89 protein-coding genes are annotated in these 89,483 nt (G+C 68.0%); 43 read left to right on the top strand and 46 right to left on the bottom strand.

Going from position 1 to position 89,483, the window contains the following annotated elements; genetic code table 11:
- From ACWELJ_RS05135 to ACWELJ_RS05175, 9 genes are all read left to right on the top strand, one after another.
- The coding region (locus tag ACWELJ_RS05135) for a molybdopterin dinucleotide binding domain-containing protein (protein ID WP_452364899.1) at positions 1–911 on the top strand (911 nt) is incomplete at its 5' end.
- 7 nt (positions 912–918) lie between these two features.
- Entirely contained in the window at positions 919–2,682 is a 1,764-nt protein-coding gene (gene nuoH / locus ACWELJ_RS05140; RefSeq protein WP_452364981.1) for an NADH-quinone oxidoreductase subunit NuoH, read from the top strand.
- Entirely contained in the window at positions 2,679–3,509 is an 831-nt protein-coding gene (locus ACWELJ_RS05145) for an NADH-quinone oxidoreductase subunit J (RefSeq protein WP_452364900.1), read from the top strand. The genes nuoH and ACWELJ_RS05145 overlap by 4 nt, the downstream gene beginning before the upstream one ends.
- Complete coding sequence (nuoK, locus tag ACWELJ_RS05150; RefSeq protein WP_040808323.1) at positions 3,506–3,805, top strand: NADH-quinone oxidoreductase subunit NuoK; 300 nt, start codon at positions 3,506–3,508, stop codon at positions 3,803–3,805. The genes ACWELJ_RS05145 and nuoK overlap by 4 nt, the downstream gene beginning before the upstream one ends.
- 1 nt (position 3,806) lies before the next feature.
- Positions 3,807–5,696 carry an NADH-quinone oxidoreductase subunit L gene (gene nuoL, locus ACWELJ_RS05155; protein WP_452364901.1) on the top strand — a complete coding sequence of 630 codons (1,890 nt, stop codon included), beginning with the start codon at positions 3,807–3,809 and terminating at the stop codon, positions 5,694–5,696.
- A gap of 20 nt (positions 5,697–5,716) precedes the next feature.
- Complete coding sequence (locus ACWELJ_RS05160; RefSeq protein ID WP_452364902.1) at positions 5,717–7,342, top strand: NADH-quinone oxidoreductase subunit M; 1,626 nt, start codon at positions 5,717–5,719, stop codon at positions 7,340–7,342.
- Complete coding sequence (gene nuoN / locus ACWELJ_RS05165; RefSeq protein WP_452364903.1) at positions 7,339–8,955, top strand: NADH-quinone oxidoreductase subunit NuoN; 1,617 nt, start codon at positions 7,339–7,341, stop codon at positions 8,953–8,955. The genes ACWELJ_RS05160 and nuoN overlap by 4 nt, the downstream gene beginning before the upstream one ends.
- Positions 8,956–9,634: 679 nt before the next feature.
- Positions 9,635–10,369 carry a sterol desaturase family protein gene (locus tag ACWELJ_RS05170; RefSeq protein WP_452364904.1) on the top strand — a complete coding sequence of 245 codons (735 nt, stop codon included), beginning with the start codon at positions 9,635–9,637 and terminating at the stop codon, positions 10,367–10,369.
- Between the two features lie 33 nt (positions 10,370–10,402).
- Positions 10,403–11,113: an SDR family NAD(P)-dependent oxidoreductase gene (locus ACWELJ_RS05175; RefSeq protein ID WP_452364905.1), complete on the top strand. Its 711-nt coding sequence runs from the start codon at positions 10,403–10,405 to the stop codon at positions 11,111–11,113.
- Between the two features lie 10 nt (positions 11,114–11,123).
- Here ACWELJ_RS05175 and ACWELJ_RS05180 read toward each other — a convergent pair whose 3' ends face one another.
- Positions 11,124–11,840 (bottom strand): VIT1/CCC1 transporter family protein, encoded by a 717-nt coding sequence (locus ACWELJ_RS05180; RefSeq protein ID WP_452364982.1) that lies wholly within the window; start codon positions 11,838–11,840, stop codon positions 11,124–11,126.
- Positions 11,841–12,089: 249 nt separating this feature from the next.
- On the opposite strand from ACWELJ_RS05180, the gene ACWELJ_RS05185 reads away from it, so the two are divergent.
- Entirely contained in the window at positions 12,090–12,413 is a 324-nt protein-coding gene (locus tag ACWELJ_RS05185) for a hypothetical protein (protein WP_379099451.1), read from the top strand.
- 10 nt (positions 12,414–12,423) lie between these two features.
- Here the strand turns inward: ACWELJ_RS05185 and ACWELJ_RS05190 are convergent, their stop codons facing one another.
- The 4 genes from ACWELJ_RS05190 to ACWELJ_RS05205 form a co-directional block, all read right to left on the bottom strand.
- Positions 12,424–12,693: a hypothetical protein gene (locus tag ACWELJ_RS05190; RefSeq protein WP_452364906.1), complete on the bottom strand. Its 270-nt coding sequence runs from the start codon at positions 12,691–12,693 to the stop codon at positions 12,424–12,426.
- 137 nt (positions 12,694–12,830) lie between these two features.
- A complete protein-coding gene (locus ACWELJ_RS05195; protein ID WP_452364907.1) occupies positions 12,831–13,676 on the bottom strand; it encodes an SDR family NAD(P)-dependent oxidoreductase in 846 nt (281 codons plus the stop codon).
- 162 nt (positions 13,677–13,838) lie between these two features.
- Positions 13,839–14,666, bottom strand: a complete 828-nt coding sequence (locus ACWELJ_RS05200) for an alpha/beta fold hydrolase (protein ID WP_452364908.1) — start codon at positions 14,664–14,666, stop codon at positions 13,839–13,841.
- 85 nt (positions 14,667–14,751) lie between these two features.
- The gene (locus ACWELJ_RS05205) at positions 14,752–15,306 is read right to left on the bottom strand and encodes a carboxymuconolactone decarboxylase family protein (protein ID WP_452364909.1); all 555 of its coding nucleotides are present in this window, start codon (positions 15,304–15,306) and stop codon (positions 14,752–14,754) included.
- Between the two features lie 433 nt (positions 15,307–15,739).
- On the opposite strand from ACWELJ_RS05205, the gene ACWELJ_RS05210 reads away from it, so the two are divergent.
- Entirely contained in the window at positions 15,740–16,774 is a 1,035-nt protein-coding gene (locus ACWELJ_RS05210; protein WP_452364910.1) for a fused (3R)-hydroxyacyl-ACP dehydratase subunits HadA/HadB, read from the top strand.
- Positions 16,775–16,893: 119 nt separating this feature from the next.
- On the opposite strand, the gene ACWELJ_RS05215 is transcribed toward ACWELJ_RS05210, so the two are convergent.
- The 4 genes from ACWELJ_RS05215 to ACWELJ_RS05230 are packed head-to-tail and all read right to left on the bottom strand — an operon-like array spanning position 16,894 to position 20,838.
- Positions 16,894–17,856 carry an ABC transporter substrate-binding protein gene (locus tag ACWELJ_RS05215; protein ID WP_452364911.1) on the bottom strand — a complete coding sequence of 321 codons (963 nt, stop codon included), beginning with the start codon at positions 17,854–17,856 and terminating at the stop codon, positions 16,894–16,896.
- A 19-nt stretch (positions 17,857–17,875) separates the two neighbouring features.
- Complete coding sequence (locus ACWELJ_RS05220) at positions 17,876–18,631, bottom strand: ABC transporter ATP-binding protein (protein WP_452364912.1); 756 nt, start codon at positions 18,629–18,631, stop codon at positions 17,876–17,878.
- 2 nt (positions 18,632–18,633) lie between these two features.
- Entirely contained in the window at positions 18,634–19,488 is an 855-nt protein-coding gene (locus tag ACWELJ_RS05225) for an ABC transporter permease (protein ID WP_452364913.1), read from the bottom strand.
- Positions 19,489–19,512: 24 nt separating this feature from the next.
- Complete coding sequence (locus ACWELJ_RS05230; RefSeq protein ID WP_452364914.1) at positions 19,513–20,838, bottom strand: aryl-sulfate sulfotransferase; 1,326 nt, start codon at positions 20,836–20,838, stop codon at positions 19,513–19,515.
- A gap of 155 nt (positions 20,839–20,993) precedes the next feature.
- Between ACWELJ_RS05230 and ACWELJ_RS05235 the strand changes: the two genes are divergently transcribed.
- Positions 20,994–22,052 (top strand): LacI family DNA-binding transcriptional regulator, encoded by a 1,059-nt coding sequence (locus tag ACWELJ_RS05235; RefSeq protein ID WP_452364915.1) that lies wholly within the window; start codon positions 20,994–20,996, stop codon positions 22,050–22,052.
- A gap of 120 nt (positions 22,053–22,172) precedes the next feature.
- Here the strand turns inward: ACWELJ_RS05235 and ACWELJ_RS05240 are convergent, their stop codons facing one another.
- Both ACWELJ_RS05240 and ACWELJ_RS05245 read right to left on the bottom strand, forming a co-directional pair.
- Positions 22,173–23,375, bottom strand: a complete 1,203-nt coding sequence (locus ACWELJ_RS05240; RefSeq protein ID WP_452364916.1) for a PrsW family intramembrane metalloprotease — start codon at positions 23,373–23,375, stop codon at positions 22,173–22,175.
- Positions 23,372–24,037, bottom strand: a complete 666-nt coding sequence (locus tag ACWELJ_RS05245) for a hypothetical protein (protein WP_452364917.1) — start codon at positions 24,035–24,037, stop codon at positions 23,372–23,374. Before ACWELJ_RS05245 ends, ACWELJ_RS05240 begins: the two co-directional genes overlap by 4 nt.
- 156 nt (positions 24,038–24,193) lie before the next feature.
- On the opposite strand from ACWELJ_RS05245, the gene ACWELJ_RS05250 reads away from it, so the two are divergent.
- The 3 genes from ACWELJ_RS05250 to ACWELJ_RS05260 are packed head-to-tail and all read left to right on the top strand — an operon-like array spanning position 24,194 to position 25,998.
- Complete coding sequence (locus ACWELJ_RS05250) at positions 24,194–24,784, top strand: TetR/AcrR family transcriptional regulator (protein ID WP_452364918.1); 591 nt, start codon at positions 24,194–24,196, stop codon at positions 24,782–24,784.
- Positions 24,781–25,629: an alpha/beta fold hydrolase gene (locus tag ACWELJ_RS05255; RefSeq protein ID WP_452364919.1), complete on the top strand. Its 849-nt coding sequence runs from the start codon at positions 24,781–24,783 to the stop codon at positions 25,627–25,629. The genes ACWELJ_RS05250 and ACWELJ_RS05255 overlap by 4 nt, the downstream gene beginning before the upstream one ends.
- A 9-nt stretch (positions 25,630–25,638) precedes the next feature.
- Positions 25,639–25,998 carry a VOC family protein gene (locus ACWELJ_RS05260; protein WP_452364920.1) on the top strand — a complete coding sequence of 120 codons (360 nt, stop codon included), beginning with the start codon at positions 25,639–25,641 and terminating at the stop codon, positions 25,996–25,998.
- A gap of 10 nt (positions 25,999–26,008) precedes the next feature.
- On the opposite strand, the gene ACWELJ_RS05265 is transcribed toward ACWELJ_RS05260, so the two are convergent.
- The 9 genes from ACWELJ_RS05265 to ACWELJ_RS05305 form a co-directional block, all read right to left on the bottom strand.
- On the bottom strand, positions 26,009–27,205 hold the full coding sequence (locus ACWELJ_RS05265; protein ID WP_452364921.1) for a DUF418 domain-containing protein: 1,197 nt from the start codon (positions 27,203–27,205) through the stop codon (positions 26,009–26,011).
- Between the two features lie 90 nt (positions 27,206–27,295).
- Positions 27,296–28,180, bottom strand: a complete 885-nt coding sequence (locus ACWELJ_RS05270) for an NAD(P)-dependent oxidoreductase (RefSeq protein WP_452364922.1) — start codon at positions 28,178–28,180, stop codon at positions 27,296–27,298.
- A 45-nt stretch (positions 28,181–28,225) separates the two neighbouring features.
- Entirely contained in the window at positions 28,226–28,966 is a 741-nt protein-coding gene (gene narI / locus ACWELJ_RS05275; protein WP_452364923.1) for a respiratory nitrate reductase subunit gamma, read from the bottom strand.
- Positions 28,963–29,622, bottom strand: a complete 660-nt coding sequence (gene narJ / locus ACWELJ_RS05280) for a nitrate reductase molybdenum cofactor assembly chaperone (protein ID WP_452364924.1) — start codon at positions 29,620–29,622, stop codon at positions 28,963–28,965. Before narJ ends, narI begins: the two co-directional genes overlap by 4 nt.
- Entirely contained in the window at positions 29,619–31,274 is a 1,656-nt protein-coding gene (gene narH / locus ACWELJ_RS05285; protein WP_452364925.1) for a nitrate reductase subunit beta, read from the bottom strand. Before narH ends, narJ begins: the two co-directional genes overlap by 4 nt.
- Positions 31,271–34,963: a nitrate reductase subunit alpha gene (locus tag ACWELJ_RS05290; protein ID WP_452364926.1), complete on the bottom strand. Its 3,693-nt coding sequence runs from the start codon at positions 34,961–34,963 to the stop codon at positions 31,271–31,273. The genes narH and ACWELJ_RS05290 overlap by 4 nt, the downstream gene beginning before the upstream one ends.
- 157 nt (positions 34,964–35,120) lie before the next feature.
- Positions 35,121–35,687, bottom strand: a complete 567-nt coding sequence (locus ACWELJ_RS05295) for an HdeD family acid-resistance protein (protein ID WP_452364927.1) — start codon at positions 35,685–35,687, stop codon at positions 35,121–35,123.
- A gap of 77 nt (positions 35,688–35,764) precedes the next feature.
- Positions 35,765–36,418 (bottom strand): maltokinase N-terminal cap-like domain-containing protein, encoded by a 654-nt coding sequence (locus tag ACWELJ_RS05300; RefSeq protein ID WP_452364928.1) that lies wholly within the window; start codon positions 36,416–36,418, stop codon positions 35,765–35,767.
- Between the two features lie 69 nt (positions 36,419–36,487).
- On the bottom strand, positions 36,488–37,624 hold the full coding sequence (locus ACWELJ_RS05305; RefSeq protein WP_452364929.1) for an epoxide hydrolase family protein: 1,137 nt from the start codon (positions 37,622–37,624) through the stop codon (positions 36,488–36,490).
- A 137-nt stretch (positions 37,625–37,761) separates the two neighbouring features.
- Between ACWELJ_RS05305 and ACWELJ_RS05310 the strand changes: the two genes are divergently transcribed.
- On the top strand, positions 37,762–39,078 hold the full coding sequence (locus tag ACWELJ_RS05310; protein ID WP_452364930.1) for a cytochrome P450: 1,317 nt from the start codon (positions 37,762–37,764) through the stop codon (positions 39,076–39,078).
- Here ACWELJ_RS05310 and ACWELJ_RS05315 read toward each other — a convergent pair.
- Positions 39,075–39,497, bottom strand: a complete 423-nt coding sequence (locus ACWELJ_RS05315; protein WP_452364931.1) for a MerR family transcriptional regulator — start codon at positions 39,495–39,497, stop codon at positions 39,075–39,077. The genes ACWELJ_RS05310 and ACWELJ_RS05315 overlap by 4 nt on opposite strands.
- A gap of 47 nt (positions 39,498–39,544) precedes the next feature.
- On the opposite strand from ACWELJ_RS05315, the gene ACWELJ_RS05320 reads away from it, so the two are divergent.
- Positions 39,545–40,501 carry an MBL fold metallo-hydrolase gene (locus ACWELJ_RS05320; RefSeq protein ID WP_452364932.1) on the top strand — a complete coding sequence of 319 codons (957 nt, stop codon included), beginning with the start codon at positions 39,545–39,547 and terminating at the stop codon, positions 40,499–40,501.
- Between the two features lie 12 nt (positions 40,502–40,513).
- Here ACWELJ_RS05320 and ACWELJ_RS05325 read toward each other — a convergent pair whose 3' ends face one another.
- A complete protein-coding gene (locus tag ACWELJ_RS05325) occupies positions 40,514–41,572 on the bottom strand; it encodes an oxygenase MpaB family protein (RefSeq protein ID WP_452364933.1) in 1,059 nt (352 codons plus the stop codon).
- Positions 41,573–41,704: 132 nt separating this feature from the next.
- On the opposite strand from ACWELJ_RS05325, the gene ACWELJ_RS05330 reads away from it, so the two are divergent.
- Positions 41,705–42,313 (top strand): GNAT family N-acetyltransferase, encoded by a 609-nt coding sequence (locus tag ACWELJ_RS05330; RefSeq protein ID WP_452364934.1) that lies wholly within the window; start codon positions 41,705–41,707, stop codon positions 42,311–42,313.
- Positions 42,314–42,328: 15 nt separating this feature from the next.
- On the opposite strand, the gene ACWELJ_RS05335 is transcribed toward ACWELJ_RS05330, so the two are convergent.
- Entirely contained in the window at positions 42,329–42,973 is a 645-nt protein-coding gene (locus ACWELJ_RS05335; RefSeq protein ID WP_452364935.1) for a TetR/AcrR family transcriptional regulator, read from the bottom strand.
- 134 nt (positions 42,974–43,107) lie between these two features.
- Between ACWELJ_RS05335 and ACWELJ_RS05340 the strand changes: the two genes are divergently transcribed.
- Entirely contained in the window at positions 43,108–45,123 is a 2,016-nt protein-coding gene (locus ACWELJ_RS05340; protein ID WP_452364936.1) for a linalool dehydratase/isomerase domain-containing protein, read from the top strand.
- On the top strand, positions 45,098–46,009 hold the full coding sequence (locus ACWELJ_RS05345) for an oxygenase MpaB family protein (RefSeq protein ID WP_452364937.1): 912 nt from the start codon (positions 45,098–45,100) through the stop codon (positions 46,007–46,009). Before ACWELJ_RS05340 ends, ACWELJ_RS05345 begins: the two co-directional genes overlap by 26 nt.
- Positions 46,010–46,082: 73 nt before the next feature.
- Here the strand turns inward: ACWELJ_RS05345 and ACWELJ_RS05350 are convergent, their stop codons facing one another.
- The 3 genes from ACWELJ_RS05350 to ACWELJ_RS05360 all read right to left on the bottom strand — a co-directional run bounded on the left by ACWELJ_RS05350 (position 46,083) and on the right by ACWELJ_RS05360 (position 48,743).
- On the bottom strand, positions 46,083–46,868 hold the full coding sequence (locus ACWELJ_RS05350) for an SAM-dependent methyltransferase (protein ID WP_452364938.1): 786 nt from the start codon (positions 46,866–46,868) through the stop codon (positions 46,083–46,085).
- A 116-nt stretch (positions 46,869–46,984) separates the two neighbouring features.
- A complete protein-coding gene (locus ACWELJ_RS05355) occupies positions 46,985–47,569 on the bottom strand; it encodes a hypothetical protein (protein ID WP_452364939.1) in 585 nt (194 codons plus the stop codon).
- 241 nt (positions 47,570–47,810) lie between these two features.
- Positions 47,811–48,743: a hypothetical protein gene (locus tag ACWELJ_RS05360; RefSeq protein WP_452364940.1), complete on the bottom strand. Its 933-nt coding sequence runs from the start codon at positions 48,741–48,743 to the stop codon at positions 47,811–47,813.
- 927 nt (positions 48,744–49,670) lie between these two features.
- Between ACWELJ_RS05360 and ACWELJ_RS05365 the strand changes: the two genes are divergently transcribed.
- Both ACWELJ_RS05365 and ACWELJ_RS05370 read left to right on the top strand, forming a co-directional pair.
- Entirely contained in the window at positions 49,671–51,311 is a 1,641-nt protein-coding gene (locus ACWELJ_RS05365; RefSeq protein WP_452364941.1) for a pyridoxal-dependent decarboxylase, read from the top strand.
- Complete coding sequence (locus tag ACWELJ_RS05370; RefSeq protein ID WP_452364942.1) at positions 51,298–52,956, top strand: methyltransferase domain-containing protein; 1,659 nt, start codon at positions 51,298–51,300, stop codon at positions 52,954–52,956. Before ACWELJ_RS05365 ends, ACWELJ_RS05370 begins: the two co-directional genes overlap by 14 nt.
- Before the next feature lie 458 nt (positions 52,957–53,414).
- Here ACWELJ_RS05370 and ACWELJ_RS05375 read toward each other — a convergent pair whose 3' ends face one another.
- The gene (locus ACWELJ_RS05375; protein ID WP_452364943.1) at positions 53,415–54,038 is read right to left on the bottom strand and encodes a TetR/AcrR family transcriptional regulator; all 624 of its coding nucleotides are present in this window, start codon (positions 54,036–54,038) and stop codon (positions 53,415–53,417) included.
- 156 nt (positions 54,039–54,194) lie between these two features.
- Here ACWELJ_RS05375 and ACWELJ_RS05380 point away from each other — a divergent pair, with 156 nt between their 5' ends.
- Together ACWELJ_RS05380 and ACWELJ_RS05385 are read left to right on the top strand one after the other, a co-directional pair.
- Entirely contained in the window at positions 54,195–54,695 is a 501-nt protein-coding gene (locus tag ACWELJ_RS05380) for a DUF2871 domain-containing protein (protein ID WP_452364983.1), read from the top strand.
- Positions 54,696–54,746: 51 nt separating this feature from the next.
- On the top strand, positions 54,747–55,115 hold the full coding sequence (locus ACWELJ_RS05385) for an antibiotic biosynthesis monooxygenase family protein (protein ID WP_452364944.1): 369 nt from the start codon (positions 54,747–54,749) through the stop codon (positions 55,113–55,115).
- 169 nt (positions 55,116–55,284) lie between these two features.
- Here the strand turns inward: ACWELJ_RS05385 and ACWELJ_RS05390 are convergent, their stop codons facing one another.
- The gene (locus ACWELJ_RS05390) at positions 55,285–56,307 is read right to left on the bottom strand and encodes a hypothetical protein (protein WP_452364945.1); all 1,023 of its coding nucleotides are present in this window, start codon (positions 56,305–56,307) and stop codon (positions 55,285–55,287) included.
- Positions 56,308–56,416: 109 nt separating this feature from the next.
- On the opposite strand from ACWELJ_RS05390, the gene ACWELJ_RS05395 reads away from it, so the two are divergent.
- Entirely contained in the window at positions 56,417–57,100 is a 684-nt protein-coding gene (locus ACWELJ_RS05395; RefSeq protein ID WP_452364946.1) for a TetR/AcrR family transcriptional regulator, read from the top strand.
- Between the two features lie 371 nt (positions 57,101–57,471).
- Here ACWELJ_RS05395 and ACWELJ_RS05400 read toward each other — a convergent pair whose 3' ends face one another.
- Positions 57,472–57,918 carry a DUF6194 family protein gene (locus ACWELJ_RS05400; protein WP_452364947.1) on the bottom strand — a complete coding sequence of 149 codons (447 nt, stop codon included), beginning with the start codon at positions 57,916–57,918 and terminating at the stop codon, positions 57,472–57,474.
- Positions 57,919–57,977: 59 nt separating this feature from the next.
- Here ACWELJ_RS05400 and ACWELJ_RS05405 point away from each other — a divergent pair, with 59 nt between their 5' ends.
- Complete coding sequence (locus ACWELJ_RS05405; RefSeq protein WP_452364948.1) at positions 57,978–58,694, top strand: MerR family transcriptional regulator; 717 nt, start codon at positions 57,978–57,980, stop codon at positions 58,692–58,694.
- A 16-nt stretch (positions 58,695–58,710) separates the two neighbouring features.
- Here the strand turns inward: ACWELJ_RS05405 and ACWELJ_RS05410 are convergent, their stop codons facing one another.
- Entirely contained in the window at positions 58,711–59,040 is a 330-nt protein-coding gene (locus ACWELJ_RS05410; protein ID WP_452364949.1) for a thioredoxin family protein, read from the bottom strand.
- A 2-nt stretch (positions 59,041–59,042) separates the two neighbouring features.
- The gene (locus ACWELJ_RS05415) at positions 59,043–59,981 is read right to left on the bottom strand and encodes a MerR family transcriptional regulator (RefSeq protein ID WP_452364950.1); all 939 of its coding nucleotides are present in this window, start codon (positions 59,979–59,981) and stop codon (positions 59,043–59,045) included.
- Positions 59,982–60,103: 122 nt separating this feature from the next.
- Between ACWELJ_RS05415 and ACWELJ_RS05420 the strand changes: the two genes are divergently transcribed.
- Both ACWELJ_RS05420 and ACWELJ_RS05425 read left to right on the top strand, forming a co-directional pair.
- Entirely contained in the window at positions 60,104–60,454 is a 351-nt protein-coding gene (locus ACWELJ_RS05420) for a hypothetical protein (RefSeq protein ID WP_452364951.1), read from the top strand.
- Between the two features lie 356 nt (positions 60,455–60,810).
- A complete protein-coding gene (locus ACWELJ_RS05425) occupies positions 60,811–61,455 on the top strand; it encodes a DUF5602 domain-containing protein (RefSeq protein ID WP_452364952.1) in 645 nt (214 codons plus the stop codon).
- Between the two features lies 1 nt (position 61,456).
- On the opposite strand, the gene ACWELJ_RS05430 is transcribed toward ACWELJ_RS05425, so the two are convergent.
- Positions 61,457–62,686, bottom strand: coding sequence for a serine hydrolase domain-containing protein (locus ACWELJ_RS05430; RefSeq protein WP_452364953.1), 1,230 nt, complete (start codon positions 62,684–62,686; stop codon positions 61,457–61,459).
- A 93-nt stretch (positions 62,687–62,779) separates the two neighbouring features.
- Here ACWELJ_RS05430 and ACWELJ_RS05435 point away from each other — a divergent pair, with 93 nt between their 5' ends.
- From ACWELJ_RS05435 to ACWELJ_RS05465, 7 genes are all read left to right on the top strand, one after another.
- Positions 62,780–64,786: an ArnT family glycosyltransferase gene (locus ACWELJ_RS05435; RefSeq protein ID WP_452364984.1), complete on the top strand. Its 2,007-nt coding sequence runs from the start codon at positions 62,780–62,782 to the stop codon at positions 64,784–64,786.
- 43 nt (positions 64,787–64,829) lie between these two features.
- The gene (dinB, locus tag ACWELJ_RS05440; RefSeq protein WP_452364954.1) at positions 64,830–66,059 is read left to right on the top strand and encodes a DNA polymerase IV; all 1,230 of its coding nucleotides are present in this window, start codon (positions 64,830–64,832) and stop codon (positions 66,057–66,059) included.
- 36 nt (positions 66,060–66,095) lie between these two features.
- Complete coding sequence (locus ACWELJ_RS05445) at positions 66,096–66,896, top strand: HugZ family pyridoxamine 5'-phosphate oxidase (RefSeq protein WP_452364955.1); 801 nt, start codon at positions 66,096–66,098, stop codon at positions 66,894–66,896.
- 162 nt (positions 66,897–67,058) lie between these two features.
- Positions 67,059–67,271, top strand: a complete 213-nt coding sequence (locus ACWELJ_RS05450) for a hypothetical protein (protein WP_452364956.1) — start codon at positions 67,059–67,061, stop codon at positions 67,269–67,271.
- Positions 67,272–67,339: 68 nt separating this feature from the next.
- Positions 67,340–68,569: a site-specific integrase gene (locus ACWELJ_RS05455; protein WP_452364957.1), complete on the top strand. Its 1,230-nt coding sequence runs from the start codon at positions 67,340–67,342 to the stop codon at positions 68,567–68,569.
- Between the two features lie 307 nt (positions 68,570–68,876).
- Positions 68,877–69,827 carry a hypothetical protein gene (locus ACWELJ_RS05460; protein ID WP_452364958.1) on the top strand — a complete coding sequence of 317 codons (951 nt, stop codon included), beginning with the start codon at positions 68,877–68,879 and terminating at the stop codon, positions 69,825–69,827.
- Between the two features lie 190 nt (positions 69,828–70,017).
- Positions 70,018–70,149, top strand: a complete 132-nt coding sequence (locus ACWELJ_RS05465; protein WP_452364959.1) for a hypothetical protein — start codon at positions 70,018–70,020, stop codon at positions 70,147–70,149.
- Between the two features lie 57 nt (positions 70,150–70,206).
- Here ACWELJ_RS05465 and ACWELJ_RS05470 read toward each other — a convergent pair whose 3' ends face one another.
- On the bottom strand, positions 70,207–70,578 hold the full coding sequence (locus ACWELJ_RS05470) for a hypothetical protein (RefSeq protein ID WP_452364960.1): 372 nt from the start codon (positions 70,576–70,578) through the stop codon (positions 70,207–70,209).
- 58 nt (positions 70,579–70,636) lie between these two features.
- On the bottom strand, positions 70,637–71,080 hold the full coding sequence (locus tag ACWELJ_RS05475; RefSeq protein WP_452364961.1) for a roadblock/LC7 domain-containing protein: 444 nt from the start codon (positions 71,078–71,080) through the stop codon (positions 70,637–70,639).
- Positions 71,081–71,535: 455 nt separating this feature from the next.
- Here ACWELJ_RS05475 and ACWELJ_RS05480 point away from each other — a divergent pair, with 455 nt between their 5' ends.
- From ACWELJ_RS05480 to ACWELJ_RS05505, 6 genes are all read left to right on the top strand, one after another.
- On the top strand, positions 71,536–72,147 hold the full coding sequence (locus ACWELJ_RS05480; protein ID WP_452364962.1) for an ArsR/SmtB family transcription factor: 612 nt from the start codon (positions 71,536–71,538) through the stop codon (positions 72,145–72,147).
- Between the two features lie 2 nt (positions 72,148–72,149).
- On the top strand, positions 72,150–72,884 hold the full coding sequence (locus ACWELJ_RS05485; RefSeq protein ID WP_452364963.1) for an SRPBCC family protein: 735 nt from the start codon (positions 72,150–72,152) through the stop codon (positions 72,882–72,884).
- 46 nt (positions 72,885–72,930) lie between these two features.
- Positions 72,931–73,503 carry a dihydrofolate reductase family protein gene (locus ACWELJ_RS05490; protein ID WP_452364964.1) on the top strand — a complete coding sequence of 191 codons (573 nt, stop codon included), beginning with the start codon at positions 72,931–72,933 and terminating at the stop codon, positions 73,501–73,503.
- Positions 73,504–73,574: 71 nt separating this feature from the next.
- Positions 73,575–73,811 carry a hypothetical protein gene (locus ACWELJ_RS05495; RefSeq protein ID WP_452364965.1) on the top strand — a complete coding sequence of 79 codons (237 nt, stop codon included), beginning with the start codon at positions 73,575–73,577 and terminating at the stop codon, positions 73,809–73,811.
- A gap of 218 nt (positions 73,812–74,029) precedes the next feature.
- The gene (locus ACWELJ_RS05500) at positions 74,030–74,899 is read left to right on the top strand and encodes a TIGR03619 family F420-dependent LLM class oxidoreductase (RefSeq protein WP_452364966.1); all 870 of its coding nucleotides are present in this window, start codon (positions 74,030–74,032) and stop codon (positions 74,897–74,899) included.
- Positions 74,900–74,917: 18 nt separating this feature from the next.
- Positions 74,918–75,358 (top strand): nuclear transport factor 2 family protein, encoded by a 441-nt coding sequence (locus ACWELJ_RS05505; RefSeq protein ID WP_452364967.1) that lies wholly within the window; start codon positions 74,918–74,920, stop codon positions 75,356–75,358.
- 412 nt (positions 75,359–75,770) lie between these two features.
- Here ACWELJ_RS05505 and ACWELJ_RS05510 read toward each other — a convergent pair whose 3' ends face one another.
- From ACWELJ_RS05510 to ACWELJ_RS05520, 3 genes are all read right to left on the bottom strand, one after another.
- Positions 75,771–76,697 (bottom strand): DUF808 domain-containing protein, encoded by a 927-nt coding sequence (locus ACWELJ_RS05510; protein ID WP_452364968.1) that lies wholly within the window; start codon positions 76,695–76,697, stop codon positions 75,771–75,773.
- Between the two features lie 192 nt (positions 76,698–76,889).
- On the bottom strand, positions 76,890–78,068 hold the full coding sequence (locus tag ACWELJ_RS05515; protein WP_452364969.1) for a Cmx/CmrA family chloramphenicol efflux MFS transporter: 1,179 nt from the start codon (positions 78,066–78,068) through the stop codon (positions 76,890–76,892).
- Between the two features lie 288 nt (positions 78,069–78,356).
- Entirely contained in the window at positions 78,357–79,169 is an 813-nt protein-coding gene (locus tag ACWELJ_RS05520; protein ID WP_452364970.1) for a dienelactone hydrolase family protein, read from the bottom strand.
- A gap of 85 nt (positions 79,170–79,254) precedes the next feature.
- On the opposite strand from ACWELJ_RS05520, the gene ACWELJ_RS05525 reads away from it, so the two are divergent.
- Positions 79,255–80,247 carry a GlxA family transcriptional regulator gene (locus ACWELJ_RS05525; protein ID WP_452364971.1) on the top strand — a complete coding sequence of 331 codons (993 nt, stop codon included), beginning with the start codon at positions 79,255–79,257 and terminating at the stop codon, positions 80,245–80,247.
- Here ACWELJ_RS05525 and ACWELJ_RS05530 read toward each other — a convergent pair.
- From ACWELJ_RS05530 to ACWELJ_RS05545, 4 genes are read right to left on the bottom strand one after another with little or no spacing between them, the layout of a single operon-like run.
- A complete protein-coding gene (locus ACWELJ_RS05530) occupies positions 80,222–81,400 on the bottom strand; it encodes a cytochrome P450 (protein ID WP_452364972.1) in 1,179 nt (392 codons plus the stop codon). The two genes, ACWELJ_RS05525 and ACWELJ_RS05530, sit on opposite strands and share 26 nt — an antisense overlap.
- A gap of 21 nt (positions 81,401–81,421) precedes the next feature.
- The gene (locus ACWELJ_RS05535) at positions 81,422–82,627 is read right to left on the bottom strand and encodes a GNAT family N-acetyltransferase (protein WP_452364973.1); all 1,206 of its coding nucleotides are present in this window, start codon (positions 82,625–82,627) and stop codon (positions 81,422–81,424) included.
- Positions 82,624–83,907 carry a DegT/DnrJ/EryC1/StrS family aminotransferase gene (locus ACWELJ_RS05540; protein ID WP_452364974.1) on the bottom strand — a complete coding sequence of 428 codons (1,284 nt, stop codon included), beginning with the start codon at positions 83,905–83,907 and terminating at the stop codon, positions 82,624–82,626. The genes ACWELJ_RS05535 and ACWELJ_RS05540 overlap by 4 nt, the downstream gene beginning before the upstream one ends.
- Positions 83,908–83,914: 7 nt before the next feature.
- Positions 83,915–85,096, bottom strand: coding sequence for a 2-deoxy-scyllo-inosose synthase (locus ACWELJ_RS05545; RefSeq protein WP_452364975.1), 1,182 nt, complete (start codon positions 85,094–85,096; stop codon positions 83,915–83,917).
- Positions 85,097–85,364: 268 nt separating this feature from the next.
- Here ACWELJ_RS05545 and ACWELJ_RS05550 point away from each other — a divergent pair, with 268 nt between their 5' ends.
- The gene (locus ACWELJ_RS05550; RefSeq protein ID WP_452364976.1) at positions 85,365–86,180 is read left to right on the top strand and encodes an MmyB family transcriptional regulator; all 816 of its coding nucleotides are present in this window, start codon (positions 85,365–85,367) and stop codon (positions 86,178–86,180) included.
- On the opposite strand, the gene ACWELJ_RS05555 is transcribed toward ACWELJ_RS05550, so the two are convergent.
- The 5 genes from ACWELJ_RS05555 to ACWELJ_RS05575 all read right to left on the bottom strand — a co-directional run.
- Positions 86,181–86,972 (bottom strand): alpha/beta fold hydrolase, encoded by a 792-nt coding sequence (locus ACWELJ_RS05555; RefSeq protein ID WP_452364977.1) that lies wholly within the window; start codon positions 86,970–86,972, stop codon positions 86,181–86,183. It lies immediately after the preceding gene.
- A gap of 145 nt (positions 86,973–87,117) precedes the next feature.
- Complete coding sequence (locus tag ACWELJ_RS05560) at positions 87,118–87,714, bottom strand: GTP-binding protein (RefSeq protein ID WP_357276762.1); 597 nt, start codon at positions 87,712–87,714, stop codon at positions 87,118–87,120.
- On the bottom strand, positions 87,689–88,036 hold the full coding sequence (locus ACWELJ_RS05565) for a DUF742 domain-containing protein (protein ID WP_452364978.1): 348 nt from the start codon (positions 88,034–88,036) through the stop codon (positions 87,689–87,691). The genes ACWELJ_RS05560 and ACWELJ_RS05565 overlap by 26 nt, the downstream gene beginning before the upstream one ends.
- The gene (locus ACWELJ_RS05570) at positions 88,033–88,467 is read right to left on the bottom strand and encodes a roadblock/LC7 domain-containing protein (RefSeq protein WP_452364979.1); all 435 of its coding nucleotides are present in this window, start codon (positions 88,465–88,467) and stop codon (positions 88,033–88,035) included. The genes ACWELJ_RS05565 and ACWELJ_RS05570 overlap by 4 nt, the downstream gene beginning before the upstream one ends.
- The coding region (locus ACWELJ_RS05575; protein WP_452364980.1) for an ATP-binding protein at positions 88,464–89,483 on the bottom strand (1,020 nt) is incomplete at its 5' end. The genes ACWELJ_RS05570 and ACWELJ_RS05575, both read right to left, overlap by 4 nt.

Consider the following 89,483-nt stretch of genomic DNA (forward strand, 5'->3'; position numbering starts at 1 on the left):
GTGAGCGCGGCGCGCTCGAGGCCGGGGCCCTGCCGGTGCTGCTGCCCGGCGGACGGCCGGTCGCCGATCCCGGCGCGCGCAAACAGGTTCGCGAGGCCTGGAACGTGAACGACCTGCCCGGCACACCCGGCCGCGACACCGCCGCCATCCTGGCCGCCGCACCCAACCTGGGCGCGCTGCTCATCGGCGGCGTCGAGGTCGGCGACATGCCCGACCCGCACGCCGCCCTGCAGGCCATCGACGCGGCCGGCTTCGTGGTGTCGATGGAGTTGCGCCGCAGCGATATCAGCGACCGCGCCGACGTCGTGTTCCCGGTCGCCTCGGCCATGGAGAAGGCGGGCACCTTCCTCACCTGGGAGGGCCGCCACCGCCAATTCGAGGCCGCCCTGCGCGATTCCACCGTCCGCCGCGAGGCCGCGCCGCTGCCCGAATACCGGGTCCTCGACGCCATCGCCGGCGAGATGGGGGTGCGGCTGGGCCTGCGCGACGCCGCCGGCGCCCGCGCCGAACTGGCCGACCTCGGCGCCTGGGACGGCGCGCCCGCCCCGACGCCGGTGCACCGCCCGCATCCGCCGGCCCAACCCCACTCGGGCACAGCCGTTCTCGCGTCCTGGCGCATGCTCATCGACCGCGGCCGCCTCCAGGACGGCGAACCCAACCTGGCGGGCACCGCCCGCACCCCGGTGCTGCGGTTGTCGGCCGAGACCGCCGCCGGGATCGGCGCCACCACCGGCGATCCGGTGACCGCCGCGACCGACCACGGCCACATCACCCTGCCCCTGGTCATCACCGAGATGCCCGACGGCGTGGTGTGGCTGCCCATGAATTCCCCCGGCTCCGACGTGCTGGTGCAGCTCGGCACCACACCCGGCCACCTCGTGCGTATCCGACGGGAGGACCACCGTGAGTGACCTGAGTATGTTCGGCCACGATCCCTGGTGGCTGGTGCTGATCAAATCCGTCGGGATCTTCGTGTTCCTGCTGCTCACCCCGATGCTGGCGGTGTACGCGGAACGAAAGATCGTGGCGTTCATGCAGATGCGCGTCGGACCCAACCGGGTCGGACCGCGCGGGTCGCTGCAGTCCATCGCCGACGGCGTGAAGATGCTCCTCAAGGAGGACATCATCCCGGCCATCGTGGACAAGCCGATCTTCATTCTCGCGCCGGTGATCTCGCTGATCCCGGCCGTGATGGCGTTCGCGGTGATCCCGTTCGGGCCGCAGGTCAGCATGTTCGGGCACCGGACCATGCTGCAGCTGACCGATCTGCCGGTGGGCGTGCTCTACATCCTGGCCATGGCCTCGGTCGGGGTGTACGGCATCGTGCTGGCGGGCTGGGCGTCCGGGTCCACCTATCCGCTGCTGGGCGGGCTGCGCTCCACCGCGCAGGTCATCTCCTACGAGATCGCCATGGCGCTGTGCTTCGCGGCGGTGTTCCTGCTCTCGGGCACCATGGCCACCTCGGGAATCGTCAAGGCGCAGGAGGGAACCTGGTACGTCTTCCTGCTGCTGCCGTCGTTCCTGATCTACGCGGTGTCCATGGTCGGCGAGACCAACCGCGCGCCCTTCGACCTCCCCGAGGCCGAGGGCGAACTGGTCGGCGGCTTCCACACCGAGTACTCCTCGCTGAAGTTCGCCATGTTCATGATGGCCGAGTACATCAATATGGCGACCGTGTCCGCGCTGGCCACCACACTGTTCTTCGGCGGCTGGCACGCGCCGTTCCCGATCAGCCTGTGGGCGGGCGCGAACAGCGGCTGGTGGCCCATGCTGTGGTTCACCGCCAAGGTGTGGACCTTCCTGTTCGTGTTCATCTGGCTGCGCGGCACGCTCCCCCGCCTGCGCTACGACCAGTTCATGAACCTGGGCTGGAAGCTGCTGATTCCGGTGTCGCTGGCCTGGGTCATGTTCGTCGCGACCCTGAAGGTGCTGCAGGACAACGGCACCCACATCCAGACCGCGGGCATGGTGATCGGCGGGCTGGTGGTCGCGGCCGTGCTGCTGGCGCTGGTGATCCGGGCCGGGCACGCGGGCTACGACCGCGCCAACGCATCCCCGGACCCGGATTCCACGCGGGCGTACTCGGATTTCCCGGTCCCGCCGATGCCCGCGACGCCGATGGCGTCCACCCCGAAACCGGACCTGCTGGCTCCGCTGGGCGGATTCGTGGTCACCGCCTCGACCATGTTCAAGAAGCCCAACACCGAGCTCTACCCCGAGGTCAAGACCCCGACCGCGCCGCGCTATCACGGCCGGCACCAGCTCAACCGGCATCCGGACGGGCTGGAGAAGTGCATCGGCTGCGAGCTGTGCGCCTGGGCGTGTCCCGCCGACGCCATCTACGTCGAGGGCGCGGACAACACCGAGGACGAACGCTTCTCTCCCGGTGAGCGTTACGGCCGCGTCTACCAGATCAACTACCTGCGCTGCATCGGGTGCGGTCTGTGCATCGAGGCCTGCCCGACCCGGGCGCTCACCATGACCAACGAGTACGAGATGGCCGACGACAACCGCGCCGGACTGATCTACGAGAAGCAGGATCTGCTCGCCCCCATGCAGCCGGGCATGGTCGCCCCGCCGCACGCCATGTACCCCGGCGCGGACGAGGGCTCCTACTACCGCGGCGAAGTCCCCGGCGCGGCAAGCGAACTCGCCGGAGCGGAAGGGACCAAGCAGTCATGATCACCGACCGGATCGCCCAGCCCGCCCAGCAGATCGTCACCCACACCTCCACCGGCGAGGCCGTCCAGTTCTGGATCCTCGCCGTGGTGGCGGTACTCGGCGCGCTCGGCATGGTCTGCGCGCGCAAGGCCGTGCACTCGGCATTGTGCCTGGCCGCCACCATGATCACGCTGTCGGCGTTCTACATCGCGCAGAGCGCGCTGTTCCTGGGCATCGTGCAGATCGTCGTCTACACCGGCGCGGTCATGATGCTGTTCCTGTTCGTGCTCATGCTCGTCGGCGTGGATTCGGCGGAGTCGCTGCGGGAGACGCTGCGCGGGCAGCGGCTCGCGGTCGTGGTGGTGGGCATCGGCTTCGGCATGCTGCTCATCGGCGGCATCGCCCGCGGCATGGCCGCCACGAGCATCGCCGAGACCGGCCCCGGCCTGGGCGGCAACTACAGCGTCGGGGCGCTGGCCGAACTCATCTTCGTGCGCTACGTGTGGGCGTTCGAGCTCACCGGTTCGCTGCTCATCACCGCGACCATCGGCGCCATGGTGCTCGCGCACCGCGAACGGTTCGGGCCGCCCACCGATCAGCGCACCCTGTCCAAGGAACGCTTCCGCGCGGGCACCCGGGTGACGCCGCTGCCCACGCCCGGCGTGTACGCCCGCCACAACGCCGTCGACGCGCCCGCGCGGCTGCCGGACGGCTCCTTCGAGGAGCTGTCGGTCAGCACCATCCTGCGGCACCGCCGCAATCGCGCCCACACCGAAGCGGTCGTACTGACCGTCGGCGACGGCAGCGACGTTCCCGGCGACGACACTCACGAGGAAGGCCAGCGGTGAATCCGGACAACTATCTGTACCTCTCGGCCCTGCTGTTCACCATCGGCGCGGCCGGAGTCCTGGTGCGGCGCAACGCCATCGTGGTGTTCATGTGCATCGAGCTCATGCTCAACGCCGTGAACCTGGCCTTCGTCACCTTCGCGCGCGTGCACGGCAACCTCGACGGTCAGGTCTTCGCGTTCTTCACCATGGTGGTGGCCGCCGCGGAGGTCGTGGTCGGCCTGGCCATCATCATGAGCATCTTCCGGGCCCGCCGCTCGACCTCGGTCGACGACGCGAACCTGCTGCGGTACTGACATGGATACCGCACAGATGCCGCTGTGGCTGATGCCGGCGCTCCCGCTCGCGGGAGCCGTATTCCTCTTGCTGATCGGCAGGATCGGCGACAAATGGGGCCATATCCCGGGCACCGTGCTGGCGCTGGCCTCGTTCGGGGTCGCGGCGTGGGCGTTCTCCGACATGCTGGATCGGCCGAATTCCGAACGGGCCGTGCACTACACGCTGTTCGAGTGGGTCCCGGTGGCCGGGCTGAAGGTCGACTTCGCGCTGCAACTCGACCAGCTGTCGATGTGTTTCGCGCTGCTGATCACCGGCGTCGGGTCGCTGATCCACATCTACTCGATCGGATACATGGCCGGTGACGCGGGACGGCGGCGGTTCTTCGCCTACCTCAACCTGTTCCTGGCCGCCATGCTGGTGCTGGTCCTCGCGAGCAACTACCTGGTGCTGTACCTCGGCTGGGAAGGCGTCGGCCTGGCGTCCTACCTGCTGATCGGATTCTGGTATCACAAGCCTTCGGCCGCGACGGCGGCCAAGAAGGCGTTCGTGGTCAACCGGGTCGGCGACATGGGACTGGCCATCGCGCTCATGGTCATGTTCGCGACCTTCGGGAGCATCGACTTCCAGACCGTGTTCGGGTCGGCGAGCCACGCGGGCACCGGAACCCTCACCGCCATCGGGCTGCTGCTGCTGCTCGGCGCCTGCGGCAAGTCCGCCCAGGTGCCGCTGCAGTCCTGGCTCGGGGACGCCATGGAGGGTCCCACCCCGGTGTCGGCGCTCATCCACGCCGCCACCATGGTCACCGCCGGCGTCTATCTGATCGCCCGCTCCAACCCGATCTTCGATCTCGCGCCCGGCGCGCAGGCGGCCGTGATGGCGGTCGGCGCGGTCACTCTGGTGTTCGGCGCGATCATCGGTTGCGCCAAGGACGACATCAAGAAGGCGCTCGCCGCGTCGACCATGAGCCAGATCGGCTACATGGTGCTCGCCGCCGGACTCGGCCCGGTCGGGTACGCGGCGGCCATCATGCACCTGCTGACCCACGGCTTCTTCAAGGCCGGACTGTTCCTCGGCGCGGGCTCGGTGATGCACGCCATGAACGACGAAACCGATATGCGGCGCTACGGCGGACTGCGCAAGCTGCTGCCGGTCACCTACGTCACCTTCGGGCTCGGATACCTTGCGATCCTGGGCGTTCCGCCGTTCGCCGGCTTCTGGTCCAAGGACCGGATCATCGAGGCGGCGTTCGCGTACGGCGGGGTCGGCGGTGTCGTCACCGGTCTGGCCGCGCTGTGCGGTGCGGGCATCACGGCGTTCTACATGACCCGCGTCATGATCTTCACCTTCTTCGGCGAGCGCCGCTGGAAGGAGGGCACGCATCCGCACGAGGCGCCCGCCTCGATGACCGGGCCGATGATCCTGTTGGCCTTCGGATCGGTCTTCTCCGGCATGCTCTTCGCCTACGGGTCCGCGCTCACCAACTGGCTGGCCCCGGTGGTCGGTGAGCATCACGGCGAACCGGTGATTCCCGCCTGGGCCATCACCTTCTTCGCGCTCGCGGTGGTCGCCGCCGGTGTCTGGGTGGCCTACGACCAGTACGCGAAGTCCCCGATCGCGGAGACCGCGCCCGCCGGCAACCCGCTCGTCGAGGCCGCGCGCCGCGACCTGTACGGCGACGCCGCCAACGAGGCCGCTTTCATGCGCCCCGGCCGGCACCTGACTCGGTCGCTGGTGTTCGTCGACAACCGCGGCATCGACGGCCTGGTCAACTCCACGGCCGCGGTGATCGGCGGCCTGTCGGCCCGGATCCGGCGCGTGCAAACCGGTTTCGTGCGCTCCTACGCCCTGTCCATGTTCACCGGCGCGGCCCTCGTGGTCGCCGCCCTGCTGGCGGTGAGGTTCCTGTGAATGAGCTTGCGAACGCACCGATGAACTCCGTGAGCGACTTTCCCTGGCTCACCCTGCTGTGGGCGGTGCCGCTCGCCGGGGCGGCGCTCGCGCTGCTGTTCCCGGCCGGACAGCGGACAGCGGTGCGGGCCTTCGCGCTGATCGTCTCGCTCGGCACGCTCGGGATCGGCATCTGGCTGGCCACCCGGTTCGAAACCGGTGGGGCGCAATACCAGTTCGTGGAGGACCGGCAGTGGATCCCGGCGTTCGGGGCGGGCTACACGGTCGGGCTCGACGGGATCGCGCTGGTGCTGGTCCTGCTGACCGCCGGACTGGTGCCGCTGCTGCTCATCGCGGGCTGGCAGGACGAACGGGAGGTCGGCAGCGGGCCGCGGGTCGCGCACTACTACGTGGCGCTCACCCTGGTCGTGGAATCCATGGTGCTGGTCTCGTTCGTCGCCTTGGACATTCTGCTGTTCTACGTGTTCTTCGAGGTCATGCTGATCCCGATGTACTTCCTCATCGGCGGCTTCGGCCCCCGCACCGGGGATGTGGCGTTGCGGCAGCAGCGGTCGCGGGCCGCGGTGAAGTTCCTGCTGTACAACCTGTTCGGCGGACTCATCATGCTGGCCGCGGTGATCGGGCTCTACGTCATCACCGCGCGCGACAACCTGGGCGGCCACGGCGGCGGCACCTTCGACTTCCGGGCCGTCATGGAGGCCGCCAACTCCGGGCAGCTCGGGGCGACACCCGCGGTGCTCAACGCGCTGTTCCTCGGATTCATGTTCGCGTTCGCGGTGAAAGCGCCGCTGTGGCCGCTGCACACCTGGCTGCCGGACGCCGCGGTGGCGGCCACCCCCGCCAGCGCGGTGCTCATGATGGCGGTGGTCGACAAGGTCGGGACCTTCGGCATGCTGCGCTACTGCCTGCTGCTGTTCCCCTCGGCCACATCGACTTACGCGCCGCTGATCAGCGTGCTCGCGGTGATCGGGATCCTGTACGGGGCGCTGCTGGCCATCGGGCAGACCGATGTGATGCGGCTGATCGCCTACACCTCGATCTCGCACTTCGGATTCATCATCCTGGGCATCTTCGCGCTCACCACCCAGGGCGGCACCGGGGCGACGCTGTACATGATCAACCACGGCATCTCCACCGCCGCGCTGTTCCTCATCGCCGGATTCCTGGTGTCGCGCCGCGGATCTCGGTTCATCGCCGACTTCGGTGGCGTCCAGAAGGTCGCGCCGATCCTGGCGGGCACCTTCTTCATCTCCGGCCTGGCCACGCTGTCGCTGCCCGGGCTCGCCCCGTTCATCAGCGAATTCCTGGTGCTGATCGGAACATTCACCCGCTACCCGGTGGCCGCCGTGATCGCGGCCTCCGCGCTGGTGCTGGCCGCGGTGTACGTGCTGTGGATGTACCAGCGGATGATGACCGGCCCGGTGCAGGAGGGCAACGAGCGACTCTACGACCTGCTGCCCCGCGAGCTGGTGGTGGTGGTCCCGCTGATCGTCGCCCTGCTGTTCCTGGGCGCGTACCCCAAGCCGGTGCTGGACCGGATCGATCCGGCCGTCGCCCGCACCCTCACCACCATCGGACAGCACAATCCGGCCCCGGCGGTGCAGCCGGAAGCCGCCCAGACGAACACCGGAGGTGCCCACAAATGAGTGGAGGTCTGCTGCTCGCCGCCGCGACGGTCCCGGCACCGAGCATCGAATACCGGTATCTGTCACCGATGTTGATCGTGTTCGGTGTCGCGGTGGCCGGGGTGCTGGTGGAGGCGTTCGCGCCGCGCGCGTCGCGCTATCCGATCCACCTGGTGCTCGGGCTCGGCGGTATGGCGGTCGCACTGGGCGCGGTCATCGGACTGCGCGACGTCCAGGCGACCGCCGTGGTGGGAGCCGTTGCCATCGACGGGGTTTCACTGTTCCTGCAGGGCACCATTCTGGTGGTCGGCATTCTCGGACTGCTGTTCCTCGCCGAGCGGCGAGCCGACCGGATGCCGGTGCGCCGTGAGGGACCCGGCACCTGGAGTCTCACGGCTTCCCGCGGCGGGGTGGACGCCTTCGCCCCGCAGGCCGCCTCCACGCCCGGCAGCCGCGACGAGATCGCCGCCACCAAGGCGGGAATCGCGACCACCGAGGTCTTCCCGCTCACCATGTTCGCGGTCGGCGGGCTGATGCTCTTCCCCGCCTCCAACGACCTGCTCACCATGTTCGTGGCCCTGGAAGTGCTGTCGCTGCCGCTGTATCTGCTGTGCGGGCTGGCCCGCCGGCGCCGCCTGCTCTCGCAGGAGGCCGCGCTGAAATACTTCCTGCTGGGCGCGTTCTCGTCGGCCTTCTTCCTCTACGGGATGGCGCTGCTCTACGGCTACGCGGGCACCATCCGGCTGGCCGGCATCGCCGAAGCGGTGGCCCGCGACGGCGGTAAATCGCACACCCTGGCCGTCATCGGCATCGCCATGCTGGCCGTCGGTCTGCTCTTCAAGATCGGCGCGGTCCCGTTCCAGTCCTGGGTCCCCGACGTCTACCAGGGCGCGCCGACCCCGGTCACCGCGTTCATGGCCGCCGCCACCAAGATCGCCGCGGTCGGCGCGTTGCTGCGCGTGCTGTACGTGGCGGTCCCGAACCTGCGCAACGACTGGCGCCCGGTCTTCGCGGCGGTCGCCATCGCCACCATGGTGGTCGGCGCGATCCTGGCCATCACCCAGACCGACATGAAGCGCATGCTCGCGTATTCCTCTGTCGCCCACGCCGGTTTCATCCTGACCGCCCTGGTCTCAGCCACCACCGCCGGCATCTCCTCGATCCTGTTCTACCTCTCCGTCTACGGCCTCGGCACCCTCGGCGCCTTCGCCGTAGTCAGCCTGGTCCGCGACGAGAACGGCGACGAGGCGACCGCTCTCCCCGCCTGGGCGGGCATGGGCCGCCGCTCCCCCTGGCTCGCCACCACCTTCTCCCTGTTCCTGCTCTCCTTCGCCGGCATCCCCCTCACCTCCGGCTTCATCGCGAAGTTCGATGTCTTCGCCGCCGCCACCGGCGGCGAGGCGGCCACCCTCGTCATCGTCGGTGTCATCTCCAGCGCCATCGCCGCCTTCTTCTACATCCGCGTCATCGTCCTGATGTTCTTCACCGACGCCCCCACCACCCCACCCACGGTTGTCTACCCCACCCTGACCAGCACCGTCATCGCCGTCACCGCCGCAGCCACCCTGGTCCTCGGCATCTTCCCCCAACCCCTCCTCGACCTCGCCAAGAACGCCGCCACCTTCACGCACTGAATCACCCACCTCCAAACCGCCGGGCCCGCTGCGAGATTCGCAGCGGGCCCGGTCCTTTCGCGCCACCGCCCCAAGTTTCGCTGCCCTGAATACTTGGGGCACCTAATCTGAACCGCCACCGCTTCACAGTCGATAGCCTCGGCCCTCACGGATTCCCCGCACAGCACATTCCCGCGGCGGGGAACTCCCTGCCCAAGGAACTAGGAGACTCACAGTGTCCGGATCTCACGATCGGAACAGGCTGCGCGGAATACTCGCTGTTGCCGTGCTTTTCACCGGCCTGGCGGCCGCGAAGGGGGTGGCCGTCGCCACACCGACCGCCATTCAACCCGTCGCGACGAGCGGGTCGGCCAGTACTTCGATGCCCTCGGACTCGGCGCCCGTGGCGGCCACGGGTTCGAGTGACCTGCCTTCGTTGCTACTGGCTCCGCTCATGAACGCGCTCTTCGGGTGCAGCAGTTCTGCGTGCCCCAGTGGTCGTGGGGCCGGCGTCGGATAGTCGAAATTCCCGACCCCGCCACGCAACTCCGACAAGGGCCCCACGGTGGATTACACTCGCGTTTTCATGCTGGTATTACCGGCATATTTGTTCACACTGGTCATCGAATGGGTTTCCTGGCGTCGCAGTGCGGGCGGGGATCGGAATCGTGGATTCTATCGTCCCGATACCTGGAACAGCGTGGCGCTCGGCATCGCGAGCAGGGTTACCCGTTCACTGGAGAACCTGCTCGTCCCATTCTCTTTCGTCCTCCTCGGGGCCGTCCTGACGCCGATTCAGCTGCCCGCCGACCGATGGTGGACCTGGGTCATCGGACTGATCGTGACCGATTTCTGCTATTACTGGGGGCATCGGGCCGATCACCGGGTTCGCATCATGTGGACCGCTCACAGCGTGCATCACTCGAGCGAGCAGTTCAATCTGACCACCGGGATCCGGATGCCGGCCCTGATGCCCTTCGCGACATTCCTCTACAACGCCGCGTTCCTGCCCGCGGCCTTGCTCGGCGTCCCGCCCTTCATCATCTTCTTCTGGCAGTTCGCCAGCTCGATCTACCAGTGGCCCCTACACACCCAGCGCATCGGCTTCCTGCCCGCCCCGATCGAGTACATCTTCAATACCCCCTCCCACCACCGTGTCCACCACGGTTCCAACAACCCCTACCTGGACAAGAATTACGGTGCCGTCTTGATCATCTGGGACCGGATGTTCGGCACCTACGCACACGAATCCAGCCCGGTCACGTATGGGCTGACGAAGAACATTGGGACCTTCAATCCGATCAAGACCAACTTTCATGAATTCATGGCCATGCTCACCGATATCGGCGAGGCGCGAGGCGCTCGGCCGGTGCTGCGTGCGGTCTTCGGGCCGCCGACGGTTACGGCGGAGTCCAGGGCCGGGCTCAGCGGTTGACTTGGAGTGTGCTCCAGATTCTAGATTCGGGGCATGAGCAGAATTCTTATTACGGGTGCCAACAAGGGGATCGGGTTCGAGGCGGCGCGGCGGCTCGTGGCGGACGGGCATACGGTGTATCTCGGGAGCCGGGATGCCGGGCGGGGGGTGGCGGCGGCGGAAGCGGTTGGGGCGCACGCGGTTCGGATCGACATCACCGACGATGAGTCCGTGCTCGCGGCAGTGGCGGCGATCGAGGCCGAGGGCGGGCTGGATGTGCTGATCAACAATGCGGGGATTCAGGCGGAGATGCGCGATGACGGGAGTGTGCTGGGGGCGGGCGGATTGACCGCGGAGGTGATGCGGGAGACGTTCGAGACCAATGTGTTCGGGACGGTGCGGGTGCTGGAGGCGTTCCTGCCCTTGCTGGACAAGTCGGACGCGCCGGTCGTGGTGAATGTCAGTAGCGGACTGGCGTCGTTGCGCAGGCTCGCGGCGGAGGGTGATATTGCCGCTCAGTATCCGGGGGTGGCGTATCCGGCGTCCAAGACCGCGGTGAATGTGCTGACGATCCAGTACGCCAAGGCTTTTCCGCACATTCGGATCAATTCCGTGGAGCCGGGCTACACCCGCACCGATCTGAACCACAACCTCGGGCATCAGACGGTGCGGGAGGCGGCGGAGATCATCGTGCGGATGGCGCAGATCGGGGCGGACGGGCCCACGGGCGGTTTCTTCGACGCGAACGGGCCGCTGCCCTGGTAGATCGGGTGGGTCAGACGGTGATTCCGACGATGTGGCCGATGGCGTAGGTGGTGATCATCGCCAGTGCGCCGCCGGCGAGGACGCGGATGGTCGCGCGGGCGACGGGTGCTTGCCCGAGGCGCGCGCCGACAGCGCCGGTCAGGGCCAAGGCGGCCAGCACCGCGCCCATGGTGAGCGGAACCCGGATCGCGTGGGGCGTCAGGATCGCCAGGAGCGGGAGCAGTGCGCCGAGGGTGAAGGACAAGGCCGAGGAGAGGGCCGCGTGGAGCGGGTTGGTGAGATCGTCGGGGTCGATGCCGAGTTCGGCTTCGGCGTGCGCGGTGAATGCGTCCGCGGCGGTGAGTTCTTCGGCCACGGCCTGGGCGGTGGCCGGGGACAGGCCCTTGGCCCGGTAGATGGCGGCCAGTTCGGCGAGCTCGGCCTCGGGTTGTTCGGCCAGTTCGCGGCGTTCGGTTTCCAGCAGGGCGCGTTCACTGTCGCGTTGGGTGCTCACCGAGACGTATTCGCCGAGCGCCATGGAGACCGCGCCCGCGGCGAGTCCGGCGATGCCCGCGGTCAGGATCGCGGTGCTGTTGCTCGTCGCGGCCGCGACACCGACGACAATGCCCGCGACGGAGACGATCCCGTCGTTCGCCCCCAAAACGCCCGCACGCAGCCAATTCAGGCGAGTGGCCAATCCTGTCATGTGCGGTTCGGCGGGATGCGCGAGCGCCACCGAACCGGTCATTTCGTCCCTCACCAGGGGAACGGTAGTAGTTCACACCGTTCGCCGCCAGCAAAGAAAGGCTCACCGAAATTAGGTAATGCATTGCATATCAAGGGCTTTCGCGCCGGACCGGAGCCCGGGTGACCTACGACACGGTGATCGCGACACGTTTGCGACAGACAGATTCTCGGTGGATTCGGCCCCTACGCGGCGCGGGTTGGCCGTAGCGTTGTCTTCGGCGCCAAGCGGATCGGGTAAGAGAGCGGCAAGATGCGGCCACAACCGTCAGCGATCGGATACCTCCGGCACGATGTGTCGGGGGCGCAGCAGCAGTGGGACGAGGCTCAGATCCAGCATCTGGCTCGCCGGCTCGGCTATGACCTGTGCAAGACCGTGGTCTTCGGTCCCGAGACCGATCGGCCGTTGGTCCGGGTCCGCACCCTGGTCTCGCGTATGGAGGCCGACGCGGTGATCATCCCCAGCCTGGCCCACTTCGGCGGTCGCATCCCCGATGACATCGTGCAGGTGGCCGACATCATCACGGTGAGCCCCGAAAACACCTACGCGCGCTGGGCGATTCCACCGGTGGAATGATTCGGCCACGCTACGCCGAACAGTGCGTGGTGGCCCCGTTCACCTCACCCGGCAACCACGATTCCCCGGTCGCCATCCCGCCATTGTCCTGGCAGTGCACGGTGAAGTCGTCCCCGCGCCGCACGATATCGAACGCACCGGATATCAAGCCCATCGCGGGAGCGCCGCCACCCGCGGATACGCAGTTCCCGGAACCGATACCGTGACCATCCGTGGTGATCTCCACCTGATCGCACACGTACCGCTGACCGTCCAGACCCTGAGCGCTCGAAGAGCTCACCACTGTTCCCGCGAATACCGCGAGACACATCGCCGCGATGCCCACACCTCGGGCCATTGGAGTTCTCATCACCCACACCTCCCCGAATCGCACGGATAAGTGTGCCCCCAGCCTATTCCTGAATAGGCCGCGCGGGGTCAGATGCCCGCCGCGCGCACCAGACTGTCCGCCAGCCGCGGCGACACCGTCGACAGCAGGCGCAAGGCCGCGGCGTAGGTGGGATACAGCTCGACCGGACGATCGCGCACCGCGGTCAGCACCCAGCCGGCGGCCTGCTCGGGCGTCAGCGCGGCCTGGGTGTCGTAGTCACTGGTCGGGCTGATCATCGGGGTGCGCACGAGCGGGAATCCGATTGTGGTGACCGCGATTCCGGTGTCATGACACTCCGCGCCGAGACTGCGCCCGAACGCGGCCAGGGCGGCCTTCGACGCGTGGTAGGCGCTGAACTTGGGCATGACGCCGGCGGTGGTGCCCCAGGTGCCGATATTGATGATGTGGCCGTTGTCTGCCGCCCGCAGTGCGGGCAACAGGGCCAGGGTGAGTCGGACCGGCCCGAAGTAGTTCACGGCCATGGTGCGTTCGTAGTCGTGGGCCCGGTCGGTGGCGTCGAAGGCATTGCGGCGGATGGACCGCCCGGCATTGTTGACCACGATGTCGGGAGTGCCGAAATGCTCGAGCACGGTGGTGGCCAGATCGCTGACCTGTTCGGGGTCGGTGAGGTCGCAGGGCATCGGGTGGGCGACGCCGCCGTCGGCGGTAATGGCCCCGCAGGTCTGCTCGAGGCGTTCGCGGTCGCGGGCCACCGCGAGGATCCGCGCGCCCCGGCCGGCCAGCAGATGCGCGGTCGCTTCGCCGATGCCGGAGGACGCGCCGGTGAGAATCACGGTGTGGCCGTGCAGATCCGGCGCCCCGGAGGTCGCGCCGACGATCGATCGGAGCGAGGGCGTCGGCTGAAGCAGCGCGGAGGCCAGGTAGTTCTTCATAGCGGTACCCGTCGTCGGTGGCTCGGTCGGCGGATGCGGGTAGCTGGATCTTGACCCACACGAATTGACTAATCGGTAAATTACGACGGGGGCAGTTCGCTGTCAATCGGCGGCGGCCACGGGCCGGCACGCGGGTTCGGCGCATGGCCGCCGATGAAACCGCTAGTTCGACTCGATGACCTCACGGACCCGCTTCGCGAACGCGTCGGGCTGTTCCATGAACCCGGCGTGGCCGCCCGGGAAGAAGGTCGGCTCGATGCCCAGCTCGGCACCCAGGGCGCGCGAGGTGAGGTCGCAGAACTTGCCCGCGGAGTCGTCGCCGATGCCGATCACGACCCTGGTCGGGGTGGCCCGCAGCGCGTCGAGGGAGGGCTGCCAGCCGGAGGTGGTGTGCAGTTCGTGGCGGTAGAAGAAGTCGTCGGAGGCGATCGACCGCGGATCCCGCTCGCCACCGAACATCTGCCGCAGCATCTCCTCCGGCATGAACAGCCCGGTCATCTCACCGAATTTGCGGAACGCGCCGATGATGTCACCGGTGTTGTAGACCGCCGCGATCTCGTCGGTCTTCGCCTTCAGTTCGGCACGGTTGTCGAGCAGTTCGCGCAGCGGCGGTTCGTGCGCGATGAGCGTGGACACCAGCTCGGGCCGATCGATGGCGAGCGCCAGGCCGGTGATCGCGCCGCCGCTGGAGCCGAGCACCACGGCCGCACCCTGGCCGATGTGGGTGATCACGCGGGCCAGGTCGTCGGCGCGCAGTTCCGGCGTCGAATCCTTGTCGGTGTCGGTGAGGGTGCTGCGGCCGTGACCCCGTGGGTCGGGACACAGCACGGTGTGATCCGAGGCCAGCAGCTCGGCCAGCGCGCCGAAGGGACCGGAATCCATCGGGGCGCCGACCAGCGCGATCAGCGGGCCGCTGCCGCGGACTTCGTAGTAGATGGTGCCATCGGGCACCGCGACGGTTCCGGAGGTGACGGGTGCGGTCGAGGTCATGGGTCGCTCCAAGTGGCTCAGTACGTGGACACCTGAATTGACGGTACGGCCACGCCGAATTCATCGGCGCGAGAACGGAACAGCCTCAGCCGGCCTGCTGCCGGGATTCGGGCAGCGCGCACGCCACGCCCTCGGCCGCGCCGAGCGGGCGCACGCCCAGCGCCTGGTTCAGCCGCGCCCGCTGGTTCTCCCACGCGATGGCGACGGTCAGTTCGGTCAACTGGGACTTGTTCATCCGGCTCAGCAGCTGGGCCCGCAGCTCCTCGAGGTCCAGCGAGGTCGGCGTGACGGTCATGGCCTCGGCGTAAGCGAGCACCAGCTTCTCGGTGTCGCTGTAGGCGTCGCTGTCCCGATACTTCGGCAGGTCGGTGACCTGCGCTTCGGTCAGCCCGCCGAAGTGCGCCAGCGTGGATCCGATATCGAGACAGAACTGGCAGTTGACCAGTGCCGCGGTCTTGAGTTCGGCCAGCTCCTTGAGCTTCGGGTCGAGTTTGTTGGAGAACAGCAGCATCGTCTCGTGGAGCATGGTGCTGATCAGTAGCTGCGGGCGCCGCATGAGCCAGCCGAACAGATCCGTCTGATTCTTGCGGGCCCGGCTGATCGCCTTGACGTAGTCGATGATTCGGGCAATTGCGCGCATGATGCCTCCCCATGGCGTTTCGCGGGATCTTCCCTGTTCATCAGCCTAGGCCGAACCTGCGACGCCTTGTAGTAGCAATTCGTGCCCGATTTCGGTGATCTACGTCTACCCCGCCTCCGTCCCCACCCGCTTCGGGACGCTCCTCGCGTATCACCGGTCATAGCAGTCGATTTCGCGGGACCGGCCGGTCAGCGTGCGCACCCTGAGCGAAGTGGTTGGATGAGCCGGCCCGGATGTCGACGACATGCCGTATGCGGGGCCGATGTACCCGGACTTCGATGTATCCGTGGCCGAGGTGGCAGGATTCGTCCCGGTGCGAGACGGCGAATCCCTTCCGATGTTTTCCGCCGCGGGTGCCAGGTCTTGTGAGAAGGTGTCGTTTCACTCATGAATCCGGTGGGCTGTCACCGGTTACCGTGTGGAAGGAATCCGGATGGAGGAGGGCTTGGTGGAGGCGACGTTCGACGTGGCGGGGCTGGTGGGGCATCACTACCGCCTGGACGACTACTACGAGGTCGGCCGGGAGAAGATCCGCGAGTACGCGCGAGCCGTCCAGGACTTCCACCCCGCACACTGGAGTGAGGACGCCGCCGGGGAACTCGGATACGCCGGGCTGATCGCGCCGACCACCTTCATCTCCACCGCGGCGATGCTGGCCAATCGCAAGCTGCTGCAGACCGTGCTCGAGGGCTACGACGTGATCGTGCAGACCGACCAGGTCTTCGAGATGTACAAGCCGGTGGTGACCGGCGAGCGTTTGGTCAGCGATGTCGAGCTGTCCTCGGTGCGCCGGATCGGCGGCAAGGATCTGCTCACCATCACGAACACGTTCAGCGACATGGCCGGTGACATCATGCAGGTCATGCACACCACCGTCGTGGGGCTGACCGGCGAGGACGTCAACGCCGATATCAGCGCCACGATCGACCGGGTCATGATGAGCGGACTCGAGTCCACGCCCACCGCCGGCGCCGACACGGCCCGGGTGCCCGAGCCCGGCGACGCCGCGCGCTACTCGTCGGTGTCCCGTGCGCGAACCCCGTTCACGTCAGTGCGATTCGAGGACCTGGCAGTCGGTGACGAGCTCCCCGCTCGGACCGTGACCCTGACCCGCGGCGACCTGGTCAACTACGCCGGGGTCTCCGGTGATGTGAATCCGATCCACTGGCATGCCGAGATCGCCACGCTCGCGGGCCTTCCGGACGTGATCGCGCACGGCATGCTCACGATGGGCCTGGGCGCGGGATTCGTGACCGGCTGGCTCGGCGACCCGGGCGCCATGCTCCGCTACGGCGTCCGGCTGTCGAACTACACCGTGATCGAATCCGCCACGGCGGGCGTCGTCGAATTCACCGGCCGCATCAAATCGCTCGACCCCGAGACCCGGACGGCCGTGGTCGTCATCGTCGCGAAGGCGGCGGGACGCAAGATCTTCGGTCTCGCCACCGCCGAGGTCCGACTCGCCTAGCCACGACGGTCCAGGTGGTGGCGGCCCGGGCCACGACACCACCCGGATCTGCTCGGCGATCGCGGCGAATCCGGTTGCATGACAACGCTTTCGCTCGCCGGGTTCGCTCGCCTGATCGCTCAGTTGCCGTGGGTGACGAACCCGGCGTCGAGCAAGGTCTTGTAGTCGGGCAGCGGCGTCGAACGGTCGACCTTCCCCTGATCCTTGGCCCAGGTTCCGAGCTCGCCGAGGGTGTCGGCGAGCTCGGGACGCAGCTGCAGGGTGTAGTCGAATTCGGGCAGGATCTTCTTGATCAGCGCCGGGCTGAGCTGGGTGGCGGCGGCCACCGCGGACACCGCGTCGTCGGAGCGCGCGGTGAGCTGGGTCCCGGCCTCACCGAGCGCGGCGAAGAAGGCGGTCAGCGCAGCCGATTTCGACGCGATGGCGGTATCGGTCGCCAGGTACAGGCTGTGCTGGTTGTAGGTGCTGCCGGTGAGCTCGACCGCGTCGTCACCCAGCGCTTCGGCCACCTGGGCCTGGTAGGGCTGGAAGATCGAGACGGCGTCGACATTGTGCTGGGTCGCCGCGGTCAGCGTCGCGGACGGCGCGACCTGCACGAGATTCGCCGAAATACCGTTGTGCGAGAGCACATTCGACGCGAAGTAGGCGGCGCTGGTGCCCAATGGCGTGCCGATCGAATGCCCGGCCAGGTTCGCGACCGAGGTGATTCCGGCGCTGCGCCGGGCGATGATTCGCGAACCCTGCCACCGCGATCCGTCCCCGACCACCCGCAGCGCGGGCGAGCGGGTCAGGGTGGCCGAGGTGGGCACGTCGGCGGCGGTGGCGATATCGAGCTGGTGGGCGGCGAGCGCCTGCAACGCCTCCACACCGGTCGAGAAATTGACGACCTTCACCTTCACATCGTGTTTGGTGAACAGTCCGGCCTGCTGGGCGACGGGAATCTGCGCCCAGGACGGGTCGACAACGAAGCCGACGGTGAGTGTCTTCGGGTCGGACTCGTCGGCGGATCCGCACGCGGTCAGCGGCAGGGCCAGCGCGAGTACGGCCAGGGCGGTGGTCAGGGGGCGGAGGAGCTTCTTCACGGCGGTTCTCTTCTTCTCGTCACATCGCGTGCTGGATACCGAGTTGGTGGTGGAGCAATCGGCGTAGTTCGCTGTAGCCGGGCTGATCGGCCAGGGCGTCCGCGGGCCGGGGCCGGGACAGTGGGTTCGTGATCTGCTCGGTGATCCGCCCGCCCGCGAGCACGCTGATGGTGTCGGACAACCGAATCGCCTCGTCGACGTCGTGGGTGACGAAGACGACGGTGCGCCGCAGCCGGGTCCACAGATCGATGAGCAGGTCCTGCATATTGAGCCGGGTCAGCGCGTCCAGCGCCGCGAACGGCTCGTCCATCAGCATGATCTCGGGTTCACCGGCGAGCATGCGCGCGATCCCGACCCGCTGACGCATCCCGCCCGACAGCTGGGCGGGCCGCTTGCGCCGCACCTCGGCGGGCAGCCCGACCAGGTCCAGCAGCTCGTCGATCCGGCTGCCGCGCAAGCGAACCGGCACCCGATGGGCGCGCAGCGCGAAGTCGATATTGCCCGCCACGCTCAGCCAGGGGAACAGCACGTCGCGCTGGAACGCGACGCCGCGCCGCGGATCGGGGGCGAGCACCGGTGTGCCATTGTCGGTGACCGTGCCCGAGGTGGGTGCGATGAGCCCGGCCAGGCAGTGCAGCAGTGTCGATTTGCCGCTGCCCGACGCGCCCACCAGCACCGTGAACGAGCCGTCCGGAACGGTCAGGTCGATCCCCCGCAGGCTGGGCTGCGCGGTATTCGGGAAGCGGACCGTCAGGTCGTGGGTGGCGATCGTCATGCCTAGCTCACCTCCCGCGCCCACCGCCGGACCGGGGCGCTGATGGCCGCGATCGCCGCGTCACCGAGCGCGCCCAGGACACCGAGCACCAGCAGGCAGAAGATCAGGCGGTCGGCCTGGGAGAACAGTTGCGCCTGATAGATCCGATACCCGAGACCCGCGGTGGTGCCGGTCATTTCGGCGACCACGATCAGCACGAACGCCATGGCCGCGCCGACCCGCACCCCGGCCACCACATCGGGCAGCGCCTCGGCGATGACGACGCGCGTCAGCGTCTGCCAGCGCCCCGCGCCGAGGCAGCGCGCGGCCTGCAGGTAGTCGGCCGGGGTTCCGGCGAAACCGGAATGGCTGTTGATCCAGACCGGAACGAACACGCCCAGGGCGATCACCAGAATCTTGCTGTTCTCGCCGATGCCGAACCAGAGAATCGCCAAGGGCACCAAACCGATCGTCGGCACCGGCGACAGCAAGCGCAGCACCGGCTGCAACAAGGCCCGGCCGGCCGCGGTGTTCGCGGTGAGGATCGCCGCGAACACGCCGGCGGCCACACCGACCAGCAGACCGAACACCGCCCGGCGCAGGCTCGCGGTGAGATCGGGGATCAGCAGACCCTCGGCCCACAGGGTGTGCCCGGCCGTCAGGATCTGCGGAACGGTCGGAAACAGCTGGCGGGGAAAGGGTTCGGCCGCGGCGACCAGGGACCAGGCCAGGACGGCCAATCCGATCCCGGCCGCGGTGCCGCCGATCGATCGCCAGGGCGGTGACCAGCGCGGGTACGTCCGTCGCGTTTCGTCCGCCACCGCGATGGTCGGCGGCGACGCGGTGCGGCCCGATGTGGTGTGCACGCTCGATGTCATGGGATTCACCTGAATTCGGCGGAGCTAGGTGGTGGGACGGACCGTCGTCCGCAGATCGACGGCGGCCAGATCGGGATGCGGCTCGAGCGGCACCCAGCCGGCGGGCACGGCCTGCGAGCGATACACCAGCGGGGTGTCGCTGAGCCGATCCACGCCGGGCACGCGCGGCTCGTGCACCTCGGGTTCACCGGCGACGCCGCGGCCTTCGTAGGGCGACACGTACTCCCACACCACGTCCCCCTGCGGGGTGACCTGGAACAGGCGGCCGTTCATGCCCTCGGTGACGAGGGTGTTGCCGTTCGGGAGCCGCTGCGCATTGCTCACGAACGAGCTGAAGAATGTCCAGGACGGCAGCCCGGAGTCCTCGGCCGTGTACTGCCACACGATCTGGCGGGTCGTCGGATCGATCTCGAGCACCCGGGATCCGGCGTAGATGCCCAGGGCCGCGGGCGGATACCCGGCGCCGCCCTGATTGTCGAAGACGAGGATATTGCCGGCGCCCGGCAGGCCGTCGGCGATGAGGTGCGGATTGTGTTGTCCGGAGATCTGATCGAGCGGCCGCGGCACCTTGTGCGCGTTGATCCGCTGATGCTGCGCGCCGGCCTCGGCCGTGAAATACGGGCCGAGTTTCCACACGATGGCGCCCGAGGTCTTGTCGATCAGTGCGATCACATTGGCCTTGCGGCTGCTGATCAGGATGTTGTCGGGCTGGAAGACGCTGTCGGGGTCCGCGCGATGCCACCGGTTGGGTCCCAGCGTCTTCGCGCTGTTGATCTCCAGGTAACCCCAGGCATCATCGGGATCACGGGCGACGGTCTCGCGCAGCGCGTCCCACCCGGTGTCGGAGAATCCGAATTCGTCGAGATGGTCACCGGCCCGCCACTCCCAGACGATCGACCCGTCGGGAGCGACCTCGTAGAGCCCCTGGTCGCCCACCACGTTCGAACCCAGCTGCGGAACCACCCGCGGAATGGTGACCAGCAGCAGCCGGTTGCCGTTGGCCAGCAGTTCCCAGTCATGGTTCTGCCGGGCGGCCCCGCCGGGAGCCTGGGTGCCCCACTCCCAGGCCCGGTCACCGTCCCAGGTCAGTTGTCCCACGGTGCCATTGGCGTAGATCCCGCCGCGCGGATCGCCGCTGGGCGCAAGCTGCACCCCGACGTCGCCCAGCCGTCCGGTCAGCGCCGGATCCAGGACGCGCGGCGGCACACCGGCGTAGGACCATTCGTGGCGCACCGCGCCGTGCATGTCGATGACCCGGGTGACGGAGTCCGCGCCGGTGAACACGATGTAGCTGTCATGGGCTGATTCCGGGTCGTAATAGGTGACACCGGTGAGTCGTACGAAGGCCATGCGTTCACTCCATCAGTCGGCTGTTAAGCGGTCGGGTCGCTGATGTAACGAATCTAATCGATTTGCGCGGGACGGAACCGGTGCGGAGACTGTAAGAATCAGAACGATTTCAAGCCTGGGCAACCAGCCCGCGAGCGACGAGAGTTGGGACCAACGTGACTGCCAAACGCGCCACCCTCGCCGATGTGGCCCGGCGAGCGGGTACCTCCACCGCCGTCGTCAGTTACGTCCTCAATGACGGGCCCCGCCCGGTCTCGGAAGCGCTGCGCGCCAAGGTGACCGCCGCGCTCGACGAACTCAACTACCGCCCCGACCGTGCCGCGCGCGCCCTGCGCCGGCCCCGCCGGTGGCGTCACCTCGGCCTGCTCGTCCCCGACGTCCGCCTCCCCCTCTTCGGCACCCTGGTCGGCCATATCGAGCTCGAGGCCCGCCATCGCGACCACCTCACCCTGATCGGCAACACCGGCTACGATCCCGAACGCGAGATCGAGTTCGCCGCGGCCTTCGTCGACTCCGGTATCGAGGGGCTGATCGTGGTCGGCGGAGCCAATGGCCCGGCCACCGCCGAATTGTGCAGGCAGGCCCGCATTCCCATCGTCTGGGTGCACAACAATCGTGACCATGTCGACGCGGGCATGGTCGGCGCGGACCATGTGCGAGCCGGGCGGCTCGCCGCGAGCCATCTCACCGAGGCCCATCGGCGCCGATCCATCGCCTTCGTCGGCGGATACACACCCGACGAGGTCGCGCACGGAGACCGCGAAACCGTCGCCCAACGATACGAGGGCTACCTCTCGGTAGTCGGAACCGATGCCGCGCAACGGATTCCCACCGATCTCACACCGGCGGGCGCCTACGCCGCCGTCCGCCGCCACCTCGCCGATCAGCCCGCTCCGGACGCCCTCGTGGTCGGCACCTACGCCCAGGCGGCCGCGACCCTGCGCGCGGTCGCCGACGCCGGACTGCGCGTCCCCGAGGACATCGCCGTGGTCGGCTACGACGCCGACGCCGCCAACACCTACGCCCCGCTCATCCTGACCACCGTGCAACAGCCGATCGACGACATCGCCCGCACCGCCCTGTCCCGCGTCCTCGACGCGGCCGGCCAGCCGAACTCCCCCGGCGCTCCCCCGTCACCGTTCGACGTCCACCTCAGCCTCGGCGAAACCTGTGGCTGCACACCGGAAGGGAAGTCATCTCCGCCCCGCGGATGAGGTGGCCCGTTCCGCGGCACCGCGCGATAGCCCTCGCATTCGAGGGACTGGGTACGGGCGGCGGAAACGAGTGACCCCGGCACGCGATGTGCGGGCCGGGGTCACTCGGGTTGCGGTGGGTCAGAGTCGAACCGGCGTCAGTACGTCGGTAGCGGCGCGGCCGTCCCGCAGGCGGGACACCTCGGCGCGGGCGAATTCGACGCGCGGGGTTTCGGCGCCGTGGTCGGTGGCGAGGGCGTCGGCCAGGTCGAAGATGGCGTCGAGGACGTAGGCGTTGCGGCGTTTGGCCGCCCGGCTGTCACCGGACTTGCGGAAGGCGCGGCGCTGCTTGGCATTTCCGCATGCGGCCTCGGCCTCGGCGGCGGTGACGAACCCGGACCTGACTTCGGGGGCCAGGATCTGGGCGAGGAAACCTCGTTCGCGGACGACGGTCACGGCGAAGACCCGGGTCGCGATGAGCAGGGCGATGATCATGATCGTGACGATGAGGCCGAGGGCGGCGGCGTTGCTCTCGGCGAAGTTCGCCATGGAATCCCACAGGCCGTGCAGGAGCATGGCGGTCAGGATCAGCAGGAGACCGCGGCCGATCCGGCGCGGTTCGGCGGGGCGGCCGAGCAGGTAGACCAGGCCGGCGCAGAACAACGCGGTGTAGAGGATGTGGCCGGTCGCGCCGGTGGCCACCCGCAGGAAGACCGTGGACAGGGAGGCGTCGACCTGGTTGGCGCCGAATTGGGAAGCGCCCGCGTTCATTCCGTACGCGATGTCCTCGATGATCTCGAAGCCCAGGCCCAGGAACGCGCCGAGGATGAAGCCGTCGAACGCGGTGCGGACCAGGCGCGGCGCGAGGGCGATCAGCAGGAGTAGGCCGAAACCCTTGGCGGTCTCCTCGGTGAACGGCGCGGCCAGGCCCGCACCCCAGTCCTGCGCCCAGGCGTGGCCGAAGACCTTGCCGTAGATGCTGATCAGCGCGTTGTTGGCATAGGAGGCCATGGACCAGGTGGCGGCGAAACCGCCCCAGGCGAAGGCGACCACGAGGATCTTCACGGGCTGGCGGGCGTAACGGTCGATGTGCTGGGTGAACCACCAGAACAACGCGCCGTAGACGGTGAAGACGACCGCGGTGACCAGGATGGCGCGACCGTAGGCGGGGTAGGTGCTCTGGATGCGGGTGGCGAACAGGACCGCGCCGGAACCGGTGAGCAGCACGTACACCCAGAACGCGAGGTTGCGTGGCTGGTAGAAGGTGAATGTCCGGCCCCAGCCGGATTCCTCGATGGCGGTGAACCGTGCTCGCGTGAGCGCGCCCGCGGAGTCGGTGGTCATTTCTGCTCCTGCGGGGTGTAGCCGATGTGCGCGATCATCTGGCCCACGTCGGTGAGGATGTCGCGTCCGGGCTGTGCGGGACCGACCGCGACGACTTGCACGCCGGTCTTGCCGAAGACGAACGCCGCCAGCACGCCATCGGTATTCGGCGCGGCGTACTTGGTGATCAGACCGGGCTCGCCGGTGCGCGCGGTGATCGCCGCCGGGTCTCCGGTCGCGGTGAACGGGCTCTTCAGCAGGGCCTCGGTGTGTTCGATCTGTGCGAGCAGCGCGGCCGGATCGCCGCTGAATTCCCCTGTGCGCACAACGAACTGGGTCCCGCCATGGGTCAGGACGGCATCGCCGGGATAGCCCTGACCGGTCGGTTCGTCCTGCTGGCGTTCGCCGCTGACCAGCGACCAGCCCCCGGCCGCGGTGAAGGTGATGCCACCGCGCAGAGCGATCACATCACCACTGACGGTGGTGTCCTGCTCCGGTATCCCCGCGTCGATCCGCGGCAGCAGGACTCCTTGCAGGAAGGCCAGTGCCAGCACGATCAGCGCCGGCAGCAAGGTGCGGCGGTCCATGCCGAGCCAGCGTCGATCCGCCGGAACCCACCGATCACCCGGGTCGAAATAGTGCTCGGAGAACGTTGTCTCGCTCTCCCTGGTGTGTGTACCCACGTCACCCTCCGATCGTGAACGCGCACACGGTAACCCGACGCCAGGGACAACTCGGGTAACGACATCTGCGACTTCGCCTGGGCGTCCGGCGCCTTGCCCTGAAACAAACCTATGTATATTAGGTTTAAACCTAATGAACTTAGGAAGGAGCGGCTCATGTCACCGCGGGTGGGCCTGAACACCGAACGCATCACGCGGGCGGCCGCCGAAATGGCCGATGCCATCGGGTTCGACAACGTCACGCTGGCCGCGATCGCCAAGCACTTCGGCGTGAAGGATCCGAGCCTCTACTCGCATGTCCGGAATCTGCAGGATCTGCGTACGCGCATCGCCTTACAGGCCGCGGTCGAGATGACCGACCGGATCGGCGTGGCGGTCGAGGGACGAGCGGGCCGCGACGCGCTGATCGCCTTCGCGAACGCCTATCGCGACTACGCCCGCGAACACCCCGGCCGCTACGACGCGACCCAGCGCAAACTCGACATCGAGGCCATCGCCGACGCCCCCGGAGCGGTCCGCAGCGTGCAACTCACCGAAGCCCTGCTCCGCAGCTACCACCTCGACGGCGCCGAACTCATCGACGCGGGCCGCCTGCTGCGCAGCACCTTCCACGGTTTCGCGACGCTCGAGACCGTCGGCGGCTTCAACCACTCCCGCGAGACCGACGGGTCCTGGGCGCGCATCCTCGACGCCCTGCATCTGCTGCTGACCCAGTGGCCGACACCGACAAAGGAGACCCCGCAATGAGATCCGAGACGCTACCGGTACCGGGCGCGACCCTCTACTACGAGGTGCGTGGCAGCGGCCCGCTCGTGCTGTTCCTGCCCGGCGGCGGGGGCGACGCGGCCTCGGTCGACCCGATCGCCGAGGTCCTCCAGGACCGATTCACGGTGGCTTCGCTGGACCAGCGCGGCTATTCGCGCAGTGCGCTCGACGGTCCGCAGCGGACACAGCGGGTCGAGGTGCAGAGCGACGATGTCCACCGGCTGCTCGGTCACCTCACCGACGAGCCCGCGCTCATCGTCGGCGGCAGCAACGGCGCGATCGTCGGACTCGATCTACTGGCCCGGCATCCGGAGCAGGTGTCGCTACTGATCGCGCACGAACCGCCGTGTTTCGCCGTCCTGCCCGACGCCGCCGCACAGCGCGCCATGATCGACGAGGTCTACACGCTGTTCCGGACCGCAGGCCCCGGCCCGGCGTCGGTGCGCTTCCTGGCGGGCATCGGCAATGCGATGAAGCCGGCCCCGATGCCCGGCGAACTGCCGCCACGCGCCGCCGAGATGTGGGCCCGACTGGCTGCCAACGGCCCGCTGATGCTCGCACACGAGCTGCGGGAATTCACCGCGTACCTCCCCGATTTCGCGGCACTGGCCCCGGTGGCCGATCGGCTGGTCATGGCCGCCGGGCGTGAGACGAAGGGCAGTCTGCCGTACCGCCCCGCCGTCGAGATCGCCCGCCGGCTGGGGATCGAGGTCACCGAGTTCCCCGGCGCCCACAATGGGATGCGCACCGAGGCCCCCGAATTCGCCGCACGACTGGCCGACATCCTGACCGCGCACCTGCGCGCCGCAGCGGCTGGGCGCTGTTAGCGTCGGCACATGATCACCGGTGCGCACACCATCCTCTACGCCGAGGACGCCGACGCGGCACGCGCCTTCTTCCGCGACGTCCTCGGCCTGGCCCATGTCGACGCGAACAACGGGTGGCTCATCTTCAAGTCGCCGCCCGCCGAACTCGCCGTGCATCCGGCCCCGGCCCCCGACAGCGGCAAGGCCGAGCTGTACCTGATGTGCGACGACCTGACCGCCACCATGACCGACCTGCGTTCCCAGGGCGTCGAATTCACCTCGGACGTCACCGATGCCGGCTGGGGTCTGCTCACCATGCTGAAGGTCCCGGGCGCGGGCGAGATCGGGCTGTATCAGCCCCGTCACGCCACCGCCTACGACCTGCCCTGACCAAGCGCGCCTACACGGTCGGTTTCCGCCACGCGGGGATCGACAGGTAGGTCGCCGCGCGCAGCAGCCATTCCACCGGGCCGTACGGGTGAGTCCGCAACCACCACGCGCTCAGCCGGATCTGAGCCAGGTAGGTGGCGACCGCGATCACGACGACCGCGACCGGCGGTACGTGATCCGCCAGGGCCAGACCGTATCCGGTGTAGACGAGCATCAGCACGACCGATTGACCGATGTAGTTGGTCGCCGCCATCCGTCCGGCCGGCGCGAGCCGGCCCACCGCGCCCGCCCACCGGTAGCGGGTAAGCCACACGATGCCCGCGGTATACCCGAGCGTCAGCAACGGATTCGCGAGTTCCTGCACCCCGTACCAGAACGACGGCAGCTCCCCGTGCAGCGTCATCAACGTCACTGTGACAGCGGAAACGGGCAGCCCCACACCGAATCCCACCGCCAGCGCGCGCGGCAGACACCGGGTCGTCCACTGCACGTCCTCGAACACGCGGCGCTTCCCGGCGGCCAAGCCGACCAAGAACATTCCCAGGGCCGGAATGCCCTGGCCGATCCAGGTGAACACCATGAACTTCGGGCCGAACTCCAGCTGGGCGCGCAGCGTGTCACCGATATCGCCGGTGAAGCCATCATGCATCCGATGCAGATCGAACACCTCACCCAGGCCGGCCAGTCCCCCATTGCCCGGCACGAATGCCAGCGACGCGAACACGAAATACAGCACCAGGCCGGTGATCAGGGCCGGGCGGGGCCGAATCCAGCGCAGCGCCACCAAGATCAGGCACAGGGCGGCGTACAGGGTGAGGATGTCGCCGATCCACAGCAACAGCAGATGCGCCAGGCCGATCAGGAACAGCGCGAGGCAGCGGCGTAACAGCCTGGGCGTGGCCGCGACGCCCGCCCGGCCGGCCGCCGCGATCTGCAATGTGAAGGAGTAGCCGAACAAGAACGCGAACAGCAGATAGAACTTGCCGAGAAAGAATCCGTCGATCACGCCGTAGACGAACCTGTCCACGATGCCGTCGAACATCGGCTGCGGATCGGGGCCCGCGCCCGGCGACGACCACAGCATGGTCGCCACCACGGTGTTGGTGACCAGAATCCCGAACAGCGCGAATCCGCGCAGACTGTCGACCACCCCGATGCGCTGACCTCGCGTCACACCGGCTACCTGGGCTTCGAGCTGTTCGGACATGCCTTCACGCTATTTCCGGCAGCGGCCCGCCACATCCACCACGACCCCGGATTCCCTATCCGACCTCCGAGGTATTGACAGCCGCGGAAGTCATCCCAGGGCAGGACCTCTGAGCAGGTCGATGAGCTTGGTTTCGGACAGTTCGCCATGTCCGGCCGCGACCAGACCCTCGAAGATCCGCTCGGCCGTGTGGCCGAGAGCCGCGGGAGTGCCGACCGCATCGGCGAGTTCGACCCCGATCCGCGTGTCCTTCAGGCGCAGGGCCGCGGTGAAGGCGATATCGCGGTCGTGCACGCCGCCGATCATCTCCGCGCACATGCGGATCACCGTCGGGCCGGCCGCACCGCCGCGCGAGAGGGTGTCGGCCACGAGCCCCAAGTCCAGACCCGCGAGTTCCGCGGTGCGCAGGGCCTCGGCGGTGGCGGCGATCTGAATGGAACCCAACAGGTTCTGGATCACCTTGTAGCTCGTGCCCGAACCGATCTCACCGAAATGCACGATGTCGGTGCACAACGGTTGGAGCAGCGGCCGCGCCGCATCGAGGTGGGCAGCGGGTGCGCCCACGAACAGGGTCAGTCGCCCCGCGGCCGCGGCGTCGGGCAGCCCGGTCACCGGGGAGTCCAGATACCGAAGACCGTGGGCGGCGGCGTGTTTCGCCAGCTCCAGCACCCAGGGCCGGGAGATGGTCGAGAACTCCACGGCGAACGCGCCCGGCGCGTACTCCCCCGCCAATGCGCCCTCCGCCCCCAACCAGGCCGCCCGCGACGCCTCGTCATCGGCGACCATGGCGAAGATCGCGTCGGCGTTCCGTGCCGCTTCCCGGGGCGTGGCCGCGAATGTCGCTCCCCGCGAAACGAGTTGGTCGGCCTTGGCCGCGGTCCGGTTGTACACCACCACCTCGTGCCCAGCGGCGACCATCCGCCCCGCCATCCCCGCACCCATCCGACCCAACCCCAGAAACGCGATCCTCGCCACGAGCCGAACCCTACCGGCCCCCGGGACCGCGCGAGCCGCCGCGGACTAGTGCCCGACCGGTTCCCAGCCGCGCTTGGGGTTCGTCTCACCCGGAGTGCGGACGTCGCGGCTGCGGTAGACGACGTAGGGGCGGGTCAGGTAGCCGACGGGGGCGGAGAAGACGTGCACCAGGCGGCTGAACGGCCAGAACGCGAACAGGACGCAGGCGGCCAGGGCGTGCAGCTGGAAACCGATGGGCGCGTTGACCATCAGGTCCGGTTCGGGCTGGAAGTAGAAGATGGACCGGAACCAGGGGGCGATGTCCTCGCGGTAGTTGTGCGGGTGGCCGGTCAGGTTGCCGTACAGCGTCGCGCCGAGGCCGAGCGCCAGGGTCAGGCCCAGCAGCACGTACATGATCTTGTCGTTGCGAGTGGTGGCCGAGAAGACCGGGCCCACCGTGCGGCGGCGATAGATCAGAATCAGCAGACCGACGACCGCCGCGACGCCCGCGATCGTGCCGAGGCTGAACGAGGCGGCGTGATAGACGCTTTCGCTGATCCCGACCGCCTCGGTCCACGATTCCGGGATCACCAGGCCGATCACGTGCCCGAGGAACACGAACACGATGCCGTAGTGGAACAGCGGCGAACCCAGTCGCAGCAACCGATTCTCGTAGAGCTGCGAGGAACGCGTGGTCCAGCCGAACTTGTCGTAGCGATACCGCCAGATCAGCCCGACGACGCACATCCCCAGGGCCGCGTACGGGACCGCGACCCACAGCAGATAGTCCTTGGCGGTGAGCGTCAATGTCGGCCTCCGATGAATTCGGGCATGTAGGTGGGCGGTGCGAACGGTTCCAGGCCGACGTCCTCGCCCGGAGGCCCGGCGGCGATGAGCTTGGCGACGGCCTCGCGCTCGGAGCCCCGCAGGACCGGCAAGGTCGCCGAGACCGATTCCAGGACACCGGTCCACGGTGACGCGAACTCCCGCAACGCCATGCGCATGACCTCGATGCCGGCGCGGTGCTCGACCAGCAGCCGCTCCCCGGGAACCGGATGCGCCGAAGCGAATTCGAGCACGACCGCCAGATGATCGGACAGTTCGTCGTCACCGAGCACCAGCCCGGCGGCCTGATAGACCTGCTTGAACCGCAGCAGCGCCATCCCGCGTTTGCGGGTGTCGCCGTAGAGGAACCAGGTCAGGTACGGGCTGAACCGTTTGCGGTGGTCGAAGGTGTCGACGTAGGCGGTCGCCACGGCGAGTGGTCGCGAGGTCTCCAGATAGGACAGCACCCGCTGCAAGGATGCGCCGACTGCTTCGGGCAGCGCCGAGACCGCGCGCGCCAGCAAGGGCAGCGAATCCAGCAGCGCCTCATCGGGATAGCCGAGCAGCAGTGATTGCACCTGCCAGGCGGCGGCCCGCTCGGAGTCGCCGACCGCGGGCCGCACGGACCTGCGCCTCATTTGCGATGCCTCCCCCGCGGCTGGGGCATGAGCCCGTCCGGGTGTCCGCGGCCGTCCCAGTTGAGCAGATTGACCCGGCCCGAACCCGCGATCGCGACCGAGCTGTCGGCGGTCTGACGCTCCTGCAGCATGCGGAAGTTCTCCACCGCCACCGGGGTCAATGTCCCGGAACTCTCACCGAAGGGGCCGGTCATCCCCGGCCCGCCGTCGTAGTCGAGGCTGCATTCGGTGGCGAGTTCTTCCAGCCCGTGCGCTTGTTCGGCGTGCGCGGCCGGAATCACGTACCGGTCGTCGTATTTGGCGATGGCCAGCAGCCGGTACATCTCGTAGATCTCCTTCTCGGTCATACCGACCTTGGTGGCGATCTCGGGACGGGTCTCACGGCCCAGGTTCACATCGCGCATGTAGCTGCGCATGGCGGCCAGCTTGCGCAGCACGCCATCGACGACCTCGGCGTCGCCGGCGGCGAACAGTTCGGCCAGGTACTCCACCGGAATCCGCAGGGCCTCGATGGCGGCGAAGAGATTGCCGTGATCCTCGGCATCGTTGCCGGTGTCGCGCAAGGCGTCCACCACCGGCGACAGCGGCGGGATGTACCAGACCATCGGCACGGTCCGATATTCCGGATGCAGCGGCAACGCGACCCGATAGGTGCGGATCAGCGCGTACACGGGTGAGTTCTGCGCGGCCTGCACCCAGTCCCGTGGAATCCCCTCGCGTTCGCAGGCCGCGATCACCTCCGGATCGAACGGGTCCAGGAACGCGTCCCGTTGCGCCGCATACAGATCCTTCTCGTCCGGCGTCGCCGCCACCTGGGCCACGGTGTCGGCGTCGTAGAGCATGACCCCGATGTAGCGCAGCCGCCCGACACAGGTTTCCGCGCACACCGTCGGCAGCCCGACCTCCACCCGAGGGAAGCAGAACGTGCACTTCTCGGCCTTGCCGGTGCGGTGGTTGAAGAACACCTTCTTGTACGGGCAGCCCGACACGCACATGCGCCAGCCGCGGCACCGGTCCTGATCGACCAGCACGATGCCGTCCTCGGCCCGCTTGTAGATCGCGCCGGACGGACACGAGGCGGCGCACGCGGGATTGAGGCAGTGCTCGCAGATGCGCGGCAGATAGAACATGAAGGTGCGCTCGAACTCGAACCTCACCTTGTCGCCGAGCTGCCGGGCGATGGGGTCCTGGGCGGCCAGTTCCGGTGCGCCGCCGAGGTTGTCGTCCCAATTGGCCGACCAGGTGATGGCGGTGTCCTTGCCCGTGATCAGCGACTTGGGCCGGGCGACCGGCGTGTGCTGCTGGACGGGCGCGGTGGTCAGCGTCTCGTAGTCGTAGGTCCAGGGCTCGTAGTAGTCCTTCAGCTCCGGCAGGATCGGATTGTCGAAGATGGTGAACAGCTTGCGCATGCGCCCGCCGCCACGCAGTCGCAACCGGCCCTTGCGGTCCAGCGTCCACCCGCCGCGCCACTTGTCCTGATCCTCATAGGTGCGCGGATATCCCTGTCCGGGACGGGTTTCGACATTGTTGAACCACACGTACTCCACCCCGGCCCGATTGGTCCAGGTCTGCTTGCAGGTGACCGAGCAGGTATGACAGCCGATGCACTTGTCGAGATTCATCACCATCGCCAGCTGCGCCATGGGCTTCATCGGTAACGAACCTCCTGGTCGGTGCGGCGGCGGATGACCGTCACCTCGTCACGCTGATTGCCGGTGGGGCCGAGATAGTTGAAGGCGAACGACAATTGGGCGTAGCCGCCGATCAGGTGGGTGGGCTTGATCAGCAGCCGGGTCAGCGAGTTGTGGATGCCGCCGCGCTTGCCTGAGCTCTCGGCCAGCGGCACATCGATCAGCCGGTCCTGGGCGTGGTTCATGTAGACCGTGCCCTCGGGCATGCGGTGGGTGATGATGGCGCGGGCCGCGACCACACCGTTGCGGTTGACCGCCTCGATCCAATCATTGTCGCGGATACCGAGTTTCGCGGCGTCGACATTCGACATCCAGATGCCGGGGCCGCCGCGCGAGAGGCTGAGCATGAACAGGTTGTCCTGGTACTCGGAGTGAATCGACCACTTCGAGTGCGGGGTCAGGTAGCGCAAGGTCAGCCCCGCCTCGCCCTGTTCGCCCAGCGGTGGTTCGGAGAACAGGGCGGTCATGTTCAGCGGTGGCCGGTAGACCGGCAGCTGCTCGCCGACCTCCTCCATCCAGTCGTGGTCGAGGAAGAAGTGCTGGCGTCCGGTGAGGGTGTGCCACGGCTTGTTCCGCTCGACATTGACCGTGAACGGCGAATAGCGCCGGCCGCCGGTCTCCGAGCCCGACCACTCCGGGGAGGTGATCACCGGCACCGGCGCGACCTGGGTGTCGGCGAAGGTGATCCGCTTGCCCTCGTGCTCGGCGGCCAGATCGGCCAGCCGGGTGCCGGTGCGCTGCTCCAGGGTCTTGAATCCCTGGGTCGCCAGATGACCGTTGGTGGTGCCCGACAGCGCCAGAATCGCCTCGCACGCATCGATATCGCGCTTCAGCGACGGCCGCCCGGCGGCCGGACCGTCCCGCACCACACCGTTCTTACGGGCCAGGTACGCGACCTCGCGCTCGACGTCGAAGGTGATGCCCTTGGTGGTCGCCCCCAGCTTGTCCAGCAGTGGGCCGACGGCCTGCATCTTGGCGAACACCGCGCCGTAGTCGCGCTCCACGACGGTGAGACGCGGCATGGTGACGCCCGGAATCGGTTCGCACTCACCGGCTTTCCAGTCGCGCACGATGCCGCGGGCATTGGCCATCTCGTCCGGGGTGTCGTGCAACAGCGGGGTGGCGACCAGATCCTTGCGCACGCCCAGATGCCGCCCGGCCAGCTTGCTGAACTCCTCGCCGATGGTCATGAACGCGTCCCAGTCGGTGCGCGTCTGCCACGGCGGCGCGATGGCCGGACTGAACGAGTGCACGAACGGGTGCATATCCGTCGAGGACAGGTCGTGCTTCTCGTACCAGGTGGCCGCCGGCAGCACCACATCGGAGAACAGGGTGGTGCTGGTCATCCGGAAGTCCAGGGTGAGCAGCAGATCCAGCTTCCCGACCGGGGCCTGCTCGCGCCACACCACATCGGTGGGCCGGTTCTCCGGCGGGGCCTGCTCGGCGCGCAGCGAATTGTCCGCGCCGAGCAGATGCGCGAGGAAGTACTCGTTGCCCTTGGCCGAGGAGCCCAGCAGATTCGAGCGCCAGATGGTGAGCAGCCGCGGGAAGTTGGCGGGGTTGTCGGGATCCTCGCCCGCGAAGCCGAGCCGACCCGACTTCAGTTGCGCCACCACATGATCCGCGGGCGTGACACCGGCCGCCTCGGCCTCGTCGACGAGGTCGAGCGGGTTGCGGTCGAAGGTGGGGAACGACGGCATCCAACCCATGCGCGCGGTCTTGGCGAGCAGATCGGCGGTGGTCTTCCCGGCGAAATGACCGACCCCGTCGGTGGTGGTCAGCTGGTCCGCGGTGAACGGGTCATAGCGGAACTGGTCGGTGTGCAGGTACCAGTAGGCGGTCTGGATCATCTGGCGCGGCGGGCGCGCCCAATCCAGCGCGTTGGCCACCTGCGCCCACCCGGTCACCGGGCGGCATTTCTCCTGGCCGACGTAATGCGCCCAGCCGCCGCCGTTCACGCCCTGGCACCCGGTCAGCGTGGTCAGGGCCAGGAAGGCGCGGTACATGGTGTCGGAGTGGAACCAGTGGTTGGTGCCCGCGCCCAGCAGGATCATCGACCGGCCGCGCGATTCCTCGGCATTGGCGGCGAATTCGCGTCCGATGCGGGCGGCCTGCTCGGCCGGGACGCCGGTGATGATCTCCTGCCAGGCCGGGGTGCCCGGCTGCGCGGCGTCGTCGTAGCCGGTGGGCCACTTCCCCGGCAGGCCCGGGCGTTCCACGCCGTAGCGGGCCAGCAGCAGATCCATGACGGTGGTGACCAGATGACCGCCGATGGTGCGGGCGGGCACGCCGCGCTGCAGCTCGCCGGCGCCGCCGTCACCGGTGTCGAAGCGCGGCAAGGTGACCGCGACCGCGCTCTGGCCGTCCACCGAGAGCAGCGGTTCGATGCCGCCCAGCTCCAGATTCCACTTCCCGGCACCCTCGTCGCCGTAACGGAAGCCGAGAGAACCGTTGGGCACCACCGGTTTTCCGCTCTGATCCAGCAGCACCGTCTTGAACGCGGCATTGGCGTCGCTGGAGTACTCGGGCAGGTCGGCGGCGGTGAGGAACTTGCCCGGCCGGAAGCCGTCGCCCGACTTCTCCAAGCGCACCAGGAAAGGCAGATCGGTGTATTTGCGCGCGTACTCCTCGAAGTACGGCACCTGGCGGTCGACGAAGAACTCGCGCAGGATCACGTGCCCCATCGCCATGGCCAGCGCGCCATCGGTACCCGGATGCGGGGCGAGCCACTCGTCGGCGAACTTCACGTTATCGGCGTAGTCGGGGGCGATCGAGACGACCTTCTGACCGCGGTAGCGCGCCTCCGCCATCCAATGCGCGTCCGGGGTACGGGTCACCGGGACATTGGAGCCCCACATGACGAGATAGCCCGCGTCCCACCAGTCTCCGGACTCGGGGACGTCGGTCTGGTCGCCGAACACCTGCGGAGAGGCCACCGGCAGGTCGGCGTAGAAGTCGTAGAACGACAGCATGCAGCCGCCGACCAGGGAGATGAAGCGCGATCCGGCGGCGAACGACGCCATGGACATGGCCGGGATCGGCGAGAATCCGGCGATCCGGTCGGGGCCGTACGCCTTCACCGTGTGCACATGCGCCGCGGCGACGAGTTCGACCGCCTCCTCCCAGGTCGCCCGCACCAGTCCGCCGCGGCCGCGCACGCTCTTGTAGCGCCTGGCCAGTTCCGGATCGGAGACGATCGACTCCCACGCCAGCACCGGATCTCCGGTGCGCGCCTTGGCTTCCCGGTACAGCTCGAGCAGCACACCGCGCACGTACGGGTAGCGCACACGGGTCGGCGAGTAGGTGTACCAGCTGAAGGCGGCGCCGCGCGGGCAGCCGCGCGGTTCGTACTCGGGGCGGTCCGGGCCGGTGCTGGGGTAGTCGGTGGCCTGGGTCTCCCAGGTGATGATGCCGTCCTTGACGTAGACCTTCCACGAGCACGAGCCGGTGCAGTTGACGCCGTGGGTGGAGCGCACCACCTTGTCGTGGGACCAGCGGTCGCGATAGAAGTCGTCGGCCTGCCGTCCGCCGCGCAGGAATTCGCTGCGTCCGTCGGGCGAGATGTCGGCGCGGGTGAAGAATCGGCGCGATCGGATCAGCGCCTCGGTGAGTTCGCTGTCGACCACACCGCTGCCGTCGCTTCGCGCCATCTGCCCCTGCCTCTCACCGTGACGCGGCGGCACCCGTCGCGCGTTCCACTTCCCGAGCACACGAACAGTCCGAACCTACCGGCAAATTTCGGGCAATCGACGAATTTCGCAGGCGTCAGTTATCCGAGAGAAATACGTCGGTCGAGCGCAGGATTTGTCAGAAGGACTCGACGGTCACGGGCTGCACCCGCAGGCCGACCGCGATCTCCGACAAGCCGAGCGCGACGGTCAGCAGTCCCACCGTGATCGACAGCGGCGGCAGCGCCGTGAACGGCGCGACCGCGACACCCATGCCCGCGGCCACCGTCGCCAGCCCGATCAGCTCCAGCCCGGCCGCCCCCTCGTACTGCTCCGACCACACCCCGACGATCGCCTGCACGATTCCCCGCAGCACCCAGCCGATCCCGATCCACAAGGACAGCAAGGCAACCCACTCGCCGCCGTCGAGAGTCCACAGCGCCAGCACCAGGGCGACCACCGCACTCAGCACCTCGAGCCATTTCAGGGCGGTGTGGATGCGAGCGCCGAACGCCATCACCAATTGGAAGGCCGCCGAGGCCAGCAGCACCAGCCCGAAGAGGATCCCCGCCACCTGCCACGATTTGTCCGGCCAGACCGCCAGGACCACCCCCAACACGGCCGAGCAGCCGCCGGTCACCACCAGCGACTGCCAAGCCCAATCGGCGAAAACCTCGCTCCGCCCCACGATCCGGTTGGTGGGCACCTATTCATGATATGACCGGTTTGCCCAGGTAATTGGACGTTTGCGTGACCGCTCGGCGAGTCGGGGCCGTTCCAAGGTCAGGGAGCGCTCAGGAAAACCCCGCGCGGCGTAGTGCCGTCCGGGGCCGACCACGGCGCGTCCAGATGACTGCGATCGCGGCCCGGCGCTCCGCCCGTGGCGAGCCGCCGGTGCACCCGGATCAGCTCCGCGCCCGCATTGGTGGAACGGTCGGAATCGAAGGCGATATCGGTGTGGGCGTCGGTGTCGATCACCGTGGGCCGGAATCCCGGTGCGGGCGAGAGGATATCGCCGGGCACCACGTGCACCGTCAGATCCGGGGTGTCACTGGTGTTCTGGTCCTGCGCGGCGGCCTTACCGGTCAGCAGCAGGGCGGCCTGCTCGATGAAGACCGGGTCGTGCGGGGCGTCGTAGAGCCAGCGCAGGCCCAGCACACCGTGCTCGGAGGTGCCGATCAGCGCGTGGTCCAGACCCTCGACGCGGGCGCCGCGGTAGGTCATCGGCACCAGATACGCCACCGGCACGGGCCCCGCCAGGTCGGTGACGACCATGAGCTCGATGCCGACCTCGCCATCGGGGTCGTCGAGCCGGAATCCGCCCGACTTGACCAGCGCGGGCGTCCCGGCCCCGGCATGCCAGTGTCGGGTCGGTAGCCACGCCGTCAGCAATTCCAGCTTGGCGGGCTGCATGGTCGTCTTGTGGATCTCGGCCATACATCCATCCTGCCAGAGTTCGGTCGAATCGCGGCCGAACCCCTTGCGGTGGACCATTATTCGCCGATGTCAGCGCAGCTTTCGGAAGAAGTCACGCAGATCCCGGGTCAGCAGATCGGGGGTCTCCATCGAGGCGAAATGCCCGCCGCGATCGAACTCCGACCAGTGCACGACCGTGTTCTGCCGTTCGGCCAGGCCGCGAATCGTGCCATTGCCGGGAAACACCGCCACCCCGGTCGGCACCCCGGAGTTGGGCAGCGCGGCGCCCCAGTGCCGGGACTCCTTGTACAGGCGCATCGACGAGCCGGCGGTATCGGTGAACCACAGCACCGAGAGGTTGGTCAGCAACAGATCGCGGTCGATCGCGGCGTCCGGAGTCTCGCGCGCGGGATCGGTGAAGGTGTTCACCACGTCGAGCACCCACGCCAGCAGACCCGCCGGGGAATCCGCGACAGCCGGCGCGAGGGTCTGCGGGCGGGTCGAATGCATGCCCGCGTAGCCGGAGGTCTCGCTGCTGCTCCAATCCTTCAGCCGTGCGAGTTTGCGCTGATCGCTCTCGCTGTAGCCGGAACCGTCGTCGTTCCAGGACGGAATCGTGATGGGATCGTTGAGGTGCACCCCCGCCACCCGATCGGGCACGAGCCGGCCGATGCCGGGAGCGATGAAGGATCCCGCGTCACCGCCGTGCGCGCCGAAGCGGGTGTAGCCCAGAGCGGACATGAGCTTCACGATCAGCTCGGCCGACCGCTCGGTCGCGGCGTCCCCCGCCCGCCGTGTCGGACCCGAGAAGCCGAACCCCGGTAGCGTCGGGATGACCAGATGGAAGGCGTCGGCCGGGTCGCCGCCGTGCGCGCGAGGGTCGGTGAGCGGGCCGATCATGCCGGTGAAGTCCTCGAACGGCCAGCCGTGCACCAGCACCAGCGGCAGGGCGGCCGGCTCGAGTGAGCGGACGTGCGTGAAATGCAGTCGCTGACCGTCGATCTCGGTGACGAACTGCGGATGGCGGTTGCGTTCGGCCTCGTGGACGCGCCAGTCGTAGCCGCCGCCCCAGTACTCGCACAACTCGCGCACGTACGCGGTCGGGATGCCGTAAGACCAGCCCACCTCGGGCAGGTCGGCGGGCCAGCGGGTGCGGGCCAGGCGGGTCCGCAGGTCGTCGATGTCGGTGGCCGGAATGTCGATTCGGAAGGGCTCGAAAACCGTCATGCCTCCACGGTAGGAACCAACTAGGTCAGATGCGGTCCTAATCCGTCCACCGATTCCGCTACCACCGGGTCGCGTTCTAGGCTGGTACGCAAGCGTTTCAGCCGCAGCGAGGCGGCGCGACCGGAGGGACTCGCACCGTGACCACCACCTTTCCGTCCGGCCCGGCCATACCCCCGATCGTGCAGACCGCGATCTACACCAAGTCACGCGGAGCGCTGCTGCGGTTCGCCGCGCGCCGTCACGGTGACACCTTCACCCTGCACCTGGCCGCGCCTTACGCCGAGAACCTGGTGGTTTTCACCCGGCCCGAACACATTCGCGAGATCTTCGCCGGTGATCCCGCGGATCTGCATGCCGGCGAGGGAAATCGGGTGCTGGCGCAGATCCTGGGAGAGCACTCGCTGCTGATCACCGATGAGGACGAGCATGCCCGCGCACGGCGCCTGCTCATGCCGGCCTTCGTGGGATCGTCGCTGCGCGGCTATCGCGCACTCGTCGACGACATCGCGAAAACCCATGTCGACCGGTGGGTTCCCGGCACGACCGTGCACACCCTGGACCGCATGAACGAACTGACACTCGATGTCATCATGCAGGTGGTGTTCGGAATGACCGACGCGGACCGACGCACCGCGCTGGTGCCCCGGCTGCGCGAGGTCGTGAACGTCAGCCCGATCATCATGTTCGGCTGGAAATACCCGTTCCTGGCGCGGCGCGGCATGTGGAAACGGTTCCGCGCCACCCAATCCGCCATCGACGAGCTGCTCTACCGTGAGATCGCCGAACGCCGGGCGCAACCGAACCTGGACGCGCGCGACGATGTGCTGTCCCGGCTGCTGGCCGCCGGATCCGGCGAGAACCCCGCCGACGCGCCGCTGACCGACGCCGAACTGCGCGACCAGCTGATCACCCTGCTGCTGGCCGGACACGAGACGACCGCCTCCGCCCTGTCCTGGACCTGCCACGAGCTGGCGGCCAACCCCGAGATCCAGGCCCAGGCCCGCCGCGCGGCCCACGACGGCGACGAGAAGTACCTCGAGGCGGTGCTGAAGGAATCGATGCGGCTGCACACGGTTATCGCGGGCACCGGCCGCAAACTCACCCGCGACCTGACCATCGGCGGCTTCGACCTGCCGCGGGGCACGGTGATCGCGACGTCCATCATCCTCGCTCACGAACGCGCCGAGGCCTTTCCGGACGCCTTCGCCTTCCGGCCCGAACGCTTCCTCGACGGGTCGGTCGCGCCCAATACGTGGCTGCCGTTCGGCGGCGGCGTGCGACGGTGCATCGGAGCCGGGTTCTCACTGATGGAGGGCACGGCGGTCTTGCGGGAAATCCTTACCCGCTACCGGCTTTCGCTGCCGCAGGGCAAGACCGGCGAACCTGTCCGGATCCGCAACATCACGCATGTTCCGGCCCACGGTGCCCCGGTCGTGGTCACCTCGCTCCCCTAGCCCCGGTCCGGGAATTCGGGTGCTCGGCGCACGTGAGCCTGCGCGACGTAGGCCGAGCACTCGTCACATTCGCTGATGATGGCGTGGCGGCAGGCGAGCAGATGCTCGAGGAAGTGTTCCGTGGCCTCGAGCAGCGCGATACGCTGGCGCACTTCGGCGCGACGGTCGTTGATGATGGCCCGGCGATCGGTGTGCTCGCTGAGCCCGAGCTGCCGGATCTGGCTCAGCGACAAGCCGGTTCGCTGCAGGGTCAGGATCGCGCGGGCGTAGTCGAGGATGTGCTCGTTGTAGCTCCGGTGACCCGACGGGCTGCGTGGCGGGGCGAGCAGGCCCATCGATTCCCAATGCCGCAGCACGTGCGTCTCCACACCGAGTGCCGCGGCGGCGTCACCGATTCCCATCTCCTGCGCTGTGGTCACGATTCTCCCCTTTACTTCAGGTCGACCTTAAGTATTAACGTTCCTTCATGTCCGATCCAGTACGCAAGCCCACGCTCCTGCAATGCTGCACCGCCGCAATCGGTTCCCTGCACGGTGCGGTCCGGCCGCGGCCCGCCGACCAACGGTTCCTGCGCTCGCTCACCGATGCGGGACTGCCGCGCGCCGAGCGCACCGTCACCATGACGGCGCTGACCAACTTCCCCCGCCCGGTGCCGACCGGGGTGGTCGTGGAAGGAGTGTCCAGTCCGCGCCGCATCACGAGCGCCTTGAACTCCTTCGTCATCCAGCACCCGGAAGCGACCTTCATCGTGGACCCGGGCTTCTGCCTCGACGCCGAGCGACGCGCCATCGCGCAACTGCCCGCCGTGATCCGTCCCGTCGCGCGTCCGCCCGCCGAGACCGTTCCGACCGCCACCGCCCTGCTCGCCGAACCGGGCCTGCCCGCACTGGATTTCGCGCTGCCCACCCACGCCCATTGGGACCATGTGTGCGGTCTGCTCGACCTGCCCGGACTGCCCGTCCACCTGCACAGCGTCGAGCGCGACTGGGTCATGACCGGTCCCGACGCGCCCGTGGGCGGGGTCCGCGACTCCCTCGTCGACCGTCCGCACCAGGAGTTCGACCTCGATGGTCCCCCGATCCTCACCTTCACCCGCAGCCACGACCTCTTCGGCGACGGCAGCGTCGTTCTGGTCGACCTCGCCGGGCACACGCCGGGCAGCATCGGTGTTCTCGCGCATACGGCGCACGGCTGGAAACTGCTCGCCGGCGACGCGGCGTGGCACACCCTGCAAATCGACCGGATTCGCCAGAAGGCCACCTACCCGGGCATCTTCATGGACCACGACCGCGACGCCACCTTCAAAACCCTGCACCGCCTGCACCTGGCACAACGCCTCGTTCCGGTGATCCCCACCCACGATCACGATGCGACGGCGCTGCTGACCGTACCCAACCCGAGGATCGCCGAATCGCTACCGTGACGCCTGACCGCCCTAATGGAATTCCAGTGGCGTGTCATGGTGTTTCGCCGCGTACGGCTTCGGGGCGGTGCCACGCTCGCGCTGTTCGAGCAGCTCGGCGTACTGTCTGCGCGGCGTGTCCGGCATGTCGAATTCGGCGCGCGCCTGGGCCGGGGTGTAGGTCACCGGGTTCTCGGCGGGGACGCCGAGCAGCACCGGCGCGAGAATCGGCGCGGTGCGCGGCGAGATCTTCTCGACGACGCGAAGTTCCAGTGCGGGGCTGCGAGCCAGCATCCACAGCAACGGACGCACCACGGCGGTCGCGACCACGTCGGTGCTCCGGCGCTGCGGGGTGCCACTGAGCCGTCGCATCCACGCCGGCATCGTCGCGATGACGGCACGCCGGGTCACCGCGTTCAGGGGGCGGCGCACCGCGGCGGGCAGGGATTGCGGCAGCACCTGGGCGGACAGATCGAGCAGGTAGTCCATCATGTCCTGGGCGACCACGGAACCGACGAGATGCGGCCGGTACGCCTCGAAGTACTCCTGGACCCCGGCGCGGGACCGCGGCACCTGGTCCGGATCGATGGTCTGGAATTCGGCCGCCACCGCACACTGCCGCCAGTATTCGTCCTCGACCTCGGGCGCGAGCTTGCCCGGCCCGAACACCTCGTAGGTGTAGAGGATCGAGTGCCATGCCGTCAGGTGGATCCACAGCTGCGAGTCCGGATCATTGGCGTCGAACCGCTTGCCGGTGATCGGCTCCACGCCGACGGATCGCGCGTGAATCTTCATCAGGACGTCGGCGGCGTCGAGCACGGACTTGGCGTCGGAGAACAGCACCGTCGCGAAGTACTGCATGGTCCGGTCGTACCGCAATGGCGTCCGTTGTCTGACCTGTCCGCTGGCCTCGACCGAGGCGACCAGAAACGGGTCGAGTTCCTCGATGACGACCGCGCGCGCGAAGCCCAGCAGGATCGAGGTCGGATACGACCACACCCGCCACGCGGCCGAGCCCGGCCCGAAGAATCCTTCATCCCGGTGCGGTTGCGGTGCCTGTGACCTCGCGTGGCGCTTCAACGGACTCGTCACCATCCCCTACGCTGCTCGAGCTCTGGACTGGTATTCCGTTCCTGCTACTGGTGAGGCTACTCCACCCACGACCGGCTCATCCCCCGCCGCCGGCGCCCGCTACGCAGATCACCGAGCGGCTACGGTGAAGCCATGGGAATTACCGTACGCCCGGCACATCTATCCGATATTCCCGAATTGTCCCGAGTACTCGGCATCGCGTTCTCCGACGATCCACTCATCTCCTGGCTCATCCGCGATGACGCCACCCGCGCTCGCCGTGCGGCGGCACTGTTCGCCGCGCAGGCCCGCCACCACTTCATCCCACTGGGCGGAGTGGAGGTGGCCTGCAATGACGCCAATTCCATCGTGGGCGCGGCACTGTGGGCGCCGCCGGGGCACTGGCATGTTCCCGACGCCGCGACCCTGCGACAGCTGCCGGCGCTGGCCGTCGTCTTCCGGCATCGCCTGCTGACCGCCGGCCGGTTGGCCGAGACCATGGCGAGCGAGCATCCTCGCGAACCGCACTGGTACCTCGCCGTCATCGGAACCCTGCCGGGCGTGCGCGGGCAGGGATTCGGTCAAGCCCTGCTCAATTCGCGTCTGGATCGCTGCGACGCGGACGGCCTGCCGGCCTATCTGGAATCCAGCAAACCCGACAACGTTCCCTACTACGAGCGGTTCGGCTTCGACGTCACCGGCACACTGGACGCCACTCGCGGCGGGCCGCCGCTGTGGCCGATGTGGCGCGCACCGCGCTGAGCACGCGATAGTCGTTCACCGGATCTCGGCGCCCCACGCGGACGTCAGCCACACCTGCCGGACGGCGGCCATTCTGCGCTCGGCGGCCGCGGTGTCGCCGCCCACGGTCTCCTCGCGCACGACCGCGACCGTCATGGCGACGAGCACGCTGATCAGGGCGGGCAGATCGGTGGTGGCCGGGCGCATCCGGTTGGCGTCGACCTGGCCTTGAACGAAGGTCGAGAGCTTGGTCTCCAGATTGCCGATGAACGCATCCCACATGGTGCGCAGTTGGGCGTCGGTGTCGCGCGATTGCGCGCAGGCGTTCAGCAGGTGTGCGTGGCGGCGCCAGACCGCGACCGCGCTGTCGATCATGCGGATGGAGAAGGCCGCGGGGGGCTCCTGGTTGTCGTAGGAGGTCAATTCGCTGGTCTCCTGGTCTATTTCGGCCCAGACCTCTTCGAGGGCGGCGGCGACCACCGCGTATTTGGACTCGAAATAGAAGTAGAACGCGGGGCGGGAGACGCCGGCGTGCTTGGCGATCCGCAGCACCGACATATCCGTGATGGACACCGTGCGCAGCAGGTCGGTGACCGCGTCGATGATCAGGGCGCGCTGCTGGTCGCCCCGGCTGGGCGGGCGACGGTCCCCGGCCACCGTGCGTGCGGCTGCCTGTGTCATCGACTGCACCTCCGAATCCTGGGTTTCCTCGCACAGTCTACCCACTATTGACACATTGTCAGACAAGCTGACAGAGTGTCAGGTATGGGTTGCTGTCTTGCCGTGGCTTATCTGATCGCACTCGCCGGATTCGGATGGCGCTTGCTGACCCGCCGTGGCGGGACACCATCGACCTCGGCGCCGCAGCCCGCCGTGCGCAACGCGCCATCCCGGACCGCGGGCAGTCCCGCATGACGACCGGCGCACCGTACCCACCGAGCGGCCGGACCCGCCAGGTTCGAGCCCCCTTACCCGAGGGGCTCGGCCGAATCAACGCGACGACACGTCGAAAGCTGTTGCGCGCCATGGCCTGCTGGGGCGCGGTGTGGCTGGCGTCCGCCGCGACCGTGGTCGCCGATATCTCCCATTCGGTCACCGCGTTCGCCCTCGGGCTGGTCGTACCGGGCGGTGGACTGCTCTACGGCGGCCATCCGCTGCTCATGGCGCTCACCTGGCTGGGCTGTCTGGCTGCGCTGTTCGCGTGGTGGGCCTTCGGGCCGGTGGTGCTGCCGCCGCTGCTCTGGGTCGCGTCCGCGCTACTCGGCGCCGCGAAGAGCGGCCCTGCCGTGTGGTCGTGGGCGGCAGCGGCGGTTCTCGCGACGCCCTTCGTGATCGTGCCGACCGCGTTCGGGACATTCCTGGCGCGACGATCGGCCCAGCGCCGGTGTGGTCGAGAGGTGAACGCGCGCTTGGCCTCCCACACCTTCACCATCACCGGCGCGCCGGCCGCTCCGCCGGTGGCCGAACATTCGGCCGAAGACCTCGCCGCGCTGCGCTACGCCCTCGACCTCGCGCTGCAACCGCTCGACCATTTCGACGGCTTCACCAGGATCGATCAGTTCCGGGAGGCGGCCCTGCGCTACCAGCTCAACGAGCTGAGCTACGCCCTGGCGACGGCCCAGTACTCGCGAACGCCCGCCTTCACCGGCTATCTCGCCGAGGCGCAGCGCAACGCCATCGAGAAGATGCTGGACCGGCGGGTCTGGGGCTACTGGGCGCTGGAGAATCTCTGGGGCAATCTGCGCTGGAATCCGGACCCGGCCGACCGGGAGAACATCATGCTCACCGGCTACCTCGGCCAGATGGTCGGCATGTACGAGACCCTCAACGACGATCGGTACTCCGCCCCCGGCGCGCTCACCTTCCGCTGGAACGACCGCCGCGTCTACCCGAACAGCTTCGCGACCATCGCGGAATCGGTGCACCGCAACATGATCGCCGGGGACTACACCCTGTACCCGTGCGAACCGAATTGGGTCTACACGGTGTGCAACACCTTCGGGCTCAACACCCTGCTCACCCACGATCGCCTGCACGGCACCGCACTGACCGCCGATGTCATCGACCGCCTGCATCGCGCCTACGAATCGGAGTTCCTGCGCCCCGACGGCCGGATCATCGGCGTCCGCAGCGCCCGGCTGGGCGGCTCCTGGAACTTCTGGGCGGGCCCGGCGATTCAGCTCACCACCGCGCTGTGGCTCCACGCCGGGCTGCCGGAGTACGCGCAGCGGGCCTGGTGGCTGGTGCGGGACCAGGAGATTCGCATCGACGGTGACCGGGTCGGGTTTCCGCCGCGGGCGAGCTCACGGGTCGATCCGGGCAACTATCGGCTCGGCGGCGCCTACGGGCAGGTCATGATCGCTTCGGCCGCCCGGGAGATGGGCGGCGAGGACGTCGCGCGCACAGCGCTGGCGGGTATCGAGGAGCTCGGCGACCCGGTGCACGCCAACGGCGTTCGCTACTACGCGGGACTGTCCGGACTGGGCAACATGTACGCGCTGCAGTTCCGGTTCAACCGAGCCGCCGGCCTTCGCGATCAGATCGCCTTCGGAGCACCTCCGCACTGGCGGACTGGGCCGGTGCTGGCCGAGGCGGCGTATCCGGAGGTGCAGGTCGCGCGGGCGGTCACCGATGGACGCGCCCTCGACCTGGTATTGAGGCCGGGTAACGGCCTGTGCCGCACCACAGTACGGATCGCGCGCCTGGAACCCGGCCGAGCCTACCGCGTGGCTGGAGCGCGGGAGGCGGAATTCACCGCGTCGCTCGTCGGCGAGGCTCTCATCGATATCGATCTCGGAGGTCGTCATGAAGTCCACATCACCCCGCGATAAGGGAGAGCTGATCTTCGGCCGCGAGCTCAGCCGCCGATTGGTCGACCTCGATCCGGTGCGCGACAACGAGGAAGCCACCCGGCTCAGCATCGAGGTCCGGTACGGCGACGCCATTTTCGTGCACGCCGCCTACACGGTCGCCTTCGCGCGGCAGGTCGCGATCCCGTCCATCTCCCGGGTCGTGTACCGGCGCGGAACCGGCGACATGATGCACGACGTGCGTCGCCGCAACGACGACACACTGGTGTTCTTCGGTGAGATGCTCAGGCACGGCCACAGCAGTGCGAGCGGTCGCGCGGCCATCGATCGGATGGAGGCCATCCACAGCCGTTTCGGGATCAGCGATCAGGACAAGCTCTACACCCTCGCCTCGCTCGCCTTCGAAGCGGACCGGATCCTCGACCAGCTCGGACTGTCGGTCTTCACCGACGCGGATCGGCTGGCGCGGTTCCACTTCTGGCGCGGGGTCGGTGAGCGCATGGGGCTCGAGGTGCCCGCCACTCGCGCCGAGCTGCTGGCCTGGACATTCGACTACGAGAACGCCCACTACGCCTACACCGAGGGCGGTCGCGCTCTCGTCGATCAGCTCTTCGACGACTGGCGGCAGCGCTGGTTCCCGGGTCCGCTGCGCCCGCTGGCCGACAACGCGCTGCTGCTGATCCTCGACGATCAGCTGCGGGCGACCCACCGCCTTCCGGACCCGTCCGCGGCCACACGGCGCATCGCGCCCTCGATCATCAACTCGTACATGAAGTTCCAAGCCGCGCGACCGCACCGGCTCGATCGATCGTGGGTCGATCACTTCCGCCGGGATTCCGCGGGACCCGTCGACCTCGAACAGATCGGATACCGGCCGGGCCGCTACGGAGTCGGGCGTCCCGATTGATCGATCGCCCTGTGACCAGAAATGACGATGCACCAGCAGCTGGTCGCTACCGGTGCATCCTCGTGTGCGGCGATCAGGGCTTGCTGGCCATACCGCCGACCACCAGCTGTTCCCAGACCGTCAGCTCGGGCTGATGCCCCTCGGCGTCCTCCGCGCGCCACTGGACGCACGGGCGCAGGTCGTCCTCGTCGAGCGCGAGCGTGCCGAAGCAGGCGCGGATCTCGTCGTCGGTGCGGAAGCGGCCGCGGCCGAAGGCTTCCAGGATCTTGCTCGCGGTCGCCAGCGCCTCGCGCGAGGTTCCGGTTCGGAAGTGCGAGAGATAGATCCGGCTACCGGAAGCGATCCGATCGGCCCAGTACTGGACCACCGAGGTCGGATTCTCTTCGTCATTGACGAAACTGAGTGTCATGGCGAAGAGCAGGCCGACGGGTTCATCGAAGTTGATGAGCCGCTGTACCTCGGCGTTGCCGTCGATAGCCGCGGGCTCGCGAATATCGGCTTGCAGCACCGTGATTCCGTCGTCCACGGCGAGCAGCGCCCGCCCGTGAGCGACCACGAACGGGTCGTCGTCGACGTACACGACGTGGGCTTCCGGATGTACCCGCCGCACCACCTCGTGTACGTTCTCGCTGGCCGGCAGACCGCAGCCCATATCGATGAACTGCCGGATTCCCGACTCGGCCATGACCTTCGCGGCCCGCAGGACAGCATCACGATTGGTGAACGCCAACCGCTCGGACCCGGGTAGATCCTCGATGAAGTAGTCACCGAGATCCTTGTCGACACCGTAGTTGTCGCGCCCGCCGAGTACGTAGCTGTATACGCGTGCCACACTCGGCCGGGACTGCCGTGCTCGCATGGCATTGATGTTCAAGCGTCACACCCCTCTTTCCACACCGACGATACCGCTATCCACCAGGAAATCTTGCGTCATATTCGCAAACGGCACCAGGTGTCACAAGGTGGGGGCACGGACTACTTCTGGACGGTCGCGGCGGCCGGTGTGGTCGCCGGGTCCGCCGTGGGAGTCGCTGCGGCAGTAGTGGTTTGCGGAGGTAACGTCTCCGCCGCCGTGGTGGTCGGAACAGCCGTGGTGGGAGCGGTCGTGGTCGCCGGATCGGTGGTGGTCGTCGCCGGTGCGGTCGTCGTCGCGGTGGCCGTGGCGGTAATCGGAACCGGGCAGTCGCCACCGTGTTGCTCACCGAGCAGATTGATTTCAGCGTTGCTGCGCGGATCGCCGACGTAGTTGATCTTGTCGGTGCACTTCACATAATGGTCGACACCGCCGGGCGCGGGATCGGGCGCGGGCGGCGGCGCGTCACCGGGTGCCACGTCCTGCGGTTGCTGCGGCGAGTTCGCGATCGGATTACCGCCGACCGGGCTACCACCGGGATTCCCACCGCCCGGGTTCCCGCCACCCGGACTCGCCACCGGCGCACCGGAACTCGTCGGTACCACCTTGGTAGCGCTCACACTGGTGGACGGCTTGGCCGTCGTCGCCGACGAGGTCTTCGAATCATCCGAGGAACACCCCGCCACCAGCGTGACCACGGTAGCCATCACCAACACCACCGCGCTCGCACCCGTCCCTGCACGCACCCGGCCACACCGATCCGCAATCGCGGACATTCTTCCTCCCGAATTCACCACAGCCCCAGCCCCGACACATCCGCTGCGCGACACGACAACTCGGGGGCGAAGGCCCCCGCTCCGACAGTAGGAGGCGAATCCGCGACTCACCATCGGAGCGGTGCCCTCAATTTCTCTGTCCCCCGCAACGGGGCTGCATGGTGTAAAGCGGCTACGTGGAATGCTCGGGTTGCTCGTTTCGGGTTGCGAGCAGGGCATCGAGTTGTTGCTCGGCACGAGCGGCACGCGCCAGGGTCTGAGCCCGCGCGTCGTCGAGCGCCGCGATCCGGGCCGCCGACTCCTCCTGCGCCTTCTCCAGTGCGGCCTTGGCTTCCGCGCGCACGGTGCCGATATCCGCGGCGGCCTGGCGGCGCACATCGGAGAGTTCGGCCCTGGTCCGGTCGAGATCGGTGCGCGTCTGATCCAGCACCACCCGCGTCTCGGCGACCACCTGACTGCGTTCCGCCACCGCGGCCTCGGCCCGCTCGATGGTGCGTTCGGCGTCGGCGGCGCGCTGCACGGCCAGATCCCGCTCCGCGCCCGCCGCGGTGATCCGCTGCGCCGAATCCCGTCGCACCTGCTCGATCTCGGCCGCCGCCTTGGTCCGTGCCAGCTCGATATCCTCGCTCGCCTGCTGCCGGGCCCGCTCGACGTCCTCGGCGGATTCCCTGCGGATGGTGCGGATCTCGGCTTCGGCCTCGGCCCGCGCCGCGAACACATCGTCGGCCGCCTGCTTGGTCACCCGCGCGACTTCCAGCAACGCGTCATCGCGCGCCGCCAGCGCCTCCGCGATCCGCCCCTCGGCTTCCTCGGCGGCCAGCGCCGCGTCCTCGGCCGCCGATTCGGCGGCGGCCCTGGCCTCTTCGCTCTCCCGCCGCGCCTGTTCCGCGGCCACGGTCGCCATCTCCGCCTCGGCGATCCGCCGCGCCGCGTCCGCCTGCACGGCCTGGACCTGTGCTTCCGCCACCGCTGGATCGGCCAGGGTGGACAGTTCCGCCACCGCTGTATTCAACGTCGTGCCCAGCTGTTCGGCGATCGCTCGAAACTGTCCGAGCAGCTCATCGGCCCTCAGCCGGGCCACCGTCACCGGTCCTTGTTGCGTCACAGTGACATTCGAGACCGACCCCTCACCCTCCCCTGCCTGCTGTCGCTGCCGCTCCCGCCAAGCCCGCCACCGCGTGTGCTCGGGGTGCTCACAGTATTCCGACGGCCGTCCCGGTCCTCCGCCGCGCGTGATCGGTTTCGTACACCCCGGGTAGTTGCAAATGCTCGCCACGCCGCAAATCGTAGCGTTGGTTTCGTCATTTCCAACGGAACAACACGAAACGAAACCCAAACCGCCCCAATTCAATCCATCCGCCTCTGACCTCCGATAAGTGAACCTTATCGGAGGTCAGGATTCCCCACTCCCCGGATCGACGTCGCAAACAATACGTTTCCGTTTGGTCGCCGCCAACGTTACGAAACCCCAACGTATCCCGTGAAAAACTGTGCTCGCATGTACGCCCGTACCAGTTCACACCGGCTGTGACTTCTCAGCCGGTCTGGCGGATGGCGGAGGCCGGCGGTCCAGTGCGGTCGTTCCCGTCATATCTGGGGCAACGCAACTGTCCGGCTGGTGCGGGATTCGCGACTACTCGAGCTGAATGTCGACTTGATCTGGTTCTACGACCACGTCGCCTATCGGCTCGGACAACCCAAGAAGTTCGCGCGCTCAATCGCGGGGAACCGCGATGACGATCCGCTCCGACGATGGCCGCGATCGACGAACTGGTCCCGGCATCCGACGCTGATCTGGACGTGCGGCGGGGTAGAAGGTGGTTGCGTTCCGCGACCCGCCACCGTACCCGTTCTGCCGCTGTCAGGGGCCGTGCGGTGCTAAATATGTGCTGTTGCTGCTGTGCCTCGATCGAAGCTGGGCGGGGTCGGCGTTTGGTGGTTGTTGGTATCGGCTGTTTCGGGACTCACCGCCACATCTCGGGCGGTGCACGGGTATGCGAGGGGTCGGGTGGACGTCGCGGGTGCACGAATGGTGGATTTGGAAGCGAACAGCTGGTTCTCCGGCTTGTGGGGTCGTCAGCAGCTGTTGGATCTGTATGCGGCTGGGCTGTCCGATCTGGGGATCTTGATCGATGGCGGTGGTCCGCCGCGAGTGGCCGGCCCGACTGATGTGGTGTCGCGGGACCGGCTGCTGCGGCAGTACGGCCGTCTCCCTGTCGAACCGTCGACTTGTCCGGAAGCATTGACGCGTGGGCTGGTAGCGGATCTATTTGCGGGAGCGGTGAATTGGCGCAGCCCGCAGGCGCAGCACAACATCGGATCGGCAGTGAACGCGGTGTCGGCAGCGGTGCAGGCATTGGCGGCGACCATCAACATCAACTTGATCAATTCCGATCAGGGTGGGAACGCGGTGCTGGCCGAACAGGCGGTCGGGCGGATCATGGCCGAGCTGGCGGGCACACATCCGCAGCGGACGCGGGCATTGTTCACCTTCGGTGGCACCGGGACCGTGCTCTATGGGTTGAAAGCCGGTTTGGCGAAGGCGGTCCCGAACGCATCGCGACAAGGCACACCGTCGGACGCGGTCGTGGTGACGGTGGCCAATGCGCATTTCGCAGCGGTGCGCGCAGCGGATTGGCTCGGTATCGGATCCGCGCGGGTGCTGGTCGTGGCCGAAGGGCGGGACGGGCGCGGCGATCTGGGCCATGCGGAGACGGTGCTGCGTGGGATTCTCGACGGCGGTGGCCGTGTCGCCGGGATCATGGTGAACGGTGGGACCACCCTCGACCATACTGTCGACGACATCGCGGGCTTCGCGGCGTTGCGGGACCGGTTGACGGTCGAATATCGGCTGCCGTACCGGCCCCACCTGCACGTCGACGCGGTGATCGGCTGGGCGTGGTTATGTGTGGGAATCGATGGCGTCGATCCGAGCCGGTGGGGCGCCGACGATGCCACCGTGGCGGCGCTGACCGAACAGTTTCACCGGATCAGCGCGGTGCGGTTCGCCGACTCGTGGGGTGTGGATTTCCACAAGGGACCCGGTTGTGTGGCTTTGGATTCCAGTTGTGTCCTCTTCAACGACGCGGCCGACCTGGCACGCTTGGACGGTGATGTGGACGTGGGATACGTCGGCCCGCGTTCGGACGTGGTCACGAATATCGATCACACCCTGGAAACCGCGCGTGCGGCAGACAAAGCGCTGGCGGCGCTGGCGGCGCTGCACGCGCTCGGCGCCGAGGGGGTGTCCCGAATCCTGACGGACCTGGTCGGCGGCGCGCGGCGGCTACGGGAGTTGATCGGCGCACACGACGACTGGACGGTGCTCAACCCCAGCTCGCTCGGCTACCACACCGCATTGCGGCCGCGGCCACCAGGAGCTCCGCGAGAATTCGATGTACTGACAGCCGAAGGCCCCGGCTCCGCGGACCACGTGCGGATGGAAAACGCCTACGTGACAGCGTTTTTCGAATGGGACAACCGCACCCGTATGCAGAAGGGCGCACCGGGGGTGCTGTATTCCTTCTGTGCGGCATACCGCATGGCGGCGTGCGGCGAACCGGTGGTCGCGTTGAAGTTCTATCCCGTCAGCCCGCTGATCGCCGAGGAGCACCTCGGCGCTGCGGTCCATGCGCTGGTAACCCGGAAGGCGGAATTCGATGCCGCACGATGACCTGCTCGACACCGGGCTCGACCGGATGGAACGTGCCCTACAACAGTTCCGCGGCGCCTGTTACGACCAGGTCAGCCGCGCGGCCTACGCGCAGGGGCTGTTCGGCTCGGCCGAACCGTTCACCACCGAGGAATTCGCTCGTCGCGCCGGGATCGGCGCGGACCGCACCTGGCAAGCCGGTCTGTTCCTGACGGCCATGACGCGCTGGGGCGCACTGCACCTCGACGGCGAAGGCCGCTACGTGGCCGCACCGCGCACCCCCGAATTCGTCCCCGACCCGAACCTGATGTGCGCGGCGATCGGAAAGCCCCGACTCGAGGACTACCCCGACTTCGACAACTTCGCCGGTTTGGTCGACGAGCTACTGCATCACGACGGGGCCACCGGCGCCGGTTTCCACCACGCCAATCTCCCACTCTGGGAGGAAGCGCTGCAGGCTCCCTACTACCGCTTCTCCCGTCTGCACGCCGTGTCCCGCCTCGCCGTCCGCGGCCCGCACCTACTGGACTTGGCGTGCGGGCTCGGGCACGGCCTGATCGAACTGGCCGAGTCGCTCGGCGACGATCCCCAGACCCGCCTGGTAGGAGTCGAAATCAGTACCGACTTCGCCGAACTCGCCGCCGCGCGCACCGCAGGCAACCCGCACATCGCGGTGCTGTGCGCCGACCTCGATGCCCCCCTGCCCGGCCTGCCCACCGGCGGATTCGACGGCGCCATGATCGTCGGCGGCTACCACTTCCTGGACAAACCCGAAATGCTGTGGGAAACCACGGCACGACTGCTCAAACCCGGCGGTGCGTTCATCCTGGCCCATGTCCTGTCCCGTACCGGCAGCCCCGACCAGGAGCTTATGGAACTGCGATTCGCCCTACGCCGCCCGCCCGGTCACCCCGCCCTGCGCACCGACATCCTCGACTACGCCCGCCGCCACGGTTTCGAACTGACCGAGGAATTCACCCTCGGCTGCTACCGCACCCTGGAATTCACCCGCCTCGACCACGAACGCCGCGTCGAATCCGGCACCGCGACAATCCACCACCTCGAACACGCCACCCTCACCGTGATCCCGGTGGGCCCTCTGCGCACCAACGCCTGCCTGCTGCGATGCCACCGCACCGGAGCACGGCTACTCATCGACGCAGGTGCCGAGGCCGACAATCTACTGGCCGCGGCCGCCGGGCGCCTCGACACAATCGTCACCACACACGGCGACTGGGACCACTTCGAGGCCCTCTCGGAGGTCGCCGCCGCCACTGGCGCCCGATGTCTCGCCCACGAGAACGATCTGCGCGCGCTCGGCGTTGCCGCCGACCCGCTCCGCCACGACGACACCATCGAGTTCGGCGCGTGCCGCCTCGACGTCATTCACGTCGCCGGCCATACTCCCGGGTCGATAGTCCTCGCCCTACGAGGCACCGGCGGGAATCAGCCAGACTATCTGTTCACCGGCGATGCACTGTTCCCCGGTGGCATCGGTACCACCTGGGGCAACACCCACGCCTTCGAAACCCTGTCCGACAACATCGAACACCGCATCTTCGATGTCTTCGACGACGACACCGTCGTCATTCCCGGACACGGCCCCAGCACCACTCTAGGCGCCCAACGCCCCGACCTCGCCGCCTGGCGCCAACGCCGATGGTGAAACGGGTGTAGTGGCGCAACCGGCCGGAATCCGGTGCCAACGCGGCGATTTGCCGGCGACCTGGGTGTTGTTGTCGCCCGGGCACGAGCGGGCAGGCACTCCTCGGTGTCTGGAATCGCCGACCGTCGTGAGTCGTAGAAGGTGCGAAGTTCCTTAGGGTGTTGCTGATTTGTGGCTGAGGGTCGCCTGCAGCAACACGGTGGCGATCTGGGGTGGAGTGACCTGCGGTATCGGCCGGAGCTGAGGGGCAGGTCGGCGTGTTCGCCCTTGCCATCCGTTCCAAGGCCATCCGGATTTGGCGCGAGCCGCGCCTACATGCGAGAGGTAATCGGACAGAACCTGTTCGGCGTGCTCGTAGTCCCAGATGGTGCCGCCGATGCTTCTCTTCAGATGATCGCGTCATCGAATCGACGCGATCACTATTGGTGAGGTGAGGTGAGGTGAGGCCGGTTGAACGCTCAGCCCGCTTCCGGATGCGAGTGCGACAGTAGGAGTGCGAGTGTGTTCGTCAGCCACTGCTCGTATGCCTCAGGCGTCCAACCGGACTCGGTGACCAAGCTGTGGTAGACGTCGTCGGTCATCAAGGACACCGCGACGTCCGTGGCGTTGGGGTCGAGCTTTCGACCGGCGTCGCGGATCTGCGCGATGACCGCGTCGATCTCGACGCGGTTGCGGCGCATGGCTTCCGCCCTGGCATTGGCGATATCCGCGTCGATGCTGGCGCCGGAGTGGAGCAGGGTGAGGATGTCGCCGCAGCGCTCGCGGACCTGCCGGCTTCCTCGGGCGAGGATCCGGATCAGCTCCGTGGGGTCGTCGAGGTGCTCGGACTCGGCCCGCAGGTCGATCAATCCCGCTTCCTCCTCGAGCAGGTCGATCAGTCCCCGCAGCACTCCGGCCTTGGAGCCGAAGTGCGAGTAGATCGTTTGCGGTGCGACGCCGGCCTCCCGGGCGATCTGCCGAATCGACGTACCCGTGTATCCGCTCTCGGCGAAGAGCCGGCGGGCGGTGGTCAGGATGACCCGCAGCGTCAGTTGCTCACGTCGATCACGCAAGCGAACCACGCCGGATTGCTCCGCCGACATCTACTCCTCCTGTCATCGACCACACCTGCGGTCAGTCAGCGTATCGAGCCCACCAGGGTCGATGTGCTCGTACTACATCGAGTCTATGCGATCGATACTCCACTTTCTAGAACACTGTTCCATTTACTGTTCATCTGTTCTAGAGTGGTGATCGTCATGATGGCCGACCGGCCGCAAGGACCGGGCAGACGCCCAGGGAAGGCCGGCACCCACACTCCGACAAGGAACTCGATGAAACAGCTCTACTTCGCGGCGACGTTCTACACCGTGCTCGGACTGCTGTCCGGGCTGTTCTATCGCGATTTCACGAAGTCCCACAATTTCACCGGGAAGACCGAACTCGCGGTCACGCACACGCACCTCTTGTCGCTCGGCACGCTGTTCTTTCTCATTGTTCTGGCCTTGGACAAGCAGTTCGCGCTTTCCTCGCAGCGGATGTACGGATGGTTCTTCTGGACGTACAACACCGGTGTCCTGTGGTCGGTGACATGCATGACTCTGATCGGTATGCGAACCGTCAAGGGCCAGTCCGAGAGCGGGGTGCTGGCTCACCTGTCCGGAGGCGGCCACATCCTCCTGACCATCGGATTCACCCTGTTCTTCGTCTGCCTGTACCGCCCGGCGACGGCCCGTCAGGAAGAACCCGTCCGCGTATGACGCACGGTCACACCAGATTTACGAATGAAGTCGAAACGAAAGGATGAACCAATGATCCAATTCCAGGCATTGGACCCCACCGTCCCGCTCCCCGTCCAGCTCCAGGAGAACACCGGCCCGATCACCGTCATCAACACCTTCGTCGTCCCCGCCGAACTGGTCGACGACTTCTTGACGACCTGGACGGACGACGCTTCTTTCATGAAGTCGCAACCCGGCTTCGTGTCCACCCAAATGCACCGCGGATTCGGCGGCAGCCAACTCTTCGCCAATATCGCGGTCTGGGAATCCTCCGCAGCCCTCCTGGCCGCCCTCTCCAACCCCGAGTTCCTCCAGGGCGCAGCCAAGTACCCCGATGGAATCATCACCTACCCAACGGCATTCCAGAAGCTCGCCGTCGAGGGAATCTGCGGCGCGTGACCATCACCCGGATCCCTGGGGTGCGCGAAACGCCAGCCCACCCCAGCAAGGTCCGCGGTCGAGCCGTATGACGGCATCCCACTCTTCCGCGCGGGGCATCCATCACTGCCGCAGGCTAGCCCCGGGGCGCTGTCTGTACAGGATCAGATGAGAATCGAGGGCCAGGGTTTCAGGCGGTGTAGGACTGGGCGACTGCGGCGAAGGCCTCCTTCGGTTCCCAGGGCATGTCCGGGTAGGTGTCGCCGTAGCTGTTCTCCAGGACTTTGACGATGCCGAGGCTGGCGAGGTCCAGGTCGTCGCGGGGGTCGCCGTCGGGGCGGTGGGGGTGGCTGTGCAGGGCGAAGAGGAATACGAAGGTGCTGTCGACGCCTTCGGTGTCGAAGATCTCCAGTAGTTCGGAGAGGTAGGCGGCTTGTTCGGGCTCGTCGCGGACGAAGTTGCCCGACAAGCGGATCGGGGCGCCGGTGGTGTCGTATTCGACGATTTCGTTGCTGCGCGGCGCGATATCGGCCGCGCCTTGCCAGGTGGCGGTGCCGAAGCCGGTGATCGCCAGTGGCTTTCCTTGGGCGACCAGGTCGCGCACTCCGGACCGGAATTGGTCGGCCACCTCGGCGGAGCGGATGAGCTCGATCGACATGATGTCGAAGGGGGTCCAGTCGATCCGTTCGAACGGGATAGCGCAGTAGGTGAGCTTGCCTCCGAAATGTTCACGCACCACTGCCACAGCCTCCTCGAGGAATCTGTCGAGACGAGCGATGACCTCGGTCAATCGCTCACCGCGGGTGTCGGGGTCGCCGAGCAGGAATTCGAGCCGCGCCCAGACGGTGTCGCCCGGCAGGAACTCCCGATTCATCAGGCTCAGTTCGACTCCCGTCACGAACACCACCTCGGCCCCGGTCAGTCGCAGCCGCTCGGCCCTTCGCGCACAATCCGCGAACAAGGCCAGGATCTCGGGAGCGGTCTGTTCCAGCGGGTACGGGGAGAACCACACCTCGAGGCCCAGTTCCGCGGCATGCCGGGCCGCGAGTTCGAGCCGGTCGGCATCGCTTCCGACAATCTGAACGGCCGTGCAGTGCAGGTCGTCTCGGATGATTTCCAGCTCCCGGCGGACCACCTCGGGGTCGAAGTCCTGTCGTGACGTGTTGCCGTTCGCGATGAATCCGGTGTCATAGGTCATTCCCTTGGCTCGCATGTGCGATCCCTTCTGTCGATCCGGAGGTTCGGTCGACGCCAGGCTAACCCCAAAACGTGCGTGCACGCAATATTTCGTACACGCACCTTTGTATGGCAGGATCGCGATCGTGACAACGCGACCGGCAGGATTGCGCGAGCGCAAGAAGCAGGCCACCCGCGAGGCGCTCCGGGAAGCCGCACTACGACTGGCCCTCGAACAGGGACCGGACAACGTGCGCGTCGAGGACATCGCCGAGGCGGCCGGCGTCTCACCGCGCACCTACAACAACTACTTCTCCAGCCGCGACCAGGCGATCGTCGCGGCCGTCACCGGCGAACGAGAAGCCCGGGTCGCCGCAGCCGTCACCGCCCGGGCCCCGGAAGTCCGTCTCGCGGACGCGATCCTCGACGCCGTCCTGGCGGAGTACACCGACCCGGGTGAAACCAGCCGCGACGCATTGCTATTGGTCACCACACATCCGACGCTCCGCGAAGTCTTCCTCGGGACAACGGACGCGATCTCGAAACCCCTCGCCGCCGCCATCGCCGAACGCCTGGGCGCGGTCGACGAATTCACCGCCCCGGTGCTCGCGGCGGGCGTAGCCGCCGCCATTCGAGTCGCACTCGAACACTGGCTGCGCCCCGCCACCGGCACCGCCATCGCAGGCTTCGTCGTGGTGTCAGGTTCGCTGCCCGATCTGCTGCGCGCCGCACTCGCCCCGCTCGGGCCCGCGCTCGATGACGCGGATGTCAGGGCAGGTTCCACAGAACGTACGTCGCCCGGTCATGGTCCGGATCACGCTCACTCCTAGCGGCTTCGGCCGACGTATCCAACACCTCCCGGTGCCGACACGGATCCGGCCCCATCCGCTCGACATACGACAGATAGTCGGCCAGAACCCGTTCGGCATGGTCGTAACCGAGGATCGTGCCTGCCATGCCCGCGGGCGAGGTGCCCGGCGACCGCGCGAACTTGGTCAGAATCGGCGCCGCTGATCACCGCAGAAATCGCCGGAGTCTGATGGATCGGAACACCGCAATAGGGGCTTTGCCACTGGGCCACGCGATTTCGCGACTCCCCCACCGGAGCGTCGAAGCAGTCATCGTGGAGCTGGCTAGTGAGGAGCCTTCTTAATTCGTCACTGACGGTGCGTTCGTCGGAGTTCGGGGGTGGGGCATCCCCTCATTGGGCAGCCCGGGCACGGTTGTGTGCGAGGGCCAGTACTTCCTTGACCGCCGGGGTCGTGGTGTCGGGGTTGATGACCGATAGCCAGGCGGCGCCGGCGTAGACCGGGTGGGCGACGAGGGCATCGGTTTGGGCGGGGTCGCGCGGGTGGTCCGGGCTTTCGCGCGGGGTGTGGCCCAAGTGGGCGATGAAGGCTTCCCGCCCGGCGCTGATGTTGAGGCGGAAGATGCCGGGACGGTACAGCTGTGAGGTCGTGTCGTCGGGGTAGTCCTTGGTGATGATCGTGGCGAAGGGCTGGGTTCGGGTGGGGATCTGGCCGTCGGGGGCGTAGTAGAAGAACCTGTCGCCCCAGGCGATCTCGGGGTATTCGCTGGCCGGGTCGGGCGCGAGGGTCAGGACGCCGCCCAGGGACTCGATGTACTCGGTGATCTCCTCGATATCCATGAGTTCTATCGTGGACCCGAAGTGCTTGTGGAGACTTGGGCTCGGAAAGCCGAGGTGAGGTGAGCGAAAGTCGCAACTCCGCTGGTCTGCGGACCGCCGATGTGGCGCGGCGGGCCGGGTACTCGGTTCAGCAGATCCGCAACCTCGAACGGGATGGCGTGCTGCCGCCCGCGACGCGGACTCTGTCCGGGTACCGGGTCTACGACCGGGTTCATGTCGTGTCGGCTCGGGCCTATCGCGCGCTCGCGGCCGGAACCGGACCCGTGCCGGCCAAGGAGATCGTCCGCGCCGCCCATCACGACTCCCCCGCCCGCATGCTCACGCTGCTCGATGCCGCGCACGCCGGCCTCGACACCGAACGCCGTGAGCTCGAGGCGACCCGGGTCGCCGTCGGCCACATCAGCGAGGAACCCATCGCGGAGGTCCGTGGTTCGGACTCGATGAGCGTCTCCGAGCTCGCCGCGGCTCTCGGCATTCGCCCTTCGACGTTGCGGCATTGGGATGCAACAGGATTGGTCACTCCGGGTCGAGCCGTTCACCGAGACGCGCGCGTCTACGCGCCCGCCGACGTCCGTGATGCGCGCATCGTGCATCAGCTCCGGCGTGCCGGATACTGGATTCCAGCCCTGGGCATCCTCATGGCCGAATTCCGGGGCGCCCGCCGCTGGACCGAGGTGCTGGAGCGGCTGGCGGTCCGGGATGCCAGCATCGAATCCCGTTCGCTGGCTCTGCTCGACGGCGCTGCCGAGCTCCATGCTCTACGGTCTCGGACCTAGCCCTGCCGCTTCGGACCTAGCCTTGCAGCGCGGCATCGAGTTCGGCGAGGAGTTTGGTCTTCGACCGGGCGCCGACGAGGGTGCGGAGCAGGTGACCGTCGCGGAAGAGCAGCAGGGTCGGCTGGGACATGATCTGGTAATCCCGCACGGCCGTGGGGTTTTCGTCGGTGTCGAGCGTGTAGATGGTCAAGGTGTCGGCCCGTTCGTCGGCGATCTGGGCGAGCACCGGTTTGATCATGTGGCAGGGCGGGCACCACTCGGCCGTGAAATCGACCAGGACGGTTCCCTTGCGGGCCAGTACCTGTCGTTCGAAGGTCTCGTCGGTGACGTGGGCTATCTCGGTCATGGTCAGGATTCCTCATGGTGGAGCCAGCGCAGCAGTTCGGCGGCGTGTCGGTCCGGCGGGAAGACCGGGTAGAAGACGTGCTCGATCACGCCGTCGCGGATGACCAGGGTCAGTCGTTTGTAGAGGCGGGTGCCGTCGAAATCGAAGGTCGGCAGCGAGAGTGCGCCGGCCAGGCGGAAGTCCGGGTCGGACAGCATCGTGAACGGCAGCCGCAGGCGAGTGACGACCTCATGCTGGTAGCGCGTGGTCTGGCTGGACAGGCCGAACAGCCGGTCGACACCCGCCGCCCGCAGCTCGGTGTAGTGGTCCCGGAAGCCGCAGGCCTGGGGTGTGCAGCCGCGGGCGCCCGGGATGTCGTTCCAGCCGGCCGGAATGTCGGCGTCGGGTCGGCCGGTCAGCGGGTAGAGGTAGATGACGGTGCGTCCCGGACCCAGCGCGGCGAGATCGATTCGCTCGCCGTCGGAGTCGTCGATCTGCATCGCGGGCACGCGCGTTCCGGGCAGGTGCGCGGCCGCGCCATCGTCGATCGGCGCCACCAGATCGGCCGGGAGCGTCATCAGATCGTCCATGCCCGGAACGACCTCGCTGCGCCGATACGCGGCCTCGCGTAATCGCTGGATCAACCCGTCCCGGCGCGTGGTCAGCGCCTCGATCTGTGCGGTCAGATCGTCGATGGCCCGGTGATACTCGGCCAGTGATTCCGGGCAGTCGTCACCGTGCTCACTTCCCGCCACCAGGCAGTCCAGGAACGGTCGGGTCTCCTCCACCGGAATCCCGAGCCGATTGAGCACCCGGATCTCGCGCACCAGCCGAATCGTGTCGTCGTCGTACTCGCGATACCCGTTCGCCCGCCTGGTCGGAGCCACCAGCCCCAGCGCCTCGTACCGCCGGATCGCTTTCGGACTGACTTCGGCCAGACGAGCGAGTTCACCAATCCGCATGACGCCGAATCTAAATGCTGCCCCTAGGGGCAAGGTCAACCCGGATGGGCACGGGCTCTGTGGGCCACGCGGCGCCACCGCCATGGCGCGGAGCGTGAATCCCGCGATGCGACAATGGGCGAATGGCCGACGCAGAACGGATCGACTGGAACCACCTGAAATCGCGACAGCCAACCGACGCGGACCGTGCCGCCTTGCAGGCGACCCTCGTCGAGCGTGCCCGCGCCGTCAAGCAGCACGGTTGGGATGACTACCGCGAGGCATGGTCCCCCACCGAACTCGCCGACGTCGCCTACCTCCTCCAGGACACCGCGCTGCTCGAGGAACTCGAAGAGCACGAGGGCTCCGTACTCACCCGCTACGCGGGCAACCTCTACGGCTTCAACGGCGCCCGCAAGGACATCGCCGCCGGCCTGGTCGGCACCCAGGAATGGTTCGCCGCCACTCGCGCGGCCCTGGCGGCCGGTAGTTAGACCCGGCCGACGTGGATAACGCGGTGGGCGGGACCGGCGATTACTCGGTTATCAATGACACCTGACGCTGGCTCGCGCAGCCGCCTTGGCGCGAAGTCGATGGACGGCCGCGGAGTGTGCGGCCGGTCGTAATGCGCCCATTTCCGGTTTCCCTGCCAGCCATAACCGACGGCAGAGGGACGGTCATGGGTAATTCATCGCGTTTCAGACGGGCGCGGGGCTGCGCTCGCTTCGCAGGCGTTGTGGTGGGGACCGCGGTTCTGGTCGCGGGATGCTCGTCGAGCACCGAGTCCGATCGGTCGGGAACCTTCGAGGGGCAACCTCAATCGTTGGGTAACGGCACGATCCGGACCTACGTGATTCTTGATCGAGAGGGTCATCCGTCCGAGGTGGGATTGCGGTTCACCAGCAGCGCGCTCGACGGGTTACCGGCCGTGGACCCCGCTCCCGACCAGCCTTTGACCGTCAGCCTGAGCTTTCCGAAGCAGGCCGCGACCACCGATTTCGACCTCGTCATGGTGAATTGGAATGCGCAGGGGCACGAGCCGAAGCCGCTGTTCGGCGTGCCGCATTTCGATTTCCATTTCTTCATGACCGATATGGCCGCGCTGCACGCCATCGATCCCGCCGATCCCGGCTACACGCTGGCGGCGGCCAAGGCGCCCGCCGCGCAGTACATTCCGAAGGATTACGTGCAGGTCCCGGATTCCACGATTCCGATGATGGGCGTGCATTGGGCCGACGGCACGGTGCCGATGGATCCGGCCCGGTTCCACTTCACGCAGGTCCTCATCAACGGCTCCTGGAATGGCAAGTACACCTTCATCGAGCCGATGATGTCGCGTGATTACCTGCTCACGAAGCCGTCGTTCATCGAGGATCTCAAGCAGCCCACGGCCTTCCAGAAGACGGGCTACTTCCCCACGAAGTACGGGGTGCACGTCGATTCCGATACCTACAGCATCGCGCTGACCGGCCTGACCCACCACGACGCGACCTGAGTCAGCGCTCGGGCCGGATCGCCGTCGAGACCTGCGCGACCAACCGCGACGGGCGATCCATGTCGGCCTGGGCTTTACCACTGGTCAGGATCGCGCCCGCGAGGCTGCGCGCCGGATCGGCCCAGCCGTACTGGGTGGTCAGTCCGCTGCGGCCGAAATGGGAGCCGGTGTCGGGGCCGAATTTGGAACGGCGCGCGCCCAATTCGTAGCCCGCCACCGATACCCGGCCCGCCACGCCCGGCAGCCAGCGGGCCGGGCCGGTCGCCGCGGCCAGGGTTTCCGGCCGCATGATCCGCACGCCGTCGAGTTCGCCGCCGCGGGCGAGGATTTCGTAGAAGCGGGACAGCTCGGTGGCGGTGGTGACGAGATTGCCCGAGGGCAGTTCGGCGGTCAGGAAGGCGCGGGCCGCGGATTCGTCGGTGGGTCCGGACAGTCCGCCGCCCAGGGCACGTCCGGCGAGGTGACGCCACACCTTCGACGGTCCGGGACCGACCCGCACGCTGGGGACCACGCTGTCGACATCCTCGGGCCGGACGCCGAAGTTGTTCCAGCGGAAGCCGAGCGGTTCGAGGACCTGCTCGCGCAGCTGGTCGCGCATGGACCGCCCGGTGGCGCGCTGGACCAGCAGTCGCTGGATCAGGCCGCCGGTCATGGCGTGATAGACGCGGAAACGGTTGGGCCGCCAGCTCGGAACGAGATCGGCGAGGCCGCGCACGGCGAGCTCCTCGTCGAGGACCAGGTCGGAGCCGCGATAGGGAGGGGTGATGAAGGGGACGCCCGCGGAATGGGACATGACGTCGCCGATGGTGATCCGGTCCTTGCCGTGGCTGGTGAACTCGGGGACGTAGTCACACACCCGGTCGTCCACGGCGAACGCGCCCTGTTCGATGAGCATGAACATCACCGCCGCGGCAACGCCTTTGGCCGTGGAGAATCCGCAGAACGGCGAGTCGGGAGTCACCAGCCGCTTGTCGGCATCGGGTGCGTCCTTGGGCGCGTTGCCCCAGCCGTAGCCGATGGCCCGGTTCAGCACGATGTGCCCGCGGTGGCGCAGGCACACCTGGATGGCGGGCGTGGTGCCCATCCGATACCAGTCCTGCACGGACCGCCAGATCGCCTCGATATCGCCGCTCGGGAGGCCCGCGTCGGCGGGGTCGGACTCGGGACCGATCGTGGTCACGGCGTCGAGGTCGGGGTCGATCCGCACCAGCGCCGTCATCGGAGGGGTCATGCGAACCAGCATAGGGAGATCTTGGTTCCCAGGAAGCTCCCAGCTCGGAGCCAGCGTGTTCACCGCCTGGAAGGACACACTCCCGCGGTGAGCGTGACCATCGCCGAGCTGGCCCCGTCCGAACCGACCGTCCCGCCGACCGCGAAACCGGACGGCCTCGCACCCGCCCGACGCTGGGAGCGGATCGCCCTGGCGGTGCTGCTCCTCGGGAGCGCGGCCGCCTACCTGTGGAACATCAGCGTCAACGGGATGGGCAACAACTTCTACGCGGCGGCCGTGTGGTCCGGGTCGCGGGATTGGAAGGCGCTGCTGTTCGGGTCGCTGGATCCGGGCAACTTCATCACCGTCGACAAGCCGCCGGTCTCGCAGTGGGTGATGGGCCTGTCCGGGCAGCTGTTCGGATTCAGCAGCGCGAGCATGCTTGCACCGCAGGCAATCATGGCGGTCGGCGCGGTGGCGCTGATGTACGCGTCGGTGGTTCGCGTGACCGGCAACCGCGGGGCGGGACTGCTGGCGGGCGTCGTGTGCGCGGTGACGCCGGTGGTGGCGTTGATGTTCCGGTTCAACAACCCGGACGCCGTGATGGTGCTGCTCATGACCGCCGCCGCGTATTGCACGGTGCGTGCCCTGCCGCGGGCGAGCCTGCGCTGGATCGTGCTGGCCGGTGTCGCATTGGGATTCGCGTTCCTGGCGAAGATGCTCGAAGGGCTGATGGTGCTGCCCGCGCTGGGGCCGGCGTACGTGATCGCCGCCCCGGCGACCCTTCGCGCTCGCCTGCTGCACTCGCTGGCCGCTCTGGGCGCGCTGATCGTGTCGTCGGGATGGTTCGTCTTGCTGACTATCCTGTGGCCCGCCGACTCGCGCCCGTATCTGGCCGGGTCCAAGGACAACACGTTCATGGATCTGGTGCTGGGGTACAACGGATTCGCCCGCTACCTGGGCAAGAACCATATGGGCGGCAGCAGCAAGAATCCCTTCGAATTGCCCGAGGGCTATCAGATTCCGGAGGCGTTGAAGCAAGGCGGCTTCGGCGGCGGAGGCTTCGGGTCCGGCCCCGACCGCATGTTCACCGGCGAGATCGGGTTCGAGATCTCCTGGCTGCTGCCCGCGGCGCTGGTCGCGTTCGCCCTGGTGGTGTTGTCGCGCGGGCGGCGTCCGCGCACCGACCTGATCCGTGGCTCCGCGCTGGTGTTCGGGCTGTGGCTGGTGATCGACGGTGCGCTGTTCTCCGGGATGAAGGCGGGTATGCACGCCTACTACACGCTGGCCGTGGCACCCGCCATCGCGGGCTGCGTCGCGATCGGCGCGCACGAGGTGTGGCGTCGACGTGCCGAAGCGTTCGGGCGGGTCGGGGCCGCGGCGTTGATCCTCGCCGCGGGCGTCTGGGGTTTCGTCCTGCTGCAACGCAATTCCGACTGGCAGCCGTGGCTGCGCTGGACCATTCTCGCCGCCACGACGATCGTCGCCCTGGCACTGCTGGTCCTGTCGCTTCCGCCCGCCGCCCGCCGGGAACGTCCACGCGCGACCACGGCCCTGCTCATCGCGGGAGCCCTGGCCGCGCTGGCCGGTTCCACCGCGTATGCCGCCGCGACCTTCCCGCAATCCCATACCGGCGGCAGCCCCACCGTCGGCCCGGCCCGCCCGAAACCGTCCGGCCCCGCCGATCAATTCCGCCGCCAGCTCTCGACATTGATGGGCGGACAGGCGGACCCCCAGCTGGTGGCCTTGCTCCAGCAGACCGATACCAAGTGGTCGGCCGCCATCGACCGTTCCGCCCCGGCGGCCGGACTCGAATTGGCCAGCCGCACACCCGTCCTCGCCATCGGTGGCTTCACCTCCGAGGATCCGGTCCCCACGCTCGCGCAGTTCCAGACCCTGGTCGGAGACCACGACGTCACCTATTACCTGGTTCCGGAGGTGAAGCTGCCCGACTCCTGGCGAGTCGATCCCCAACCTGCCGACCCGGCTGCCACAGCGCACCCGGGCGTCTGGCGCCCGGCGGGCAACAAGGAGATCCTCGACTGGGTGACCGCCCACTACACGGTGACCCGGCACTTCGGCGATATGGCGGTCTACGACCTGACCGTGCACCCGCACTGATTCGGCCGCCCCGCACACATCAGACCGATGGGTATGCGAACATATGTTCGTGTCCGGATCGATGTCGAGCAGGCGGGAGCGTCCCGAGCGGGCGGCGATCCTGCACGCCGACCTGGACTCCTTCTACGCCTCGGTGGAGCAGCGGGACAATCCGCGACTACGCGGCCGACCGGTCCTGGTCGGCGGCGGGGTGGTGCTGGCCGCCAGCTACGAGGCGAAGGCGTTCGGGGTGCGGACGCCGATGAATCTGCGCCAGGCGCTGAGCCTTTGCCCGAACGCGATCGTGGTGCCGCCGCGCATGGCCGCGTATTCGCAGGCCAGCAAGGCGGTGTTCGAGATCTTCCGGGACACCACGCCCGAGGTGGAGGGCATCTCCATCGACGAGGCGTTCCTCGACGTGGCGGGCTTGTGGCGGATCGCGGGGAGTCCGGTCGATATCGCGCGCGGACTGCGCGAACGGGTGCGGGCGGAGGTCGGTTTGCCGATCTCGGTCGGGGTCGCCCGGACCAAGTTCCTGGCCAAGGTGGCGAGTGCGGTGTCCAAACCGGATGGGCTGCTGGAGGTTTCGCCCGATCAGGAACTGGAGTTCCTGCATCCGCTGCCGGTGGAGCGATTGTGGGGCGTCGGCGAGGTGACGGCCCGGGAGTTGCGCGAGCGCGGGATCACCAGGGTCGGCCAGCTCGCGGATATGGGCGAGGGGCCCCTGGCCGCGGTGCTGGGACCCGGCGTCGGCCGGCACCTGCACGCGCTGTCGTGGGCGCGCGATCCGCGACGGGTGGACACCGGGCGGCGGCGGCGCTCGATCGGCGCACAACGGGCCATGGGGCGGCGGTACCGCAGCGACGAGGAGCTCGAGGCGTATCTGCACGGGCTGGCCGATCGGCTCGGGCACCGGCTGCGCAAAGCCGGCCGGGTGTGCCGAACAGTTGTGTTGCGCATGCGCTTCGACGACTTCACCCGCGCCACCCGCTCACACACCCTGCCGGAGGCCACCGACAGCGGCGCCACCATTCTGCGGGCGGCGCGCACGCTGCTGGACGCGGCGCTGCCCCTGATCAAGGAGCGCGGCGGCCTCACGCTCATCGGCCTGACCCTGACCAATCTCGATCGGGCCGACAGCATGCAATTGTCGTTGCCGTTCGAAGCGCGCGCGGAGTCCACGCTGGATTCGACGCTGGACGCGCTGCGGGATCGATTCGGCGCGGGCACGGTCACGCGGGCGGCGCTGCTGCGCAAGGGTGAGGGCCTGTCGGTGCCGATCCTTCCCGACTGATCGGTCGCGTTCGATGACGCGGGTAGCCTGTGACGCATGGCTCTCGACCACGGTGACCCCGGCGACGCTCCCTCGACTCCCCCGCCGCTGACCCCGATCGTGAACACCACCCGTCCGACCGCGGCCGATGAGGCCAGAACGGTTGCCGCGGCGACGAATACGGCCACGCTGGCGACGTTGTCCTCCGATGGCGGACCCTGGGCGAGTTTCGTCACGTACGGGTTGCTGGACGGGCAGCCGGTGCTGTGCGTGTCCCGGATGGCCGAGCACGGCCGCAATCTGGCGGCCGATCCTCGGGCCAGCGTCTCCATCGTCACGCCCGATTTACCCGAAGATCCACTGGCGGGAACGCGATTGACGCTGGCCGGGATCGCCGTGCGGCCCGACGGCGATGAAGCCGCGGCCGCGCGTGAGGCGCATCTGGCCGCCGTTCCGGCCGCCAAGACCTATATCGACTTCAGTGATTTCACGGTGTGGGTGCTGCGGGTGCAGCGGGCCCGCTGGGTCGGCGGCTACGGCCGGATGGATTCGGCGACCGCCGAGGAATACGCGGCGGCCCAAGCCGATCCGATCATTCCGGCCGCCGCGCGGGCGATCGCCCATCTCAATGACGACCATGCCGACGCGCTGCTCGACATGGCGCACGCCCGGGGCGGGTATCCGGACGCGACGGCCGCCGTTTGTGAACGTGCCGACCGGTTCGGACTTGATCTGCGGGTCACGACGCCGCGTGGCATCGCCGTGACCCGCATCGGGTACCTCGAACCCATCCACGCGATCGCCGAATTACGTGCGGCGACAGTCGAATTGGCGCGGGCGTCGAAGCCGGTGGCATGACACCGGGCACCCGGGACCGAACCCTGGTGGCGGGCCGTCGCCGGACCGGCGGTCAACCAGCGAATACACGTCCTGGCAACGTCCCACGCTGGGAAGACGTTCAGACCGCACGACAGTCCGCGATCCGTGAGGGATGATTGGGCCATGTCGGACAGTCCGTCTGTGCTCACGCATCATCGGATGCCCGAGCATGACGCCATGCGTCTGTCGGGCACTGTCGAAGCCATGCTGTGGACACACCGCAACTGCGTCGAAGGCGACGGCGAGACCGAGCAGTCGTGCGGACGCCGCGCGCAACTGCTCGAGCTGCGCGTCCGGCACGGCTGGTCCTGGCCGCTGCCGAAGCCCGACGCGGCGTGGCGGTCGCAGCGCTGACCCGAGGCCGGACACGCGAAACGGGGTCTGCCGCAACGAGAACGCCCCCGCGATCTAGGGTCGAGGACATGCCGGAACCGACCGAGAGCAGCGCACCTCCGCACGGGGATCAGTCCGCGGTGATCGCGGTACCCGACGAGGTGCGCGGCGAGTTGCGGCGCGGCGTGCGCAGTGTGCTGGTCGACGCGGCGGCGCTGCGGCTGGTACGCGACCGGTTCGACGACGGGCAGGCCGAATCGCTGCGCCGGTATCTGGAAGCCTCCCAGTCGGCGAACACATTGCGCGCCTACCGGACCGACTGGATCGCGTGGGCGGCATGGTGCGCGGCCGAATCGCGGCAGGCCCTACCCGCGGACGCCCTGGATGTGGCCGTCTACCTGGCCGCGGCCGCGGACGCGCGGCGGGAGAACGGCGAATGGGCGTTCAGCGCGGCCACTTTGGAACGCAAGGCCGCCGCGATCGCCGCGGTCCACGCCGCCAACGGCCTGCCCTCACCGACCCGCTCGGACGTGGTGCGCCTGACCCTGCGCGGTATGCGACGCACCCGCCGCAGCCGCCCGAAACGCAAGCGGCCGGTCCTGCTGCACACCCTCGACCAGCTGCTGGGCGAGCTTCCGCCCGCCGAGTGGCCCACCGAACCCGCCCGCCGCCGCGACACCCTGCTGCTGCTGGTCGGCTTCGCCGGAGCGCTGCGGCGCAGTGAGATCGCCGCGTTGCTGGTCACCGACGTCAGCGTCGCCACCGACCACACCACCGGTGAACCGCTACTGCTGATTCAATTGCCCGCCACCAAAACCGATGCCACCGGCGTCAGCGAACAGCGGGTGGCACTCCCCCGCGGGCAACGCCCGCACACCTGCCCGGTGTGCGCCTACGCCGACTGGACCCGGCTGCGGGAGGCGCACGCCGCCGGCGATCTCCGCACCTGGCTGCGCACCGCGCCCGCACCGGATCCGAACCTGCACCGCTGCCACGGGTTCACCGGCACCACGCTCACCGACCCGGATCTGCCGCTGTTTCCGTCCATTTCGCGCCACGGCGGGCTCGCCACGACCGCCATGTCGGGCCGTGCGGTCGCCGAACTCGTCAAGCGCTACGCCGCCCGCGCGGGTCTCGACCCCACGCTCTTCTCCGGCCACTCCCTGCGCGCGGGCTTCGCCACCCAAGCCGCCCTGGGCGGCGCGAGCGACCGCGAAATCATGCGCCAGGGCCGCTGGTCCAACCCCCGCACCGTGCACGGCTACATCCGCACCGCGAACCCGCTCGAGGACAACGCCGTCACCAAACTCGGGCTCTAGCGGCTGCCGGACCGCATGGGCCCGGGTTCCGATTTCCGAGTCGCCATCGCCGGTTATAACCATCGGCGAATACATGGCGCGGATTCTGTGATGCGCAACTCGTTGAATGAGAAAACACCGGTTTCGGCCGGTGACCGAGGTCACCGTAGGTGGACGTCACCGGCCGTGAGCTGGTCTTATGTATGACGAAGATTCGTTTCAGATTGTCTGGGCCCGGATCGACTGCCGGGCCGATGCCTTCCGCCGCCGCGGCAGCACCATTCCGCCGACGGCCACAGAGCAACAGGAATCCATAGTCATGCGACTGATGACCGCACCGTCGGAGGAAACAATTCGGGCCGCGCTGGAAATGGCGCGAGAAGCACCATTGATGAACGGCGGCCAGCCGTGGATGTGGTGGATGAATGGCGCGTCCATGCATATTCGGATCGTGGACGCGCCGATTTCCGGGATCGTCGATCCGGCCGCGCACCGCGCGCGGATGCTCGGGCACGGTGCGGCGCTGCATCATCTGCGGACGGCGCTGACCGCCTTCGGCTGGTCCTCCGCCGCCGTGCGGCTGCCGGATCCGTTGGACACGAATTATCTTGCGATTCTTCATCTCGCGCCGGCGACGGCCGATCGGGATCAGATCACCTTGGCGGGCGCGATCTTTCAGCGGCAGTTCCAGCACAATCGATTCCGGCCGTGGGCGATGCCGCCCAACCTGATTCGTTCCATCAGCGGTAGCGCCGCGGGCACTCGCGCCGCCGCCCGGCACGTGCCCGACGGGCTGCGCCGCCACCTGTCCAGCGTCTATCGCACCGCGGCCGATCGCAATACCGACTATGGGGACTTCCTCACCGGCGTCGCGGCCCGAATCGATCAGCGCGACCTGACCGCCAGGCCGGAGATACACACCTGGGCTTCGGCTCGCCCGTCGCTCTCGTCCGCACCGAACCCCGATGACCCGTTCGACGATCGCACCCCCGACTCGGCGGAGCTCTTGATCCTCTGCACACCCTCCGACGACGCGATCTCCCATCTGAACGCCGGAGAGGCGGCCAGCTCCATCCTGCTGACCGCCGCCCGCAACGGCCTGGCCAGCTCGCTGCTGTCGCAAACCATGAAGGTTCCCGAAGTCCGTTCCGGCCTACGCGACACGCTGTTGCACGAGTGCGCCTACCCGCACGCGCTCATCCGCCTCGGCCGCCCCGACCAATCCGAGACCGGCGCTCGCTACGTGCAGGCCCTGCCGGGCATGAAGTCGGTCGCCTGACAGGTCAGCGCGAATCTCTTGCCGCCCTCCGGTGGGGACAGGTCGACAGCCGCAGCCGAATTGCGGTGATCGAGTGCCAGGCGGGTAGCCGACGAAAATTCATCCGTAACAACGGGACCCACGCGATCGACATGTCCGGCAGATACGTTCACTTCCGGACGGAAATGCTGACCACCGAGGGAGACGCGTCATGGGTTCCACCGACTTGATGAATTGGCTGTCCGAGGGCTACCTCAGCGGCGACCCGATCCGCTACCCCCTGTTCGTGGCCTTGATGTTCCTCAGTATGCCGTTCCAGCTGCTGACCGGACATGGGTTCTGACCCGGCCTCGTCGAATACCCGAGCCGCAAGGTTCGTCCGTGTAGCGAACAGGCCGAGTCAGATCTCGAGTTCCTCGTCGATCTTGCGGAGCTGGTGCCGGGCCAGGGCGAGATTGCCGCGGACACGGTCGAGCGCGAGATACAGGAACAGCCGGTTCGCCAGGTGCGTGCTCAGTGGGCGCAGCAGGTGATACTGGCCGGTCAAGGTGATGAGTATGTCCTCGATGCCCTCGTCCAGACCGAGCTGTTCGATGGTGCGCATCTTGGCGCGGACCACCTCCGTATTGCCGGCCGCGCCGAGCTGCAGGTCCAGGGACCGGGATCCGCCGGCCGTGCCGAGGGTCATCCCGCTGCTGTAGTCGACGACCGCCGCGCCGAGCGCCCCGTCGATCGTCATCATGTCCTTCAGTGCCACATCCAGATTCGACATGGATCTCCCTTCCGAAGTGGTATCCGCGATCAGTGGAATTCGGGTGCGGTCAGTTGTGTCAGCGAGCCAGCGTCGCCGCGATGGCACGGGCCACGGGGCGGGCTTCGAGATGGACCCGGGCCAAGGTGGCGTCGGAGTCGGTGAGCAGGGCCAGGCAGGCTGTGGGACCGGCGCGGTAGATGGCCACATCACCGACGCCGCTGTCGAGGACGACCTCGTTGAGGTCGGCGCCGTGTGCCGCGGCGGCGAAGGTCAGCGACACCGACAACAGCGCCGCGGTCAGTGCCGCGATGCCGGTGGCCTCGATGGAGTTCGGCAGATCGTCGGCCAGCAGCAGTCCGTCGCAGGAGGCCACGGCGGAGCCGATCAGATGCGGGAGGCGTCTCCGGAGCGTGCGAAGGTGGGCCTCGAGGTCGCCGTCCGCCGACCCCGCGTGCGGTGACTCGACGCGAACGCCGCTGCCCGGACCGGTCGGGGCGATGTCTTCGTGCGTGATCGTCATGGGCTCGTCTCCTCCTGTCGGCGGGAACCTCTGAGCTGACGCGCGCATGGACGTGCCCGTCCCAGTCGGGTGTCAGGTGCGCGTGTCGATCGATCTCGAGCCGAACGCGTCATGCCACTGCGCGATCACCGGTGGACTCCGTTTCGCCACTGACGGGACGATGTTCCGGACCCACTGCGACTTGGACCAGCGAACACAAATAGCACGACGCGCAACGTTCAGCGATCCGAAACGTTTGGAGCGCTGATGGTCTCACCAGATTGCCTTCGGCTCCATCCAGAATAGCGAGGCGTCGGCGTATGCGCAGCAACAAATCGTGGACCGATGCGAGCGCGAACACGTTGTGCGCCCAGGCATTTCAAATCCAACCGACCAGTCCAAGTGCGGCGCACCCATCTCTCGCCGACAACTCAGATTGTCTTGACAAAATAATTTGTCGGTGCGAAGGTTGAGCCATGCTCGACGTCGCAGTGATCGAAGAACCCGCCGCGGCCGAGGCGTCCCTGGACCCGATCCGGTCTCGGATCCTCGCCGCGCTCGCCGAACCGGGGTCGGCGGCCATGCTGGCCGGACGGCTGGGGTTGCCGCGGCAGAAGATCAACTACCACCTCAAGGAGCTGGCCCGGCACGGGCTGGTCGAGTTGCTGGAGGAACGGCGCAAGGGGAACGTCACCGAGCGTGTATACCGCGCTACGGCAGCGTCTTACGTCATTTCGCCCAGCGCGTTGGGGGCGGTCAGTCCCGATCCGGCGCGGTCGCCTGATCAGCTGTCGGCGCGGTGGCTGCTGGCGCTGGGGTCGCGGCTGGTTCAGGAGGTCGGGGCGTTGCTCAGCGGGGCCGCGCGGGCGCAGCGGCGGGTCGCGACGTTCGGGATCGACGCGCAGGTGCGGTTCGCGTCCGCGACCGATCGGGCGGCGTTCGCGGAGGAACTGGCGGCCGCGGTGGCAACGCTGGTGAGCCGCTATCACGACGAGTCAGCCGCCGGGGGCCGCACCCACCGGGTGATCGTCGGAATGCATCAGATTCCCGACTCCGCCACCGAAACCGCAGCAGAACAGGAGAACTGAGAATGGGGCATCCATTCGAGATCGAACTCGAGGAGCAGCTGCCCGCCACCCCCGAGCAGGTGTGGGACGCGATCGCGACCGGGCCGGGGGTCGACTCCTGGTTCATGGGGCGCAATGAGATCGAGGCGCGCGTGGGCGGGATCTCGGCCATGGAGACCGGCGGGCAGCGGGAAGAAGCCGTGATCACCGCGTACGAGCCCGGCAAACGGCTCGCGACCCGCACCGGGACCGCCGAGGACGGGCGGTTCATGGCCTTCGAGTATCTGATCGAAGGCCGCGAGGGCGGCAGCACCGTGCTGCGCGTCGTGCACAGCGGCGTACTGGGCGACGACTGGCAGGACGAATACGACGCGCTGCGGCGGGGCTGGCCCTTCCACCTCAATACGTTGCGCGAATACCTGCGGTACTTCCCGGGGCGGACCGCGGTGCCCGTATTCGGTGTCGCCACAGGCACTTCCGGCCGGGCGGTGCGGGACGCGCTCAGCGAGGCCCTGTTGCTGCCGACCCCGCTCGTCGCGGGCGCGCCGGTGCACGCCTCCCCGGCCGGGCTGCCGCCGATCGACGGCGAGGTGGTGTGGGCCGACGACGAACGGTTCGAGATCCGCACCGCCGACGGCCTCTACACCTTCCACCAGGCCCCCACGGGTCTGGCCCTGATGTTCCACCACCTGTTCGGACCGGATACCGACGGAGCCGAAACCGCTTGGCAGCATTGGCTCACCGGCCTGATGCGCTGAACCGACACGACCATCACCCTGTGCACCACCTATCAAGGAGAACAGCATGCGCACCCTGATCAGCTCCGCCTTCGTATCCCTCGACGGCGTCGTGGAGGGCCCCGGCGGCGAACCCGGCTACCGGAACTCCGGATGGACCTTCAAGGACATCGACTTCGTTCCCGAGGCCTACGAGATCAAGGGCCGCGAGCAGGGGGAATCGACGGCGATCCTGCTGGGCCGCACCAGCTATGAGGCGTTCAGCCAGGTGTGGCCGGACATGGAGGACTTCGCCGGCTACAAGGTGATGCCGAAGTACGTCGTCTCCACGACCCTCGAAGCGGACGACCTGGTGTCGAACTGGGGCGAGACCACCATCCTGCGGTCCATCGACGAGGTCGCCAAGCTCAAGGACACCCAGGGCGGCCCGATCATCGTCCACGGCAGCGCCACCCTCAACCGCGGCCTCTCCGACGCAGGCCTCATCGACCGCTACCACCTGCTGGTCTTCCCGTTGCTGCTGGGCGCCGGCAAGCGCCTGTTCTCCGACACCGACAAGGATGTCCAGAAGCTGAAGCTGGTCGAGTCCCAGACCTACGCCAACGGGATTCAGAAGAACGTCTTCGACGTCGTGCGCTGACCGTTCCCGATCGCGGAACGTGGGCCCGGTGGATTCGATCCGCCGGGCCCGCACGCTTCTTACCGTCCCGGATGATCATCCGCGATTACGCTGACCCCGTGGACTTCAGCGAATATGGACCGGGCGATGTCGTGTACTTCCCGTCCGGACCGTTGTCCGGAATCTGCGGCGTGGTCCGGACCGTCGACCACCACCGCGAAGAACTCCGCATCGACTTCGCCGAAGGCATCGTCCATCGCGAAGGCGGTGTGCTCCGCGAACGCCGACATACCTTCACCGTCCGCTTCGACGAAGTTGAGCTCGTCTGACTGGCCGCTGGCGCTCGCACCATCGAAGAGCCGGCCGACACGACCTACGGGGACTTTCGTGCCCTGGTCCGAGAGCCGGCCCTGCGATGTCCTCCAGATCGCGAGCCGCCGCGACAAGGTCGCCGTTCCCGGTCGCTGAGACTGCGCGGTGAGGAACCCGGGGTGGCGGGTGATGGTGGTGGCACCTGTCACAGTGCCATCCAGGAGGTCCGACCGACGTGCGATTCCACTTCGCTGAGGCTGCGGGCGACCCAGCCCATTGGCTCCCGCTGGCGCGATCACTCGAAGCGGCCGGATTCACCGGCATGTGTTTGGCGGACAGTCTCGCCTATCCGTCGGAGTCGGATGCGCGGTATCCGTATACCGAGGATGGCACGCGGGAGTTCTTGCGGGGGAAGCCGTTCATCGAGCCGTTGGTGCTGGCGGCCGCGGTGACCGCTGCGACCAGCAGGCTGGAGGTGACTCCCTTCGTGTTGAAGCTGCCGGTGCGGCCGCCGGTGCTGGTCGCCAAACAGGCGGCGTCGGTGGCTGCGCTGAGTGGTGGCCGGTTGTCGCTGGGAGTGGGGATCAGTCCCTGGCCGCAGGACTTCACGATGATGGGCGTGGACTTCGAGAAACGCGGGAAGCGGCTCGACGAGTGCATCGATATCGTTCGCGGGTTGTGCGGGGGCGGGGCATTCCAGTTCCACGGGGAGTTCTATGACATTCCCGAGATCGAGATGAATCCGGTTCCCGCGCAGCCGTTGCCGATCCTGATCGGCGGGCACAGCGAGGCGGCGTTGCGGCGGTCGGTGGTGCGCGGCGATGGCTGGATGAGTGCCGGTGGGAGCAATGAGGAGCTGGAGCGGCTCCTCGGCCGACTGCGGGAATTGCGGCGGGAATTGGCTCCGGAGAAGGAGTTTCGGACGTTCGCGGCGTCGCGGGAGGCGTTCACGGTCGACGGCGTGCGACGCCTGGCGGATTCGGGGGTCACCGATGTGGTGGTGGGCTTCCGGGGCGTTCATGAGAGCGGCCCCGACGAGCGCACCCTCGATCAACGGATCGAACAGATCGAAAAGTACGCGGCCGCGATCATCGCGGCGCTCTGACATCCCGAGGAGAAGAACATGGACACGATCGAGTCGATTCGCCGGCTGAAGTACCGGTATCTGCGGGCGCTGGACCTGAAGAATTGGGACGAGTTCGCCGACACCCTCACCCCCGATGTCACCGCCGAATACGGTCACCGCCTGTCATTCGCCGATCGCGACGAATTGGTCGGTCATATGCGAAACAGTTTGACCGCGGCGATCATCACCGTCCACAACTGCCATCACCCCGAAATCGATATCGACGGCGATAGCGCCACCGGCATCTGGTATCTCACCGACCAGGTGATCTTCACCGAACAACGTCAGATCCTGACCGGCGCCGCCTTCTACTCCGACGAATACCGGCGCTGCGACGACGGCGTCTGGCGAATCAGCAAGACCGGCTACACCCGCAGCTATGAGGCCATGGAGTCGGTCAGCGACAGCTGGCAGCTGCTGGAGAACCGCTGGCGCTGAAGCGACCCCGCGTTCCCTTATCCCAGACCCCTCGGGCGACATCATCGATTCTGTTGCGGAAGATCGCTCCGGAGCGGGTTAATTGATGTTCGGGCATTCCTCTCCCGCCGGGTCGACCCGTTCAGTGGTCCGACAGCAGTCGGGTGCGCTGGGCGAGGTCGCCCGGTACTACTACAGCGAGGTTGTCATGACCGAGAAATGGAGTGCACTGGCAGCAGCAGGTCTGGCGATTGCGTGCGTCATTACCGGCGGTGCGGGGGTAGCCGCGGCCGAACCTTCTCCCGGCCCCGTAGCGGAGCACCAGCACGAAGCCATGGCCGGTTTTTCCGCTCTACCCTGCTTGCCCTGGATTCTTCCGCCCGCTGTCGACGTCAGAGATTTCTTGATCTGCCTGGCGTGAGCGCGGCGCGAATCAGTGCTGCTTCTTGAAAGGCAGCGCCTGCACGATCAGCATCACGATGGTGCCGACGGCGAATCCGATGACCGCCGACGCGGCCGTATTGGTCAGCCAGGCCAGCAGTCCGCCGATGCCTGCGACGGCGTCGCGGACAGCTTCCTCGGCGTGGTGCACCACCGCGTACGGGGAGTGCCAGCCGAGAGTGTCGGTGCCGGTGAGCAGGATGTGCCCGCCGACCCAGAGCATCGCGACCGTGCCGATGATCGACAGCGCGGACAGCAATTTAGGCATCCCCGTCACCAGTCCGCGACCGACGGTCTGCGCGAACCGTGAGGAGCGCTGGGCCAATGCCAGGCCGGCATCGTCCATCTTCACGATGACGCCGACCACGCCGTACACCGCCGCGGTGATGACCACGGCGACGATGGCGAGGATGATCAGCCGGGGGATGAACGACTGGTGGGCGACCTCGTTGAGGGCGATCACCATGATCTCGGCGGACAGGATGAAATCGGTGCGGATGGCGCTCGCGGTCATCGTCTGCTCGTCGGCGGCAGCGTCGGACTCGGGGCCGTGGCTGTCGTGGTGCAGGAACCGGCCCAGCACCTTCTCGGCGCCTTCGAAGCACAGGTAGCCGGCGCCGAGCATCAGGATGGGCGTGAGGAGCCAGGGCGCGAACTGGCTGAGGATCAGCGCCGCCGGAAGAATGAAGACCAGCTTGTTGCGCAGCGACCCGATCGCGATCCGCTTGATCATCGGAAGCTCGCGGTCAGCGGTGATGCCGTGCACATACTGCGGGGTCACGGCGGTGTCGTCGATGACCACGCCCGCGGCCTTGGCGGTCGCCCGCCCGGTGGCCGCGCCGATGTCATCGATGGATGCCGCCGCGAGCCGGGCCAGCGCGGCCACGTCATCGAGGAGTCCGAATAGGCCTGCGCTCATGCCCGGCAGGTTACCGGCCCAACAGCGGTCAACACGAACGGCTCGACATGGCGGCGATCAGCGCCGCGCGGATGGCGGGCGATTTCTCGCGCTAGGGGTGTGAGGCCCTGACGTTTGTGACGCCGATGGGCAGGCGGTCGGCGAACCCACGGCATCGGATCCAGCCCCGGCGAAATCTGTTGACCCACTCGCTTACTGGCGTGAGATTCCCATCGCCGTAACGCGCCCACGCAGGCCGATCACAGCGACAGCCACCGCCGTCGTGGTGAAAGCGGCACTGCACCAGAACGCCGACGTGGGGTGATCGGTGCGGTCGACGAGCAGACCGGCGGCGGCTGGGCCGAGAACGGCACCGATGTTCAACGCGGTGGTCGCCACTGCACCGGCGATCCGCGGCGCCGCCGGTGTAGCCGTCTGCACGATCGTCGCGATCAGCGTCGAACCGACACCGAACGCGACCGCACCCGCCGCCACCGACATGACCAGCACCCCGATCAGCGCATGCGCGGTCACAGCGGTCAGCAGCCAGACTCCGGCGAGTACGACTGTTCCGGCAAGGATGATTCGCCGCTGATGGCGGTCACTGTGGCGACCAGTGACCATCACTCCGAAAAACGAGCCGACACCAAACAAGGCCAATACCACCGGAACCCACCGATCACCCCCAGCGATGTCGGTCGTGACGGCGCCGAGATAGGTGAACCCGGCGAAGGTTGCCGCGTTGACCAAAACCCCCGCCAGGGCGGCGATCAGAACCGGCCGCTGCAGCAGCACCGACCATTCGCGCCGCATCGGCCGTGCCTGCCCGTCCGACGTCACGCGGTCGCACACCTCACCCAACATCGTCCATACCGGCACGAGCGCTACCGCGCTGATAACGGCAACAGCCCAGAACGCGGAACGCCACCCCCAAACCCGCCCCAGCAACGTGCCTGCGGGAACACCCGCGATGCAGGCCACCGTCACACCGGACACCACCACCGAGGTCGCGCGCCCGAGAACCGCGGGGCCCACCAACCTTGGCAACGCGGCCAGCACGATTGCCAAGAACCCGGCATTGGCGACCGCCGCGACAACGCGCGTCACCAGTAGCACCGCGAATCCGGTCGCGGTGGCACCAACAACATGTGCGGCACAGAACAAACCCAAAAATGCTGTCACCGCGTACCTGACGGGCAACCGGCCCGCCACGATCGCCATCACCGGCGCTCCCACCACCATGCCGACCGCGAACAATGCGGTCAGCAATCCAGCGGCACCGAGCGACACCCCGACATCTGTCGCGATCTGCTCCAGCAGTCCCGACACCATGAATTCAGACGTGCCCTGCGCGAAAACCGCGACGGCCAGTACAAACACCACAACGGGCATAACAGAGATCTCTCCGGATACAAGGCGCCGCAGTCATATTCACGGCACCCGAGATGGGTTGCGGAATCGGGCGGACCATCCGCCCGACAGCAAGAAACGACATCATCCGGCGTTGCGAGAAACCCAAACCACGCCAGTCGCTCAGCGACCGGCGGGAACAACACTCACAACGCCGCCCGGCCCACAGGCCGAGCGGCTACCTTCTGGACGCCTCCGGAGAACTCACTCCGCCACCCTAACCCACCCGCAGCAAACCGAAGCAGCAACTGCAGTCATGGCCCGCAACAGCTAGGGCGCGGGCTCGGTTAGGCGGGTGGTCAGGAAGGCGAGGATTTCGTCTCGGGCCTGGAGGGTGGGGTGGCCGGGTTTGTCTACGAGGTGGGCGGTTACGACGCTGTGGGGGGTTTGGACGGTGTGGGCGAAGAAGGGGGGTGGGGTGGGGTTGGCTTGGGAGGCGGGGAGGACTCGGGCGTTGAAGCGGTCGCCCAGCAGGGAGTGGTAGGCGGTGAATCTGGCTGCTGTGCACCATTTGTCGCCTTCGAAGCGGTAGCCGAGGGCTCGGAGGTCTTCGCGTTCGAAGCGGGCGGCGATGGCGGCGGCGTCGGCTGGGGAGAGTTCGAGGGCGGCGGGGTCGTCGAAAGGGAGGGAGGGGTGGTTGATCACGGGGGCTATGACGGCGGGGTCGAGGGTCATGGTGAGGGCGAAGTTTCCGGTCAGGCACAGGCCGATGGCGCCTACCCCGGGGCCGCCGCATTCTTGGTGGGCCAGGCGGGCCAGGCCGCGGAGCCAGCTGACGACGGGGCTGGTGCCGGTGCCGGCGAGGACTCGGAACTCGGCGCTGACGCAGATGTGGTTGTAGACCTGTTTGCCGAGTTCCACGGTGGGATAGGCGCCGTCGACGCCGAAGAGGGAGGGCAGGTGGACGGTGAAGCCGGCGTCTCGGATCCAGCGGGCGAAGCGGGCGACGTCAGGGCTTATGCCTGGCATTTCGGGCATGAGGATGACGGCGGGGCCGGCGCCGGCCACGTAGACGATCTTGGTGATGTCGTCGACGGTGACAGCTCGCCGGGTGAAGTCGTCGAGGGGGTCGTCGTGGTCCATGACCAGGACGGTAGGGCGCGGGGGCGGGTCTTCACATAGGCTGGATCGCCAGGTATGAGGGTGATCTGGCCAGAGGCGGTGGGCGGTGACGCGGTTGCGGGTGGGAGTGCTCGCGTATCCCGGATGTTTCGGGTCGCAGGTCTATTCGGTGCCGGATCTGCTCACGATCGCGGCGCAGGTGGCTCCGGCGGGGCAGGCGCCGGAGATCGTGGTGATGTCGCCCCGGCGGCAGGTTGTCGCGGCGGGTGGGCTGCGGGTCGCGGTGTCGGCGCTCCGCGAAGTGGATGTGCTGATCGTGCCCGGGTTCGAAACCGGTTCCGCCGCAGCGTTTACCGGAGTCCGGTCGCGATTGGGGCCGGAGATCGCCGCGATCCAGAGGTTTCGGGCGCAGGGGACGAAAGTGGTGTCGATTTGTGTCGGGGCGTTCCTGCTGGCGGAGGCCGGGCTGCTCGCCGGTCGTGAGGCGACCACGTCGTGGCTCTACGCGCATGAATTGGCCCAGACGTATCCGGATGTCAGCGTCGCGGCCGAGCGCACCGTGGTGGCCGCCGACGCGGAGGTGATCACCACGGCCGCGTTCAGCGCGATGTATGACCTGGCGCTGACGCTGGTGCGCGAACACCACGGCGATCGAGTGGCGCGGGCGACCGCGAGATTGACGTTGCTGGACGACACCCGGACGCGGCAAACCCCCTATGCCGATCCAGCACTCGTTCCCGCCCGCCGCGGCGGTCCGCTGTCACGCGAGGTGACTCGATACCTGGACCGCCATCTCGACCAGCGCTACGACCTCGATGCGCTGGCCGCGGTTGTCGGCGTCAGCCCGCGGACGCTGCTGCGCCGCTTCACCAGCGAAACGCAGCAGACGCCCTTGGAATACCTTCAGCGCGCCAGGGTCCGGCGGGCGGGCCTGCTCCTGGAGGAGACCGACCATTCGGTGGCGAGGATCAGTCATCTCGTCGGGTATCGCGACGCCGCGACCTTCGCCAAACTCTTCCGACGGCACACGGGTTGCGCGCCGGGCGAGTACCGGACCGCCTTCCAACGCTCCGCTACCACCGCACCGGCAACGCGGTGAGCCCACCGGTGAAGACGTCGTCGCGTTCGGTCAGCGTGGCCGGGTCCACCGCGAAGGCAAGGGTCGGGAAGCGGGTTGCCAACTGGGAGAACGCGATCTGGAGTTCGAGGCGCGCCAACGGTGCGCCCAGGCAGTAGCGGGGGCCGTAGCCGAACATGAAGTGGGCCGATTCCTGACGGGTGATGTCGACCCGCTCGGGATCGGTGAAGGTGGTGCGGTCGTGGTTGGCGGAGGCAACGCCGAGCAGGACCAGGTCGCCGCCGGCGATGTCGGTGTCGTCGACCGTCAGGGCGTGGCGGGCGTAGCGGGGCAGGCTACTGGCATCGCAGGCGCGCAGGAGTTCCTCGGCGGCGGAGGCGACCAGGTCGGGGCGCTCGTGCAGCAGCCGGAACTGGGCGGGGTGCTCGAGCAGCATGCGGATGCCGACGCCGATCTGCACGGCGGAGGTCTCGTGGCCGGCGAACAGCAGAACCATGGCGTGCGTGGCGATTTCGTCGTCGGTGACGCCGTCGACGGCGCACAGGCGCGACACCACGTCGTCGCCGGGGTCGCGGCGTTTGCGCCCGACCAGGTGCAGGCAGTAGGCGAACAGTTCGGCGACGCCCTGCTCGACCTTGGCGCGGTCGGCGACATTGCCGACGGCATCGACCCAGTCGCGGAAGCGGTTGCGATCCGCGTAGGGGACGCCGAGCAGTTCGCAGATCACCAGCAGCGGCAGCGGGAGCGCGAGGGCGGCCTGCAGGTCGGCGGGCGGGCCCTGATCCTCCATGGCGTCGAGGAGTTCGGTGGTGAGTTGTTCCACGCGCGGTCGCAGTTCCCGCATGCGTTTGGGTGAGAAGTGCGGTTGCAGCAGGGTGCGCATGCGGGCGTGGTCGTCGAGTTCGGTATCGAAGTTGCCGATCGGTCCGCCGGAGAAGGCCGACTCCCCCAGGCGCGCCGCGGTTTCCGGGGTGCGGTGCGAGCGGCCCAGCCGCGGCTCGGTGAACAGGTCGCGCACCAGGTCGTAGCCGGTGGCCAGCCAGGCGGTGTCGCCGGTGGGCGTGGTGGTGCGGGTGATGCCGGAGCCGACGACGCCGGTGACCGGGCAGACCGACGGGGTCGTGTCGCGCGCGGGCCCGTCGGCGGGCCGGGGTTCGGCGGGGGTGGTAGTCATCGGTGGTGTCCTCGGATGCGTTCAGAAGGGTGTGGTGTTGAAGGGTTTCCGCGTGGTGGCGAAGGCACGGTCGAGCGCGTCGGCGGCACCCGCGGTGAGTGATCGCACGCGTCCCGCGCGCTCGAATTCGCTGATGGAGTGGGTGCCGAAGTAGGCGGTGGTGAGTTCGAGCGGACCGATGCGGACATCCGCGGGCGCCCCGTCCGCGGGCGTCCAGGCGCCGTGGCCGCCGGTGATGTCGAGGGCGTAGGTGCCGCTGCTCAGACCCCACGGGTCGGCGAGCTCGATGACGCCGTGGAAGTCGCCACGGAACGCGCGCGCGCCGATGGCCGTGGGCAGGTTGAGGATCCACGTCGACAACCCGGCATCGACGCCGGTCACCGCGGCGGCGCGAGCGTCCTCGAGCAGCAGCGGGGTGGGGTCGTCGACCGCGGTGTCGAGCAGGATCCGGGCGTACTCGCCCTGTCCGAGCAGGCAACGCAGCAGCTCGCGGTGGGCGGGCACGGTGAGCGCGCAGAAGTCGCGCACCTGCACGGTGTCGGCGGCGAGTTCGTAGACGACGTAACCGTCCGGGTGCGTCAAGACGAACGCTCGCGGGTGCATCGCGCTGGGCCACCAGCAGTCGGCGCGATCGAGCGCCCCGGGCGTGACCTGCTGCCAGCGGGCGTAGAGCCGCCGCAGCTCCCCCATCGATTCGGCGTACAGCGATTCCCGCACCCGGCCCGAATCCGGTTCGGCCGCCCGGAGTTTCGCGCGCCCGCGATCGATCCGCAGATGCCGGGTATGCGTCGTGACGCCGACATAGGCGTAACTGCCACCGGGCCCGGGCATGGCCGCGAACACCTCGGCTTCGGTCTCCATGGCGATGGCCATCAACTCGGCCTGCACCTTGGCATAGATTCCACGTTTCTGGTGGGTGGTCGCGACCATCCCCTGCGCACAGGCCGCGACGGTCAGCTGCGCCCCGCCCGGCGCGGTCACCGTGGTGCGGATGATGGCCGCCGTCCCCACGATGCGCGGCTCGCCGGCCTCGGTGACATCCTCCACCACGGCGATGTCCTCGAGCCGGAACTGCTGTTTCCACGACTCGAAATCGTGGGTCTTCACACCCCCGAACGCGCGGTCGTAGCGCCCGCGCAGCGCCTCCCAGTCGGTGTCGACGGCACGGCGGGTCCGGATCCCGTCGATGGTGCGGCTCTGCCAGTCGGCCATGAGTTCGGAGGTCATGCCAGGCCTTTCGGGTGCAGGGTGGCGGCGTGGGCGCGCACCTTGTCCAGCGCGGTGAGGATGTCGTCGATGTCGGAGCGCTCGCCCAGCAGCACGCTGTGATGCAGGAGCAGAGTGTGGTCGCGATAGTGGTCGGCGCCGGTGAAGTCGCGTCCGGTGGCGCGTTCCATGGCCTCGGCCCAGCGCCGCGCGAAGCGGGGTTTGGTCTGCGGGCGCAGCAGCGCGCTGCGGTGCAGTGGGTCGCGGGGCGGGTAGACCTTGGTGCCGAGTTCGGCGGTGAGCGCCACGGCCACCTGATCGACGGTGGCGAGTCCGAAAGCGCCGGGCCGCAGACGGATTCCATACTCGTAGATGGCGCGCCGATCCACCGCCGCGGGCACGGGGACGGGTTCGAGGCCGGGAATGCCGGGGAGTCCGGCCTCCAGGTCCTTGGCCCGCGCCTCACGCAGCGCGTGCTGGGCGTCCAGGCGCGGCAGCTGATCCAGCAGCAGCCCCGCGGTGAGTTCGGACATGCAGTAGTTCGCGCCCATGACGGTGGCCTGTTCGACGAGTTCGAACTCCCCGGCGGCGGGCGCGTCCGGCGTGTACGCGCGAGAGTCGGCGCGCAGCATGAGCATTCGCTCGTACAGGTCGTAGCGGTCGGTGATCGCGGCCCCGGCCTCGCCCGCGGCGAGCGACTTGGCCGCGCCGAGGCTGAACACCCCGATCGCGCCGAAGGTCCCGACCGCGCGTCCGGCCCACCGGGTACCGTGCGCCTGCGAACAGTCCTCGATCAACGCGAGCCCCTGGTCACGCGTGACCGCCACGATGTCGTCGAGTTCGGCCGCGGTGCAGGCCAGATGCACCACGATCACCGCCCGCGTGCGCGGCGAGACGACCGCACGCAGTTCGTCGCCGCTCAGACAGCCGGTGTCGGGATCGACGTCGGCGAGCACCGGGATCGCGCCCACCCGCAGCACCGCCGTCGCCGGGGCGACCCAGGTCATGGCGGGCACGACCACCTCGTCACCGGGCCCGATGCCCAACGCCTCCAACGCGATCACCAGCGCACTGGACCCGTGGTCCACGCTGACCCCGTGGGCGGCGTCGTTGTAGCGGGCGAACGCCTCGGCGAAGAGCCGTTCGCGGGATTTGCCGCCGCGCGGGCTGTACCAGGTCACCGACCAGCGCGAGGAGTGCAGCGCGGCAAGCAGTTCCGCCGCGGTCCGATTGTCGTATTGCGGCCAGCGCGGCCAGGTCCGTCCGCCGCGGACCGACGCGCCGCCGTGCAGTGCGAGCATGACGCGCCTACCCGACCACGACCGGCACGGACGCCCGGGCGATGACATCGAGCGCGGCCCGGATCTCCGACGCCTCCACCGGCACCAGCGGCAGGTCCCCGGTGAGCGCCGGGCGGCCCAGCGAGCGCAGCAGCACGAACGGCACCGCGGCGGGTCGCGGCGGCAGGTATCCCTTCTTGTTGTCGTCGGCGATCACCGCGAGCACATCGTCGACGCTCACCGCCGCGGGCAGGGCGGGTTCCACGCCGAGCCCGGTGACGATCTCGTAGTGCACGCTCACCTCGTCGTCGGACAGCCATCCGCGCGCGTGCGAGATATGCGCGGCCACCAGCATTCCCAGCGCAATCGCCGCGCCGTGCGGCAGCCCCGCGACGCCGCGCACCCGGTGATCGCAGATCTCGATGGCGTGCCCGGTGGTGTGCCCGTATTCCAGAACCAGCCCGGCGCGACGCTCGAAGGTATCGGCGCGGGTGACGGCGGATTTCGCTTCGATGCTCGCGTCCAGCAGCCACAGCAGCGAATGCGGGCTGCTCAATTCGCCCGCCGCGATGACCCGCCGCAAGCGGTCCAGCGCCGACGGCTGGATCGCGAGGCAATTCTTCGCCATTTCGCACAGCCCGGAACGCAATTCACGCTCCGGCAGGCTGGTGAACAGTTCGACGTCGGTGAATACCGCTGCGGGCGCGTAATAGGTGCCCAGATGATTCTTCCCGACACCGGAGTTGATCGCCTGCTTGAGTGACAGCACCGAATCCATGGCCGCGATGGTGGTGGTCGGCACGTGCACCAGGCGGACACCCCGGAACAGCAAATTCGCCATCAGCCCGGCGAGATTCCCGGGCACCCCGCCGCCGAAGGACACCACCACCGACCGCCGGGTGATGCCGGCGCGCAGCGCGGTCTCCAGATGACCGGACAGGCAGGTCAGCGTTTTCATCGATTCGCCGGAGGGATGCGAGAGGATCAGCGCGGGAATGGATCCGGCCAGGGTGTCGAGGTGGTGACGGTAGCGGGCGCGGACGTCGTCGTCGGTGACGATCACCAGTTTGTCGGGTCCCAGGGCGGCGATCGCCGCGCCGATCTCGGCGACGCAGTCGCGGCCGAAATAGTAGGGAAACGATTGTTCGCCGATCACTATCGTGCGCGACCGCAGACCCGATTCGTCGCGCGACAATGAAGTATTGGCCATTTCCGGTGCCGCTCCTCGCTATTGGCCGATCCCCCATCGACTCCCTTGCCGGCGCCATTGCCGACCCTCGCACGGCCAATATCGAATGCGCGCTCCCCCCTTGGCAACCGCTGGGATTCCCCAGTCAGGTGCACGCGAATTCGCGAGTACCACTGTGCGAAACACGGTGTTGCGCCGCCACCACCGCCGGTGGTACCGGCACCTCCGGCCACCCCGGGTCGTCGTTCGGTGCGCACCGGGCCGGTGCCGCCCCCTAGGCTGGGGGCAGATGACCGTGTGCGAAGGGATGCCGTTGGCCGACAACGAATTCGGGCTGCCGACCGCCGAGGCGCTGCGCGCGCCCACGCTGGCGGAGTTCGTGCGCGAACGCCGGGCGCGGGCCAGTACCCGCTATCCGGTCGGGCTCACCCGCAAGCAGCTGGCCGAGGCCACCCACGCCAGTCTGGGCTACATCGCCAAGATCGAGCAGGGCGAGGCGCTCAATCCCGGCCCGGCCATTCTGGATTCGCTGGCCACCGTGCTCGAGCTGGACGCGGCCGAACGCGTGCACCTCTACCACTTGGCCCAGCAGCGTCCGGCCGGGTCGTCGGCGCGGGCGTTGCGTCACGGTGACGAGGCGGCGGCCGCGGTGCGCACCACGCTCGACGCACTGCTGCCGCATCTGGCGGCCGCCATCGACGACGGCTGGAATGTGGTGGCCTGCAACAGCGCCTTCGACGAGGCGCTGCCGGGACTGTCGGGCCGCGGGCACGTGCTGCGCTGGATGTTCACCGACCCGCGGGCGCGCATCGTGCTCGAGGAGTGGGAGGGTGAGGCGCGGTTGATGGTCGGGCGCTTCCGCGCCTACGCCGCCGGGGCCCCGTGCCGGGGCGAGCTCGACGGGCTGCTGCGGGAATTGGGCGAGCAGCCCGACTTCCGGCGGCTGTGGAACGAGGGGCACGTGCACATCGGCCGCCAGGACCCCACCTTCACGCTGCGGAATCCCCGCACCGCCACGGTGTTCGACGTGCGGGTGCAGCGCTATCGCTCGACCGCGCCCGGCCCGGCGCACCAGCTGTTCATCGGGCTGCTGCTCGAGCGGTGATCAGCGGGGCACTCCCGCGAGGAACCCGCGCAGCAGCGCGTTGACTTCCCCGGGATGGGTGAGGGTGGGGGTCATGGCGGCGCCGGCGATGGTGTGCACCGGCACCGGATTGCCCAGGGCCGCGGCCATTTCCTCGACCTGCTCGGCGCTGATCGCCTGATCGGCCAGCCCGCGCAGCACCAGCGCCGGACAGCGGATCTCGCCCAGCAGCTCGAGCACCGTGTCCCGGTTGACCAGGCATTCCCCGGCCAGCCGGATCCGTTCGCGGTGCGCGGCTTCCCATTTGTCGCGCCACGGCTGCTGCTCCTCGACGGTGCCGCCGACCATGAGCGAGCCCACCATCCGGATGGTCGGGCTCGGGGTGGCGCCGCTGGTCCACTGCTCGAGCACCTCCCGGTACCCGGCGCGGCGTTGCGCGGTCATGGCGGTGCCGCTGCAGCCGACCACGATCAGTCCCGCGACCCGCGGCTGGGCCAGCAGCGCCATGCGCAGGGCCGTGAAACCGCCGTGGCCGACCCCGCCCACCACGACCCGGTCCAGGCCCAGTTCGTCCACCACCGCCCAGGCGTCGCGGGCGAGATCCCAATAGCTGAACGGAGTGTCGTCGTCCTCGGTCTCGCCGTGCCCGCGCGAATCGATGGCGATGATCCGGTAGTCGGGTGTGAGCGCCTCGATCTGGGGCGCGAACATCGCCTGATCCATGAACAGCCCGTGCCCGAGCACCACCGCCGGACCAGGCCCGCCGGTATCGGTGTAGTGGATCTTCACCGAACCTCTGCTCGCAAACGGCATTCCGAAACTCCTTCAGTTCACCCTGCAGGAATCGCTCACCGTACAGCAGATTCCACACCGGGTGACCGTCCTTGCGAGATCCGTCACGCGGCCCGCCGCTACGGGCCTCCCACCACGAATGATGTTCCGCCCGTAGAAAATACGGCTAGACGCGGGGCTCCAGCAGGTACTCGACCAGAGTGATCAGCGCCTGCAGGCAGGGGTTGCGGTCGCGGGCGTCCAGACGCAGCAGCGGGGTGTCCGGATCCAGATCGAGGGCCTCGCGGATCTCCTCGAGCGGGTGGCGGGGCGCGCCGTCGAAGTCGTTGACGGCCACCGCGTACGGCACGCCGCGCTCCTCGAGGATCGACAGCGCCTCGTCGGCCTTGTCCAGGCGGCGGGTGTCCACCAGCACCAGCGCGCCCAGCGCGCCGACGGCCAGGTCCTCCCAGATGGGCACGAACCGGCGCTGGCCGGGCGTGCCGAAAAGATACAGGGCCAAGCGGGGATTGAGGGTGATGCGGCCGAAGTCCATGGCCACCGTGGTGGTGGTCTTGCCCGGCAACCCGGCCATATCGTCGACACCGACGCTGGCCTCGGTGATCGTCTCCTCGGTGCGCAGCGGCCGAATCTCGGACACACTGCCTACGAACGTGGTCTTCCCGACGCCGAAGTTCCCCGCCACCAGCAACTTCACGGTGCGGGTGACGGTCTCCGGCACATAGTCGACGACGCGCTCATGCGGAGAGAGCGCGGAGTCCATGGAGTACCTCCTCCAAGAGGGCTTGTCCCGGCAGCGCCTCCACCGGGGCAGGGTGGGCCAGATGGCCGCTGTCGAGCAGATCCGCCACCAGGATCTTCACCACCGACGGCGGCAGATCCAGGTAGGCGGCCAGCTCGGCGGGGGTCAGCACCCCGCGCCGGGCGATCTGCAGGATGCGGCGGACGTCCGGGGACGCGCCGGGGGGCGGGTCGGACACCGCGATCACCAGACTGACCAGATCCAGCGCCCGACTCGGACGCGATCGGCCGCCGGTGCGCACGTAGGCCCGGACCAGATCGGGATCGCGCCGGGGCCGGCTCATGACCGCGGCAGATCCACTCTGGTCCGCGACGTACTGCCGAGTTCTCGCCCGACCCGCCCGGCCAGTTCGTTCATCCGATGCGCGACCAGGCTGACGTCCACGTCCTGGGTGGTCGAGACCCCCAGCAGCGCACCGGCTCCGGCGGCGGTGATGAAGATCATGCCGTCGGCGTACTCGGTCATGTTCTGGCGCACCGAGTTACCGGCCGAACCGCCGCAGAATTCGGCGAGCGCCTTGCCCAGGGCCCGCAGCCCCGACGCCGCGGCGGCGAACCGCTCGGCGTCATCGATGCTGACGCCACCGGTGTGAGCGATGCGCAGGCCGTCCTCGGACAGCAGCACGGCGAACCGGACACCGGGGGCCTCGAGATCCTCGAGCAGCCAGGCCAGCCGGTTGGTATCACTCACTGCCGTCGCGGGCGTACCGGTCACGATGTCATCCCTTCGGAGTGCTCGTACGCGGCCGCACGACCGCGCTGGGAGCCGCTGTGCCAGGCAGCGGCGATATCGGGACGGGCGGAGGCGGTGGCGTCCGCGGCGTCCGGGCCGGCGGTGGCCAGGGCCACCGTCGCGGAGCGGCGGCGCCGTCGAGGCAGGCCGCCGGAGGTCAGTTCCTGGGGTGCGACCGAGTCCATGGCCACCACCGTGGGTTCGGGATCGGGATCGGGGGTGGGCAGCCGGGTGGGCGCGGGCGCCGGAGTCGGGACCGGCGCTGCGGGCGCCACGGTCATCGGCACCGGGGCCGGCGCGGTCAGCTGCGCGGGGGCCGGGGCGGCCAGCAGGGTTTCGGGGATGAACACCATGGCACGCATACCGCCGTACATGTTCGGGCCGTCGATGTAGACCGAGAACCCGTAGCGGCGCGCCAGCGCGGCCACACCGGGGAAGCCGACGCGCGGCGTCGGGCCCAGCGCGTGGATGTCGACGACCTGGTCGCCGGCCAGCACGCGGCGGGTCTCCTCGAGCTGTTCGGGGTTCATCCGGACGCCGGCGTCATCGATGATGACGGTGACGCCGTGGTGGCCCTCCTGGAAACCGATGTCCACGTACGAGGTCGGCGGCGAGTAGCGCAGCGCGTTGTCCAGCAGCGTCGCGATGGTGTGCACCAGCGGCTCGACCACGCGGCTCACCACCGGGCGGTCCAACTCGCCCGAGCGCACCCGGGTGTAGTCGCGCACGCGGCCGGTGGCCCCGCCCACGACATCGGTGAGGGCCTGCTGCGGCCAGCGGCGGCCGGGCAGACCACCACAGACGATCACATAGGACTGCGCCTGGCGGATCATCTGCTGCACGGAATGGTCGATGCGGGTCAGGGTTTCGAAGGTCTCGTCATTGCGGTGGCGGCGCAGCGCGGCGCTGACCACCTGGCTGACGTCGGCGCCCAGGCTCACCACGGACGCGCCGAACGCGCGCACGGCCGCGGAGGTGGCGTCGCGGGCCGCGCCTTC

It is taken from the genome of Nocardia sp. NPDC004582 (assembly GCF_053602115.1).

Bases quoted from the DNA above. Each gene is read 5' to 3' on its own strand.
- ACWELJ_RS05460 (WP_452364958.1), top strand. From the start codon at position 68,877: ATGACCGCACCGTCGGAGGAAACAATTCGGGCCGCGCTGGAAATGGCG.
- ACWELJ_RS05530 (WP_452364972.1), bottom strand. From the start codon at position 81,400: ATGACTACCACCCCCGCCGAACCCCGGCCCGCCGACGGGCCCGCGCGC.
- ACWELJ_RS05380 (WP_452364983.1), top strand. From the start codon at position 54,195: ATGATGGCCGACCGGCCGCAAGGACCGGGCAGACGCCCAGGGAAGGCC.
- narJ (WP_452364924.1), bottom strand. From the start codon at position 29,622: ATGAGGCGCAGGTCCGTGCGGCCCGCGGTCGGCGACTCCGAGCGGGCC.
- ACWELJ_RS05475 (WP_452364961.1), bottom strand. From the start codon at position 71,080: ATGACGATCACGCACGAAGACATCGCCCCGACCGGTCCGGGCAGCGGC.
- ACWELJ_RS05550 (WP_452364976.1), top strand. From the start codon at position 85,365: ATGACCGTGTGCGAAGGGATGCCGTTGGCCGACAACGAATTCGGGCTG.
- ACWELJ_RS05565 (WP_452364978.1), bottom strand. From the start codon at position 88,036: ATGAGCCGGCCCCGGCGCGATCCCGATCTGGTCCGGGCCTACGTGCGC.
- ACWELJ_RS05470 (WP_452364960.1), bottom strand. From the start codon at position 70,578: ATGTCGAATCTGGATGTGGCACTGAAGGACATGATGACGATCGACGGG.
- ACWELJ_RS05465 (WP_452364959.1), top strand. From the start codon at position 70,018: ATGGGTTCCACCGACTTGATGAATTGGCTGTCCGAGGGCTACCTCAGC.
- nuoH (WP_452364981.1), top strand. From the start codon at position 919: ATGTTCGGCCACGATCCCTGGTGGCTGGTGCTGATCAAATCCGTCGGG.
- ACWELJ_RS05445 (WP_452364955.1), top strand. From the start codon at position 66,096: ATGGCTCTCGACCACGGTGACCCCGGCGACGCTCCCTCGACTCCCCCG.
- ACWELJ_RS05300 (WP_452364928.1), bottom strand. From the start codon at position 36,418: ATGGCCGAGATCCACAAGACGACCATGCAGCCCGCCAAGCTGGAATTG.
- ACWELJ_RS05390 (WP_452364945.1), bottom strand. From the start codon at position 56,307: ATGCGAGCCAAGGGAATGACCTATGACACCGGATTCATCGCGAACGGC.
- ACWELJ_RS05415 (WP_452364950.1), bottom strand. From the start codon at position 59,981: ATGCGGATTGGTGAACTCGCTCGTCTGGCCGAAGTCAGTCCGAAAGCG.
- ACWELJ_RS05560 (WP_357276762.1), bottom strand. From the start codon at position 87,714: ATGGACTCCGCGCTCTCTCCGCATGAGCGCGTCGTCGACTATGTGCCG.
- ACWELJ_RS05195 (WP_452364907.1), bottom strand. From the start codon at position 13,676: ATGAAGAACTACCTGGCCTCCGCGCTGCTTCAGCCGACGCCCTCGCTC.
- ACWELJ_RS05495 (WP_452364965.1), top strand. From the start codon at position 73,575: ATGATCATCCGCGATTACGCTGACCCCGTGGACTTCAGCGAATATGGA.
- ACWELJ_RS05535 (WP_452364973.1), bottom strand. From the start codon at position 82,627: ATGACCTCCGAACTCATGGCCGACTGGCAGAGCCGCACCATCGACGGG.
- ACWELJ_RS05430 (WP_452364953.1), bottom strand. From the start codon at position 62,686: ATGACCCCTCCGATGACGGCGCTGGTGCGGATCGACCCCGACCTCGAC.
- ACWELJ_RS05205 (WP_452364909.1), bottom strand. From the start codon at position 15,306: ATGCGCGCAATTGCCCGAATCATCGACTACGTCAAGGCGATCAGCCGG.
- nuoL (WP_452364901.1), top strand. From the start codon at position 3,807: ATGGATACCGCACAGATGCCGCTGTGGCTGATGCCGGCGCTCCCGCTC.
- ACWELJ_RS05305 (WP_452364929.1), bottom strand. From the start codon at position 37,624: ATGACGGTTTTCGAGCCCTTCCGAATCGACATTCCGGCCACCGACATC.
- ACWELJ_RS05330 (WP_452364934.1), top strand. From the start codon at position 41,705: ATGGGAATTACCGTACGCCCGGCACATCTATCCGATATTCCCGAATTG.
- ACWELJ_RS05335 (WP_452364935.1), bottom strand. From the start codon at position 42,973: ATGACACAGGCAGCCGCACGCACGGTGGCCGGGGACCGTCGCCCGCCC.
- ACWELJ_RS05230 (WP_452364914.1), bottom strand. From the start codon at position 20,838: ATGGCCTTCGTACGACTCACCGGTGTCACCTATTACGACCCGGAATCA.
- ACWELJ_RS05480 (WP_452364962.1), top strand. From the start codon at position 71,536: ATGCTCGACGTCGCAGTGATCGAAGAACCCGCCGCGGCCGAGGCGTCC.
- ACWELJ_RS05370 (WP_452364942.1), top strand. From the start codon at position 51,298: ATGCCGCACGATGACCTGCTCGACACCGGGCTCGACCGGATGGAACGT.
- ACWELJ_RS05290 (WP_452364926.1), bottom strand. From the start codon at position 34,963: ATGGCGCGAAGCGACGGCAGCGGTGTGGTCGACAGCGAACTCACCGAG.
- ACWELJ_RS05505 (WP_452364967.1), top strand. From the start codon at position 74,918: ATGGACACGATCGAGTCGATTCGCCGGCTGAAGTACCGGTATCTGCGG.
- ACWELJ_RS05320 (WP_452364932.1), top strand. From the start codon at position 39,545: ATGTCCGATCCAGTACGCAAGCCCACGCTCCTGCAATGCTGCACCGCC.
- ACWELJ_RS05225 (WP_452364913.1), bottom strand. From the start codon at position 19,488: ATGACATCGAGCGTGCACACCACATCGGGCCGCACCGCGTCGCCGCCG.
- nuoN (WP_452364903.1), top strand. From the start codon at position 7,339: ATGAGTGGAGGTCTGCTGCTCGCCGCCGCGACGGTCCCGGCACCGAGC.
- ACWELJ_RS05515 (WP_452364969.1), bottom strand. From the start codon at position 78,068: ATGCCCGTTGTGGTGTTTGTACTGGCCGTCGCGGTTTTCGCGCAGGGC.
- ACWELJ_RS05175 (WP_452364905.1), top strand. From the start codon at position 10,403: ATGAGCAGAATTCTTATTACGGGTGCCAACAAGGGGATCGGGTTCGAG.
- ACWELJ_RS05340 (WP_452364936.1), top strand. From the start codon at position 43,108: ATGGCGCTTGCTGACCCGCCGTGGCGGGACACCATCGACCTCGGCGCC.
- ACWELJ_RS05555 (WP_452364977.1), bottom strand. From the start codon at position 86,972: ATGCCGTTTGCGAGCAGAGGTTCGGTGAAGATCCACTACACCGATACC.
- ACWELJ_RS05255 (WP_452364919.1), top strand. From the start codon at position 24,781: ATGAGATCCGAGACGCTACCGGTACCGGGCGCGACCCTCTACTACGAG.
- ACWELJ_RS05375 (WP_452364943.1), bottom strand. From the start codon at position 54,038: ATGTCGGCGGAGCAATCCGGCGTGGTTCGCTTGCGTGATCGACGTGAG.
- ACWELJ_RS05510 (WP_452364968.1), bottom strand. From the start codon at position 76,697: ATGAGCGCAGGCCTATTCGGACTCCTCGATGACGTGGCCGCGCTGGCC.
- ACWELJ_RS05350 (WP_452364938.1), bottom strand. From the start codon at position 46,868: ATGCGAGCACGGCAGTCCCGGCCGAGTGTGGCACGCGTATACAGCTAC.
- ACWELJ_RS05240 (WP_452364916.1), bottom strand. From the start codon at position 23,375: ATGACCACCGACTCCGCGGGCGCGCTCACGCGAGCACGGTTCACCGCC.
- ACWELJ_RS05260 (WP_452364920.1), top strand. From the start codon at position 25,639: ATGATCACCGGTGCGCACACCATCCTCTACGCCGAGGACGCCGACGCG.
- ACWELJ_RS05540 (WP_452364974.1), bottom strand. From the start codon at position 83,907: ATGCTCGCACTGCACGGCGGCGCGTCGGTCCGCGGCGGACGGACCTGG.
- ACWELJ_RS05400 (WP_452364947.1), bottom strand. From the start codon at position 57,918: ATGGATATCGAGGAGATCACCGAGTACATCGAGTCCCTGGGCGGCGTC.
- ACWELJ_RS05355 (WP_452364939.1), bottom strand. From the start codon at position 47,569: ATGGCTACCGTGGTCACGCTGGTGGCGGGGTGTTCCTCGGATGATTCG.
- ACWELJ_RS05385 (WP_452364944.1), top strand. From the start codon at position 54,747: ATGATCCAATTCCAGGCATTGGACCCCACCGTCCCGCTCCCCGTCCAG.
- ACWELJ_RS05455 (WP_452364957.1), top strand. From the start codon at position 67,340: ATGCCGGAACCGACCGAGAGCAGCGCACCTCCGCACGGGGATCAGTCC.
- ACWELJ_RS05180 (WP_452364982.1), bottom strand. From the start codon at position 11,840: ATGACCGGTTCGGTGGCGCTCGCGCATCCCGCCGAACCGCACATGACA.
- ACWELJ_RS05490 (WP_452364964.1), top strand. From the start codon at position 72,931: ATGCGCACCCTGATCAGCTCCGCCTTCGTATCCCTCGACGGCGTCGTG.
- ACWELJ_RS05485 (WP_452364963.1), top strand. From the start codon at position 72,150: ATGGGGCATCCATTCGAGATCGAACTCGAGGAGCAGCTGCCCGCCACC.
- ACWELJ_RS05345 (WP_452364937.1), top strand. From the start codon at position 45,098: ATGAAGTCCACATCACCCCGCGATAAGGGAGAGCTGATCTTCGGCCGC.
- ACWELJ_RS05200 (WP_452364908.1), bottom strand. From the start codon at position 14,666: ATGACCTCGACCGCACCCGTCACCTCCGGAACCGTCGCGGTGCCCGAT.
- ACWELJ_RS05160 (WP_452364902.1), top strand. From the start codon at position 5,717: ATGAACTCCGTGAGCGACTTTCCCTGGCTCACCCTGCTGTGGGCGGTG.
- ACWELJ_RS05520 (WP_452364970.1), bottom strand. From the start codon at position 79,169: ATGGACCACGACGACCCCCTCGACGACTTCACCCGGCGAGCTGTCACC.
- ACWELJ_RS05145 (WP_452364900.1), top strand. From the start codon at position 2,679: ATGATCACCGACCGGATCGCCCAGCCCGCCCAGCAGATCGTCACCCAC.
- ACWELJ_RS05220 (WP_452364912.1), bottom strand. From the start codon at position 18,631: ATGACGATCGCCACCCACGACCTGACGGTCCGCTTCCCGAATACCGCG.
- ACWELJ_RS05265 (WP_452364921.1), bottom strand. From the start codon at position 27,205: ATGTCCGAACAGCTCGAAGCCCAGGTAGCCGGTGTGACGCGAGGTCAG.
- ACWELJ_RS05250 (WP_452364918.1), top strand. From the start codon at position 24,194: ATGTCACCGCGGGTGGGCCTGAACACCGAACGCATCACGCGGGCGGCC.
- narH (WP_452364925.1), bottom strand. From the start codon at position 31,274: ATGAAGCCCATGGCGCAGCTGGCGATGGTGATGAATCTCGACAAGTGC.
- ACWELJ_RS05545 (WP_452364975.1), bottom strand. From the start codon at position 85,096: ATGGCCAATACTTCATTGTCGCGCGACGAATCGGGTCTGCGGTCGCGC.
- ACWELJ_RS05420 (WP_452364951.1), top strand. From the start codon at position 60,104: ATGGCCGACGCAGAACGGATCGACTGGAACCACCTGAAATCGCGACAG.
- ACWELJ_RS05210 (WP_452364910.1), top strand. From the start codon at position 15,740: ATGGAGGAGGGCTTGGTGGAGGCGACGTTCGACGTGGCGGGGCTGGTG.
- ACWELJ_RS05410 (WP_452364949.1), bottom strand. From the start codon at position 59,040: ATGACCGAGATAGCCCACGTCACCGACGAGACCTTCGAACGACAGGTA.
- ACWELJ_RS05185 (WP_379099451.1), top strand. From the start codon at position 12,090: ATGCGGCCACAACCGTCAGCGATCGGATACCTCCGGCACGATGTGTCG.
- dinB (WP_452364954.1), top strand. From the start codon at position 64,830: ATGTTCGTGTCCGGATCGATGTCGAGCAGGCGGGAGCGTCCCGAGCGG.